Genomic DNA, 86,294 nt, shown 5'->3' with positions numbered 1-86,294 from the left:
GATGAACCAATAGTTAAATGATATAGCGTTGTATGAATACTTTATGAAGACGTTTAGCCACTTCCTATCGAATCCAGTGGATTTATTTTCAAAATCCTCTAGCAATATTTTTTGAAAATGTCCCCTTGACTTTTCATAGTTGGTCTTTCTTCACAAAATGAAGAAAGGGCATAACCTTCCACCCGCAATATTTAATTGCTACTTTATTTTACCATTTTCATATGTATTACAGATAAAACAATACAAATTTAACAATCCACTTATAAAAAAAGCGAACCATCTCCCAATGATTCGCTCTTACCCTATTATTTTTTCTTCACCGGTATCCAAAGCTCTACTTGTGCAAACTCACTCTTATCTTCGTGGCAACGCTCATCGTATAATTCAAACTCTGTAACGCCGCAATGTTCATAGCCTGAATGCGGAAACCATTCTGAGAATACTGCATTCCAAATTTGGTGGATAGACGATACCATTTCTTCATGAGGAACTTTCGGCGTTGTAAATACTGCATATGTTGCTGCCGGGAAAGTACGCTTTGCAATTTCATTTGGTACATTTTCAAAGTCTGTAACTTCCATTCCGATAATATAAGTGAAGTCTCCTGTTTCTAAATTAAAATCAGTACATAATCCAAGCTCTACCCATTGGCTCGTATCTTTACGATTCGGAATCGTCGTTCCAAGATCTTTTTGTAAATATTCTTGCCAAAATGCTGGAATGTCTTGATGGTTTTTCCCTTCTTTACTTGTCGTCTTCAGTTCATAACCCGCCACTAAAAATTCTGGTTTATTTACAATACGATATTCCATTTGTATGCCTCCTAAATACGGATTTAATTTTCTTTGCTTTACATTCACTCTGTAATACATCGGTGTTTCGATTTCTTGTTTTCGATATTCACTCGGTGTCATTTGAAATAATTTTTTAAAGGCTCTCGTGAACGTTTCGTGAGATTGAAAGCCATGTTCAAACGCGATATCAATAACTTTTTCATCCGTATGAGAAAGTTGATAAGCTGCCCGGGCTAACCTCCTCTTTCGAACATACTCCATTACCGTATCACCTACTAATGCCTGAAATACACGATGAAAATGAGACTCAGAAAAACCTGCAACCCGCGCTAAATTACGCAGCGTTTGTTTTTCCATTACATCTTCCTCAATATAATCAATTGACCTTTGAATTTGTGTTTCATAGCTTTCCATCTCTGTTCACCCGCCTTATATGTATTATGATAAAAGAGAACGCAATCCAATTCTTGACGTTTTTTACTATAATTCCATAAAAAATTGTAACTTTTTTATATGTATTTCGTTGTTATGTATGAAGGGAGGGAAATGTAGTGAAACGTAAACAATCATTAGAAGAAATTTACTCAGAGCATATGCAAGATTTATTTCGCTATCTTCTCTCCCTAACCGGAGATTCCCACTATGCGGAAGATCTCATGCAAGAAACATTTTACCGAATGCTCGTCCATATTGACTATTATAAAGGAGAAGAAATTAGGCCGTGGTTATTTACAATTGCCTACAATGCCTTTATCGATTGGTATCGAAAAGAAAAAAAGTATAAAACAACTACAGTGGAAGAATTCCATTTACCAAACGTGCCAAGTACAGAACATGAATATTTCGTAAAACATGAGATTGCTAGTTGGTTAGACAGTTTATACGCTCTTCCGCTCGAAAGACGAAATGTCCTACTACTACGAGATTACTATGGATTCTCCTATAAGGAAATAGCAGAAATGACTGGTCTCTCATTAGCGAAAGTGAAAATTGAATTACACAGGGGACGGAAAGACACGAAAAGCATAAAGGAGTGATACGGATGGGTTGTACAGAATTTAAAAAACTATGGAAGAAGTATGAAAATGGAACGCTCACGCATGATGAACAAGAACTGTTAGAAAGTCATATTGAGTCATGTGAAGAGTGTGAAGCTTACTTAGATGAGCTGTTAACAAAAACAGAACCAATTAAGAAAAAGTTACCCCCAAAAAATCTTAAAATTCCTTTTTGGAGAATTAAGTGGAAACATCGTTTACAAACGTTTGGTTTTATATTATCAATTTGCATCGTTATCTATATAATCGGCGGGGTATTATCAGCCTTTTATTTTCAAGCTAATAATGATAAAAGGCTAGAAGAAATTAGAGAGGTTCCTTCGCTTGCACTTGAAGCAACGATCCCAAATAGCCGTGTTATGGGAGGTGGAACAAGTGTAGAAGCTTTTTTCCGTACGAATAGCCAATTTGATTTAGTACGAACCGTCGGTAAAAAAGAAATGCCCCTCGGTACAATAGAAACAAAAAGCTTCTTATCATCTGTAGATGTTACGAAGCGAACTTGGATGAATCCGTTCTATCAACCAAAACTCTTCTTTGTTCATCCAAAAACAGAGCAGGGTGATTATTTAAAAGATTCATCAAAAAAAGTATGGGATACACTTGCAAAAGTACATGATGGGACCGTTGCAGAAGTAGCAATTTCTTTTGATAAAGCTTACACTTTAAAAGAATTAGAACCGCTTCTATATAGCATATTCGAGGCACAAGAACTCCCTCCAACTCCTTTATGGTACGCTTTAGATACAGGACAAGAAAGAAAAAATGTAGATGACTATATCCTACATGGCGGAGAAGCTATAGGGTTTCCAGAACATGTAAGATTCCTCGATAATGAAACTGACGGGCGGAAAACGCAAGAAGACAAAGTAACCGAAATGATGCGCGTCCTTTCTATCCATAAAAAAACGGTAAGCAAAATAGCAGCGCTTTCTGAGAAAGAACTAAACTTAGATAAACGTTATCAATATGTAAAGGACAACGGTGTAAAAGTATACGGAATTGTTATTACTGGCCCATCGAAAGAGTTATTAAAATTACAAAACTCCCCACACGTACGTTATGCGACTCTTGGAGATATTGAGATTTGGAATTGGTTTGATAATTAATAAAAAAGAAGTAGCGCTCTAAAAACGATGCGCTACTTCTTTTTTAATTCGAAATCACTTTCACATACATCCCTCTCACCGCTTTTTCATAAGCAATATCACTTATCTGTCTTATGTTTTCTGACACAACAGATGACTGAACGATTTTCCCTTCACGAAGTAACGGCGGATCAATAAGACGCACTTTATTTTTCTGATGTAAATCATAATCGTTTCTATCTTCTTTTACCTTTACATTTGGATGAACTTTGCTTAATAAAGCTTCTACTTCGGGGTCATTACATTGCTGCAATTTCGAAATAAGCTCCTCATCTTCAAGAAGAAAATCATCTGCATGAATAACCTTTTTATGAAGAGATAACTTTAACGTTTTCGCTAACATATCGTTTCCGTAAATATTCATTGGTTTCATAAAGAAATCAATTACTTCTTTGTAATACGTTTCTGTAAACCATTCTGCCATTTCAACACTTTGAACAACCATTTTCCCCTCTACTGCGATAATATCCTCTAAAAATCTATGAACCTCTTCTAAAGAAATATATCCGTATGTATACATATCTCGTAACGTATAATCTACTCGATCTGCGCATAATTCGGGCGCTGACCTTTCCAGTAATGTCCACTTCAAATCATCTAATAAAATATCTTCATAGTTATAACCATGCTTCGCAAGGATCGCTGGAATTTCTGAGTTTTTCACAACAGAACTAAATATCTCTTCATGATAACTTTCATCTTCATTATCAAAAACGTAATCAATCACATGGGAAAAAGCAGTATGTGATACGTCATGCAGTAAACTAGCAATCTGTTCTTTTACTGAACCACCTAGTTTTTTAACTAATAACATAACACCAACTGAATGATCAAAGCGCGTTACATTCCATTTCTCGTTCATTAAGTAACTTGCGCCATTTTGATGAATTCCCTTTAGTCTTTGCATAGACTTACTTGAAATTAATTCTTCTACTACTTGATCCACTTCAAATTCTCCGTATAGTACATCTGATATGATCACTTACAATCCCCCTTTATTTTAATCGAGTCTTATAATCGTATCTCTTTTATGAAATTAGCACCAACATAAATATTTATTTTTATTTGTTTTTATTAAAAAAAATAGAGAGCCATCAACTCTCTATTTCATAACCCCTATTCAAACGTAACTTCTACCTGCACAATCTCCGACCTACTACCAAGTCTAAGCGGGGGTCCCCAAAATCCAAATCCAGAAGAAACAATTGCGTGGAACGCACCTTTTTGTGCGTATCCCCAGTCTAGCTCGTACATTCTTCTCGTTACAATATGATTGGGCGCCATTTGTCCGCGGTGCGTATGACCGGATAATAATAAATCTACACCTGCCGCTGCTGCTTGTTTCAACTCAAATGGCTGGTGATCCATTGCGATAACAGGCATCGATTTATCTACCGTACTCATTAATTGTTCAAAGCTTTGACGATCTCGCTCTGTTTTATCTCTTCTTCCAACGAGATAAAAGTCATCTTCAATTGTAATTACTTCATCTAAAAGAATACGAATATCAATCTTATCCATCTCTTGTAAAAACTCTGGAACCGCTCTGCCGTAGTATTCATGGTTTCCTAATACGCCATATACGCCTAATGGTGCTTTCATTTGTTTCATGATTGGTCCCATATTCTTTTGAATGAACACACCTGGATGATCATCGATAATATCACCTGGCAGTAAAATAATATCAGGTTCCATCTCATTTACATGACGAACAAGTCTTTTTAAATGCGAAACGCCAGACAGTTTACCGAAATGCATATCAGAAGCCATCGCAATGCGTAAACTTTTACGCCCCTCTACCTTTTTCGGTATGTGCACCTCGTACTTTCTTACTACCGGACTATACGCATTAAATACTCCATACGCAAAGATAAAGATAAATGCAGCTATCACAGCCGCCCCTGTCCAAATAATTGCCGCTTCTTTCTCTACTGAAAACTGTAAAAGAAAGACCATAATATTAGCTAATGGCAACAACATAAGCGCGTATTGTATGACCGCGAACCAAATTGAACCGATCGTTCGTAGAAATGGCAAAAACTTAAACACTTGCACGAGAATGTACGCATATGAAATAAATGCGACTATAAAAGCATAATATCCCCAAGATTCCCAGCCAAATACCGCATGAAGCCAAACCCATCCGTTCCAGCCGATGTAAAACATAAGTAGTGTGTATATAATTAATATGGTAAATATATTGAGATAACGAAGATTCTTCACAGCCAGCCTCCTTATTGATTTCTTTTATTATAACTTGTTATGCACTTATAACGTAAATATTAAGCGCTTCAATCTTCATAATAAGAACATTGATAAACATATTATCTTAAAATTTTTAAGAACGGCTGTAATGGACATTTTTGAGTCTTAAGTGTTGGATGAAATTCTATTATCTTTATCGTTCAAAACTCACCTATGCAATTATGCATAACCATCCATTCCGTTTTATTTTCATGTTACGATATAAATGTAATACGACATATATCGACAAAGATAAAAGGAAGTGATTGTATGAAACGTTCTAAAACATACTTAAAGTGTTTAGCATTATCCGCTGTTTTTGCTAGTAGCGCTGTAACTCTTTCAACACCTGCTGCTTACGCTCAAACGACGTCACAAGTTGTAACAGATATCGGGCAAAATGCAAAAACACATACGAGCTATAATACATTTAATAATGATCAAGCTGATAATATGACAATGTCTTTAAAGGTAACTTTTATCGATGACCCGAGCGCTGATAAACAGATTGCCGTTATTAATACAACTGGTAGTTTTCTAAAAGCAAATCCTACTATAAGTGATGCACCTATTGATAACTACCCAATCCCTGGCGCTAGTGCAACATTACGTTATCCTTCACAATATGATGTTGCATTTAACCTTCAAGATAACAGCGCTCGTTTCTTTAACGTAGCACCTACAAATGCTGTAGAAGAAACGACTGTAACATCTAGCGTATCTTATCAACTTGGTGGCTCTGTTAAAGCTTCTGTAACGCCTAATGGCCCTAGCGGTGAAGCTGGTGCAACTGGTCAAGTCACTTGGTCTGACTCTGTAAGCTATAAACAAACTAGTTATAAAACAAATTTAATTGACCAAACAAACAAAAACGTAAAATGGAACGTATTCTTTAACGGATATAACAATCAAAACTGGGGTATTTACACACGTGACTCCTATCATTCTTTATATGGAAACCAACTTTTCATGTACTCTCGCACATACCTATATGAATCTGATGCAAAAGGTAATTTAATACCGATGGATCAACTTCCAGCATTAACAAATAGCGGTTTCTCTCCTGGTATGATTGCTGTTGTTATCTCTGAAAAAAATACAGATCAATCTAACTTACAAGTCGCTTATACAAAACACGCCGACGACTACCAACTTCGTCCAGGCTACACATTCGGAACTGCAAACTGGGTTGGAAACAACGTAAAAGACGTTGATCAAAAAACATTTAATAAATTGTTCACACTAGATTGGAAGAATAAAAAATTAGTAGAGAAAAAATAAAGTAAAACTTTAATGAGTGGGGGGCTTCATCCCCTACTCATTATTTTATTAGTTAAATCAATCGGGTATTAACTGGTATTTTAAAATTTCACATGTTATATTGTGATGCACATTTTGGAATTAATGCAGCAAAATATATAAAGATTATAAAAAATGCACTCAATAATTTCGGTGCATTTTTCATTTCATGTTTTATCGCTTTTTATTTTAATTCATAATATTCTTCAATATCATCATCAAACTCATCCCACGCTAAAGACATAATTGGATATGCATCCTTTGACGGTACCTCTATATTTTTATATACAAGGCAAATACGTTCTTTTGGATAACTCTTTTTCTTTAATGGAAACACTTCTATGTACTGAAATCCTTTTTGAAAATATTGATTTAATCCTTCTTTCATTCCCATCGTGAGAATTTCATCTTTATCAGGAATATTTCGTCCAATCCAGTCACATAACATCAATACTGGATATGCATTTCCAGCATACTCATTCACACCCAAGACTTTTAGTATAATGTACTGCCCGCTTAATAACCGATACGTAATTACATCTCCAATTTCCAGCTCAGTTTTTAGAATTACTCTTCTTTTTACCTTTTTCGGTTTTGGGAAAGGTGAAACTAAATTCTTTTTTAATTTCTCCAAAACAAGCTCTCTTTTCTTCTTTAATTCCGGTTCTCTCCACCATCGTTTTAAATCTGATTTACTTTCAATAATACAAATGGCTTTTTCCTTAACTTGAGGATTCAATCTTCCTAGTTCCCATTGAATTGCAGCCAACGCTAGCCAAAAAATATTTTCTTCATGTTTTCGTAAAGATGAAATATATGTATTCACCATCATCTCAGTAGCTTCTTCTGAGCTATAGCCTTCACTAATCAAATCTTGGAAATCAAACTTTATATCTTCAGATAGATTATCTTCAAAAATACCTACTCCTGATACATACATTCGGCACCTCTACTCACTAGATTTATAGTAAATCAAATTCACCTTCACTAGGATAAATCTGTACATAATCTTCCTCATCGTTTTAAAGATTCGAATCAATAAATATACTATATAATCATACGCCCTCAGAATATATCCTTATATTTTTGGAGTTATTCTACACATGCAAAACTCTCTAATCATAGCTACGCTCGTATTAAGCGCATTGTTAAAAATTATATAATCTTTCATTCTGTAATTAACGGAACTTTCCATCAGATGTACGATTGCCATTCGCATCATATGTTAATGATTCATTTCCGAATTTGACAAGCTGATTTCCATCATTGAATGTTGCCGCTATAGATTTTGTTTCTTTTCCATTCTCTACAACTTTCACACTTGTACGGTTTCCAAATCCATCATATGTGTATGATTTAGTTGTTCCGTTTGGTAATGCTTCATTTAATAGTTGGTTGATCGGGTCATATACAAAGTTTGTTTCCGTTACTTTTCCGCCCGCACCTTCATGTTTAATCTTCGTACGGTTACCCGCTTGGTCATATTCATATCGTTCAGAAAGAAGAATACTGTTTGATGTACCTACTACTAAATCTTTAATTTTGTTCGCATGGTCATAGTTAAAGGTAGAACCTGAACCATTTCCGGCTGTATACGTACGAACATTTCCTTGATCATCATAGTCAAATCGATACGTTTGAGAACCGTCTGTTACACTTATACAGAAAATGCACCTCTAACTGTTATTTTTGTCTAACAATTAGAGATGCACTTCCAAATTTAATCTGTCTTCCTCTACTAGTCTTTTCTATCTACTTTTCTTCACTTTTCTATATCAATTCATACATCTTGAATATTTAACTAAATACTTTATAGTAAATTAAATTCACCTTCACTAGGATAAACCTGCACATAATCTTCCTCATCGTTCACATAAGCAATCTTCACACCATCTAACAACTGCTGATTTTCTAGTTCATCTAGAATTGTCTTCAACGCTTTATCAACGTCAATTACAAAGTTAAATATGTTAATTGTCCCGCTACCAATATCTCCACCGTCGCAATGGCCATTTCCAGACCATCCCAATGCTTCATCCATAATCTCTTGAACTTGTTGTCGTTTTTCCAACGCTGCTTCCAACTGATTGTCTTTATAATGATATTGTAAAACAAATTCTATCAATTCTTCCTCATCGAGTTCCTTATAACCATCCGCCAAATGTTCATCTGCTAACTCTTTCATTTCTTTTTCAACACGTTGAAATGGATACAGTTCTATTTCATACATTTCACCTGTATCACCAACACAGCCGCAATGTACAATTAAAGTTTTCTTATCTTCTTCCCATACTTCCCAGTACAACATTTTATCTATGCCTTGCTTAATTAGTTTAATCAAATGTATACCCTCTCTCTATATTTATAATTAACTGCATAATGTTTCGCCTCAAGTTCTGCAATAATTGCTCCTGTTAAATTTTTATTTTCTCTTCCAAAATAATTTTGTTATTAAACATGAATTTCTTCTTTCCAACTACTAGATTTAGATTGAACTACTATTAGATTTTCACTTTCCCATTTTAATGTACCCAAAAATCTTGCATACACCATTTCATTTCCTACCTCTTCCACCAATAGTTGATCTCGAATCTTTAATCCCTTTTCATCATACACTTCACATCGTAGTTGGAAACCTTTAACACGATGAATTCCTTTTAATATCGCTATCTTCTTACGGCTTGGGCTTTTCTTAGGTGTCTTCCCAACTAAAAATATTCCTTCATAGTTTTGCTTCACAATTTCATCTAAAGATTCCTCTATATACCCTTTAACAACAGATGATGAAAGAGTAGAGTTTTCTTCAAGTCCAGGGACAACATATTGGCGTACTAATTTGCAAAACTCTTTGTATTTCTCTTCAACTGAATTTAATGCTAAAAAGTCCATAAAATCATATGGAACATATATACGAATTTCACCCAAAGCTCTATTCACTTCATATGAAATATCAGTGTTTTCGTTAGCTAAACAAAAGACAGTTACTTTTTCAATCTCTCTTAATCCCATCTCAAACTCGCTAACTTTCTTTGAGAAAATTAGCTCAAAAATTCTAATTTCATGTACAAGCAAATAATGTTTTTTAGGACGTTTTTTTTTCCAATCGTAAAACTTTACTTCAAGCAATATAATTCACTCCTTTAAATTTATCACCATGGCATCGGGGACCTATGATACTTTCTATCAAACGTCACTCCCCTTTTACCTATTCTATTTACATGTCCCTGTTCCCATTTATATGCTTTTGCTCTGGTCATATTTTTCTTCACAACACGCGTGTAATGTTTTTGACCGTATTTAGCTGTCCATTTATTTGCTTGGCTTGTGGCCCTAGGAGATGTACCGGCTTTTGTTATACGAGAATTACTAATACCTACTTTTACTACATGCTTTTTCCCTTTATCTTTTATATATATCTCATAACCATGATTATTTCTTTTACTTGACAGGGAATTCCCATGCCCCTTAGGCCTCTTAGCTTTCTTAGCAACCTTAGCAACTTTTGTAACTTTCTTATACGTCTTATAAGCTTTATATCCTCTATAAAGAAGTACACCACCTACAATAACTGGATGATTTCCATCCGCATCTACTTTCATTACTGGATTGTTATGAGCATATGTATAAGCATTTTGAGTAATTGGATCATCTTCATCCCCTGGATCTGGATCAACTGAAATAAATATACCGTGATCTGGATGATAGTATCTCGCCATTAAATAATAGATGCCTATTTCTTTATCATACATGTATCCCGCATATCCAAACGGATTATCTGCTGCAATACCTTTTGTATCACTCTTTAATACATTACCCCATGCATCGTATTCATAGTTTGCTACAACCTCTTTATTTTGGTCCGTCATCGCAATGACATCACCACGTGGATTATAGTGATAATATAATGTTTGTTCATTTGATTTCATCGCTAAGCGTACACCATCTGCTGAATACACATAATGACGAAGAACTTTTCCACTTCCATCTGTTTCATATAATGGATTAATACTATCTCCATCATAGAAGTAACGTGTTACTTTTCCATCTATATTCTTTTCAATACGACGATCATCATCATCATATTTGTATGTTGCGAATGCATTGCTCTCACCTTGTTTTGTGATCGCTACAAGTTGGTCATCTTCATTCCATGTATACTTATACTTCCCATCAGATGTACGATTTCCATTCGCATCATACGTTAACGATTCGTTTCCGAATTTTACAAGCTGATTTCCGTCATTAAAGGTTGCCGCTATAGACTTTGTTTCTTTTCCATTCTCTACAACTTTAACACTTGTACGGTTTCCAAATCCATCATATGTGTAAGATTTACTTGTTCCGTTTGGCAATGCTTCATTTAATAGTTGGTTAATCGGGTCATATACAAAGTTTGTCTCTGTTACTTTTCCGCCCGTACCTTCATGCTTAATTTTCGTACGGTTACCGGCTTGATCGTATTCATATCGTTCTGATAAAAGAATACTATTTGATGTACCTACTACTAAATCTTTAATTTTGTTCGCATGGTCATAGTTAAAGGTAGAACCTGAACCATTCCCAGCCGTATACGTACGAACATTTCCTTGATCGTCATAATCAAATCGATACGTTTGCGAACCGTCTGTCACACGAATGTTTTGATCTAGCGTGTTGTAGTCGTACGATACTTTATTTGTATATCCACCTTGCGTTACTGTTTGTTCTTTTAGTTTTTCTGTCTTACTGTTTGCTTTATCGTGATATGCCCAGTCAATTTTTCCGCCTCGGCTATCTGTTGCGCTTGTAACGCGGTCAGCCTTGTCGTATGTTTTCGTGCGTTCTACGCCGTTGACAAGATCTTTCACTTTCGTAACTTGTCCATTTTGATCACGTTCAAATGTAAATGAATCTTTTCCGTTGCGCTTTTCGCCAACGACGCGATCTGCTGTATCATATACAGACTCTAAAATAGAACCGTTTGGCATTTTCGTTTTAATCTTGTTTGCATTTTCATCGTACGTGTTTTCAATACGACGGTTTAACGCGTCGATATACACTGTATTTTTATTATCTACATCATATTCATATTTGTGTGTTTGCGTTTTCCCACCAAACATGACAGATTTCTCTGTTGTATTTCCATTATGATCATAACGATAATTTACAGAGGTACCATTTTTTAATGTAACCTTCGTTAATAGATTATCTTTGTTGTAATCATATAGTTTTGTATTTCCTTTTTCATCGGTTTCGCTCTTTTTATTTCCGGATGCATCGTATGCGAATGTATTTTTTTGTCCTTCTTCATCATACGTCGCAACAACATTTCCATCGTTGTCGTACTCATTTTTTATAAGAGCATTTCCTTCTAATAGTCGTATATCATCAAACCAAACTTTTCCTTTATTCTCTCTTCTAAAGAGCAGATAAACTTCCATACGTTTAATTGGTTTAGTGGCAGGGATTACAACCGCACTACGATTCCAATCATTTGTCCCACTTGGGAATTTCGCTTGGAAATTTTCCCCACTACCATCTTGATAATGTACATCCGCCCAAATAGAGTAATCTCGAGAGAGTTTGTCTGGTGCAGTATTTTCTACATTTACTGATTTAGACATTCCTGTTAGCGTAATTGGTTCTGCTTTTTTCTGATTTATAGTGATATGCTTGCCATATCCTACATCTGAACCACCATATTGGCTACGCTCTAATACAATAGATGAATGTCCCGTAAAGCTCTCTTGCTGAGAAACATCTTTCGGATCACAGCTTGTTCCATCTCCTCGAATCCAACCTGGCATACAGCCATTTCCCGCCATATTTTCTAAACTACTATTTTCAATTGGGTTAAAGCTAGAAGAAACTTCACCTTTTTCTAGTTGAATCTTATCAAACCAGACAGAACCACTCGTAGCAGAACCGCCATTTTCTACTTGTAAATAGATTTTTACTTTTCTCGTTTGTTCTGTTGTTTTAAAAGTAACTTGACGGTTAACCCATTCCCTCGTTCCTTGAACTTTATTGTGACGAGTATCATGCCATCCACCATCTATACCAGCACCGTTTTCATTTAATAACTGTACATTGAAGAAACCAGCACCATTGGCTAAATCCGTTTTTATCATACCACTTAACGTATACGTTGTATTTGGTTCTAACGTTACTTCTTGAATTGCAGCAATATAGCCCCAATCATTATTCGTTGCTTTTGTTGAAATTTTAAGTGATGATTCTCCGCCCAGACCACCTGGTGCCGGTGTTGCATCTTTTATAATAGATCCAGAATTATTCGCATTTACTGGTACCCATTTTTCCGTACCATTCATTTCAAAGCTTGGATTTTGAATCAGGTTTTCTCCTGTTCCTAGTTCTTTACTTGTTTCAATTGGGTTTCCATGTTTATCATGGAAGGTGACGGACGACGTGTGTGCAGCTTGGTCAGTTTCAGATACTTCTGTATTTGCTGCTTTATAAGCAACTGTTGTTTTACGATCTTCGTTATCTGTCGCTTTTATAAGCCCGTTGTCTTTATTGTACTCAAACTTTTCTGTTCCCGTTTCATCAGTAACAGAAGTTAAATTCCCATTACCATCATAGGTCGCTGTTTCTGTTTGATTTTTAGGAGTTGTTGTTTTTACTAGGTTATTTGCATTATATTCATACGTCGTTGTTAAATTTAGACGTCCAGAATCTTCAACTGTTTTGACTGGATTTCCAGCATCGTTATACGTATAAACAGTCTTACGTCCTTTAGGATTCGTTAACGTAACTTCTTTCGCATCTGTATTATATGCTAATGTTGTAGCTTTCCCTAATGGGTCCGTTACTTTTACTAATCTATTATTCTCGTATGCATACGATGTTTTATATGGTTTTGCATCTGTATGTTGCGGGTCATAAATAGATGTTAGCAAACCATTATCATATCCATATTTATATACTTTTCCTTCTGGAGTTGTAGAAGAAACAAGTAAATCTCCATCATATTTAAATGTAATCGTCTTGCTATCTGGGCCGATTACTCTTGCTGCTTTTTTATTATTTCCATCATATTGTACGACTAACTCTTTACCAGAAGCATTCTTTACTTTTGATAAACGTGATTCCCCATCATACTCATATGTCGTCGTATTTCCATATTTATCTTTTGTATACTCGATACGCCCTTGTGCATCTCCAGATTTATAGAAAGTAACCGTTTGGTCTTTATCTTTTATTTCATATCCGCCTGATACTTGTTTAATTTCTAAATATATACCTGTAGGAGCTTGATACGTATTATCTCCCGTTCTAGTAAAAGTAATATTTGCGCCATCGGCAGAAATTAATAGTAGGTTTCCATTTCCTTCAGCCAAAATTCTTTCTTCTAATCCACTAGACCACCCTGTACCAAATAAACCTACTTTTTTACTTTGACTATTATACGTTCTTTCTACTGATACATCCGGTCCGCGCCCTGATAACGTAATATCTTTCTCACTCATAATAAAGTTACCATTTGTAGCATTTACTGTACCATTTAGTACCGGAACTGATGCCCAGTAATCAAACATCCCTATAAACCCAAAGTCTTGAGCAAATTTAGGTACAAACTCATGCGAAATTTCACTTTCAGCATGTCCGGCTTTACTATACGCTGTTACACGGAACCAATAATTTTTAAAGCCAGCATAAATTCCGCCAGAATTCTTATACACAGGTGATGGATCAACTGCTAATTCTGCACCTTTTTTATCATGATGAAGTAAATATTGGCCTTTTGCAATTTCATCTTTCGTTGGCCAAATTTTCTCATTTTGCGTTGTCCAATTTGTTTTATTTCCTACATCGAACGCTTCGTAATCTTTTCCGTTATAAATCCAAACTTTATAGCCTGCAGCCGCTGGAACTGCATCCCACTTTAATGTGACATATCCTGTTTCCTTATCTGTCGCATTAATGTAGGCCGATCCGTCTGGCTTTTTCACTTGTTCTAATGGAATAAATGGAACTATTTCATCTGAAAGTGGACTATCCCCAAACGGATACTCTGCTACAATACGAATCCAGTAGCTACTTCTTCCGCTATAATCCCCGTACGGACCTCCTGACTCGTAAGCATTTTTATATATTTGTCCTGGGTTAGTAGGCGCTTCTGCACCTTTCCCGTCATCATGTATCCAGTAACGCCCTTGTGCAATTTCTTCTGGCGTCGGGAATATCTTTTTATCTTTCGTCGTCCAGCTTGTCACATTCCCAACAGGAATATATTCATAGTCATATCCATTAAAAATGGCAACTTTATAACCTGTTGCTCCTGGAACTGCGTCCCATTGTACATTGAAGTGACCAGAACCACTCCCACTGCCATTTGAGTAAGCTTGTACTCTTGGCTTATTTGGTTTTGCGTAGGAATATTTCACTTCCAAGAATGGTGCATTCGTTCCATTTTCAGCTGCAATGAATTTCTTCCAATGGTTTTGACCATTACCATTTGCATGTAGCTTAAAGCCATTGTTTGGTCTCGCGCCTTCTACCCATGCTTTCACTGTATTCGTTACATTGAACTGGGCCCATTTTCCGCGGCCCACATCAGCGTGTGCAATGTTGTTAGAACCTGGTTTGTTATTCCAGTTTACACTTCCAACATTCCATCCACTTGTTACTTCATCTAACCAAACACCATTTGGTTGATTCGCATAATAATGCCAAACTGCATAGGCATGGAATGTTGCACTTTCAATCTTTGCACCCTTTAAGTTTGAAACATCTGGTTTAATAAATGAAAAATTAGTTCCAGATGTTCCATCATAATATCCAACTTTTAACGTATAAGCATTTTGACCTGAATCCCAAAGTTTTCCTCCTGAATAATTGACAGTTGGATACGCACTTGAAGCGTAAGCATTTTCAAAATTATCCAATTCAATTGAAGGATCTACATATACCGGATATTTTCGCTCTGGTGCTTGTAACCACTGCGGGTCTGCAGTAACAGTTAATGTATATGTTTTTTCATCTTTCTTCTCAATATTGTAGCGAACCGCATCTGACGTTACAGCCTCACCTGATTGCTGATCCACATTGGAATCATTCATATATGGTTTCGGCAATGTGAATACTTTTTCTTTTTTCTCATCTTGGAAGTCGATTGAACCATCTTCCTGTAAGCTAGGTGTTAAATCTGTTTCTAATGCAAATGTAAAAATGTGGTGTCCTGTATACTCACGTAATACAAAATCTTCTTTTACATTTTCATTGAATGTCGTACTCTTTAAATCAATATTTGGGAAGACCCCTTTATACCATACTGTATTATTTTCATGTGTTGCGGTTACTGGCGATGGCTTTATTTCACCTTTTTCACCATTTGCACTTATTAGTTTATACTGAATAGTATGATCTTTTACTTTAAATTGAACGTACTTTCCATCTTGTGTCGCTTTCTCGAACTCTGGTTCTAATGTTGTATTTTCCGTTACAATTTTTTCATTTGGTGCTTCTACTAATTTTGGTGAAACCTCTTCTAGCTTTCCATCTTTCTCTGCATGAATCGGTTCCGTATATACCCTCTTTGTAAAAGTACCATCATTGTTATCAAAAACCTTTTCGGTTTCCGTTCTTTCTTCTACAATCTCAGTCGGACTCGCCTGTGCTTTAGCCTTATCCTTCTTTAATTGATCCGGATGTGGAGCTGGTAATTCCTGCTCCTCTTTCTTTTCCATTTCTGGACTTTGTTCTGAATTTGGAGATGGTGTAAACGGTGGTGCCGTTTCTGCCAACCCATTCAGTGGTATAGAAGTAACAATTAATGCAACTACGATAAGTTGTATTAAATACTGATACCACTTCCTTTGTTTCTTACCTTCCATAAACTCACCTCACTGAAATATTTTTAACATATATAATGTTACATATCACAATTTATATAAACTAAAGAGTAAAGTAAATACAGTTTTAAAGTTTTGAAGATTTTGTGCACAAAATACGACAATTTAATAACAATTTTTAAAATATCATTACAGATAATTAATTCTGTTATATAATTTAAGATTACAATAATCACATCTATTATTATTTACTAACGATAGAATATGAACATGATTCAACTAAACTTTTACATTCACTTTTGTTCTAGTATTCCAATGAAGCTAATACATTGAGTTTCATTGGAATAGCGTAAATGTGGGTCTTCTAATTGTAATAACTGTGTTTAAGAAAGTAAGAGAAATATCTTCATTACTACTCGTATCAAATAGTTGTTTGAACACGCTTCGCTATTATATATACAAACTTCCTACTACATTTCATATGAGAAAAAGTTATTACGATAAACAAAGAAAAGGTCTCCTAAAATATCTTTTAGGAGACCTTTTCTTATTAATAGATTTTGTAATTTAAGAGTGAACACTCTTAAATTACAAAATCCTCCGGAATAAACACTTTCACTTCTTTCGGCTGTACGTATACGAAATCACCCGCTTGAATGTTCAGCTGCTTGAACTGTTCTTTCGTAATTTCTGCTTCTAAATATTCATCTGTTCCGTCTCGTTTTAATTCTACATATACGATATTTCCGACTGCGTGAGAATAAGATACTTTTGCCGGGATTGCATCTATGCTTTGTTTCGTACGAGAGATTGATAAGTCATGCGGCCTTACGTAGGCTATTCCGTCTACGTTGGAAACGTGCTTATGCTCTGGTGCTTCTAGTTCGACCGATCCTACATTTAGCTTTCCTTTATGAACGCGGCCGTGAAATAAATTTACATTTCCTAAAAAATCGTAAACGAACGGGCTTGCTGGGTTTTCATATACTTCTTCCGTTGTTCCCATTTGTTCAATACAGCCTTCATTCATTACAACGATGCGGTCTGCAACGTCTAACGCTTCTTCTTGATCATGCGTTACGAATACGCTCGTAATTTGAAATTCGTCATGTAATTTTCGGAGCCATCTTCGTAATTCTTTTCTCACCTTTGCATCGAGTGCACCGAACGGTTCATCAAGTAATAAAATTTTCGGTTCGACTGCAAGTGCCCGGGCTAGTGCAATACGTTGACGTTGTCCACCAGATAATTGCGCTGGATAACGTTTAGCAAAGCCATCCATTTTTACGAGCTTTAATAATTCTGTTACCTTTTCTTCTATCGCTTCTGCTGAAGGTCTTAAGCTTTTCTTTCTTACTTTTAAACCGAAAGCGACATTCTCAAATACATTCATATGTTTAAAGAGCGCATAGTGCTGAAAGACGAAACCGACTTGCCTGTTTTTCACGTGAATGTCTGTTAAATCTTCTCCATCAAATGAAATAGAGCCTCCATCCGCTTCTTCTAATCCTGCAATAATGCGTAATAACGTCGTTTTCCCAGAACCTGACGGGCCTAATAAGGCAACAAGTTCGCCTTTTGGAATATCCAAATGAATGTCTGTTAGTGCTTGAAATGTACCATATTGCTTTGATACACCTTGAATTTGAATACTCACCGTCATCCCCCTCTTATTGTCGTTTTTCCATTCGCCATTCAATCCAGTTTTTTATAACGAGTGTAAACACTGCAATTAATGACATTAACGTCGCTACTGCAAATGCTGCTGAAAATTGATATTCATTGTACAAAATTTCAATATGGAGCGGCATCGTGTTCGTAATGCCACGCACGTGACCTGATACGACAGAAACGGCTCCAAACTCACCGATAGCACGGGCATTACATAGAATCATGCCGTACAAAAGACCCCATTTGATATTTGGAAGTGTAACGCGCCAAAACATTTTCCAGCCACTTGCGCCAAGTGATAAAGCTGCCTCTTCTTCACTTTTCCCTTGCGCCTGCATAATCGGAATTAATTCACGTGCAACGAACGGGAAGGTTACAAAGATTGTTGCGATAATAATGCCTGGTACAGAGAAAATGAGTTTCACTCCATGTTCAAGTAACCATTCGCCAAGAGCACCCCTCGGTGTGAAAAGTAAACCGAATACTAATCCTGCGATAACTGGTGACACAGCAAACGGCAGTTCAATAAGAGAGAGTAATACTTGTTTTCCTTTAAACTGAAACTTTGTAATAAGCCATGCCGCTGCGATTCCGAATACCGTATTCAGCGGTACAACGATTAACGCAACGAGAAGCGTTAACCTAATTGCTGAAAATGCTTCTTGATCAGTGATAGCGGCAAAGTATACATCCATCCCTCTTTCAAAGGCTTTTAAAAAAATAGTTATGAGTGGCAGTAATAGAAAGAGAGATAAAAATAAAACTGTAATCGTAATTAATACGCCTGGTACAAGCTTAGATTCTTTTTTAGCTGATACGCTTTTTACTATTTTCTTTTCTAATACTGTTGGTTCCATTTTCTCTCCCCCTATTCACTTTTTAGTTCATGCCTTCTACTCCAGCTTTGAATCATATTAATAAGAAGAAGGAAAAGGAGAGAAATAATAAGCATCACGGTCGCTACAGCTGTTGCCCCCGCATAATCATATTGTTCTAGTTTCGTCATAATCATCAGTGGTGCAATTTCTGTTTTCATCGGCATATTACCTGCGATGAAAACGACAGATCCATATTCTCCTAATGCTCTTGCAAATGCGAGTGAAAAACCGGCAAGAAGAGCGGGAAAGATTTCTGGTAAAATGATTTTCACAAATATTTGCAAGCGGGATGCACCTAAACTCGAAGCTGCCTCTTCTACTTCTTTATCAATATTTTGCAGTACTGGTTGCACCATTCGAACGACAAATGGTAAACCGATAAAAGTAAGCGCAACGATAATTCCGAGTGGTGTAAAAGCTACTTTTATATGAAACAGACTAAATATTTTCCCAATCCATCCATTTTCTGCATAAAGCGTTGTAAGTGTAATACCAGCTACAGCTGTCGGAAGTGCAAACGGTAAATCAATGAGTCCATCTAATAGTCGTTTCCCTGGAAATTTGTAGCGTACGAGCACCCAAGCTATTAATAAACCGAAAATGGCATTTACAATAGCCGCTACCAATGAAGTTGTAAAACTAACTTGATAGGAATGCAACACACGCTCGTTCGTTATAACCCCAGCGAACTTCTTCCAACCTAACTGTGAAGTTTGAATAAATACGATAGAAAGTGGTATAAGTACGAATAAACTCATGTACAACATTGTAAATCCAAGCGATAATCCAAACCCTGGTAAAACACGTTTCTTCCTCATCCTCTTTCACCTCATCCCCCTTTAGCAGTACGCATTATTTTTGATAAATTTTATCGAATACGCCGCCGTCATTAAAGTGTTTCTCCTGTGCTTTTTTCCAACCACCAAATAGTTCATCTACAGTAAATAATTGAACTTTCGGAAATTGGGATGCATATTTTTCTGCTACTTTTTCATTACGCGGACGATAAAAGTTTTTTGCCGCAATTTCCTGTCCTTTTTCTGAGTACAAATATTCGAGATACCCTTCTGCTACTTTTTTCGTTCCTTTTTTATCAACGACTTTATCTACAACCGCTACTGGTGGTTCTGCAAGTACACTAATAGAAGGGGTTACAATTTCAAATTTATCTTTTCCAAGCTCTTTTTGGGATAATAACGCTTCATTTTCCCATGCGATTAATACGTCACCAATTCCTTTTTCAACAAATGTTGTCGTTGCTCCGCGCGCTCCTGAATCTAATACTTCTACGTTTTTATAAATTTGGCTAACAAACTCTTTCGCCTTATCTTCACTATTATTATATTTTTTCAATGCGTATCCCCACGCCGCTAAATAGTTCCAACGTGCTCCGCCTGATGTTTTTGGATTTGGTGTAATGACAGACACACCTTTTTTCGTTAAATCATCCCAGTCTTTAATTCCTTTCGGGTTTCCTTTTCGAACAAGAAATACAATTGTTGACGTGTATGGAGTGGAATTATTCGCAAGTCGCTTCTGCCAATCTTCTGCTAGTTGTTTTTTCTTACTAATGGCATCAATATCATAAGCAAGTGCTAGTGTAACAACGTCTGCTTCTAAGCCATCAATAACAGAACGCGCCTGACTTCCAGATCCCCCGTGTGATTGTTTTACATTTACTGTTTGCCCGTGCTTCTCTTTCCAATACTTCGCAAAATCTTTATTAAAATCTTGATATAACTCCCTAGTTGGATCATAAGAAACATTTAAAAGCTCAACTGTTTTTTTATCCCCACTTCCTTCAGAATTACTAGTGGATGTTGCCGAACCACACCCTGATAAAAGTACAACTGCTGATAATAAAACACCTGTACTTTTCATAAACGCTGCCTTACCCCACTTTTTCATCGTTAAGCCCCCTTAGTTTATACAATAGAAAAAGGCACACAATATATTCACAAATGTGAACATTGTGCGCCTTCAGTTTATCTGATTAGCTTCTAATGTATTGTATTCGATTTCTTTTCATTTTAATTCTGTAATTCATATGTGTCAACTTGGATTTTAAATTTTCTTGCTAAACTAAAATATTGGCATACTTCGAGCCCAATGATTTTTCAAATCAGCAAATTCTTTTGGTAACTTACTATTTTCATTCCATTCTAATTTATATGCATTTACTAACACCGTAGCCATTGATTCACGGTTCATTACTCCATTTTGATTAAAATTACCGTTCTTATCATTTTCAGAGTTCATCCATAATTTCACAAATAAGATATTGCACTCGCCGTAAGCGTTAATCCCTTCTGTTCTATGTATATCTCCTCCTTGTTGGTCATATGAAGCTTTAAATATATGGCACCACAGCTTAATCAATGCACAAAAAAATGAGGCAACCACCTTCAAAGATGGTTGCCTCATTTTTACACTTGCATCGCTTTCTCTCTCAATGCTCTTCTTAACAACTTACCAGTCGTATTCTTCGGTAATTCTATTAAAAACTCAATGCTTTTCGGCACTTTATATTTCGCTAAATGTAACGTGCAGTAATGCATTAGTTCTTCTTCTGTTACGTTTGCTTGCTTCAAAACGACGTACGCCCGCACAGCTTCTCCTAAGTTTTCATCAGGAACACCGATTACAACAACTTCCGCTACTGATTCGTGCGTATATAATACTTCTTCTACTTCACGAGGATATACGTTATAACCGCCAACTAAGACGATATCTTTTTTACGATCCACGATATAGAAGTAACCTTCTTCATCCATTTTCGCCAAGTCACCTGTATATAGCCAGCCGTCTTTCAATGTCGCAGCTGTATCTTCTGGTGCATTATAGTATCCTTTCATAACGTTAGGTCCGCGAACGATTAATTCGCCGACTGCGCCGACAGGTACTTCTTCCCCAAGTTCATTTACAATTTTATTTTCTACATGCCAAATATTTGTGCCAATCGACCCTGGTTTACGAGGACGATCTAGCGGATTGAAACAAGTAACTGGTGATGCTTCTGATAAACCGTATCCTTCTGAAACAATAACGTTAAAACGTTTTTCAAAGTTTTGTAGAAGAGCAACAGGCATCGATGCACCACCGGAAATACAAAGACGAAGCGTCTTCACATCTTCTGCGCTTGCTTCTTCAAATAAATATAAATAATTGTACATCGTCGGTACGCCAGCAAAGATCGTTGGTTCGTACGTACGACAAATACGGAATACTTCTTTCGGACTAAATTTCGGTAACATTAAAATCGTTGCCCCGTTCACAATCGGTGCATTTACCGCAACTGTTAAACAGAATACATGGAACATAGGCAGTGCCGCAACAACACGGTCATCAGCCGTATATTGTAAATACGAAGCCACATCGCTCGCATTACTATATAAATTTTTATGTGTAAGCATAGCGCCTTTCGGTTTTCCAGTTGTGCCCGAAGTGTATAGGATAACCGCTACATCTTCTTCATCTAGTTCAGGACCTTCGTAAGTTGTATCTCCATTCCCCACAAAACTAGTAAACGTTTTCATTTTTTCGGTTTCTGTATGGTTAAAATCTGATGAGGTTTCGCATATGATGATGTTTTCTAATGAAGGAAGTCTTGTTGTAAGAGATTGTATAACAGGTAGAAGGACGTCGAGTACGATGATTGTTTTTACATCTCCATTTTGTAAAATATAATGCATTTCGTCTGCTGTATAAATTGGATTAACTGGAATAACAGTTGCTCCGGCTTTCATTGTTCCGTATAAACCGACCAAAAAATGTGGTGAGTTCCCAACAACTAATACGACATTGTCCCCTTTTCCAATGCCCATTTCTGCTAAATTGCCAGAAAACCTTGTGACCATTTTGTTTAATTGGTCATATGAGACCGACTGATCCATAAATATATAAGCCGGTTTATCCCCCTTCTTTTTTGCCGTTTCAGCCAAAGATTGAACGAGATTCACAAAAACCCCACCTTTATAAAATTTAGAATATTTAAAAATTCTAAATTAATTATATTAAAAGAAAATTAAAGTGGCAAGTGATATTCTATTAACTGCATATAGACAGACCACCTTCTCTTAGTTTACTTTGGAAAAATAAGGGGATTTTATTTGTAAGTAATTTATGAAACTAGACCAGAAATCATTTTAGGATAATATGCATTCATCTTTTCTCTAAGTTTATTAAGTTCCTCTTTATTTAACGTCGTATGCTCGCCGTGCAAGTTAAGAGCGTCCGCTCCATCTTCATGAAAATACACCGTAACATATAACGTCGGTAACCCTTTGTTGTTTTCATCTATTGATAAGACGACATCTGGTGTTTTATTAACAGTGCTGAATGTTTCATTTCTTTTCCACTTCTTATTTTGAAACATGTCTTGTATATCATGTATCTTTCGTTTGTTATCTGTATGCGTAAAATATATAACATTATCCTCAGCCGGTTTTCCGATAGACAAAATTGTACGACTTGAGGGCAATCCACTGTTACACGCTGTCATTCCGATGACGAAGCTGAGTAATAATAAAACGTACATCACCCTTTTCATATCAATCCGCCTCCTTTTGAATATATATATTCCTTTATAAGAGGCAGATGTCCTGTGATTTTATGTTTTGTGGTAAATGAAATTATATGAGCGATTTTTCAGTTATATCAGCGCAGCTCGATTTATATCGGCGATTTTCCAAATATATCAGCGCAACTCGGTTTATATTGGCGATTCTCCAAATATATCAGCGCAACTCAATTTATATCGGCGATTTTTCAGTTATATCGATTTACTGACAAAACCTGACAATCTACGCAAAAAGAAAGAGGCTGCCCGTTATGGAAGCCTCCCTCATTTTTAGAAGAATAAATGTAAGAAATCTTCTGTTGTAATGTTACCGAAGTAGCGTGCAATATCTACGCCTTCTAAAGCTGCAGTGAATGCATCTTTATCGAACTGAACGCCTGTTAGACGCTCTTCGATATCATGAACATCTAGTGAACCGAAGAAGTCGCCGTAAATTTTACATTCTGTTACTGTTCCTTTTTTCACTTCAAGACGAACATCAACTTGTCCAACTGGGAAGCGGTGTGAATGTTGTAAGTTGAACTTCGGTGATTTTCCGTAGTTCCAATCCCAATTTTGGTAACGTTCTTCAGAAAGTTTGTGGATCTCTTTCCAATCATTTTCTGTTAATTCATACGTTGGGATTTCTGTTTCTCCTTCGAAAATTGTTTCTAGAAGAAGTTGTCTAAACTCCTCTGTCGTCATTTTTTCGTTTAAGAACTCTGTAATGTTCGCAACGCGGCTACGGATTGACTTAATTCCTTTTGATTGAATCTTATCCATTTTTACTTTTAACGCTGATACGACGTGATCGATTTCAGAATCAAATAGTAACGTACCGTGACTGAACATACGACCTTTCGTTGAGAACTGCGCGTTACCTGAAATTTTTCTACCTTCAGCTAAAATGTCGTTACGACCACTTAGTTCTGCATTTACACCTAATTTACTAAGCGCTTTCGTTACAGGCTCTGTGAATTTTTTGAAGTTGCTGAAACTGTCTCCATCATCTTTCGTAATAAAACTGAAGTTTAAGTTTCCTAAATCATGATATACTGCGCCTCCGCCTGATAGACGACGAACGACATGAATACCTTTTTCTTTTACGTAATCTGCATTAATTTCTTCTACTGTGTTTTGGTTTTTACCAATGATAATCGAAGGCTCATTAATGTAAAACAGTAAATATGTTTCGTTAATATCTAAATTTTTCACACAATATTCTTCAATCGCTAAGTTTATTCTAGGGTCTGTAATTCCTTTATTATCAATAAATAACATCGTATCACCTCATGAGTTCCATACGTAGCCACTATGCGCTAGCGTAATGTGACCACTGAAAATTTGTTTTGCTTCTGTTACTAAATCAGATGGGTTGCCTGTATGCGGTAAGTGCGTTAATAAAAGTTCTTTTACATTCGCATCTTTTGCAATACTTGCTACTTCTGTACTATTCATATGCCCTGCTTTTGCAGCCTCTTGATGTGCATACATATTACACTCACAAATGAAAAGATCAGCATCTTTTGTGAATGGAATGAATTCAGGAATATAACTTGAATCAGCGCTGTATACTACAGCATCATCTCCAGCTGTAATACGCATCGCAAAGCATGTAACAGGATGAACAGTTTTTAAGAATGAAATCGAGAACGGTCCAATTTGAAGTGTTTCTTCTGGATTGTACGCGATTCCTTTCGTATGCGGTTCATGTGTTAAAGAATGGAAACCATTCTCATCAAACGTATGACCGTATATTGGTAGTTCTGGTAGTTGCCTTGTTGTCGCACTCGTAATTAATCTCGCATATTGCAATACCCCAATGTCTGCAACATGATCGTGATGATAGTGCGACAGTACAACTGCATCTATATCAGACGGTGTTATATATTTTTGAAGCTGTGCTAGTACACCACTACCACAGTCTACAAGTAAACGAAAACCATCGTGTTCAAACAAATACCCCGACGTTGCTTCTCCCGCTTCTGGAAAGCCGCCCCAAAAGCCGACAACAGTCATTTTCATATGTATCCATCCTTTCTAAAACCGAGTAGAAATGCATGTTTTACTTACATCCTACATTGTTAACTATAATCCATTTCCTAAACTTTTTCATTAATTTTCAATTTTGTTATAAAACAGTTGTTGACTTTTATTTTTTGTACTAATACAATGATAGTAAGAAATGGAAATGGAGGGATTGACATGATCGATCAACCAATGGAGTTTTTCAGAAATTTACCGACGAAAACTTGTGCACACTGCGGGAAAGAAATTGATGAGCAGCACGAAGCATACCATAACAAATGTGATGATTGCGTTCACGAAGAATAGTAGTTTGTGAACAGAAAAAAACCTAGCAGACATAGTCTACTAGGCTAATAACATCTTATCCTTCATCGTTGAACCTTTCACCAAGAGCTCCAGTTCAAACTCATACAATTCTTTTTTTCGATAATTTTTCGTATGAATTTTATCCATCATTAGGTCGACAACTTTTCGGGCCATTTCATCAATTGGCTGTTCAATTGTCGTAATACCTGGTTCTGTAATCTGCGATAATATTTGATTATCAAAACCGATAACAGCGAGATCATCTGGAATGCTCCAGTTATGGCGTTTCGCCTCTGAGATAATTCCAGCTGCTACCTCATCGCCTCCTGCCAAAATCGCGGTAGGATTTTTTTTGTCCTTTAATACTTCATGGAATATTCGTTTTCCATCCTCCCAAGAGAAAGCGTTTTCAAGAAAGTCAATCGCTTCTACTTGGCGGCTCTTCTCAGTTATTGCACGTAAAAAGCCCATTTTTCGCTGCTGGCTAACGACTTTGGTTTCGTTACCACGGCAAAAAATAAGATTACGATATCCTTGATCTAACACATGCTTCGCAGCTATGTATGCTCCTTGCGCATGATCAAACTTCACTGTTGGAATATTTGCTTCCTCAATATATTCATTACACAACACGATTGGACCGTGCTGTAAGTATGGCTCTACATCTTCCCACGGATTTTCTAGTGAACATAAAATAATCCCATCTACTTGCTTCGTAGATAATAATTGTAAATACTCCATCTCTTTTTCCGGTAAATATCTTGTTTGACAAATAATCAGTTTATATTTATGTTCAGAAGCAGCAATCTCGATTGCTTCGATAAATCTACTGAAGAAAGGATTTGTAATCCTTGGAACTAGCACCGCAATTGTTTCCGTTTTTTGTTTACGAAGCCTTCTCGCCGCAGAATTAGGAACGAAGCCTAAATGCTTCATTGCTAATTGAACCCTTTTTTTCTTCTCATCTGAAACATATGGATGATTATTAATCACCCTAGAAACCGTTGTCCTTGATAACCCCGCTAATTTCGCCACGTCCTCTATAGTCGACACGAAATTCTCCCCCTTTGCATGAAAACGTTTTCTTAAATTGATTATATAGTATATTATTGGAAACTGCAATATCGGTTGTTATGATTTTACTATATTAATATTATACATAGGGAAAAGTCTGTTAATGCAGGGGAATTTATACTGCTTTTAGAAGTTTACAGTAGGTATATTTATAAAAATTTGAAGGTGATATTCCATGAATCGGACAGATCGTTTATTAGCTATATTAATTGAATTACAAAGAAGACAAACTGTTACAGCACAAAGCTTGGCTAAAAAATTCGAAACTAGTATAAGAACTATTTATCGAGATATGGATGCACTTAACGAATCGGGTGTTCCTATTTATTCAATGCCTGGCTACGGCTATTCATTAATGGATGGTTATTTCTTACCACCCATTCAGCTTACGCCTGAAGAGGCTGTTACTCTTTTATTAGGCGGTGATTATATCGAGAAAACTTTCACTTCTTCTTTTTCTGTACATGCACGATCAGCAAAAGAGAAACTTGAAATTGTTCTCCCTGCTGATCAACAAAAGAAAGCCCGGGAATTACGAGGAACTTTTCGTTTTCTTTCTCCTATATTTTCGCAGCAACAACCTGAACAAAAAAAACTTGAAAACCAACTGATTCTGTTGCAAGAATCTATACAAAAAGAACAAGCTGTCTCTTTTTCTTATCGTAAACCGAGGGAAAATACAAAAATGCAGCGGACCGTCCATCCTTACGGCTTAGTCAATATTTCGGGAATTTGGTACATCGTTGCACATTGCTTACTTCGAAAACAAATACGCAATTTTCGTTTAGATCGTATGGATACGTTACAGCAAGAACAAGAATTCTTTACAAAGCCAAAAGACTTTTCTTTACAAAACTATAAACCTGAAAGCAATCGGACTGTTACGGTTCATTTACTATTTCCATCACATATTGCGCATAAGATTATTGAATCCCGCTACTTTTTTATAGATTCATACGAGCATAGAGATAGCAGTTTTCACGTTTTTTTGAAATCAAGAAACATAGACGAAGTATTTCAGTGGGTATTGAGCTGGGGAAGCCAAGTGAAAGTACTTGAGCCAAAAATTCTTTCTGAGAAAATTCGTGATGAAGCAAAAAAAATGTTAAAACTTTAATTTCACTACTGACATAATGTTGTCAGTAGCCATCCTTTATATTAGGTATTAACAAATACATTTTTATAAAAAGGAGTTAACACTATGAAGAAATTTGAGGAGTTAGCAACGTATTACATAGAGGAATTAGAAAAGTACTCTATAGAGCAATTTAGGATGAAGCCTTCTAGTGAGGAATGGTCTCTTGGTCAAATGTATAATCATTTAATTGCCTCCACATACATGCAGTTAAATGCAATCACAAAATGTAAAATAGAAACACCATCAATAACTAACATAAAAACAGAGATGGGTGAAAAAGTATATAAACTTGGTGCTTTCCCAAATATACAAATTAAAGTACCAAATCATCCTGGATATACACCTGAAAATCCAGCCACCAAAGAAGAAATGCAGAAACAATTTCTAGAATTAATTACAATTGTAAAAAATACAGAGCTAACACTTTCTTCTATTCCAAGTGATTGTAAAGTCGAACATCCTGGGCTTGGTTACTTAAATGCAATAGAATGGTTTCAACTTATTTCTATGCATTTTGCTCATCATCTTCGTCAGAAAGAAAGATTGGAACTTAAGATTCGCTAAATTTTAACATTTTCACTAAAAAGAGACTGCCAATATTGGCAGTCTCTTCACTAAAATATGTACCGCCTATACAATTACTCATAAATTCCCACTTTCTATCAATAGAATACTTCTCTTTTTTATTCAATATAAAACCCCATCAATACGTCATCTCCATATGATCCATCTTCATATTTAATTTGCTTTCGTTGTCTACCTTCTTCTACAAAGCCCATACGTTTGTACACTTTAATTACCCGATCATTAACAGAAACTACACCTAAACAAATTTTTTCTAAACCTTTCTGCCCTTTCGCCCATCTAATAAGAAATTCAATTAATTTCGTGCCTATGCCTTGATTACAATACGCCTCTTTAATCCCCATTCCCATTGTGCCTGCGTGTTGTAACCGTTCTAGTTCATATCGGTTGAAAATTAAAAAGCCAACTACCTTCCCATCTACTTCATACACGATATAAAGATTACCTTTCTCATTACTTTTCCGTATCTTTTCTCTTTCTGCATTCATATCATTCGGTAACTTCTTTGGGGATACTATGAAAAATTTTGTAGTAGTTTCCGATAATATAATTTCTTTTCTAATATTCATAATTGCTTCTGCATCAGTCTCTTTTACTAACCGTATCATTGAATCACCTCGTACTTTTTCTTTTTAAAAATAATATTACAACTATAAAACGGCCAATATGCAATATTACATATTGAGAATCTTTTTACTCTTGATAAAATATTCATATATTAAAATAAAAGGAATGTATACAATGAATCCAATCTTAACATCTGCAAAACAACTATTACATAAAGAAGAAAAAATTTTATCTACTTTAAAATGTTCACTTACTAGCTATACGATTACGCATAAAGTCCCGTATCCTGGCATGTTACTTGCTACTAATCAAAGACTTCTCTTTTTTAGCCAATATAAAAATACATTCATTGCCGAATTTGATTATGAAGAAATTCTATCCATAGAAACGAAGAGAAGAATCTTTGACAAAAAAATAATATTTTACTATGAAGATGAATATATAACGCTTGGATACATTACAAGTTCGAATGTTGAAGCGTTCATAGACTTACTACAAAGAAACAGCAAGACTAGCACAGGCTTATAATCAGCGGGGATCCCCTCGCTGATTCATTATTTTAACTCCTCCCACTTCTTCCAAACTTCTCTCCCGTTTATACAGTACATATTATCCTCTCTATTCATAAACCCCTGTACAATAAATTCACGTCTAATTGTACAAAAATCATCATAATATTGTTTTATGAATGTATTCATTTCTTTTTCCGTATACTGATTTTCTGGATTTAATTTGCTGATTAAATGCTCTAACAATACTAGTTTTTTTCTTCTTTTGACCTGGAATCGATTTTAGACGGTCCTCTTTATCAAAAAAGTTACGAATGGTCGTATCCCTAAATTTCATTTCACTTTCAGTCATTTTGTTGTCCTCCATCGATTTTTATGTACTAAAACTCTTTATTTGTCTTTACCGTTTTTCTTCATTCTTTTACTAATAACATCCATAAAGTAATACCCACTAATTAGCACATAGTAAACTACAAGTATTCCTAGTGCATCTTTCATATTTATATATTTTTCTTTATGAAACAAGATAGGTGAAAGGGCGTAAACAAGAAAGATGATTAGCGGATTTAAGATAAAATAATAAGTAAGATTTCCTTTCATCATACCAGCCCCTCTACTCTATGTTTCTCTGTAAATTGTTGTAATTCCTGTCCTTTTATTTAGCTATACATGAAATATGATGAAATTAAGGAGAAAAAGGGATACAAAACAACCATTACATTATGAAGAAAATATTTTATCCACTTTAAGTACAGTTGTACAACTTTCTTACAACTGTATTTCTTTTTCATTTTTACTCCTCTCATCTACACTTATCTTAATGTATTTATTACTTTTACGTCTGTAACTTTTTATTCAAATTAATAAATTCATTATGGTAAATTATGTTATAATTTAATTATACATACTTTGGAGGGGAAATAGTGAAAAAAGCTATTATCGTATTCAGCATCCTATATCTTATTTTAACCGTACATACAGGAGCTGTTCTTTTAGGAAAAAAGGATTATAAAGGGACTATCAATACATTAAAGAAAACAAAGGAAACCACTTCCTTTCAATCTGCAAAAGACGGTGTGATTTTATTAAAAGGAACATTAACTACCGCGCAACCTATTACAGAGGAAAAACTTCAAAATAAAGAATTCGCACTCCTTGAAATTAATACATATAAACGACGAAAAGCAAATTGGATAAACATTAATACTGAGCAGCATATTGCAAAGCAACTCTTACTAAACAATGAGACTCTTCCTGCATTAAAAGAAATCCGCTTCTCAATGGAACCAATTACACTGTCAGGCAAAGATATTTCTGCCGAAGACTATTCACTAAAAAAGGATGATACCCAATTAACAATTAAAGGTAAAGGATACCGATACACCGGAATAGAAAACAAATCAGACGTTCTTATTTTTGGCATAAAAAAAGGAGATACACTTGAAGGTTATAGTGGCTCTGAAATTCTAATAGGAAAAACAAAAGAGGACATTTCCAGCAACATGAAACTATATACTTTTGCTGAAAAATATGGTCCATTTGTTTGGATTGTAGCTACAATTATCCTTATAAGTATTGCTATATACTTCTTCCGTAAAAATAGAAAAACAAATGAAATTTCTCAGCCTATAAAGTGAAACTTTAATCAGTAGGTGTTTTGTTCAGCCTCACTGATTATTAGCCCACACTAATCAGGCGTTTATTGGCAGTCTATCTCCCACCTAACTTCTTTTCTCTAACCAAATTTTGAGGTGGGAGCCTTACTGCCCACAAATAGCGTGATAAAAAAAGACCAATAAAAAAGGCACCATTTCGGTACCTTTTTTATGTTCCTTATTTACGCTTCAACCGATTGATTTTCAGCAATATTTCTAAATTGTCGTTTATGCATCCAAGTTAATGAAGCGATTGTTCCAAGTGATAATACAACGATGAAGATCATAAGCATTCCAATGTTTTGCCACATGAAGTTAAAGTCTCCGCTTGATACGACTGCCTTCAATCCAGATACAGAGTATGTCATCGGTAACCAAGCATTGAATGGTTGTAAAAACTTCGGAATCAATTCTAGTGGGAATGTTCCGGCACTCGTTGTAAGCTGAATAATTAATGTGATGATGGCGATGAAACGTCCTGCATCACCAAATGCTGTTACTAAACATTGAATTAATGCGATAAACGCTAAGCTTGTAACGATGCTAAAGAGTATGAAATACGGAATACTTTGTACTTCTACACCTAATCCGAACAGTAATATAACATCTGCTACTACAGCTTGAATAATACCGACTGATAGTAATACGCCGAACTTACTAATAAACCAACTAAACCCTGATTTTGGAACGCCGACTGTATCGCGTAATGGGTATACGATCGATAATAATAATGCCCCAACGAATAAACCGAGTGATAAGAAATACGGCGTAAATCCAGTTCCGTAGTTAGGAACTTCCGCCATTTTCTCTGTCTTCACTTTTACAGGACTTGCAAACATATCGTACGTTTTATCAGTTCCTTTTACTTCACCAGTTTTCTCTGCCCCTTCGCCAAGCTTCTCAGCAAGTTCACCTGAACCGTCGTTTACTTTTACGAGGCCATCTGTTACTTTGCCTGATCCGTCTGCTAGTTTATTTACTCCATCGATTAGCTGGGTTGAGCCTGTTGACATTTTATTTAGACCACCATTTAGATCGCCCAGACCTGTTGTTACTTGATTTGAGCCATCTGCTAATTGATTTACGCCACCTGCCATTTGGTTTGCCCCTACAGATAATGTTCCTAAACCACCTGTTACTTGACCAGACCCATCTGCTAATTTGGATACTCCTACAGATAATGTTCCTAAACCGCCTGTTACTTGACCAGATCCATCTGCTAATTTGGATACTCCTACAGATAATGTTCCTAAACCACCTGTTACTTGACCAGACCCATCTGCTAATTGATTTACTCCTGCAGATAATTGACCTAATCCTGCTGTCACTTTTCCAGAGCCGCTTTGTAATTGCGTTACGCCATCAATTAATTGAACTGATCCATCTTTTAATTTATCGGCACCTATTTTTGCATTATCTAACCCCTCACCAAATCCATGAAACTTACTAACAAATTCATTTTGTGCATTCGTTAGTTTCTGAATACCACCTGCTAGAATTTTCATCCCTTCTGGATTTGGTAATTTGTTTTGCAGTCCATTTGTTGTTTGATGTATTTCGCCTTTTACTTGTTTTACTTCTTCATTTAATTTATTTGTTCCACCTGCTACTCCGGTAGCTTTTTGCTGAACTGTCCCTGTACTTTTTACAGCACTTGCTATGAATGGTTGTAACTGCTCTTGATATTCTTTTGGTAAACTTTCAATTTGCTTTTGTAAATTTACTACCTCTTGCGCTGCATTTTTTGCATCTCCTGCTGTTGATTGCGTAAGTTCATTTAACTGATTTACATTCGCCCCAGCCGCATCTATTTTCTCATTTACTGTATTCAATATAGAAGGAATTTTCGACTGTATTTCCTCTAAGCCTGCAGCAGACTTTTGTACGTTACTATTTAAATCTTGTAATCCCTTTTGAATTCCTTGAGACCCTTTTTCTAATTGATTTTGTCCTTCAACAAGTTCTCCTATACCATTTGATAGATCAGTTGTTCCTGTTTTTAATTCACCGGATTTACTTACTAATTGGTTCAAACCACCGGTCACTTTCTCAGATCCATCACGTAATTCACCTGTTTTGCTATTTAACGTATTTAAACCGTCTGTTACTTTGCCCGAGCCGTCTACTAATTTCCCTATACCTGTATTACTATTTAATGCATGTAAACCATCTGTTACTTTGCCTGATCCATCTACTAGTTTCCCAATACCTGCATTGCTATTTAATACATGTAAACCATCTGTTACTTTGCCTGATCCATCTACTAATTTCCCAATACCTATCTGCATTTCACCGGTTTTGTTATTTAGCGTATTTAAACCATCTGTTACTTTGCCTGATCCATCTACTAACTTATTAGATCCATCTGCTAGTTTCCCTACTCCATCCTTCATCTCCCCAGACTTCCCTTGAAGTGTATGAAGGCCATCCGTCACTTTACTTGAACCATCATGCAGCTCACTTGATCCGTCGTGTAGTTTACTTGCTCCTTCCGCCCCATCTGCTAATCCTTTTGAGACGTCTTGAATGGAATCAAACATTTTCTCTGCATATGTTTTCGTTAACGTGCTTGATACTTCAGTTTTAATCTTTTCAATGGCTGTTCCTCCAATTTGTGAAGATAAGAAGTTTAAACTTTCGTTTGGAATGTACTCTAAGTTTAATGGCTTTGGATTGTCTTTTAGTAACGTTGTAGCGTTACTTGAGAAGTCATCTGGAATGCGCACTAACATGTAATACTTTCTACCTTCCATTCCTTTCTTTGCTTCTTTTTCACTTACGAACTCCCATTTAAAACTTTTATTATCTTTTAAATTATCAACGAGCCCTTTTCCGACCTCAATTGGTTTCCCATCAAATACTGCGCCTTTATCTAAATTGACTACTGCAACTGGTAAGTCATCTAACTGTTTATACGGATCCCAAAAGGCCCACAAAAACATCCCTGCATATAAAATCGGTACGAATAAGACCGCAATAATTGGAATTAATATTTTTTTACTTTTTATAATTTCCGTGAACTCTTTCCGAAGTAACTGATTCCCTTTCATAATTTCTCCCCCTTTTATAAAATGACCAAAATGTTCATATAGTCATTTTTACCCAAACAAAAAGGCTATACTTGTTCATACATATGCCTTATTCCCGAATTTATTACTATGCAACTTTTTCTCATTATGATTATATTTTTTCTATATCCCCCCTTAACTTAAATATATGACCACATTGTCCATTCGGTCATTTTTTTATAAAATTAAAAGGATTATCTTAGTTTGACAATCCTTTTAGTAAATACAGTTCAAATAACTCTGCAATTTTTTCTTTTTCTAGCGGTTCATGATTTTTTTCCCAATCAAAAATAAGCGATACATATAGACGAAGCATAATAAATGCTGTAATTTCTGGATCACATTTGCTAATTTCACCTTTTTCAATCGCAATCTTTAAATACGATTGAATAACAGAAACGATTTCCACATCAACTTGCTGCATAACTTCTTGTACTTCTTTCGTTCCCATATCGCGCTCTTCTTGAATTAATTTAATCATGAGCTGATGTTCTTTTCTAAATTCCAAGATGCTATATAATGCTCTATGTACATTTTCAAAAAATGAAACATCTGAACGAATTGCACTTTCTGCAACTTGCTTCATTTCTGTAATTAAATTAGAAATAATTTCGCCAAATAGCTCTTCTTTATTTTTGAAAAAAGTATAAATCGTTCCTTTTCCTACATTCGCTAACTTCGCTACTTGATCCATCGTTGTTGCTTTATAACCGAACGCTGAAAAAGACTTTGTTGCAGCTTCAATAATAGAACGTTTTCGATCTATCGCCACATCTTCACCTCCAAAAATGACCAATTGGATAATATAGTCAATCAGTACATCTTTGATATTACCACACGCTTACATTCTATACAAGTTCTCTTTTTATTATTTCCAGTATAAAAGATTTCAGTCAAGTTATATCATACTTTCCATAGTTTATCAGAAGAAAAGAGAAAAGGAAAAGATGTTCTAGAGATATACATCTTAAGAACACCTTTTTGCTATTTCAACATAGAAAGCATAATTTTCTCTAATTCTTCTTTATTTACATTCTTATCGAATACTGCTTCTCCTTGGTTCTCTAAACTATGATTAATAATAACGATTTGGTATGCACTATTTTTCCCTTTTGCTGGAACAATCATCTTCATACCTTGTAAATTACTATCCGAGTGATGAGTAGCATAGAATATTTGATTCCCTTCTAGTTCGTACTGTTCTATATTTTCAGGCACTACAAACTGGTGGCTAAATGGGTCTTTGCTTTCCCCAAAAACTTGCGATTGAGAAATTGTATAATTTCCTTTTCCGTTCGTATATTCTAATTCAATAGTGAATTCCGGCTTTATCTTAAGATAATAATTCACCCTTTCGTCTTTTTGGGTATATCCTTTAATTGTATAAGTTGGCCTCTTAATTTGGAAATCAACATGTTGCTGCACTTCTTCAACTGTATATGTTAAATACTTCCCTACCTTATCCTCATAAGGAGTTGTTTTATTACGAATTTCTTTTAATTTTTCACGATTTTCTGTACTTAAGCGCTCTTCTTTCACCTCTTTTATATCCCCTTGGAAATTTTTGGGTAAGTTTAATCTAACTAATCCTTTTTTCTCGATCTGTAATACCTCTTTATATAACTGCACATAATTCTCAAACTCTTCCTTTGTTAAAGCTTTTTCAGCATGATATAAAAAGGCTGTTCGGTTTTCATATTGCCAGTTTGACATTCCCCACTCTTTTCTCGCCTTTTCCTCTGTACCAAATAATGTATCTACAGCATTTTGGAAAGCATCCTTTGATTGCTCTACTTTATCCTCTTGCTTTTCTTTTCCTTCCGTTGTACGTGCGTTGAATAAAGAAAGGGATGCTATAGCAGCTATAGCAATAATCCCAAGTAAAGAAAGACGATACGATTTCTTTTGGAATTTTTTAATCATAATGATTCTCCTTTTTAGTGTTCGTTTATTTCTACTTAAATTTGCTAGGCTTGGTACTTGATAGGAATAGTGTTGTAGAAGGGTAATAATTGTATGTCCGTATGCAATTTGCTCCTCTTTATCTATAAAAGTAAGTGCATATGCATCACAGGCTAATTCTTGATCTTCTCGCATACAAAAATAGGCGTACCAAAGAATCGGATTGAACCAATTTAATAGGATTAAACTGTACATAATCCAATTTACAGCTACATCGTTTCTCTTAATATGAGCTAACTCATGGTAAAAGACATATTGTAATTGTTGTTTATTTAATACTTTCATATGTTTTTTTGATAGTAATACTTTCGGACGAAAGAAACTAAACACAGTTGGGCTCGCAATCTTTCCCGCTAGACGTAACGAAACTGCCTTCTTCATTTTCATAGACTGCTTACAGCGATTAAACACTGTAGTGACCTGTTCGTCCGTAATATCCGGTTGTTTCTTTATGTAAGAATATAAACGTCTATTTGTAAGAAACGTGATGGCTGCTAATATGATTACCCCAGCTAGCCACACATACAAAGCAAGTTTGTATAAAGAAAATGTAGTCTGTTTTTCCGAACTGACTTTTACTTCCGGTTCGCTAGTTTTTGTCACCATTTTAGAATTTGATTCCAATTCCACTTTTCGGTCACTTTCTATGTTCACTATATTCTCAGTAGCCGGCATATTTTTTGGAATAACTTCCGATACGCTAGAACTATAAGAAAGTAATGAGTAAATGCTATAAGAGCTATCTGGCGACCACGGTAAAAGGAGTCTTATCATTAATACGATCCACAGCATATATTGCCACCGGGGGGATAATTTATTTCTAAATAGAACTTTTATACATAAAATAAATCCGACTAATATGCTAGCCATAAGTGACGTTTCTATAAGCCAATCAAAAAAATGAGGAAGGTATACATTTATAAGCGTGTTTATCATTTTTATCGATCCTTCCTCTTATTCTCCTCTGTCTTCTCATCTAAAATGCGTTTTAATTCATTAATATCTTCTGAAGATAATTTCTCCTCTTTTAAGAAATTAACAAGTAATGGCTTAAACGCTGCACCGCAAAAACGTTTTAGTAAAGATTTCGTTTCCACTTGCAAATAATTATGTTGTGATACTAACGGGTAATAAGCGTACATACGCCCTTTATCTTGATGGTAAGAAACGGCTTCCTTTTGCACTAATCGATTAATTAATGTGCGGATTGTTTTCGGTTTCCAGTCCATTGCATCTTCCAGTTCTTCTATAATTTCATTCGCTGTTTGCGGAGAACTCGACCAAAGTACTTTCATAATTTCTAATTCCGCTTCAGATATTTTAGGTAATTGATTTGTCATCGTATGTTTCACTCCTAAGTATTACATTTGTAATCTATAATTAAGATTACAAATGTAATACTTAATTGTCAACCATATTTTAGAAAAATTAATTTCAGCTAAACCTTACTTACCAACAACAAATTTCCTCTTTTTCAAATAATCAAATAAAAAAACAAGAAAATCTTTACAATTAATAGTAATATAGAAAATAGACAAGTTTATCAAAACAGTGGAGGCTTTTTCAGTCATGATGCGTGCACTTCGTTTAAATATAAAGCAAGCTTTTTGTAATCGTGTTTCTTTAATTATTATGTTTAGTGGATTTGTTCTTATTTGTATTTATCATTATTATTATGTAATTCGTTATTTAGGAGACGCTGCGAATGGACCTATATCGACGGATATTAAATGGATTGGATTTCGTGGAAATGAAATGGATGTTTATTTATTATTAATGCCAGTTATTGCAAGTCTTCCCTTTAGTACAAGTTATAACTCGGATAAGTCCGATGGTTTTAAACCGTTTGTCAGTAAAGAAATTTCTTTATTTTCTTATTCAGTAACGAAATATATCGTTACATTTTTTTGCGGCGGACTTCTTTATACATTTCCATTCATCTTATCGTTATTATTTTGCAAATTAACCATTCCAGACGGAGTACCAACGGCTGGTTCAGGCATTATAAATGATAACGGGATGTTCGCAAACTTATATGAAACTTCTCCCATCACTTACATTGCTGTATATATCGGAATTAATTTTTTATTTGCAGGTCTGATGGCTCTTTTAGGACTTGCTGCATCTGCATGGTCCCAAAAGGACTATATGGCGCTTCTATTTCCATTTGCAACTACCTCTATTCCTTACGTCCTGCTAAATACGGTACTCCCTACAATAGGTGGAGCGCCTATTCATTTATATGATCCAAGGCAGCCGCTGCATGGCATGTCACCATATATTTTGACAATACAATGTGCCTTCTTCCTCCTCGTTAGCTTAATCATGTATATACAAGGAGTAAAACGTGATAGAAAAAAATATAGAAGAAGGTTGCAAAAAAGAGAGCGGTGTAGAAAGGCGTTTCAAGTATAATAAAACCCTAATTTCCTTACTATATTGGAAATTAGGGTTTTATTTACTATTCACTTACGGTGTACCTGCCAATCCCCATAAAATAACAACCGCTACAAAATAAATCGCTTTAATCGCTACTACTAAACATAATGAAACAATTGCATATTTACTTAATTCTCTTCTTGCACCTATTAAAGTGAAAATAACCGCCAAACTAAATGTTATATAAGAAGCTGCTGTATGTATTAAGTTATACGTAATATCTAGATTGCTTATAAGTCCTGTTATATCAGCTACAAACTGAAGCATGACGATCGTACTAAAAAAAATTGCAAACTGATTCATTACCTTTCCATTTATTTGTAACTGCATTGTTGTCCTCCTTTTTAAAAACTAAATATTCAATCAATTTTATCATTAGATTACAAAAAAAGGAATCATCTCTTTATACTATTCTATAAAGATGCAAAAAAAGAACGCTTAGTCACCTAAGCGTTCCTTTCTTTAAGAAGCTTTCTTCAAATCAATTTGAGCAAGTACTGGGTCATGGTCGCTTACACGTCCGTGCTCTTTCATTATATTTGAGTTTAAGTGCACTGGATCTACAATTGTGTGTGGTGCGATATTATTTGTTACTAAAATATGATCTAACACTTGTGCATTTCCTTCGTGAATGTACGTGTAACGATTCTCTTTTGGCACTGTGTTTAACATATCTTTTAAGATTGTTCCCTCTAGTGTTTTTAGTGGTTTAGAGAATTCGAAATCGTTCATATCACCTAACACGACAACTGGTGCATTCGTATTCTTTTTCTGAATTCCTTGCACGAAATGATTTACTTCTTGTGCTAACTGAATTCGTTTGTCTTCACTTTTTAATACGAGCGGCTGCACTTTTCCAAATGGCGTTGCATCTCCTAGTTTTGAGTTTAAGTGATTTGCAACGACAACAATGTTTTGTCCTTGGAACGTAAATTCTACCGCTAACGGTTTACGTGTACTTTCAAATAATGGATTTTCGTCTCCAATACGAACAACATTTTTATCAAGTAACTTTGGTACCGTCGCTAATTTCACGCGTGATGGATTGTAGAAGAAGCCGACGCGAATATTCGCTCCTGGTGCTCCTCCGTCTTGATTATTGTTTGGAGCGATTTCTACATACTCATACTTCGGTCCACGAATTTCTAGCACTGCATCAATGATACGTTTTGCGCTTAATGACGCATCTGTTGTACCGTCATTAATTGATCCGTTATTATCTTGCATTTCCTCTACACCGATAATATCTGGCATTTTTAAGTTGTATTTAATAGAATACGCTAACGCTTTTACCTTTTCATCTGTTGTTTCTTTTTTATTCGCTGAGAAGTTTTCAATGTTATATGTAGCAACCGTTAACTTATCAAGACGTGGCTGAATATTTGCGCCTACTTGCTTAAATCCACCATCCACTACAGCTGGCAGTTCTGTTATTGGCGAAATACGGAAAGAACCGTAATCATATCCTACTACCCCTGTTATATCTCCAGTGAAAGTTCTCCTACTTTTGCTACATAATCGCGAGGTACTTTTACAGAAAGACGCTCTGGGTTTAATTGGTTTTCATCTAATAGAGGTGTGCCATATTGTGTTACTATTTTATCTCCACCATTTTTTACTGTTACATATAAATTTCCATTTTTCTGAGGTGCAATAATTTTTGGTGTTGGCATCGTAACACGCATGCCTTCTATACTTTCATAAAAGTCGATTGCATCTTCATTTGGATCAAATAAACCGAATGCATCATTATCAATAATCTGGTCCGGGATTTTCACACCGTTTTCCCCAAGTACAATCGGTGCTGGCAAAGATTGATCTTTTGCGATTACAGCAACGCGACTCGCCTTAATTTCTGTCGTCGTTAAGTCTGTTTCAAATCGCTCTGCATATCCTGGTCCAACATATTCTTCTACTACTCCATCAACTTGAATAAGATCTCCTACTGCTACATTCGCATCTTTTTTATATACGTACATACCTTCTGAAGTAGCTGGATCATTATCTGGCTGATTGTCTTCTATATAAAAGCCGTTTTTATCAAGCGCTGTGACAACGCCTTCCACATTGTTTACTTTCTTCCCGTTGTAAGGAGACATATGTGATTTTCCTTGAATGTCATGAATACGAACTGGTTCATTATTTACGATAATAAATGAAAATGTCGAAATTGCTGAAGAAGTAAGTCCTTCTTTTTCTGCGATTGCTTTCACTACACTATTTTCATTCACTATAATTTGTCCATTATAAAGAACACTTTTATTAGTAGGATTAGAGCCATCTAACGTATAGTAAATCGTTGCACCTTCTGTATTCGTCGTTAATGTTACCGCTGTTCCTTTAGCAACTTCTCCACCGTTCGGTGAAGCTACTACATCGCTAACACGGTTTTGTCCTTCACCTTGAAACTTATAAGCTGTTACTGATTTTAAACCTGGGTTACTAAAATATAATTCAAGAGTCCCAGTCAAACTAACTTTCTTCCCGATATTTTCAGGGTGATCTTTTACATTCACTGCCGTTCTCACATCACCTTTTGGCAACTGAACGGGCATGATTTTGTCTGGATTCGTTTCGTTTGGCGAATCTGCAATTGCTACGTTTGTATCATCAAACTTAGCTGGATCCTTCGTATATTTAGAAGAACTTTGCGTATATCCGACAATATATCCTTCCACAATCCCCTTCGTTTTCCCTTGCTGCTTAAATACTTGAATTGCTTTTTCTACTGACATAGAAGCAGTTTCTTCTGCTTGCGCTAAAGTTCCAGTAAATGAAAGCAATAGCAAGAATGATAAAAAGACACTTAACAATTTCTTCACAGCCATTTTCCTCTCCCTATTTCATATTTTCTCAGCATTTCTATCATAACAAATGATTCGTTATATAGAACTATTTTTCGACAAATTTTACAAAAGATTTATTTAATTTACAAGCTTTCAAACTATAATACAAAATAATAATTTTACACCTTCTACAAATGCACTCTATAATGTTAGAGAGAGAAAACAGAAAATATCGACATTTGATTGGCATGTAAAATGGATTCATTTGAATAGGAGTGATTGGATGGAAGTGCAAACAGAAACATACCGCGCAGCTATGAATGGAACATTAGAACGTCATTTTTCAGATATGATTGCTGTTATACCAACTAGAATTACAATTGAGCAGTTAAAACAACGGCTAGAAAATATCGCTACTAAAGTTGATGAGTTAAAAATTGTTTATAGTGATGAGACAAGCCTTATTGTTGAGTTACATATGGATGAAACAATCATACCGTATGAACTGCATATTGATGAGGCGAATGACCCAGAAGAATATAAAATGTACAATAGACAAGATTCTACAATTGTAGATCGTAATTTTGAAGATGCGGCTTTCGGTACTGAAATTTTCACTCGTACGCTATTTGTAGGCGATGTACTCGACTGCTTTTTCCAGCAAATACAATTTTTATGGAACCTCGCCCCAGATTTGTTATTTGTAATCGATTCAAGTGCAGCAATGAAAGTGATATCTAGAAACTATATTGAATATCACGTTGAAAATGAATTATTACCTGACATTCCTGACTTATACGTTATTCATTCCGTTTATGAAGACGATAAAGAAGGCGAGCCTACGCAATATTGGTTTCATACACACGGCCTTTTAAGAGCGGGCGTAACTGAAATAGAGTTAATTATTCCAAATCGCATTTCTTCCTACTACGGCATTGGCGATCTCTTTCAAACATTTGCTAATAATGCCGTTGAGAATGGACAAGTCCCTATGAATGAGCCTATCGTTATCGCGCATAGTCAGCAAGGTTCTATACATACAGTCGCTGTTCCGTGGGAGAAAGGATTATCTTATATAGGGCATAAAACGAGTATGGACCAATTATCTTCAATCGAGGATGAAGAAGTGAAATTACAGCCAATAGATGCACAAAATACATTCTTAGGCGGAATGGATGCCCGAGATGAATACCATCAATCTCCATCCGTTCTCTTATTCAAATTTAATACTTCAGAAGAATATATTGAAAGTTTTTTCAAAGAAAACGAGGAAGCTACAGGGCTCATGTTCTATAAAACAAATAGTGAAACCGATCGTATGGCTTATAATGCGAAAAATACTTTCGGGTATTTCAGCAACATTTTTCAAATTGAAAAATCCAATGAAGAGTTTCGTTTTCTCGCTAAGTTTGGTGTTTCCTATGAAGAGGGTAAAAGCGAACATATGTGGTTTGAAATGCAACATATTACAGAAGACCTGATTCAAGGAATACTCATCAATGAACCATATTTTATAGAAGATATGAGTGAAGGAAATAGTTATCATTTAGATTTTGATAACTTAACAGATTGGGTTATTTATGCAGGAGATGCTGTTATAAAGCCAAATAACTTATATATGTTTATTGGCGAATAAGTATTTTATATAATAAACGAAACGCCTTCAATATGATTGAAGGCGTTTCTTATAATTTATTGTGCGATTAATTCAGCATCTATTACTTTCTCCAAATGAGATAATACACGCTTTGCAGCTTCCTCACCTTGATTCATACAGTCTGGAAGTCCAGCACCAGCATAGGAGCTACCTGCCAAGTATATACCTGGCAACTCTTTCTCCATAAATGTTGTGAGCTTTTTCATTCGCTCGTTATGGCCCACTGTATATTGAGGCATCGCTTCTTTCCAGCGACTTACGATTGTAAACTCTGGATCCTCTGTAATATCCATCGTCTTCCTTAAATCTTCTAGTACGAGCTGAACGAGTTCTTCTTCAGTTTGTTCTACAACCGCTTCATCACCAGCACGTCCAACGTAACAGCGAAGGAGTGTTTTTCCTTCTGGCGTTGTATGTGGCCATTTTTTATGCGTCCACGTACATGCTGTAATGGTGTAATCGCTATTTCGTGATACGACAAATCCTGTACCATTAATATCGCGCTGGATTGCAGACTTTTGGAAAGCAAGTGCCACATTCGCAACGGATGTGGATGGAATATTACGGAAGAAACGAAACTGCTTGTACTGAGCAAACATGGACGGCAATACTTTATGCGAAGTTGCCACTACGATGGCGTCCGCTTCTATTTCTTTTCCGTTACTAAGAGTAATCGTATAACCATCACCCTGTTTCGCAACTTTTTCAATGCGAGTTCCCTTTATTATCGTACCTTCATGCATCTTTGCTTCGAGAGATTTTACGATAGATTCTAAACCTGTTTTCACTGTTTGGAACATTCCCTTTTTCGGTTCAGCTTTCTCTTCTTTCGGAGCGAGCGTACGCATACCGAGTGAAATACTGCGATGTTTCTGCTCAATTTGATACATTTGCGGGAATGTTGACATTAAGCTCATTTCATCAATATCCCCTGCATAAATACCCGATAGTAACGGCTCTATTAAGTTTTCAACCACTTCGTTTCCAAGACGATGTCTGAAAAATTGTCCGAGTGATTGGTCAGATACTGGCTTTGACCTCGGCATTAATAGATCAAAGCCAGCTCTTAGTTTACCAATTGGGGAGAACAGCCCGGAAAATAGAAACGGCGTAATTTGCGTTGGAATTCCCATCATTGATCCATTCGGCATTTTATGTAACCGATTGTTTACAAGGATAAATGATTGACCGGCTTGATTATTTACAAGTTCATCGCCAAGACCTAATTCTTTCACTAATCTAGCTGCACTTTCTTTTCGTGCTAAGAAAGAATCTGGTCCGCGCTCAATTGTAAATCCATCTTTTCGAACGGTTTGAATTTTTCCGCCAAGTTTACCCGATGCTTCTATAAGTAATGTATCAATCGGCAAGTTTTTTTCATGAATATTTTTTTGTAAGTTATACATTGCTGTTAATCCAGTGATGCCTCCGCCGACGATCACAACTTTTTTCCTCAAGCAGGCTCCTCCTTTCTTCTTACAGTACAGATTCTTTTTTCTTTAATACAACATCTGTTAAACAATCAATAAATGCCTCCGATGCATTTGGCATTTCTGGACGATAATATTTTGCACCAATTTCATCCGTTACAACTTTACACTCAAAGTCGTTGTCATATAAAACTTCTAAATGTTCCGCAACAAATCCAACTGGTGCATATACGAATGAAGTATAACCGTGCTTTTCATTTAGTTCTCTCGTTAAATCTTGTACATCTGGACCAATCCAAGGATCTGGTGTGTTTCCTGCACTTTGCCAGCCTACTGCATAGTTTGCTACTTCAGCTCCGCGCGCGATATAATCCGCTGTTTCATTTAATTGATCTGGATATGGATCGCCCATTGCAATAATTTTCTCTGGTAAGCTATGTGCAGATACGATTAATACTGCTTTTTCACGCTCTGCATCTGACATACCGTTATATATACCTTTCACTGCATCAACCCAGTACTGGATGAATTTCGGCTCTTTATACCAGCTATCAATGCCGTGAATTGTTAAGTTTCCAAGTTTCTCAGCTTCTTCTTGTGCTCGTCCAACGTACGATTTCACGCTAAACGTAGAATAGTGAGGTGCAAGAACAAGTGCGATTGCATCTTGTATTCCGTCGTTATGCATATCTTTCACCGCATCTTCAATAAACGGTTCAATATGTTTTAAGCCAAGATACATATGGTACTCTACTTCATCTTGTACTTCATTTAAACGCTTCTCTAACTTCTTAGCTTGCTCTAATGTAATAGTAGCTAAAGGAGAAATACCACCAATTGCACGGTAACGCTCTGTTAAATCTTCCAGCATTTCAGGACTTGGCTTTCTTCCTCTGCGAATATGTGTATAGTAACGTTCAATATCTTCTTCTTTATATGGCGTTCCGTATGCCATTACAAGCAAACCAATTTTCTTTTTCATACAGCAATGCTCCTTTACTTCGCTAACTGCCCTTTAGAGTATTCATGAATAAATGTAGTTAAACGTTTTAATGTATCTGGATTTACTTCTGGGAATACACCGTGACCTAGGTTAAAGATATAACCCGGCTGTTTCATCCCTTGATCTAAAATACCTTTTACATGTTCTTCAATAACAGACCATGGTGCAAGTAAGAATGAAGGGTCCATATTACCTTGTACCGCCTTATGAACGCCCCGTGCACGTGCTTCTTCAATCGGTAAGCGCCAATCTAAGCCGACTACATCAAGCGGTAAGTCGTGCCACTCATTCACTAAGTGTGCAGCTCCTACGCCGTGCATAATCATTGGAACACCCATCTTACGAACTTCTGCAAAAATACGCTCCATTGCTGGTTTAATAAATACGCGATAATCCGCTACATTTACTGTTCCAACCCAAGAATCGAAAATTTGAACTGCTTTTGCTCCTGCGTTAATTTGCGCTTTTAAATATGTAATAACCATATCTGCTAGTTTATCCATTAAAGCAAACCAAGCTTTTGGCTCTGCATACATGAACGCTTTCGTATTATGGTAGTTACGAGATGGACCGCCTTCAATCATATAGCTCGCTAATGTAAATGGAGCTCCTGAAAAACCGATTAACGGTACGTCTAACATTTCTGTCGTTAATAAACGAATTGTATCTAGTATGTACGGTACGTCATCTTCTGGATTGATTTCCCCTAGTTTTTCTACGTCTTGTAAAGAACGGATTGGGTTATCAATAACTGGGCCAATACCTGATTTAATTTCTACATCCACACCAATTGCAGGTAGTGGTGACATAATATCTTTATAAAGAATTGCTGCGTCTACGTTATACTGATCAACCGGCAATTTTGTAACGTAAGCACATAACTCTGGATTGTGTGTAATTTCAAATAAAGAATACTTTTCTTTAATCTTTCTATATTCCGGCTGTGAACGACCTGCTTGACGCATATACCATGCTGGTACATAATCGGTACGTTCCCCCCTACATGCTTTTAAAAATGTCTCATTTATAGTTCTTACCAAGACCCTTGCTCCCTTCCTTACCAATGCTTCGAATACGTTCGATATTTATCTTTTTTTACTATACAGCTTGTAAAAACAAAATGCATAATATTATGTACGTTGTTCATTAAATTGACACAAACATTCTTAAAAACGCTTACTATTTTCACAACATTCTTATTATAACACAGAGAAAAACTATGGTTTAGCTACTTTTGACTTTTCTCCTTCACGATTCGTTTGTGTATTATATGGTACAACGTAAAAGCTCGGTTTTGAAAATATGTTAACGAACTTTTCCTCATATTCCCCAGCACCATTTACAGTGCTAACATGCGTATGAATTCCGTTCTCCACTCTATAGATTCGGTACATAATTCTGTTATCTGGAAGTGGCGTCCAGCTTAATTTTGCTTTAAATAAACCGAAAGGGCTAAATGATAATTTCATTTTTACATCTTCAATTTTGCGCAGCCGAATCGGAGCGCTGATTGTTTCCACACCTTCAGGCTTCATAAACTTCTCTTTATGTTCTACATTAGACTTCGTTAAAATTTTCTTAAACAATTTTGTCGCAGATGCACTTTCTCCTTGCAACTGATGCTCCTTATCCGTACGGTCATAACCAATCCAAACAGCGCCTACTAAGTTCGGTGTATAACCAACGAACCACATATCTCTTGCTCCCTTATCGTCATTTGGCAATGAAGTTGTACCCGTTTTTCCAGCTAACGCACCGTTATATACACCAACTCTCGCTGTTCCTTCCTTCACAACTCCTTCTAACATTTTCGTCATATACCATGCTGTCTGCTTCGAGAAGATTTTTGTCTCTACTTTTGGAGATTCCCCAATGACTGCACCGTGTCTATTTAATACTTTATCAATAACGTGCGGCTCGATAATATTTCCATTTGCTAAAAATGAACGATACATTTTTACAAGATCAAATGTTGAAACGCCATTTTTCAATCCGCCAAGCGCTGTACTTAAACCAGCATCTGCAATATGAACATTTCCTTTTTCTAAATATTGCTTTCCTTCTTCTACCCCTAACTCATTTAATAAAGAAACTGCCGGTACATTTGCCGACTCTAAAATCGCATCATACATCGTCATTTCTTTTGAATACTCATGATTATAATTTCGAGGTTCATACCCTTCAAAAGAATTTCTTTCGTTCGTTAATAAAGAATACGGATTATACTTTTTCGTTTCTAGTGCTGGTGCATAAACGATAAGTGGTTTTAAAACAGATCCAGGCTGCCTTTTGGCAAAAACACGATTAAATCCTCTCGGGACGTACTTTCTTCCCCCAATCGCCGCTTTAATCCCTCCCGTACGATTATCCATTAATAAGAAAGCACCTTGCGCCCCCTCTTCTTTCCCAGGGAAATTCCTTGCATCTTGAAACTGGTTATATGCTACCTTTTGAATCTTTTCATCCATAGGTACGACAAACGTATATCCTCCGCGAAGTACTTCTTGATGAGACAACCCGTATAAACGAGCTGCTTCATCTATGACCATATCAATATACGGCATATATGCGAGCTCATTCTCATCTAAGTTTTTATAAAGAGCAATTGTTTTCCCTTGATAACGTACACTTTCTTCTGCAGTCAGATAGCCTTGTTTATGCATAAGTGACAATACGAGATCGCGGCGCTCCTTACTTTTCTCTGGAGAGAAATACGGTGAATATCCGTTTGGCGACTTCGGAAGACCTGCAAGCATTGCCCCTTCTTCTACTGTTAAATCCTCTACATTTTTATTAAAATATAACTTTGCTGCCGCTTGAATGCCGTAAGCCCCATGACCAAAATAAATATGATTCATATACATTTCAAGAATTTGTTGCTTCGTATATTTTTGCTCTAATTGAAGAGAAATTGCGACTTCCTTCAATTTGCGCGTAAATGTTTTTTCACGAGTTAAAAAGACGTTTTTAGCGAGTTGCTGCGTAATGGTACTACCGCCCTCTACCTTCTCTCTAGCTAACGTATCTTTATAAAGAGCACGGAATATAGACGGATAATCAATCCCTTGATGCTCATAAAAACGAGAATCTTCCACCGCAACAAACGCCTGCTGCACATACTTCGGAATTTGCTCGATTGGTACGAGCTCTCTATTTTCTACGTATAATTTCGTAATTTCTTTCCCTTTCTGGTCAACGATACGTGATGAAGAGTGGAAAACGAGCTGCTTTTCATCCATCATATAGCCACCAGCTAACACGATAAGTTTATAGATTACAATCGCTACTACGAACGTTGCGACGCCGCCTAATAAAGTCCACTTTACTTTCTTCATACATCGTCCTTCTTTCCAAATGATGGTACATTTATTATTTGAAAAAGAAGTATCTTTATGTATATAATCTTCGAAGTTTTTTAAGAGAGTTGATATAATAGAAACAAACTATTAAGGGGGCATTAAAATGAAGGCTATTATTTCATACGAAACACCTCTAGAACAAGCACATTTCACTGCAAAAAATGATGAAAAAAATATGTTTTATAAAGAAAATACAGAAGAATCTGTAGAAGGCTCACTTCAGTATGACGTACTAGATGCTGTCGGTGAATTTAAAGGACAACCTGGCTATATCGTTTGTAACAACATTTCTGTCACAGACGAAGGTCGCCCAGTATTCGAAAACCGCTTTAAAAACCGCGCAGGCCTTATTGAAAACGAACCAGGATTCCAAGCGATCCGTGTTCTACGCCCATTAAGTAACGATACATACGTCATCTTAACGATGTGGGAAACAGAGCAAAACTTTAAAGACTGGACAGAATCACGTTCATTCGAAAACGCTCATAAAAAACGTCCCACGCAAGCAGAAGGACAAGCTCCAGCGCATCCACATGCGGAACAGCAAAAGAGTATTTTCTCTCGTCCATCTTTTGTGACTACTTTTGATGTGTTAGTTTAATTAAAACATAATACAACACTAACAGTACGTGAAATTATATTAACGATTTTCCGAATATATCTATCATATCTTTGAATATATCAACGATTTTCCGAATATATCTATCACATCTTGAAATATATCAACGATTTTCCGAATATATCTATCATATCTTGAAATATATCAACGATTCGACTAAAGATATCAATTTAATGACAAAAAGGAAACACCATTACACACCGGTGTTTCCTTTTTCTTTGTACCAATTATATATACGAAGTGAATCTTTTTTTCTCATATGCTTTACTTCATAACCCCGCCCGGCTACCGCTACAAGAGTTGTACATAATTCATCTTTTCTTTGAAAATACGATTGATTATAACCTACTGCTTGAACATGTCTTCTTCGCATTATTCCTGTATATTTCGAAAAATTACGATATACAACCGTTAGTTGATTTTCTCTTAATTCATAACCGCCACTTTTATATCTAGCATACGCAAGTAACGAAAACACGATAAATAACGGTAAAATAACAAACAACGCAATATATTGTTTAAAATATATACTCACGCTGGCAATTAGAACTGTGAGTATGATACTTATTAACCAGCCCACAATGAAATAACGACGCAACGCTGTTTTTGGTAAGTGAACGATCTCCGCTTCGATTTCATATGGTAACTCTAAATATGTGATCAGGTGCTGTACATCTTTTTTCTTCATAAATGGATGCAACATTACTCCGTTACTTGCTGCTCCAATACTTTGAATTGCTTCCACTTCAACAGCACAATAGCCAAACGGCTGGCGAAGCATACCTTCTTTTACAGTAATCGCTTGAATGCGGTGCAATTTTAAGACAAACTCTTTCTTTTCAAATAATCCTTGAACGATACGAATCTCTTCCCCTTTTCGCTCAATTTTAAAGTTTGCATATTTCAACACATATCCAGCCGTGGAAATAATCCACGAAATTGCCATTAAAATTAATGCAATTACAATTAGTTTATAAACACCGTTTCCCATCACATACGCTTCTACTTTACTTGTGAATCCTTCAGGAAGAACAAAATCAAACTTTGTGTAAAGAAGTACTAGTCCAGAGAACACTAGTCCGAACCGACCAGATGTAATCGCTGCGGCTAAAACCTCTTTCGCTGTTAACTGATAAACCGTCTTGCTTTCTTCCTCTTCTATTTCTTCTTTTACAGTAGTTTCTTTCTTATGTAATAAAGAAATTAAATGTTTTGCCTCGTCTTCTTTAATACCAGCCAACATCACTTCTGGTTCATTACCACCACCGGCTACTTCTATATTTAACTTCATAAGTCCGAGCATTTGATAAATGATGTTAGAAGACGTACTAATATTTTGTACACGCTCTTTATTTAAATAGCTTTCCTTCTTTACAAAAACACCGTGCTTTATATGTAAAATATTATTCTCAATCCAGTACACTTTAAAATACCATTTAATTGCTGAAAAAATAGCCATGATGAATAAAACAACCAGAAGAAAAAGATAAAATAAATACCAAGGTTCCACTTGTTCATCAGGTTTAAATAAAACAAGAATAATAAGTGGCAACAAACTCGCAATCCTAATACCTAACAATATCGTAATCGGATGTTGCCTCTTATACATCCTTATCACTCACTTTCGCAAGTTCTCCAATTTGTCTTTTCAGCTGTTCTGCTTCTTCTGTCGTTAAACCTGGAATACTATGAGAAGTTGCGGCTGTTGAAATATGTAATTCTGCTAAATTATACTTTCTCATGATCGGCCCTTGCTCAATCGTTACGTGCTGCACACGGATCATCGGAATAAGTACGCGTTTTACAACGAACATTCCCTTTTGAATCTCAATCTCTTCTTCATTTAATCTGTAACTATAATAGCGCTGACGTAAATTTGGAAACACAAAATAATCAAGTGGAATAAATGTAATAGCTCCTGTTACTAATAGTCCAAACAACCAGCCCCACCAGTTAAAGTTAATCATAAAAAAGAAATACGCAATTACGACTGTTAGTATAACTGCCGTCCCAATTAAAGCGTGAATTCGCCACACTTTCAGCATATTAGAATGAATCTCCCTTTCTAACGGCTGCATCTCATCACTCCAATTCTATGAATTTATTACTTATATATTATCAAAAAATAAGATTTCATATACATTTTTGTAAATTTATAGTCAAATAAAAATAGTTGAATCAAAAGTATATTAAAGAAACACACACCTCAGTTTTGAAAATTATGTATTATAAATATGAATTATATTGAACTAAAATAAACCTTACATGATTCATGTAAGGTTTATCGTTTTATACACAATATATTTCATTATTGTTGAGATATACTAGCATCGCTTTCAATTCGCTTTTCTTTTTGGCTCAGTTTTTTATCTTTAGATTTTTTTAATGTTAAAGTCATGCCAATAAAAATAAAAAGAATTCCTGTTATTTGCATTAAAGTTGGACGGAATCCAGTAAGTACAGTATCTAATAATATTGCCACTGCCGGATCTAAAAAAACTAATATTGAGATGGTTTTTGTAGACAAATAGCGTAAACTATCAAAAAACAGATAATATACTATCCCTGTGTGAATAAAACCAGTAGCTATAATATATGTCCAATTACTTTGAGTGAGGCCACTAAAAGCATCTAAATCTATAAATGGTATTAAAAGAAATATCCCCAAGAATGTTTGTAAAAATGTCATTGCATACGCACTCATTTTGTTAATCCCTTTACCAAATAAAGTTGTAAATGCATAAAAGAGAGCTGCAAGAAATCCCCATATCATACCTGAAGACATTAATGAACCGAAAGAGAAGCTTCCATCGATACCAGCAATTAATAAAGCTCCTGCAAAACACACAATTATTGAAATGATAGATATGAATGTTAATTTTTCTTTAAAGACGATACTTCCAATTAACAGTACAATTACTGGTGCAAGATGATAAACTGAGATAGCAATGGTGACTGACATATTTTCAAAGGCTTTAAATAAGAAAACCCAATTAAATACTAAGAAAAAACCACATATTAAAACTTGAACAACTTCTTTTCGTTCCCATTTATCTTGTTTATATTGCCCTGTAAGCAACCAGCATACACTTAAAAATATTGTCGCAAAAATACACCTTACAAACACTAATTCAAACGAAGGTAAGTTTGTTTGAACCGAAAAAAAGCCAACTGATCCAAAGATAACCATTGATGCTATCATCTTTAAGGCCGGTACCGTTTTCTCTTGCTTAAAACTCTTTTGAAGCAAATTAATCCCCCTCCAATAAAAACTCGGTTTATAGTGAGAAAAACACCAGCCTAAAAAAAGGACAGGTGCTTTTCCTCAAAAACACTCAATTATAAATTTTTTCCAGCAGTCCAACCACCATCAATTACAAAATTAGAACCAGTAATAAAGCGGGCCTGATCAGAAATCAAGTACTCAATACATGAAACAATATCCTGCGGCAACCCCCAAGTATCTAAAGATTGATTACTTTTTATCATAGACATCAAGGCTTTATTACTAAAGTATTCTTCTGTAAGTTCAGTTCTAATAACACCGGGAGAAATACTATTTACCCTTATATTTTGCTTCCCAAATTCCATAGCCATCTGTTTAGTCAATCCGATTAAAGCATGCTTTGATGCAACATAAGCAGCTCGCTCTGGTTCAGCCATTAATCCAGAAACCGATGCTATATTCACAATACAACCTTTTATTTTCGATTCACACCATCGCTTAGCTACTTCCCTAGAAAGGATAAATGGGGCTACTAAATTTACATCAATTACTTTTTTAAACATATCATCGGATAAATGTAAAACAGGTGTTATCTCTCGAATACCAGCTGCATTTATTAATATATCAGGAGAAAGCTTTTCTAAATCTAATTGAGTAAAAAGATTATGAATCGCTTCGCTATTACTTAAATCAATTTGCACTACTTTCAAAGGCATATCTGTTTTCATATAATCTATTAAATTATTATTATGAATATCAAGCGCTATTACATGAAATGATTTTTCTAAAAAGTATTTTATACAAGCATGACCTATACCGCTATTGGCTCCAGAAATCATAATTATTTTATTCTCTCTCATTTTGTCTCCTTATAAGAAAATGTTACTAATAAAATATCACGAAAAGCCTCCGTACTACATTCTGTTCCAAGTGGCGTTACGGCATGGAAGACCTTCTGTCCAAATACTAAAGTTTCTAAAGGCTCCTTCAAACTTATAAACTGATTAATTTCCCGAGGAGAATTAGCTATTAAATTATCTCCACCAATAGCTGTATTACTTAAATTCATAAGGTGTAAAAATACTACTGGTTCATCATCTTTATGCAACCAAATAGGTGAACTAAAAGATGGTCTTTCTTTAGTAGCTTTATATCTTACTTGATGTAAACCTATAATTAAGTCTTTACTTGTATCTATTATATTTGTTTTAAATGCAAATTCAGTATCGAAACGCACGATATTTTGAATTAAAGGATTACATAAAAAGCTATCATTTATGCTATTGAACTGTCTAACTTTCCCGCCATCGTCATAGTTATATTCTTTAGATTGGAAGTAATCATTACTATTATCTAAAATATAATCTGGTGAATCAACATACTTTATATACCTTGAATAAGATCTAGCACGGCATTCACCGTACGCATCATCTTCCAAATTATAATAATCTAACTGTGCTTGTGTTAATAAACGATGATTCTCTTCCTCTTGTAAAAAGATTTCATTTGAGATTTCAAGGAATCCTTTAGATTCAAATTCATGTACCTTTTCTTCTATGCTAAACCCATTCATTTTACTAAGAACAAACGTCATTATAAAAACCTCCACACTATTGTATTTTTCTATCTCACCCTATGTTAGAAATGCAATAAGTAACCGAGATTCTTGCTTAATAAAATTTTAAATTATGATATTCAATTAATACACCAAATGAAATATATGTAATTCATTAAAATTATTTATTAAGCAATATTATATATCCTTTTGGTTATTTTTTCTAATTATCTGGAGATTTATCAACATTAGTCTTAATATTCGAAATTAAAGAAATGGATTTTTCAGAAAGATAAAACTGCGCGTATTGCAATTATTTATGTATATAACTTTTTTAAAAATTATATTTTAAATATAGCTAGTTTTTTATAAATTTTTTGATATAATTACATACGGGAAAAGGGAAGAATTTTGTCTTCCCTTGTGTTTTTATTTGCATCTAGTACTTTTGCTAGATGCTTTTTTTTATGCTAAAAAAGGTATCCTCAAATACTTTGAGGATACCTTTTCACCTTTATTATCTCTGCTGTTTTCTACCTAATACGAGTAACCCAAAACTCATCATTACAAGAAGTGCTCCCATATATGGTTCCACAGGCATTTTCTGCCCTGTCTTCGGTAATTCTTTTTCAGGTTTCTCTGGATTCGGTGTCCCTGGCTTTTCTGGATCTGGTGTTCCAGGTTTTTCTGGATCTGGTGTCCCAGGCTTTTCTGGATTCGGTGTTCCAGGTTTCTCCGGATCTGGTGTTCCAGGTTTTTCTGGATCTGGTGTTCCAGGCTTTTCTGGATTCGGTGTTCCAGGTTTCTCCGGATCTGGTGTTCCAGGCTTTTCTGGATCTGGTGTTTCTGGACTTGGTGGTGCTAAATGATTCAATTTGTTTAATACTTCTAATTGAACTGCATTTATCATTCCATTTGTAATTTCAAATGGAATTGGATTAGTTAATTTTTCATATCCTTTTGGTGCTTCTACTTCTACTAGTGTGTAGTTACCTACAGATAGATCTGTGATTTTTGCCTTTCCATCTTTATCTGTTGTTACTTTCACTACTACTTTTCCCTTTTCATCATGAACTTCAAACACAGCTCCTGATAAGACTTCCTTGCTTTCAGCGGCCATTTTTGTAATCTCCACTGAACCTTTGTCTAACTGTTCGTTCTCTACTTTCAATGATAAGACTTTTGTCATACCTTTTGTAATTTCGAATGATACTGGTTCCGTTAACTTTTTGTAACCTGGTAAGCTCTTCGTCTCTACTAATTTGTATTTTCCTACTGATAGATCTGAAACGTTTGCTTTTCCTTCTTTATCCGTCGTTACTTTCGCAACTACTTTGCCTTTTGAGTCACGTACTTCAAATACAACATTTTCTAATGGTGCTTTACTGTCTTTATCTATTTTTGTGATTTCTACATTCCCCGTATCTACCATTTCATTTTCTACAGTGAACGCTAAAGATTTTGACATACCTTTTGTAATTTCAAATGGTACAGGCTTTTCTAATTTTTTGTAGCCTGGTAAACTCTCTACTTCTACTAGCTTGTACTTTCCTACTGATAAATCTGAAACTGTTGCTTTTCCAGCTTTATCTGTCGTTACTTTCGTTACTACCTTGCCTTTGTCGTCTTGTACTTCAAAGACTACACCTGCTAACGGTGCCTTATTATCTTTATCTATTTTTGTAATTTCTACATTTCCCGTATCTACCATTTCATTTTCTATTTTTAATGATAGAACTTCTGTCATACCTTTTGTAATTTCAAACGATACTGGTTCTGTTAATTGTTTGTAACCTGGTAAACTTTCTTTCTCTACTAATTTGTACTTTCCTACAGATAAGTCTGAGATTTTTGCTTTACCATTTTTATCTGTTTTTACTTCTGTTACTACTTTGCCTTTGTCGTCTTGTACTTCGAAGACTACGCCTTCTAATACTTTTTGACTATCTTTATCTACTTTTGTAATTTCTACTGAACCTTTATCTACTAGTTCATTCTCTACTTTTAATGATAAGACTTCTGTCATACCTTTTTTGATTTCGAATGATACTGGCTCTGTTAGCTTTTTGTAGCCTGGTAAGCTTTCTACTTCTACTAGTTTGTAATTTCCTACAGATAGATCTGAAATTTTCGCTTTTCCTTCTTTATCTGTTGTTACTTTTGTTACTACTTTGCCTTGCTCATCTTGCACTTCGAATGTTACGCCTTTTAATAACGCGCCACTTTCTTTGTCCACTTTTGTAATTTCTACTGAGCCTTTATCTACTAATTCGTTCTCTACTTTTAGTGATAAAACTTCTGTCATACCTTTTTTGATTTCGAATGATACTGGTTTCGCTAGTTTTTTATATCCTGGTAAGCTTTCTACCTCTACTAGCTTATATTTTCCTACTGGTAAATCTGAAATTGTTGCTTGTCCTTCTTTATCTGTCGTTACTTTTGTTACTACTTTGCCTTTTTCATCTTGCACTTCGAATGTTACGCCCGCTAATACTGCGCCACTTTCTTTGTCCACTTTTGTAATCTCTACTGAACCTTTATCTAACTGTTCGTTCTCTACTTTCAATGATAAGACTTTTGTCATACCTTTTGTAATTTCGAATGATACTGGTTCCGTTAACTTTTTGTAACCTGGTAAGCTCTTCGTCTCTACTAATTTGTATTTTCCTACTGATAGATCTGAAACGTTTGCTTTTCCTTCTTTATCTGTCGTTACTTCTGCTACTACTTTGCCTTTGTCGTCTTGTACTTCGAAGACTACGCCTTCTAATACTTTTTGACTATCTTTATCTACTTTTGTGATTTCTACTGAACCTTTGTCTACTAGTTCATTCTCTACTTTTAATGATAAGACTTCTGTCATACCTTTTTTGATTTCGAATGATACTGGTTCTGTTAATTGTTTGTAGCCTGGTAAGCTTTCTTTCTCTACTAATTTGTACTTTCCTACAGATAAGTCTGAGATTTTTGCTTTACCATTTTTATCTGTTTTTACTTCTGTTACTACTTTTCCCGCTTCATCTTGGATTTCAAAGACTACGCCTTCTAATGCTTTTTGACCATCTTTATCTACTTTTGTAATTTCTACTGAACCTTTATCTACTAGCTCATTCTCTACTTTTAGTGATAAAACTTCTGTCATACCTTTTTTGATTTCGAATGATACTGGTTTCGCTAGTTTTTTATATCCTGGTAAGCTTTCTACCTCTACTAGCTTATATTTTCCTACTGGTAAATCTGAAATTGTTGCTTTTCCTTCTTTATCTGTCGTTACTTTTGTTACTACTTTGCCTTTTTCATCTTGCACTTCGAATGTTACGCCCGCTAATACTGCGCCACTTTCTTTGTCTACTTTTGTAATTTCTACTGAACCTTTATCTAACAGTTCGTTCTCTACTTTCAATGATAAAACTTTCGTCATACCTTTTTTGATTTCGAATGATACTGGTTCCGTTAATTTTTTGTAACCTGGTAAACTCTTCGTCTCTACTAATTTGTATTTTCCTACTGATAGATCTGAAACGTTTGCTTTTCCTTCTTTATCTGTCGTTACTTCTGTTACTACTTTGCCTTGCTCATCTTGAACTTCGAAGACTACGCCTTCTAATACTTTTTGACTATCTTTATCTACTTTTGTTACTTCCACATTTCCCTTGTCTAACATTTCGTTTTCTACTGTTAAAGCAAGAGATTTTGTCATACCTTTTTCAATTTGGAAAGTAATCGGATCTACTAATTGTTTATATCCTTTTGGTGCTTTTACTTCTACTAACTTGTATGTGCCGACTGATAAATTAGTAACTTGTGCTTGTCCTTTTTTATCTGTCGTTATTTTAGCGACTACTTGTCCTGCTTCATCTTGAATTTCAAAGACTGCATCAGCTAAAGCATCTTTATTTTCTTTATCTACTTTTGTAATTTCTACATTTCCTGTATCCACTAATTCATTTTCTACAGTCAATTGTAATGCTGTTACTCTACCCTTTTCAATTTCGAATGAAATTGGCTTTTCTAGTGGTTTGTATCCTGCCGGTGTTTCTACTTCTACCAACTCATACTTTCCAATAGATAAATCTGAAACGTTTGCTTTTCCTTCTTTATCCGTTTTTACTTTCGCAACTACTTTTCCTTTTGAATCACGTACTTCAAATACAACATTTTCTAATGGAGCTTTACTATCTTTATCTATTTTTGTTATCTCTATATTCCCTGTATCCACCATTTCATTTTCTACTTTCAATGATAGGACCTCGGTCATGCCTTTTTTAATTTCAAATGATACTGGTTTTTCTAACTTTTTATAACCAGGTAAACTTTCTACCTCTACTAATTCATACTTTCCTACAGGTAAATCTGAAACATTTGCTTTTCCTTCTTTATCTGTCGTTACTTTCGTAACTTCCTTACCCTTTTCATCTTGTACGATGAATGTTACTCCCGCTAACGGTGCTTTATTATCTTTATCTATCTTTGTTATCTCTATATTTCCCGTATCTACCATTTCATTTTCTATTTTTAATGATAAGATCTCGGTCATACCTTTTGTAATTTCAAACGATACTGGCTCTGTTAATTTCTTATAGCCTGGTAAACTTTCTTTCTCTACTAATTTGTACTTTCCTACTGATAGATCTGAGATTTTTGCTTTACCATCTTTATCTGTTTTTACTTCCTTTACTACTGTTCCAGCTTCATCTTGCACTTCAAAGACTACGCCTTTTAATGCTTTTTTGCTGTCTTTATCTATTTTTGTAATTTCTACTGAACCTTTATCTAACTGTTCATTTTCTACTTTCAACGATAGGACTGTTGTCATACCTTTTGTAATTTCGAATGCTACTGAATCTGTTAGCTTTTTGTAGCCTGGTAAACTTTTCGTCTCTACTAACTTGTACTTCCCTACTGATAAATCAGAGATTTTTGCTTTACCATCTTTATCTGTTTTTACTTCTGTTACTACTTTGCCTTGCTCATCTTGCACTTCGAAGACTACGCCTTCTAGTACTTTTTGGCTATCTTTATCTATTTTTGTAATTTCTACTGAGCCTTTGTCTAACTGCTCATTTTCTACTTTTATTGCTAAAGCTTTTGTCATACCTTTTTTTATTTCAAATGGTACTGGTTCTGTTAGCTTTTTATAACCTGGTAAGCTTTTTGTCTCTACTAATTTGTACTTTCCTACTGATAGATCTGAAACGTTTGCTTTTCCATCTTTATCTGTTACTACTTTTCTTACTACTCCATCTTTCTCATCTTGGACTTCAAATTCGACACCCGCTAATACTGCCCCGTTTTCTTTGTCCACTTTTGTGATTTCTATATTACCTTTGTCTACCATTGCATTTTCCACTTGTATTGGGAATATGCCGTCCCCTGTTACATTTACTTCGAACTCTGCTTCTTTTAATTGGTAGCCTTCAGGCGCTTTCGTTTCTTTTAAAATATATTTCCCTGGTGCTAACGGTTTAGAGATTGCCTTACCATCTTTATCTGTAACAATATGTTCGACTACTACACCGTCTTTTACTATATCAAACTCTGCATTTGCTAATGGTTTTTCACCATTTTCCGAATCAATTTTCTTTACTTCAATTTGACCCTTTTGCATAGTATTTTTAATTTCAATTGTTTTTGTTTCTCCAGCTTGAAGTGTAACCTCTACTGGACTTGTTAATTTTTGATATCCTTCTGGTGCTACTGTTTCATATACTTTATACGTCCCAGGAGCTAAAGGTTGAGGTACTGAAAAACCTTTTTCGTCCGTTTTCAGTTTTGCAACAACTTCATTTGCACTATTTCGGACTTCAAATTCGGCACCTTTTAACCCTTTGTTCCGATTCTCAGAATCTATTTTATGAAGCGATACTGTACCATCTTTTGGAGCTTCAGGCGGCGTAATAGTTACTTCTTTTGATGTTAATGTTTTATCATCAAAATGTAATTCCGCTTTATTAGGAATCTTCTTATCTACGTAAGAAGATAAGTCTGCATCATTTTTAATTTTCGCCTTGATACTAAGATTAATTATCTGGTCTTCATACGACTTATAGTCAAAACTCTCACCAAACGTAAATGTTACTTCACTTCTTTGTTTATCTATATTTAACGTTCCTTTAGAAGTAATATCTTGGCCATTTTGATCATACACTTTTGCCTCTAATACTTCTAAAACATCTTCTAAATCATCACGAATTACCATTGATGTGTATTTAGGAGGATCGTTCGGTATATGTGTACCAACTTGGTATTGAATCACTTGATCCATTTTTGTTAACTGCTCATTCTCTACAAGCTTGCCATTCTCATCAACTATATTTTTTTCAATGCTAGGTGGATTATTGTCACCTGAACCGGATCCTCCCCCACCACTTACAAATACTTGTCCTACTTTTTCTTCAGTTTTAATATTTTTACCTTCTAATTTCACAGTATTTTTATGAGGCTTCGCAGCAGGATTTGTAACCTTTGTTTTATATCTTAAAATATAGCCTTTTGAACTGTCTGGAAACTCAATTGTAAATCCAGCCTTTGTTGCATTAATTTTAATGTTAGATAAATCTGCTGGCTTAATATTTGTTGGTGCATAACCATCTTCAAATACAGCCTCTTCTAATACTACGCTGTCTGTAATTAACTCATGCCCAGGTCCTAATGTATCTGTTAATTTAAGATCTTGCATTTCTGTTCCAGTTGCATTTACATATACAAGCCAATCAGCAATCGAAGGATCTTCTTGATTATAAGAACCCCATTTCAATAGATTATCTGTATTGGGCTGTGGCTTCGGTCTCTCTGTCGTATTACTTACATTTACTTCTTTATTGACGATTTGACCATCAACGTTAAATTCTAATGGAATTTCTTTAACACCATCATATGCTTCTAGACCAAAGTAGAATTCTACGAATAAAGAACCTTTAATGTTATTCTTTCCTTCTACGTAATCCCCCATAGTACACGTTAATAGACCCTTTTTCATCTCACATGTACCAACTATTTTTCCTTCAGCATCTTTTAAAGGAAAACTCATATTCATAAGGTCTTTTCGAAACTCTTTTGGCATATCAATTGTGAATTGATCTCCACTTTTTATTTTTTCTTTAGCTGACCACTTCACTTCTACTTTCATACCATCTGAGGCTTGATACGGTTCAGATGTCGTGCCATCAGTACGGGAAATATTAATTTCGTCCACTGGACTTTTCATCACAGCAGCTTGAATAACTGGAGCCCACACATTCAGCACTGAAAATAATACTAGAAAAACTAATGAAACCATTGAAATATGTCTTTTAGTACTTTTCATTTGCATAGTTCCCTCCTATTTTTTATATTTATATAACAAAAAAAGACCATCCGGTTGCATCAAAAATGTGCAACCAGACGATCTTAGTAACCAATATGTATTACCGTAGACTCTAAGCTTTGCGGCCTATCCTTTCGAATAGTGTGCTAAAAATATCTTTTATTCTTTTTTTGTTTCATTTTCCTCTTAAACCAAATATTACTATACCGTCTGGACGGTTATAATTCAATACTCTATAAAATTGTTCTATTTTTCTAATAAAAAAAATAATTCACCACTACATTAAAGAAGCAACGGTGAATTATTTTTACATTATATAGTTCGTATATTCTATTTATATGAATTCCTAATAAGAGCTTGAATCACTTTTTCTCTTAACTCAGGGCTTAGTCTTCCAACCCCTAAATATTCCGAATACCATAATCCATCTGCTGCTAATCTAATAATTGTTGCACAAACTGCATCTATCTCATCGTTTTCTATATTCTTTTGCAGTTGCTAAAATGATTGTTGTAATGGCTCAAGTAATTCAGGTTTTAACATGAATGCTGCCATCATACTACTAGATAACTCTTCTGTTCTTCTCTCATTATTTAATCTTTCCTCTACAAAAGAGCGAACCCATCTCCCTTTCTTCTCTGCGTCTTCCGCTACTTTATTGTAAATGGCTCCCTCATAATCCTCTACCCCTCTGACTATCATACCTTCTATTAAAGCTTCTTTATTTGAAAAGTGATACAATAATCCACCTTTACTTACACCCGCCTCTTTTGCCACTGCTTCTAAGGTTAATTTAGCAACCCCTTTACATTGCACAATTTGAGAAGCGGCCGCCAAAATCTTTTGCCGCGTTATGCTTATACTCATTCCTTTTTAAAACCCCATTTCTACTAAATTTATATAAATACGAATCTTATTTTTAATATTGTTGATTACTACTAAGTATTTTCTTTATACAACAAAAGCTTCATTACCTTTGAATTTTTAGTTACTTATTCTATTAAAAATTTCCATATCATTCAATATGATAACATCAAATACACAACATTGACTATACATCTATACTTTCATATTCATTCCTAATATATCCATTAATAAAATTTACCGATTTAGTCCTTCCTATTACTTTAAGATGGCAGTAATTCTTTCAGCACTAAATAAAAAATGTTATTACTCCCATTGAATTGAGTAATAACATTTTACTTAACAAATTCGCTGCCAACTAGCATCCTTCACATCTTCACTAGTCGGTTTTCTAACTAATCCAATAAAACATTCCTCGCAAGCACCAAATACAATAAAATTTTTCTGTGCTTGTCTTAACGAGACTTCATTTGCACCGCCTTCAAAATCAGGATCGTTAAACTGTACCTCATCATCTTCCCAGTAACATATATTACAAATTTCATATGTACCTGGTGGTTCTTCTTCTATTGTTCTATACCCGCAGCACGGACATGTATATTTCATTCTGTTACTCCATTATTCATTTCTTTTTTCTCCCATATATTCCGGCCCATAAAGAATGTCACAGCGCAAATCATAGTTATTACCATGAAAGTAGTATTAGAATCCTCATATGTAGTTGGAATTCCAACCGTTACAGAAACAATACTAAAAGCTAAAAGTAGATATAATAATAAAGATATAATATAGCTGAGTTTAAATCGTAAAATGATACCTCTAAACAATAGCTCACCAAGTAGACAGCCACCTAAAATAATAGGTACTCCGAAATACAATGTAAGGACTCCCATTTGCGCAGTAGATTGAATTATCTTTCCAATTATGTTCGGCGAAACCAGCTCACTATCGTTTCCCATCCTATCATATAAATCAAGTGCTGTTGCTGAAATAAAGAAACTTAATATAGAAAATGAATACGGTATTAAAAATTTGCTCACTCTCATTCACCTCGCTTTTTTCTTTACATATATTATTCATTATTTCCTATCATTTTTACATAAAAAAATAACCCTCTATGATAAAACATAGAGGGTAGCATTTCTATATAAAAATCTATACCTTATCCTGAAGTGAATCCCGAAAATAGGACAAATATCAAAACACCTAAACCATCTGCTATCTGCTCCCTACATTCTTTAGGGTAGATAGTTTATATGTTTTATTAGAAAGTAGTGCCTTCTTTTTTATAATATTCTTTTGAAATCTCTTCATAAAATGCGGCTGATGTCGCGTAGAAATAAGGTGCTAACCATAAGAAACCGATTCCTACAGTAAGAATACTTAAAATGAACCAACCTAAGAAACTTAAGCATAGTAAAAAGTAATCCATTTTATGTCCATTCATCATATGACGACTCTCAGTAATCGCTTGATTCGCTGTATATTCTGGATGATCATTCAAAATAAAATATGTCATAGAATAAGAAAATGATTTAATAATACCTGGAATAATAAGAAGTAATGTCCATAGAGTCAAGTATACATACATTAGTAAATATGTTAAAAACGACTTCATCAACTTACTTCCATCGCTAAACCATCTAAATATATGACCAATGCGAGCATCAGTCCCACGAATTGCATTTAAAACAAGATAATAGGCACCTATTGTTAATGGACCAATAACAAGCATTACTATAATACTTACTGTAAGTGAATCACTTGCTTCTTCCCAACCCCAAAATATCGAGAAAATACCTGTTGTTAGCATTTCAACAGCTCCAATAAGGATTCCAATTAATAAGGTTGCCCCTACCGCTAGTCCCCATCTTCCTTTTAATGCATCAAGTGCTTCTCTTTTCAACTGACTTATCATATATAACCTCCTAATACTATTCCCATTTTATTATACCATTTATATCAAAAATCCCACATATTTTCCTAAAACAGAAGCATATTACCTTTTTTCATACGTATTGATACATGTGTGCTGTAGTTGTACTAATATATGGATTAAACGACTCTTTTCCCTATAACAAAAAAGCCTGCCTTTCATAATAGGCAAGCTTTCTCAAGTTACATCTCATTTATTTTCTTCTTATACCAATCCTGCATTCTCTCCGCATCTTCTACTCTCGTATGCTCTATTTTATAACTAGATGATGCACTCGAAAACTTATACGTACATAAATCCGCACAGCGCTGGAAATATGATTGTGTCTTCTCCATTGATTGGACGTGTCTTCTTCTAATAAGTCCTGTATATTTTCCGACGCTACGATAGACAAGTGTAATTTGTTCTCCGTTAACACTGTAGCCATTTGTTTTAAATGTTGCGTAGCCAAGTGTAAAGATAAGGATTGCGAGCGGTAGTAATGCCCACATGATGTAATACTTTTCAAAGTATATGCTTATTCCAGTAAGCGGGATTGCGAGCATAGCGAAAAAGATAAAACTATCAATGAGATAGCGGCGCAATGCTGCTTTTGGTAACGAAGTAATACTTGCATTCAATTCGTATGGTAATTGTAAATGCGCGAGTAATTGTTGCACTCGATCTTTTCGAATGATAGGATGCAGTGTAACTTTTTCTTCTTTCCCTTCACTTTGAATGACTTCTACTTGCACAGCACAATAACCGAACGGTTGGCGTAAAATGCCTTCTTTTATCGTAATCCCTTGAATGCGGTGCAATTTTAGTACGAGTTCTTTTCTCTCCAGTAACCCTTGCGAAATACGGACTTCGTCATTTCTTCGATTCACTGTGAAATCTCCATGTTTTAGCGCATAACCAATTGTCGATATAATCCACGAAAGGACGAGCAAAATAGCTATCATCAAAATCCAGCCATATATATCATGTTCCATTACATACGACTTTACGCTATTCTCTATCCATTTCGGAATGTACTCATCTACTTGGTGATACACAAAAAAGATTAATGAGAATAATAATCCAAATTGACCAGATGTAACAGAGGCTATTAAAATCTCTTTCCACGTTAATTTGTATTCTCTCGCTTGTTTTTCCTCTGTAATAATTTCTTTTACTTCTACTTCTTCTAATGTTTTTTCTACTTTCAATTCTGAAGCCGACTCATTTAACATTGCGATAAGCTCTGTCGCTTCTTCTACCGTAATTCCAGCTAAGCTAACTTCTGCTTCATCGCCTCCGCCAGCTGTTTCAATCTGAATTTTTTTCAAACCGAGCATTTGATATAGTACGTTAGAACTTGTATTAATCGTTTGAACACGTTCTTTATTTAAGTAGCTCTCCTTTTTCACAAAGAGACCTTGTTTCACATGTAATACGTTATTTTCAACCCAGTATGTTGTGTAATACCATTTTTCAAACGCTGAAAAGACGGTGAGTAAACCGAATGCAGTGGGAATTAAATACCAAAACGGGAACTTTCCGTTTAAGCTGAACATGAAAATAATGAGTGGTATAAAGTCTGTTATTTTTAACTCTAATAACATCGTGATTGGATGCTGCCTTTTATACATCCTCATCACTCACTTTCGCTAATTCTGCGATTTTCGTTTTCAACATTTCAGCTTCATACATCGTTAAACCTGGGATGCTATGAGAAGTTGCTGCTGTTGAAATGTGTAATTCTGCTAATCCGTATTTTCTCATAATTGGCCCTTGTTCAATCGTTACGTGCTGTACACGAATCATCGGCACTAATACGCGCTTAACAACGAAAAGGCCATGCTGAATTTCAAGTTCTTCTTCATTTAGTTGGTAGCTGTAATAACGTTGACGTAGTTTCGGAAACGTAAAGTAATCAAACGGTGTATATACGATTGTTAATCCGATGAGCACATAGAAAATCCAAGCCCACCAATTAAACTTAATCATAAAGAAAAGATATGCAAAAATGACTATAATACTGATTCCTAGCTCAATTAAAGAACGCGCTTTCCACACCTTGACCATGTCAGGGTGAATTTCATTTTTCAATGGATCCATGTAACCACTCCAAATCTAGTAATCTAATATATGAATACTCTCAATCTATATTTTACGTAACTTTACAGAAAATTGGAATTTAATCTTCTTTCTTCTCAGGAATAAAATATCCGAACCAAAGTAGCCAAATGAAACCGATTAACTTCATCCAATTTCCATCCGCTTGAAAAGCTTCAATCATACCTGGTATTTTATAAACCCCAATAAATCCAAGAAAACCGAGCCACCAGTTTTTTTGCATTTTCATTTTTACTCCTCCTTCATTACGTTTTTCACATTTCGAATCCAAATTTCTTTATACTTTAACTGGAATCCCATGAGCATATAGTTGCTCATATTATCGATCACGAGCGCTAGCGTATGAGCATTTTCTTCCGTTTCATGTTGTGACACAACGCCCAGTCTCGCGCCTTTCTTCAATAAATCATGGAAACCATGCAAAAAATCCTCTTGTATTTCAAATAAACGTTTCTGATACTTTTCATTTCGCGATGCAGTTACGATAAATTCATTGATAACGCGTAGTATTCCTTCTTGCCCTTCATACTCAGAGAGCATATGTAAACCATCTGCGATTAGCTTTTCTGCAAAGTTTTCTTTCGTATACCGCTCTTCATTAAAGTATTTTGTAAAATGATAATCAGAAAAAATCTCTTCAAATAAAAAATCAACTAACGCTTCTTTAGAAGAAAAATGATAGTAAATAGCCGGTTTTGAAATACCTACCTCTTTCGCAATCATGGAAAGACTCATCTTCTCAATGCCGTGTTCTGCCATAAGTTTAAATGATGCCTCTACAATGTTCTGCGATGTTTGTAAATTCTTCGTCATACTGTACCTCACTTATTTTTACTTACCGTTCGGTAAGTAAATTATAAAACAAAACGAAATGATTTTCAATTTAGTTAGCACTACAGAAGGTATTTATTGGAAAATACAGAAAGTTATAAAGTAAAAGCAACATATAAGAATAAGGAGGATATCATATGGGACTTGGTGGTAATGGCGGTAGTGGTGGTAATGGCGGCGGTGAAGCGGGACAAGCTGGTAAGAGCGGATTTTCATTAATCATTGTACTTTTTATCGTATTGATTATAGCTGGAATTAGCTATATCGGACTTAGCTTCTAAGAAAAGGCGTCCTACATTACATATGTAGGACGCCTTGTTTTTAATCTCTATTCAGCAATCGCATACGATAACAATTCATCGTCACTTCTCCAAGCCTTTGCAGTAATTGATAGTTCGCATATGCGCCGACTGGGGCACCGATTACTGGTACGAGCTGAAGCATTTTCGCTAAATCAATATAGTCTCGGTACTCTGTTTGGAACTTTTCCCAGTCCATATGATTTTCTTTTTCTGTATCCCACGTTTCGATTGCTTTCCATATTTCTTTTCGGTGATCGTCACTTGAAAAGGCAAGTTGGAAAACGTGAAGGATAAAAAGACGCTCTTCTTGTTTACTCGTATCAAATCCGTACAATGTCGCTGCATCGAATAAAAATTTAATTTTAATTGTAAGTAAAAGCGGAAAGTCAGCAAGACCGAGGAGAATACCACCAGCTCCAGTCCCTGCTCCTTCTGCCGCTGCTATTTTTTTGTACTCATCCATTTTTTTACGAACTTCATCGTCACGTCTTTGCAGTGACCATGTCGTCTCTTTTAGCTTCGGCTTTATAAAGTTTGACCCGGCGCTAATCGTTTGCACCATCATACGAATCGTCTCTGTTAGTACCTTTTGTACTTTCGCCGGAATGAGCTGTTGCACCTTCGTCTGCACTTTTTTGGAGAACCGTGTCATCATAGAAGAATCTTTCATGAATGTAGCTTTCCACTGCTCCAATTCTTTTATAACCTTCTCTTCGTATGTAATCATAGGTTCATTCCTTTCAATTTAAACGCTCAATGCGCTTCGCCCCGTATTGGTAAACGAAACCGATACTAAATAATATGCTTACGATAAGTAAAATTCCTGTCATCATGAAATCTTTCGTTGCTAGTGCACATATAACTGTAAAGATTACGCTTCCGATGATTAGAATCGCGTTTAATAAAGCAAGAAAATCTTTCTTCTTCTCTTCTCCCCCTACTGGATACAAATCAAGCCAAATTTTCATGCGATGATGTTTCCATAAAGTTAATAGCTGATAACCGATTAAGTATAGGAAGATAAGGCTTACGATAAATCGTCCATATAAAAATGGAATGAAGTAAAGAATTACTCCGCCAAGAGCGAGCAGACGCACATATAATCCAAAATAATTACCAGATCTTAAAAATGTTCTCGTATATAAGTATAAATATGTACGCTTTTCGCCTATCATCGACAGAATGAAATCTAGCCATTTTCTGCGGGCTACTCTTTCTTTTAATGCTGGTACATCAACGAACATGTTCGCAATGCGGTACAGTAGCATCATCTTCTTACCTTCTTCGGAAATTAAATACTCCCAGTTTAGTGGCTTTCCTTTGACCATTTGATGCATGATAGCAAGGTATAACACCATGAGAAGGACGATTCCACCAATGAAAAGAACTGAAGTACGTTCTACAAGGAAATATACAAATAAACCGTTTAGGATAAAACGAATAAACCAATCAGCCCTTTGTATATTTTGATCTGTTAAAAATGACTTTTCCCACGCTACAAATAAATTCCACGCTTTTACAATGACAAATGCGAGTACGATCCATATGTAGCCAGCTCCTGTTTGCTTCATTTGTTGGAAGTATAACGGAGCAAGCGCGGCTGCTACGATTGCGATTATGTATAACTGAATCATAAATGTAAAAAGAAATGCCTTTGTGAAGTAAGGTTTTAACTTTTCTTCAACTGGCAGTAAGTAAACGAGATCCGCTTCTTTTAATAATGTTTGAATGGATCCAGCCGTTAACACGAGTCCAATTAATACTGCCATTACGAGCGCAGTTGGAAACGAAGTTGTTAACGTTTGTAACCATTGCTGGTAATAATACGCTCCCGCACCGATGATGAACACGAAAATAAATTTCAAATGATCATTAAATACGTATTTACTATATGTACGAACTTCTTTTAGAAAGTGACGAAATCGTTCTTTCCATAACGCTGTGCTATTCATAATCTTCTTCCTTTGTTAGCGCGATGTAAATATCATCTAACGTTGCACCTGGCATATTAAACTGTGATTGCAGTTCAGATAGCGTTCCCTTCGCTCTTACTTCACCTTGATGCAAAATAATGAACGAATCACAATAACGCTCTGCCGTCGCTAAAATATGTGTGCTCATTAAAATACCGGCACCACTCTTTTTCATTTGGTCCATCATTTGAAGAAGGGATTGAATCGCTAACGGATCTAATCCAACGAAAGGTTCATCTACTATGTAAAGAGATGGCTCCACTAAAAATGCGCTCATAATCATTACTTTTTGTTTCATCCCTTTTGAGAAATGAGATGGAAACCATTTTAAACGATTTTTCATACGAAACTCTTGTAGTAGTTGTCCTACACGTTCTTCATATTGTTTTTCATCCACGCCGTACGCCATAGCTGTTAATTTCAAATGCTCTTCTAACGTTAATTCATCATATAATACCGGCGTTTCCGGAATAAATGAAAAGCTAGAACGGTACGCTGTCATATCATCACGAATTGTTTTCCCATTAATTGTGACAGTTCCTTTTTTCGGTTCCATTAAACCGATAATATGTTTAATCGTCGTACTTTTACCAGCTCCATTTAAACCGATTAAGCCGACAAGTTCGCCTTTATTAACAGAGAACGAAACGTCTTTTAATACAGGTCGTTTCGTATATCCTCCTGTAACATTTTCCACACGCAATAACTCGCTCATACGACACCACTTTCTTCATTAGTATTCATTCTATATTCATCTTACCAAAAATTATGCTGTACTACATAGTATCCATGTACTCAAAAAAAATTTTTAAATTTATTAGCATATAATTTCCCGAAAGCGGACATCATAATTATTGAAGAAGGAACACATTGAAAAAGCAACCACCAATTGATGAGTACAACAACATAGTGAAGTCATCATGAAATGGGGTGTCCAAGTTGGACAATGAAATTTACACATAACCAGATCATTTGTTTCATTTTCGAAACGGGGTGTCTCTGAAAGAGCATATACTGTTTTAAAAAATAAACAATTTCATTTTAAAAAAGATTGCAATTCATTTCACTTGAAAATGGGGTGTCTGCGGCAGAAACTTTAGCCGATTTACCGTGCATTTCTTAAATAAATGAGGTGTCTGCGAAACGTAAATTACGATAATGCTTTTTCAATCCCTCTTCAGAAAACAGGAAGCTGAGTCAGCTTCCTGTTTTTCGTGTTTGTTCTCTTATGTAATTATGGTAAAATACGGCTAAGGATATTTGAAAGGATGAGATCAATGAATCATACAGCAGACAATTGTATTTTTTGTAAAATCATTGACGGGCAAATCCCTTGCTCAAAAGTATACGAAGATGAACATGTGCTTGCATTTTTAGATATTAGTCAAGTAACAAAAGGACATACTCTTGTTATTCCGAAAGTTCACAAACAAGACATTTTTGCGTTAACGCCAGAAATCGCATCACACATTTTTTCTGTCGTTCCAAAAATCGCAAATGCGATTAAAGCAGAGTTTAATCCAGTTGGCTTTAACCTACTTAACAATAACGGTGAAAAAGCTGGACAAACTGTGTTCCACTTCCACCTTCATTTAATTCCACGCTACGGTGAAAAAGATGGTTTCGGTGCTGTTTGGAAATCACACCAAAATGAATACACTATGGAAAATTTACAAAACATCGCAAGTACAATTGCAAATAGTGTGAAATAATGACACTATAAGAAGGCGTAATACATAACAAGCCACTTCCCTGAAGTCATCAAATTCCGCATGGCTTGTTTCTTTACTTAAAATGCTCAGGGATGATTGTTTGTGCATAGCACATATAAGAAAGATATGCATATTTTCCCATCATGAATACGAACAAAAAATAAGGAGGTCTCCTTTTATGTCAAAAGCTAAATCCTTTATTACAGGTGTTATTTGCGGCGGAGCAGTTGCTGGACTAGCTGTTCTTTTCTCAACTCCTTCTTCTGGTAAAGACATGCGCGGCAAGTTAAAAGAAAAAGGAAATGATATTAAAAAGACTTTAGCTGATATTACAGCTGATACGAAATTATTAAAACGTCAAATCGTTGAAACTGCTTCAGAAGGTAAAGAAGTGTTCCAAGAATTAAAAGACGATATGCACGATACACTTTCTAACTGGAAGCAAGATATTTCTCAAAACAAGCGCCATATTGAGAAAGAAATTTTGGACATCCAAAAGTCAATTGAGAAACTACAAGAAGCTGTTCCAGAAAAAGCGTAAACAAATTCCTGCTTAGTTTTTTGCATATAACAAATATTTTTTATATAAATTGACCTTGACACGGCATGTCATATAGATATGCCGTGTTTTTATGCATTTACAATATATGTTATCACTTAACATGTAAGGACAACGTATGTATTCACGACTCATAAAACGCTTCCATAGTTATGCATGATTTGTATAGAATGTCATTTTTCCGAAAAATTTTCACAATTCTCACAAAAAGACTTTATTAATTTTTATTTTACTGGCATAATAGATAGTAATGAAAAAAGAATGTTAAAGTGGGTGAGTAAATGAAAAGTGGAGAAAAAGATTACTCGGTAAAAGAAGCGATGATTTTCAGCCAACGCATTGCTCAATTATCGAAAGCGTTATGGAAATGTGTAGAGAAAGATTGGCAGCAGTGGATTAAACCTTACGATTTAAATATTAATGAACATCATATTTTAACAATCGCTTATCATTTAAAAGGGGCTTCTATTTCTGAGATTGCTAAGTTTGGAGTTATGCACGTATCAACGGCGTTTAACTTCTCTAAAAAGCTAGAAGAACGTGGCTATCTTGTATTCTCAAAAAAGGAAGATGATAAACGAAATACGTACATTGAAATTACAGACAAAGGGGAAGAATTACTACTTCGCTTAATGGAGGAGTATGATCCTGAAAATAATTCAGTGTTTAATGGGGCTCTTGCACTTCGTAATTTTTATGGGAAGTTCCCAGAAAATATCGAACTGATTGCAATCCTGCGTAATATTTACGGACAAGACTTTATCGATATTTTTGAGAAATCATTAGAAGATATTGAAGAGAACTTTACAGAATCCGATCAAAAGTTAGTCAAGAAATAATCTATTTATTTTTTCGCAATCATGCTTAAGAATTCATTCATAAGCGGCTTAAATAAACCTTGTTTTGCTAGCGCTTCCGCAGTTTCGTGTACTTCGAGCTGATGTGGAAGCGCTTTTTCAAATTGATCTAACAGCGCATCGAACAAAAGAAGCCCTTCTGCTTTCTCCACTACATATTGCTCGTTCAGTTTTTCACAAAGATTTAGTATACGTTCAATATCTTTTTTACGAGCTTTTTTCTTTATGATCAAAGAATAAAATGGACACTTCTCTTCATCAATCATTTTAAATAGTAGGTCTACATAGTATTCAGCTTGTTCTAATCTTCTAACAACGTCCATTTTCTCCCTCACTTTCTAACACAAAGTCTTCTATTTCTGAATTTTGTAACACGAACAAAATATCGTGTGATACAATATATGTATATGTATTTTAGCCAAAAGGAGGTCTCGCCTCATGACACTTATAACAGTTGTTTTTGTCGCATTTGCACTTCTTGTTATATTTTACACGAATTTCATGACACATACACTGTGTGAACGAAAACAAATAGCTGCGAGCCGCCAGCCCGGTGTCTTTCGGGTTATTAATGTATGTATAACAATTTTATTAATTTCTAGTTATATAGAAATTATATTTCATGGAAAGTGAGGAAGGAAAGCCCCTTCCTCACTTTTTTCCTCTATAAGCAAATTATACCTACAATAACCAATAAAATAAACAGTACAAGTAATAAAATAAGTTGAGAATTCATCCCCATCCCCTCCTCTATTCTGTATATGCGGCATACGCCCAATATGGCACACTTTCAAAATCTGACACGTGCTGGTTAATTTTTCTTTATCAATATGAAAACGGTTCGAAATATGATATATTAAATTTTGTACATATTGCCTATACTATAGAACAAAACATTCATCAAAACTTTATCCTCAGCCTCGGTAAGCCCTGTTAAGCGCGCTTTACCAATATAAAAAAGCAAAAGTATCAGTGAGACTTAATCGGGCTCTTATGAATCAAAATTCATTGGTGTAGGATAAATTAAAAATACATAATAGTAGGAGTGTTTATCGAATGAAGAAAGCTATGCTTGCCTTAGCCGCAACAAGTGTAATCGCATTATCAGCATGTGGAACATCATCATCAGACAAAATTGTTACATCTAAAGCTGGTGACATTACAAAAGAAGAATTTTACAATCAAATGAAGACACAAGCTGGTAAACAAGTACTAAACAACATGGTTATGGAAAAAGTACTTATTAAAAACTACAAAGTTGAAGACAAAGATGTAGACAAAAAGTTCGATGAAATGAAAAAACAATACGGTGATCAATTCGATACACTATTAAAACAACAAGGTATTAAAGAAGAAACTATAAAAACTGGTGTGCGTGCTCAATTAGCTCAAGAAAAAGCTATCGAGAAAACAATCACTGATAAAGAACTAAAAGAAAACTACAAGCCTGAAATTAAAGCAAGCCACATTCTTGTAAAAGATGAAGCTACTGCGAAAAAGGTAAAAGAAGAACTTGGACAAGGTAAATCTTTCGAAGAGTTAGCGAAACAATACTCTGAAGATACTGGTTCAAAAGAAAAAGGCGGAGACCTTGGCTACTTTACTGCTGGTAAAATGGTTAAAGAATTCGAAGATGCTGCTTACAAGCTGAAAAAAGATGAAGTAAGCGAACCTGTGAAATCACAATTCGGTTACCACATCATTAAAGTAACAGACATTAAAGAACAAAAACCATTTGATGAAGTAAAAGGCGACATCAAAAAAGATCTAGTTCAGAAGAAAGCACAAGATGCTGCATTCATGAACGATCTTATGATGAAAGAAATCAAAAAAGCTGACGTAAAAGTTGACGATAAAGATTTAAAAGATCTTTTCGAAGAGAAAAAAGCTGACGATAAAAAAGAAGAAAAGAAATAATGAAGTAAAAAAAGCTTGGGCTTCGGCCCGAGCTTTTTTATGTATCCTCTTCGTTAATGAAAGTTTATTTTTTCATTCGTTTAACTAAAACCATCTTTTATGCATTTCACTTAAAAACATTTCTGTAATTTTAAATCCAGAATTTTCTCCTATAATAGAGTCAATCCCGCAATGCGGACAAACTGCTGTGTTATCATCATCCCACCACTCTGTAATTTTTTCTGGATGGAAAATTTCTAAACAATAGAAACAACCACATATAACATCCTTTTCTAAGTACTTTCTATTACGAGAACAAAAACGATGTGCTTCCTCAAAATATTTTTGCATCAGTATCCCCCTATTCCTGATTTTCTTCTTTGCTTTACTTACATTCTCCTCAATAAAATTGCGATTCTTCCTTAAAGAAAAACACAAAAAAAACCTTGATCCACGCCACGCAGAACCAAGGTTTATCTTATTATCATTGATTAAATTCAAAAACTATGTTAAATTAGTACAGAAACACGTTTTCTAAAATGAAAGGAACGTATTTATCCGTATTTTAATTGTACACCAAAACACATCTTCAGTCAACCTCTATTTTTCACTTTTAAAGGAGTGCTTACCGTATGAACAAAAAACTTGATTTAGAGCAAAAAAGATTGGATACCGTAATCGAGACAATTACGGAGCAAATTGTTAAACTGGAAAACGAAACTGGCAGACGCCGGGCAGAAGTAATCAATATTCGTAAACACTTTTGGGATGATGTGAAAGTGAACACGGATACTTTTGATGATTATCTTGAAACAGTTATCAACTTAAGACAACAAGCTCAGTCACTAGCTGTCACACAAATTACCCATAAGCATACCTTTAATCGACTTGCCGCATTAAGACGCATGCATAAAGCACCTTATTTTGGACGAATTGATTTCAAAGAAGAAGGAGAATCTGCTGCGGATCAAATTTATATCGGTGTTGCTACACTTACGGATGCTAGCGGAGAAAACTTTCTTATATATGACTGGCGCGCACCTATTTCGAGTGTATACTACGATTATCCACCAGGACCAGCTGAGTACAGTACACCAGGAGGCGTAATCCACGGTAATGTGGAGAAAAAATTACAATACATTATTCAAAATGGCGAGATTGATTCTATGTTCGATACGAGCCTTACAATTGGCGATGAAATCTTGCAACAAGCGCTCGGAAAAGGTACGAACAAACATATGCAAAGTATCGTCGCTACAATTCAGCGTGAACAAAATGAAATTATTCGTCACGATGAAGGCCGACTCCTTATCGTGCAAGGAGCTGCTGGTAGTGGTAAAACGTCAGCTGCCCTGCAGCGAATCGCCTACTTACTATATAAATATCGCGAATGGCTAAAAGCGGATCAAATTATTCTCTTCTCCCCTAACTCTATGTTCAATAGCTACGTTTCTAACGTACTACCTGAACTCGGTGAAGAAAATATGCAGCAAGTGACATTCCAAGAATATTTAAATCATAGACTGAGTAAGTCATTTGACGTTGAAGACCCTTATGAGCAATTAGAATATATGCTAACTGAAACAAATAGCCCTACCTATAAAACGAGAAATGCTAGCATCCGATTTAAAGCATCTACTCAATTTTTCGAGATGATTAGAGCTTACAGACAATCTCTTGAATCTTCAGGCATGCTATTTAGAGGAATGAAATTTAGAGGGAAACTAATTGCCTCAGCTAAAGAAATCACAGAGCAATTTTATAATACTGACTCCTCTCTCCGCTTCCATAGCCGAATTGAGAAGTTAACGGATTGGCTAAATAAGCAAATAGATGCACTTGAAAAAGCAGAACTGAAAAAGCCTTGGGTAGAAGAAGAAATCGAACTACTTAGTAAAGATGAATATCAAAAGGCTTATAAATATTTACAGAAAAAAGGCGAGTTTGACGATAACTCCTTTAACGATTTTGAGAAAGAGGCGAAAGTACTTGGACGTATGATTGTCCGTAAAAAATTGAAGCCTCTTCGTAAAGGCGTTCAAACATTGCGCTTTATCAATTTTACAGGTATATATGAACAGCTTTTCACAGATGCATCATGGGTTACTGGAGAAAAACCGAAAGAGTGGGATGATATTTGCTCATTAACAGTAAATATGCTTGATGAAGGAAAGCTATATTACGAGGATGCGACTCCATTTTTACTTTTAAAAGAATTAATTGAAGGCTTCCAAACGAACAGATCGATTAAACACGTACTCGTAGACGAAGCACAGGATTACTCGCCGTTTCAGTTCGAGTTTTTAAAACGTCTCTTCCCTGCTGCAAGAATGACGGTACTCGGGGACTTTAACCAAGCGATATTTGCCCATGCGAGTGAAACAGTGAATTTCAATACACTTACTAGCTTATACGGACCAGATGAAACGAACGGTATTAACTTAACTCGTAGCTACCGCTCAACAAAACCGATCATTGAATTTACACGTGCTCTCGTACCAGAAGGCAACAACATTCATGCATTTGAACGTGACGGCGCGAAACCTACAGTGACGAAAGTAGCTAATCACAACGAACTGCACGAACATATTACTGCAAAAGTTGCTGAACTACAAACAGAGCAGCACAATACGATCGCAATCATCTGTAAATCCGCAGCTGAAAGCGCCGCTGCCTACGAAGCACTTAATCATATCGAGAATATTAAACTTGTGAAAAGTAACTCAGCCGAGTATGAGCAAGGCATTGTCGTGATCCCCGCTTACTTAGCGAAAGGTATCGAATTTGATGCTGTTATTATTTACGATGCTTCTAAAGATGTGTACAGCGATGAGAGCGTTCGTAGATTGTTCTACACTGCCTGTACGCGCGCAATGCATGAATTGCACCTTTATAGCGTTGGCGAGGTTAGTCCTTTTGTGCTTGGGGCTGATTCGGAGAGTTTTGAGCTTATAACGAAAACACCTTGATAATCATCAAGGTGTTTTTCTCATTCTAAAAGGAATATCTTTACGTCGATAGACACTTAACACAATTCCCATTATAAATGCATGAAACAGAGTTGGTATCAATCCGTAGCTAATAAAAGGTAATGATATAGAAACACGTGGTAATATCCCGAGGGTCATGCCAACGTTACAAATAAAATGGATTACAAAAAGAGTCACTCCGCCAACGAGAAGCAATTTACCATAACCATCATTTATTTTATAAGCTATGTTCATTATTCTTACTGCAAAAAGAGAAAGAATCACGACAAGAACTAGCGCAAGTACATATCCATAATAGTAAGTCAAACTTGCAAATACAAAATCAGTATGGGCAGCACGGATAGACTTTATATTTTCATATGTACCAAACCAACCTGCTGAAGACATCGCCTCTTTTAAACGTAAATACCATAGATCATGCTCTGGGTTTAACATTCCTAAAACTCTGGCCATACGGTATTCTTTTACAGCAGACCAGGAAAGTAGATCCCTAATAATCAATGGTACAATAGGTAAAATCGTAATGAGCCATGCCGTTTTCTTTCCTAACTTACTCCACCAAAGCATAACAAATACCATCGTAATGTAGATGAAAATGGGTAAAAGAATTGATATAGTTGAAAATAAATATAAAGAAAATACGTACAACATGAGAAGATGTATAAACTTTAACCTACTATTATTGAAAAACGAAGCCCAAGCTAAAAAGAAGAATGGTATCGTCATTAAACAGTCAATTTTGATGGGGCCAATTTTTATTATCGCTTCCCCAATCACGTAACCAGTCGGAAAACATTTTATAGTTAACAAGATAAGTATTCCAATTGTATAAAACAGCCACCCGAGTCTTTCTAGCTTCCGGTAATCAAGCAGCATCATCCCAACAGCTGTTGCAATGCCGAGAATTACAAAAATTACTTTGTTCATTAGTAAATCGTTCGTATGCCCAAGAGCGATTATTGGTAAAAACCCTAACCCCATAGCAGCTACTAATAAAATAAGTAAGAACCAATCCACCTTTGGCTTATGAAGTTTGTTAAGTTCCCGGCCAAGTTTAATCGGACTCCCCATTTGTTCAACAGCCTTATCTTCAGCAACTTCCTCACTTAATCCTTTATCCATCCACATATTCTTCGCCTGTTTCAAGTGAAAATTTAGTTCAGCTGCTACTAAGTCCTTCGCTTCTTTTGATTTAATATGGTTCGTAACTTCTTTTAAAAAACGCTCCCCTTTTTTGTTCAATTTTTTCTCACTCCTGTACTAAGCCTTTTAATATAAATCGTGCCTTCGTAGCATTCTTCTCTGCCTTTCGCAGCATCTTGTTTCCTTTATCATTTAATTGATAATATTTAGCTCCTGCGTGATCCCAGCTAGATTGGATAAAGCGATTCCGTTCTAAACGATGTAATAAAGTGTATAGAGACCCTTCATCACCTTCGAATTTTTGAATCCCTCTCCCTCTTAGCAACTGCATCAATTCATAACCTGTTTTTTCATTCATAAGAAGTTGTAACACTGCTAAAAGGATATCTTCTTCCTTTTCGGACGATTGCTTAATTTGTTCGCGCACCTGCTTCTGGTGTTGATCAGAAAAACTCAAATGTTTAAACGTTGTGTTCTCCATTGATTTTCGCAAGCCTTTTAATCGATCTTCCATTTGATTATTCCTCCAATCCTTCCTTCAAAAGTTCCTTCGCTTTTTTCAGTCTCGTTTTTATCGTATTTTCCTTTACGTCTATTACCATAGCAATCTCTTTAATTGATAATTCTTCATAATAAAATAGATAAATGACTTCTCGATATTTTATCGGTAAACTCATTACCGCAGAAGCAAGCCTACTATCCTCTGCATTTTGAATAACAGTTTGTTCGACACTTTCTTTTTGACTCTCCATATACGTAAAGTCACCCTCTGTAACGATAACTTTTTTGTTATACCAACTTTTTATATAGTCCTTACATTGATTGATCGCAATTCTCCATAACCACGTTTTCACATTCGATTTCCCTTTATATGTATGAAGAGATTTATAGCATTTCACAAATATATCTTGCGTTACATCCTCCGCAACCTCTTTATTATTCACATACGAATACACAAGCTGCAGGACTTCTTGTCCATACTTGTTCATTATTTCGTCGATAAGGTCCTCCTTATCTTCTATTTCAAACGCTTCTATCGTTAATTCATCCACATCATTTCCTCCTTCCCATATATTAGACGACGCACTGTATGGAAAAGTTTTATAAATACATAAAAAAATACGGATGGTAATGTCCATACCGTTTTTTTATGAATATTTATTTACTTCTTGTCCCCTGACACTAATGTTCTGCTTAAAAACAGGAATTTTCATCCATATATCTTGTTCCCTATTTTAAAACATAATACAATGAATACGTAACTTAATAAGCTATAACTAGTAGGTGTGGCAATCATCTCTTCCATTTTGAAAAAAGGGGGAGGTGATAATATAATCGCGATGTTTGTAATTAAATTAGTGTATGGTATCCTAACCGGAGCTGGCGTTGTCATCGGTAGAAGATACGTCGGTCCGTGGCTAATTTCTGTATACAAAAAAGCGAGAACCACCCTGCTTCGTGGAAAAGGTAAGGGCGGTTCTCGGCTAAAACGTTAATGTAATTGTCTTATAACCGCACCTACTACCACCACAATAGCAAGCTAGGTTACACAAGGCAGAAGTTTCTCAGGCTTCTGTCTTTTTTATTTTATGCAAAATTCACACTAAATACTCTATCATCATTGTAACACATTTTATTTATTTTTAGTCAAGAGAAAAAACCACCTAAAGGCTCCCCCTTCAGGTGGTTCTCTATCTTACGCTAACGCAGCTGCCTGTTCTTGTTGTTCTAGACTTTTTCTAGTTCAGCTGTGCCGCTCTCATCATTTATAGCACCAATAAAGACGGATTATGTACCCGCTTCATAACAGGATGAATAAACAAGGAACAACACCTATTACGAATATAAAAAATCCCCTCACTACATAGCACCTATGTTTTCAGCAATACTCTATTACCATCAAACTAAATTTGTATAATTTAAACTACAGAATAGCAAGTTAATTTTCAAATATGTTCTTGCGCATTATCCTAAATTTATTATCTATTTGTATCATGCTTATAAATAAAAGATATCCTACCGACGCACCGAGCATATTTATAGCAATCCGCCACACATCAAAAACATCAGACAAAGTTAGTAAATGTAATATCTCCCAAACAAGAAAGGTCATAACATACCACTTACGAGCTTTCTTATAATTAGTCACTTTATTAATGAGCACTGGAACGAAAAATCCGAATGGAACTACTAATATTATATGTTGTAAAACGCTTAACCAATAAGTTGAGTTTCCCCAAGGACCTGGATGTGCAATAAAATCTTTAACTTGCCAAAGTGTTATTCCAAAAAGTTGTAATAACGTTTCTAAATCAGATATATGTAAAAATTGCTGCCAAAATTCAATGGGATGATAGACAGTCCCACCTGTCAAACTGCGAACAGAGTCAAATGTAGAAGTTGAAATAAACGTTCCTAAAAAGACAATAAAACAAATGATTATATAAGGAATACATAAAATTTTTGATAATACCTTTAATGGCCTAGGAACTTCGTATACCGATTTATTAATCTCTACGCCAATAACTTTTGATTCTCCAAAACTTTGAATCGCTTTATAAATCGCTTCTTTTTCATTCATACCTTGTTCCATATATTCTTCTTTCAAACTGTTCAAGTGATCATACATTTCTAGAAATAACTCATCCTGTTCAATATCACTAAGTTCTGAATAGGCTAAAATAGACTTAATATACTCGTCAAATTCACTCATAAATAACTCCTTTCTGACAAGCTTGAATTAATGCTGTTACACTCTCCCAAGAATTCACTTTCTTCTGCAATTCTTTTTTCCCTTTATCTGTAATAGTATAGAATTTCCTTTTCATCCCATTCTCAGATTCATTCCAATAAGATTCAAGAAACTCCTTTTTCTCTAATCTCTTTAAAGCAGGATACAAAGTTCCCTGCCCCATACTATACAAATCTTCACTTGCATCCTTTAAACTTTGAGCTATTTCATATCCATATGTATCACGTTTTGCAATGATAGAAAGTAATAAAATATCTATACTTCCCTTCAAGATTTCTTTGTCCAACAATACCACCACCTTATATACATCGTATAACAACATATGTCGTTATGTAATATAGTTAGAAGAATATTCCATAAAAAAACCACCTAAAGGCTCCCCTTCAGGTGGTTTTCTATTTTACGCTAAAGCAGCCGCCTGTTCTTGTTGATCGACAGGAATTACAGCGTCTGTTAGTGCTTTTTCTAGTTCAGCTGTGTATTTCATTTGTTCTTCTTTGCTCCAGCCTAGTTTCGCAGCCATGTAGTTGATTACTGCTTCTTTCCACTCGTATACCCAGTGGATGTTGAAGAATACAGCGCCTCTGCGGCGTACGAAGAAGTCGACTGGTTTTGCTGTCATTTCGTAATCCATTGCGTATACAAGCGGGATTAGAACGTCTAGCGGCATGTTATATTCTTTCGCTTCGTCTTTATGTTTTTTCGCTAAGTCGAATAGTACATCAACGTTAGAGCCGTAGAATTTTGCGAATTCTTCTGCTTGTGCTGTCGTTAAACCATATTTCGTACCTTCGCCAGCTTTTTTCGCAACGAATGCTGGGAATCCGTGTGAACCATCTACATGTCCACCAGAGATTGGCATATGTTTCGTTGTACTCTTCGGATATGCACTATGGCCTTCTTTTTGTAGTAAGTTCGTTACGTAGTCTACTACCATTTCAGCCATTTTGCGGTATCCAGTTAATTTACCACCTGCGATTGTAATTAAACCAGATTCAGAAGTCCAAATTTCATCTTTACGAGAAATTTCAGATGCACTCTTACCTTCTTCATAAATTAACGGACGAACACCAGCCCAGCTTGATTCGATGTCTTTTTCCGTAATTTTTACGCTTGGGAACATATAGTTAATCGCATTAATGATGTATGTGCGATCTTCTGTTGTCATTTGTGGTACAGCTGCATCTTTATCATAGAACGTATCTGTTGTACCTACGTATGTTTTTCCGCCGCGAGGAATCGCGAACACCATACGTTTATCTGGTGTATCGAAGTAAATCGCTTGACCTAATGGGAAACGTTTTTGATCAATTACTAAGTGAACACCTTTTGATAACTGAAGTACTTTTCCTTTTTTCGAGTTATCTTTTTCACGAAGTGTATCTACCCAAGGACCAGCTGCGTTTACAATTTTCTTACCGTAAACTTCGTATACTTCACCGTCTAGTAAATCGATTACACGTACACCGCATACTTTTCCATCTTTATATAAGAAACTGTCTACTTTTGCGTAGTTAACAGCTTTTGCGCCGTGCTCAATTGCTTCTTTCATTACTTCAATTGTAAGACGCGCATCGTCTGTACGATATTCTACGTAGTAACCGCCGCCTTTTAATCCTTCTTTTTTTACAAGAGGCTCTTTGTTTAGCGTTTCTTCACGGTTAAACATCTTTCTGCGCTCGCTTCGTTTTACACCTGCTAAGAAGTCGTATACACGAAGACCAATTGATGTACTAAATGATCCGAACGTACCGCCTGTATGGAACGGAAGTAACATCCACTCTGGTGTTGTTACATGGGGACCGTTCTCATATACGATCGCACGCTCTTTACCCACCTCTGCTACCATTTTCACTTCAAGTTGTTTTAAATAACGTAGACCACCGTGTACAAGCTTCGTTGAACGACTTGATGTACCTGCTGCAAAGTCCTGCATTTCAAACACAATTGTTGATAACCCGCGTGTTGCTCCATCTAATGCAATACCAGAACCAGTAATACCTCCACCAATTACGATCACATCTAACTCTTGTTTATTTACTCCGTTTAATACGTCTTTACGTTGTTTACTTGAAAATTTCATGGTAATTCCTCCCTTTGATAACGAAAAAAGAGACCACAAACTCCGCTATAGATTTCGCCTCTATAGCGCGTTGTGGTCTCTCCAAATCTCCTACCGAATTATTAACTTGTCACCATTATAACACTGTTTATGATTATTTGAAAGCTTTTGTTGCTTCAATTGCTTTTTTCCATCCAGCATATAGCTCTTCGCTTGTTTTCGCTTCCATCGTTGGCTCAAAGCGTTTGTCCATATGCCACTGTTCTTTAATTTCATCTTGGTTTTTCCAATATCCAACCGCAAGACCAGCTAAGTATGCTGCACCTAAAGCTGTTGTTTCATTGATCACCGGACGCTCTACAGGAACATCTAAAATATCACTTTGGAACTTCATTAAGAAGTTATTTTTAACTGCTCCGCCATCAACGCGTAATGTTTTCAGTTCAATACCTGAATCTGCTTCCATTGCGCATAATACATCTTTCGTTTGGTAAGCTAAAGATTCTAGCGTTGCACGAATGAAGTGCTCTTTCGTCGTACCGCGTGTTACACCAAACATAGCGCCGCGTACTTCACTATCCCAATAAGGTGTTCCTAGTCCAACGAATGCTGGTACAACGTATACACCGTCAGTTGATTCAACGCGATTTGCGTACACTTCACTCTCACTTGCATCTTTAAACATGCGCATTCCGTCACGTAACCATTGAATTGCAGAACCTGCTACGAAAATACTTCCTTCTAATGCGTAGTTTACTTTACCATCTATTCCCCATGCAATTGTTGTTAATAGGCCGTGCTCAGAAGCTACTGCTTTTTCACCAGTGTTCATTAACATGAAACAACCAGTTCCGTAAGTATTTTTCGCCATACCTTCACCGAAACAAGCTTGTCCAAATAATGCTGCTTGTTGGTCACCAGCTACACCTGCAATCGGTACATTTTGGCCGAAGAAGTGATAATCAATTGTTTCTCCGTAAATTTCAGATGATGGACGCACTTCTGGAAGCATGCTCTTTGGTACTGTTAACATTTCTAGAAGCTCATCATCCCACTGTAAGTCGTGAATGTTAAACATTAACGTACGTGATGCGTTTGAGTAATCTGTTACGTGTGCTTTACCACCAGATAGTTTCCATACAAGCCACGAATCAATTGTTCCGAATAATAGATCGCCGTTTTCTGCTTTCTCTCTTGCACCTTCAACGTTATCTAAAATCCATTTTACTTTCGTACCAGAGAAGTATGCATCAATTAAAAGACCTGTTTTTTCGCGAACCATTTCGCTATAACCTTTTTCTTTTAACTCATCACAAATTTCAGCTGTTTGGCGAGATTGCCATACGATTGCGTTGTAAATTGGTTTACTAGTTGTTTTATCCCATACAACCGTTGTTTCACGTTGGTTCGTAATACCGATACCAGCGATTTGTTCTGGTTTTACATCCGCTTCGCTTAAGCAAGTTGCGATAACTGCTAAAATAGATCCCCAAATTTCTTGTGCATTATGCTCTACCCAGCCCGGCTTTGGAAAATGTTGTGTAAACTCTTTTTGAGCTGAATGAACAATTTCACCTTTTTTATTGAAAAGAATTGCGCGTGAGCTTGTTGTTCCTTGGTCTAATGAAAGAATATATTTTTTCATATCGGTTTCCCCCTTATGCTACTTTTCTACTATTTGTATTGCTTCCGCTTTTTTTACTTGTCATATAAGAGATTGCTAGTACAATCACAGTTGCGATAATCACATAAATAAGTGCTGAATTTTGTTTTCCCTCAAATACAACTTGATGGAATAAACCTGCAAGTGATCCACCTAAAATTGGACCAACTACTGGAATCCATGCATACTTCCAGTTTGAACCGCCTTTTCCTGCAATCGGAAGGAAGAAGTGTGCGATACGCGGACCTAAATCACGAGCCGGGTTAATTGCGTATCCTGTTGTTCCACCTAATGATAAACCAATACTTACGATTAAGAAACCTACGATAAATGGATTTAATCCATCTGCAAATTTATTTGCACCAATTGCTAATATACCAAATACTAAAACGAATGTTCCAATCATTTCACTTAAAAGGTTTGCAAATGTGTTCGGAATTGCTGGACCTGTTGCAAATACACCTAACTTTGTTCCTGGATCTTCTGTTTCTTTCCAGTGTGGTAAGTAATGTAGATATACGATAACTGCCCCGATAATTGCCCCAATCATTTGTGCTACGATATAACCTGGTACGTCACTCCATGGGAACGCTCCCTTAAATGCTAATCCTATCGTTAAAGCTGGATTCAAATGTGCCCCACTAATTGATCCAACCGCATACGCTGCAACCGCTACTGCTAAGCCCCAGCCCATTGTAATAACAATCCAACCTGAATCTTTCGCAAACGATTTCTTTAAACTTACACCTGCACAAACGCCGCCACCAAGTACGATTAACAACGCAGTCCCTATTAACTCTCCTAAAAATGCTGACATAGTATCCCTCCCATGCCCATCAACTTAAGAGTGAGCACAACCTGAGCTTTCGACTCATCGGATCAAAACATTCCTAAAATAAAAGCATACTCTTAAAAATAAGCATCTCAAATAAACCCTA

General features: G+C 35.6%; 74 protein-coding genes, 5 pseudogenes and 1 riboswitch. Of the genes and pseudogenes, 21 read left to right on the top strand and 58 right to left on the bottom strand.

The annotated features are described in order from the left end of the window. Positions 1–305: 305 nt before the first annotated feature. Positions 306–1,208, bottom strand: a complete 903-nt coding sequence (locus MR168_RS06770) for an AraC family transcriptional regulator (protein ID WP_086412784.1) — start codon at positions 1,206–1,208, stop codon at positions 306–308. A gap of 137 nt (positions 1,209–1,345) precedes the next feature. Here MR168_RS06770 and MR168_RS06765 point away from each other — a divergent pair, with 137 nt between their 5' ends. Next, positions 1,346–1,831, top strand: coding sequence for an RNA polymerase sigma factor (locus tag MR168_RS06765; RefSeq protein WP_000824008.1), 486 nt, complete (start codon positions 1,346–1,348; stop codon positions 1,829–1,831). A gap of 5 nt (positions 1,832–1,836) precedes the next feature. Further along, on the top strand, positions 1,837–2,961 hold the full coding sequence (locus MR168_RS06760; protein ID WP_086412783.1) for an anti-sigma factor: 1,125 nt from the start codon (positions 1,837–1,839) through the stop codon (positions 2,959–2,961). A gap of 43 nt (positions 2,962–3,004) precedes the next feature. On the opposite strand, the gene MR168_RS06755 is transcribed toward MR168_RS06760, so the two are convergent. Together MR168_RS06755 and MR168_RS06750 are read right to left on the bottom strand one after the other, a co-directional pair. Beyond that, positions 3,005–3,982 carry an HD domain-containing protein gene (locus MR168_RS06755; protein WP_000587068.1) on the bottom strand — a complete coding sequence of 326 codons (978 nt, stop codon included), beginning with the start codon at positions 3,980–3,982 and terminating at the stop codon, positions 3,005–3,007. Positions 3,983–4,116: 134 nt separating this feature from the next. After that, positions 4,117–5,223, bottom strand: coding sequence for a metallophosphoesterase (locus MR168_RS06750; RefSeq protein ID WP_000793735.1), 1,107 nt, complete (start codon positions 5,221–5,223; stop codon positions 4,117–4,119). Positions 5,224–5,257: 34 nt separating this feature from the next. On the opposite strand from MR168_RS06750, the pseudogene MR168_RS33610 reads away from it, so the two are divergent. Together MR168_RS33610 and cytK2 are read left to right on the top strand one after the other, a co-directional pair. Further along, positions 5,258–5,371: pseudogene (locus MR168_RS33610) on the top strand (TetR family transcriptional regulator); the annotation flags it as partial. A gap of 143 nt (positions 5,372–5,514) precedes the next feature. Next, positions 5,515–6,525, top strand: coding sequence for a beta-channel forming cytolysin CytK2 (gene cytK2 / locus MR168_RS06745; protein WP_000830629.1), 1,011 nt, complete (start codon positions 5,515–5,517; stop codon positions 6,523–6,525). A gap of 202 nt (positions 6,526–6,727) precedes the next feature. On the opposite strand, the gene MR168_RS06740 is transcribed toward cytK2, so the two are convergent. The 12 genes and pseudogenes from MR168_RS06740 to MR168_RS06680 form a co-directional block, all read right to left on the bottom strand. After that, positions 6,728–7,483, bottom strand: coding sequence for a hypothetical protein (locus tag MR168_RS06740; protein ID WP_086412782.1), 756 nt, complete (start codon positions 7,481–7,483; stop codon positions 6,728–6,730). A 241-nt stretch (positions 7,484–7,724) separates the two neighbouring features. Further along, a pseudogene (locus MR168_RS33880) lies at positions 7,725–8,204 on the bottom strand (hypothetical protein); the annotation flags it as partial. Between the two features lie 149 nt (positions 8,205–8,353). Further along, entirely contained in the window at positions 8,354–8,884 is a 531-nt protein-coding gene (locus tag MR168_RS06725; RefSeq protein WP_086412780.1) for a hypothetical protein, read from the bottom strand. A 110-nt stretch (positions 8,885–8,994) separates the two neighbouring features. Continuing rightward, positions 8,995–9,669: a hypothetical protein gene (locus MR168_RS06720; protein WP_059304033.1), complete on the bottom strand. Its 675-nt coding sequence runs from the start codon at positions 9,667–9,669 to the stop codon at positions 8,995–8,997. 23 nt (positions 9,670–9,692) lie between these two features. Then, entirely contained in the window at positions 9,693–16,379 is a 6,687-nt protein-coding gene (locus tag MR168_RS06715) for a DNRLRE domain-containing protein (protein ID WP_242291209.1), read from the bottom strand. 541 nt (positions 16,380–16,920) lie between these two features. Next, the gene (locus tag MR168_RS06710) at positions 16,921–17,994 is read right to left on the bottom strand and encodes a sulfate/molybdate ABC transporter ATP-binding protein (protein WP_086412778.1); all 1,074 of its coding nucleotides are present in this window, start codon (positions 17,992–17,994) and stop codon (positions 16,921–16,923) included. A gap of 13 nt (positions 17,995–18,007) precedes the next feature. Continuing rightward, positions 18,008–18,865 carry a sulfate ABC transporter permease subunit CysW gene (gene cysW / locus MR168_RS06705; protein ID WP_086412777.1) on the bottom strand — a complete coding sequence of 286 codons (858 nt, stop codon included), beginning with the start codon at positions 18,863–18,865 and terminating at the stop codon, positions 18,008–18,010. Between the two features lie 11 nt (positions 18,866–18,876). Further along, positions 18,877–19,704 (bottom strand): sulfate ABC transporter permease subunit CysT, encoded by an 828-nt coding sequence (gene cysT / locus MR168_RS06700; protein WP_001227880.1) that lies wholly within the window; start codon positions 19,702–19,704, stop codon positions 18,877–18,879. A 34-nt stretch (positions 19,705–19,738) separates the two neighbouring features. After that, positions 19,739–20,794: a sulfate ABC transporter substrate-binding protein gene (locus MR168_RS06695; protein ID WP_000758695.1), complete on the bottom strand. Its 1,056-nt coding sequence runs from the start codon at positions 20,792–20,794 to the stop codon at positions 19,739–19,741. A 174-nt stretch (positions 20,795–20,968) separates the two neighbouring features. After that, positions 20,969–21,145 carry a hypothetical protein gene (locus MR168_RS33595; RefSeq protein WP_001986183.1) on the bottom strand — a complete coding sequence of 59 codons (177 nt, stop codon included), beginning with the start codon at positions 21,143–21,145 and terminating at the stop codon, positions 20,969–20,971. 167 nt (positions 21,146–21,312) lie between these two features. Next, entirely contained in the window at positions 21,313–22,845 is a 1,533-nt protein-coding gene (locus MR168_RS06685) for a fatty acid--CoA ligase family protein (protein WP_086412776.1), read from the bottom strand. A 161-nt stretch (positions 22,846–23,006) separates the two neighbouring features. Beyond that, entirely contained in the window at positions 23,007–23,435 is a 429-nt protein-coding gene (locus MR168_RS06680) for a hypothetical protein (protein WP_086412775.1), read from the bottom strand. Positions 23,436–23,511: 76 nt separating this feature from the next. Here MR168_RS06680 and MR168_RS06675 point away from each other — a divergent pair, with 76 nt between their 5' ends. Beyond that, the gene (locus MR168_RS06675; RefSeq protein ID WP_242291208.1) at positions 23,512–23,739 is read left to right on the top strand and encodes a hypothetical protein; all 228 of its coding nucleotides are present in this window, start codon (positions 23,512–23,514) and stop codon (positions 23,737–23,739) included. Here the strand turns inward: MR168_RS06675 and lplA are convergent. Together lplA and MR168_RS06665 are read right to left on the bottom strand one after the other, a co-directional pair. After that, the gene (lplA, locus tag MR168_RS06670) at positions 23,736–24,725 is read right to left on the bottom strand and encodes a lipoate--protein ligase (protein ID WP_000897287.1); all 990 of its coding nucleotides are present in this window, start codon (positions 24,723–24,725) and stop codon (positions 23,736–23,738) included. The two genes, MR168_RS06675 and lplA, sit on opposite strands and share 4 nt — an antisense overlap. Positions 24,726–24,734: 9 nt before the next feature. Then, on the bottom strand, positions 24,735–25,469 hold the full coding sequence (locus MR168_RS06665) for an MBL fold metallo-hydrolase (protein ID WP_006916057.1): 735 nt from the start codon (positions 25,467–25,469) through the stop codon (positions 24,735–24,737). Positions 25,470–25,649: 180 nt separating this feature from the next. Here MR168_RS06665 and yhfH point away from each other — a divergent pair, with 180 nt between their 5' ends. Continuing rightward, positions 25,650–25,778 (top strand): protein YhfH, encoded by a 129-nt coding sequence (gene yhfH, locus MR168_RS06660; protein WP_000567010.1) that lies wholly within the window; start codon positions 25,650–25,652, stop codon positions 25,776–25,778. A gap of 39 nt (positions 25,779–25,817) precedes the next feature. Here the strand turns inward: yhfH and MR168_RS06655 are convergent, their stop codons facing one another. Then, on the bottom strand, positions 25,818–26,831 hold the full coding sequence (locus MR168_RS06655; RefSeq protein ID WP_000103715.1) for a LacI family DNA-binding transcriptional regulator: 1,014 nt from the start codon (positions 26,829–26,831) through the stop codon (positions 25,818–25,820). Positions 26,832–27,027: 196 nt separating this feature from the next. On the opposite strand from MR168_RS06655, the gene MR168_RS06650 reads away from it, so the two are divergent. Next, positions 27,028–27,969: a helix-turn-helix transcriptional regulator gene (locus MR168_RS06650; RefSeq protein WP_049107262.1), complete on the top strand. Its 942-nt coding sequence runs from the start codon at positions 27,028–27,030 to the stop codon at positions 27,967–27,969. Between the two features lie 84 nt (positions 27,970–28,053). Then, on the top strand, positions 28,054–28,554 hold the full coding sequence (locus MR168_RS06645) for a DinB family protein (protein ID WP_049107261.1): 501 nt from the start codon (positions 28,054–28,056) through the stop codon (positions 28,552–28,554). A gap of 119 nt (positions 28,555–28,673) precedes the next feature. Here the strand turns inward: MR168_RS06645 and MR168_RS06640 are convergent, their stop codons facing one another. Continuing rightward, complete coding sequence (locus MR168_RS06640) at positions 28,674–29,183, bottom strand: GNAT family N-acetyltransferase (RefSeq protein WP_086412774.1); 510 nt, start codon at positions 29,181–29,183, stop codon at positions 28,674–28,676. Positions 29,184–29,316: 133 nt separating this feature from the next. Between MR168_RS06640 and MR168_RS06635 the strand changes: the two genes are divergently transcribed. Continuing rightward, positions 29,317–29,670, top strand: coding sequence for a PH domain-containing protein (locus MR168_RS06635; protein WP_086412773.1), 354 nt, complete (start codon positions 29,317–29,319; stop codon positions 29,668–29,670). Positions 29,671–29,696: 26 nt separating this feature from the next. Here the strand turns inward: MR168_RS06635 and MR168_RS06630 are convergent. Both MR168_RS06630 and MR168_RS06625 read right to left on the bottom strand, forming a co-directional pair. Further along, positions 29,697–30,003: pseudogene (locus MR168_RS06630) on the bottom strand (DUF2087 domain-containing protein). A 38-nt stretch (positions 30,004–30,041) separates the two neighbouring features. Next, positions 30,042–30,254, bottom strand: a complete 213-nt coding sequence (locus tag MR168_RS06625; RefSeq protein ID WP_071723796.1) for a hypothetical protein — start codon at positions 30,252–30,254, stop codon at positions 30,042–30,044. Between the two features lie 320 nt (positions 30,255–30,574). On the opposite strand from MR168_RS06625, the gene MR168_RS06620 reads away from it, so the two are divergent. Beyond that, positions 30,575–31,288, top strand: a complete 714-nt coding sequence (locus MR168_RS06620) for a hypothetical protein (RefSeq protein ID WP_086412772.1) — start codon at positions 30,575–30,577, stop codon at positions 31,286–31,288. A 200-nt stretch (positions 31,289–31,488) separates the two neighbouring features. Here MR168_RS06620 and MR168_RS06615 read toward each other — a convergent pair whose 3' ends face one another. From MR168_RS06615 to MR168_RS06600, 4 genes are all read right to left on the bottom strand, one after another. Beyond that, the gene (locus MR168_RS06615) at positions 31,489–34,356 is read right to left on the bottom strand and encodes a YhgE/Pip domain-containing protein (RefSeq protein WP_086412771.1); all 2,868 of its coding nucleotides are present in this window, start codon (positions 34,354–34,356) and stop codon (positions 31,489–31,491) included. Positions 34,357–34,573: 217 nt separating this feature from the next. After that, entirely contained in the window at positions 34,574–35,146 is a 573-nt protein-coding gene (locus MR168_RS06610; RefSeq protein ID WP_000963381.1) for a TetR/AcrR family transcriptional regulator, read from the bottom strand. A 212-nt stretch (positions 35,147–35,358) separates the two neighbouring features. After that, positions 35,359–37,272: a M56 family metallopeptidase gene (locus MR168_RS06605; protein WP_086412770.1), complete on the bottom strand. Its 1,914-nt coding sequence runs from the start codon at positions 37,270–37,272 to the stop codon at positions 35,359–35,361. A 2-nt stretch (positions 37,273–37,274) separates the two neighbouring features. Further along, positions 37,275–37,676, bottom strand: coding sequence for a BlaI/MecI/CopY family transcriptional regulator (locus tag MR168_RS06600; RefSeq protein ID WP_000184510.1), 402 nt, complete (start codon positions 37,674–37,676; stop codon positions 37,275–37,277). A 229-nt stretch (positions 37,677–37,905) separates the two neighbouring features. Here MR168_RS06600 and MR168_RS06595 point away from each other — a divergent pair, with 229 nt between their 5' ends. Further along, the gene (locus MR168_RS06595; protein WP_000984146.1) at positions 37,906–38,751 is read left to right on the top strand and encodes a membrane protein; all 846 of its coding nucleotides are present in this window, start codon (positions 37,906–37,908) and stop codon (positions 38,749–38,751) included. 54 nt (positions 38,752–38,805) lie between these two features. Here the strand turns inward: MR168_RS06595 and MR168_RS06590 are convergent, their stop codons facing one another. After that, entirely contained in the window at positions 38,806–39,105 is a 300-nt protein-coding gene (locus MR168_RS06590) for a hypothetical protein (protein ID WP_001176847.1), read from the bottom strand. Positions 39,106–39,237: 132 nt separating this feature from the next. Beyond that, positions 39,238–41,603 (bottom strand): annotated as a pseudogene (locus tag MR168_RS06585) (DUF6359 domain-containing protein). A gap of 241 nt (positions 41,604–41,844) precedes the next feature. Here MR168_RS06585 and MR168_RS06580 point away from each other — a divergent pair. After that, the gene (locus tag MR168_RS06580; RefSeq protein WP_000453705.1) at positions 41,845–43,197 is read left to right on the top strand and encodes a DUF4026 domain-containing protein; all 1,353 of its coding nucleotides are present in this window, start codon (positions 41,845–41,847) and stop codon (positions 43,195–43,197) included. A gap of 56 nt (positions 43,198–43,253) precedes the next feature. On the opposite strand, the gene hemY is transcribed toward MR168_RS06580, so the two are convergent. The 4 genes from hemY to MR168_RS06560 form a co-directional block, all read right to left on the bottom strand. Continuing rightward, positions 43,254–44,675 carry a protoporphyrinogen oxidase gene (gene hemY, locus MR168_RS06575; RefSeq protein ID WP_001228101.1) on the bottom strand — a complete coding sequence of 474 codons (1,422 nt, stop codon included), beginning with the start codon at positions 44,673–44,675 and terminating at the stop codon, positions 43,254–43,256. Positions 44,676–44,694: 19 nt separating this feature from the next. Continuing rightward, positions 44,695–45,630 (bottom strand): ferrochelatase, encoded by a 936-nt coding sequence (gene hemH / locus MR168_RS06570; protein ID WP_000726779.1) that lies wholly within the window; start codon positions 45,628–45,630, stop codon positions 44,695–44,697. Positions 45,631–45,644: 14 nt separating this feature from the next. Further along, positions 45,645–46,691 carry a uroporphyrinogen decarboxylase gene (hemE, locus tag MR168_RS06565; RefSeq protein ID WP_000252605.1) on the bottom strand — a complete coding sequence of 349 codons (1,047 nt, stop codon included), beginning with the start codon at positions 46,689–46,691 and terminating at the stop codon, positions 45,645–45,647. Between the two features lie 177 nt (positions 46,692–46,868). Then, positions 46,869–48,986, bottom strand: coding sequence for a transglycosylase domain-containing protein (locus MR168_RS06560; protein WP_086412768.1), 2,118 nt, complete (start codon positions 48,984–48,986; stop codon positions 46,869–46,871). A 127-nt stretch (positions 48,987–49,113) separates the two neighbouring features. Between MR168_RS06560 and hmoB the strand changes: the two genes are divergently transcribed. Further along, the gene (gene hmoB, locus MR168_RS06555; RefSeq protein ID WP_000644062.1) at positions 49,114–49,611 is read left to right on the top strand and encodes a heme-degrading monooxygenase HmoB; all 498 of its coding nucleotides are present in this window, start codon (positions 49,114–49,116) and stop codon (positions 49,609–49,611) included. 211 nt (positions 49,612–49,822) lie between these two features. Here the strand turns inward: hmoB and MR168_RS06550 are convergent, their stop codons facing one another. The 14 genes and pseudogenes from MR168_RS06550 to MR168_RS06485 all read right to left on the bottom strand — a co-directional run bounded on the left by MR168_RS06550 (position 49,823) and on the right by MR168_RS06485 (position 67,429). Continuing rightward, positions 49,823–51,238 (bottom strand): PH domain-containing protein, encoded by a 1,416-nt coding sequence (locus MR168_RS06550; RefSeq protein WP_086412767.1) that lies wholly within the window; start codon positions 51,236–51,238, stop codon positions 49,823–49,825. Next, positions 51,231–51,707, bottom strand: a complete 477-nt coding sequence (locus MR168_RS06545) for a PH domain-containing protein (RefSeq protein WP_086412766.1) — start codon at positions 51,705–51,707, stop codon at positions 51,231–51,233. Before MR168_RS06545 ends, MR168_RS06550 begins: the two co-directional genes overlap by 8 nt. Positions 51,708–51,937: 230 nt before the next feature. Next, the gene (locus MR168_RS06540; RefSeq protein WP_086412765.1) at positions 51,938–52,879 is read right to left on the bottom strand and encodes a DMT family transporter; all 942 of its coding nucleotides are present in this window, start codon (positions 52,877–52,879) and stop codon (positions 51,938–51,940) included. A gap of 89 nt (positions 52,880–52,968) precedes the next feature. Further along, positions 52,969–53,715 carry an SDR family NAD(P)-dependent oxidoreductase gene (locus MR168_RS06535; RefSeq protein ID WP_001208938.1) on the bottom strand — a complete coding sequence of 249 codons (747 nt, stop codon included), beginning with the start codon at positions 53,713–53,715 and terminating at the stop codon, positions 52,969–52,971. After that, positions 53,712–54,449, bottom strand: coding sequence for a 2OG-Fe dioxygenase family protein (locus tag MR168_RS06530; protein ID WP_000144813.1), 738 nt, complete (start codon positions 54,447–54,449; stop codon positions 53,712–53,714). Before MR168_RS06530 ends, MR168_RS06535 begins: the two co-directional genes overlap by 4 nt. 478 nt (positions 54,450–54,927) lie before the next feature. Continuing rightward, complete coding sequence (locus MR168_RS06525) at positions 54,928–61,722, bottom strand: SpaA isopeptide-forming pilin-related protein (protein ID WP_242291207.1); 6,795 nt, start codon at positions 61,720–61,722, stop codon at positions 54,928–54,930. Between the two features lie 59 nt (positions 61,723–61,781). Continuing rightward, positions 61,782–61,874: riboswitch (cyclic di-GMP riboswitch) on the bottom strand. A gap of 172 nt (positions 61,875–62,046) precedes the next feature. Beyond that, positions 62,047–62,583, bottom strand: a pseudogene (locus MR168_RS06520) (TetR/AcrR family transcriptional regulator). Positions 62,584–62,919: 336 nt separating this feature from the next. Then, a complete protein-coding gene (locus MR168_RS06515; protein ID WP_000877839.1) occupies positions 62,920–63,186 on the bottom strand; it encodes a CPCC family cysteine-rich protein in 267 nt (88 codons plus the stop codon). Beyond that, positions 63,183–63,626, bottom strand: a complete 444-nt coding sequence (locus tag MR168_RS06510) for a hypothetical protein (RefSeq protein ID WP_086412763.1) — start codon at positions 63,624–63,626, stop codon at positions 63,183–63,185. The genes MR168_RS06515 and MR168_RS06510 overlap by 4 nt, the downstream gene beginning before the upstream one ends. A gap of 218 nt (positions 63,627–63,844) precedes the next feature. Then, complete coding sequence (locus MR168_RS06505) at positions 63,845–64,498, bottom strand: DUF975 family protein (protein WP_000625400.1); 654 nt, start codon at positions 64,496–64,498, stop codon at positions 63,845–63,847. A 200-nt stretch (positions 64,499–64,698) separates the two neighbouring features. Next, complete coding sequence (locus MR168_RS06500; protein WP_086412762.1) at positions 64,699–66,129, bottom strand: PH domain-containing protein; 1,431 nt, start codon at positions 66,127–66,129, stop codon at positions 64,699–64,701. Beyond that, the gene (locus tag MR168_RS06495; protein ID WP_000371345.1) at positions 66,122–66,598 is read right to left on the bottom strand and encodes a PH domain-containing protein; all 477 of its coding nucleotides are present in this window, start codon (positions 66,596–66,598) and stop codon (positions 66,122–66,124) included. Before MR168_RS06495 ends, MR168_RS06500 begins: the two co-directional genes overlap by 8 nt. Positions 66,599–66,677: 79 nt before the next feature. Then, positions 66,678–66,845, bottom strand: coding sequence for a hypothetical protein (locus MR168_RS06490; protein WP_000783813.1), 168 nt, complete (start codon positions 66,843–66,845; stop codon positions 66,678–66,680). A gap of 2 nt (positions 66,846–66,847) precedes the next feature. Further along, a complete protein-coding gene (locus MR168_RS06485; protein WP_000164838.1) occupies positions 66,848–67,429 on the bottom strand; it encodes a TetR/AcrR family transcriptional regulator in 582 nt (193 codons plus the stop codon). 155 nt (positions 67,430–67,584) lie between these two features. Here MR168_RS06485 and MR168_RS06480 point away from each other — a divergent pair, with 155 nt between their 5' ends. Further along, positions 67,585–67,728, top strand: coding sequence for a YjcZ family sporulation protein (locus tag MR168_RS06480; RefSeq protein ID WP_000522758.1), 144 nt, complete (start codon positions 67,585–67,587; stop codon positions 67,726–67,728). 40 nt (positions 67,729–67,768) lie between these two features. Here MR168_RS06480 and ecsC read toward each other — a convergent pair whose 3' ends face one another. The 3 genes from ecsC to ecsA are packed head-to-tail and all read right to left on the bottom strand — an operon-like array spanning position 67,769 to position 70,437. Further along, positions 67,769–68,476 carry an ecs operon protein EcsC gene (gene ecsC / locus MR168_RS06475; RefSeq protein WP_000634142.1) on the bottom strand — a complete coding sequence of 236 codons (708 nt, stop codon included), beginning with the start codon at positions 68,474–68,476 and terminating at the stop codon, positions 67,769–67,771. 13 nt (positions 68,477–68,489) lie between these two features. Next, positions 68,490–69,701 (bottom strand): ABC transporter permease EcsB, encoded by a 1,212-nt coding sequence (ecsB, locus tag MR168_RS06470; protein WP_086412761.1) that lies wholly within the window; start codon positions 69,699–69,701, stop codon positions 68,490–68,492. Then, positions 69,694–70,437 (bottom strand): ABC transporter ATP-binding protein EcsA, encoded by a 744-nt coding sequence (gene ecsA, locus MR168_RS06465; protein ID WP_001292603.1) that lies wholly within the window; start codon positions 70,435–70,437, stop codon positions 69,694–69,696. Before ecsA ends, ecsB begins: the two co-directional genes overlap by 8 nt. A 562-nt stretch (positions 70,438–70,999) precedes the next feature. Between ecsA and MR168_RS06460 the strand changes: the two genes are divergently transcribed. The 3 genes from MR168_RS06460 (at position 71,000) to MR168_RS06450 (ending at position 72,832) form a co-directional block, all read left to right on the top strand. Beyond that, a complete protein-coding gene (locus tag MR168_RS06460; protein ID WP_001016835.1) occupies positions 71,000–71,434 on the top strand; it encodes an HIT family protein in 435 nt (144 codons plus the stop codon). A 178-nt stretch (positions 71,435–71,612) separates the two neighbouring features. Then, positions 71,613–71,975: a YtxH domain-containing protein gene (locus MR168_RS06455; RefSeq protein ID WP_000030300.1), complete on the top strand. Its 363-nt coding sequence runs from the start codon at positions 71,613–71,615 to the stop codon at positions 71,973–71,975. A gap of 299 nt (positions 71,976–72,274) precedes the next feature. Beyond that, on the top strand, positions 72,275–72,832 hold the full coding sequence (locus tag MR168_RS06450) for an HTH-type transcriptional regulator Hpr (protein WP_000834924.1): 558 nt from the start codon (positions 72,275–72,277) through the stop codon (positions 72,830–72,832). 5 nt (positions 72,833–72,837) lie between these two features. Here the strand turns inward: MR168_RS06450 and MR168_RS06445 are convergent, their stop codons facing one another. Next, positions 72,838–73,173, bottom strand: a complete 336-nt coding sequence (locus tag MR168_RS06445) for a DUF1878 family protein (RefSeq protein WP_000383655.1) — start codon at positions 73,171–73,173, stop codon at positions 72,838–72,840. A gap of 115 nt (positions 73,174–73,288) precedes the next feature. On the opposite strand from MR168_RS06445, the gene MR168_RS06440 reads away from it, so the two are divergent. Both MR168_RS06440 and prsA read left to right on the top strand, forming a co-directional pair. After that, entirely contained in the window at positions 73,289–73,483 is a 195-nt protein-coding gene (locus tag MR168_RS06440; RefSeq protein WP_000172690.1) for a hypothetical protein, read from the top strand. A gap of 423 nt (positions 73,484–73,906) precedes the next feature. Beyond that, a complete protein-coding gene (gene prsA / locus MR168_RS06435) occupies positions 73,907–74,767 on the top strand; it encodes a peptidylprolyl isomerase PrsA (RefSeq protein WP_000710076.1) in 861 nt (286 codons plus the stop codon). 84 nt (positions 74,768–74,851) lie between these two features. Here the strand turns inward: prsA and MR168_RS06430 are convergent, their stop codons facing one another. Beyond that, positions 74,852–75,097, bottom strand: a complete 246-nt coding sequence (locus MR168_RS06430) for a hypothetical protein (protein WP_001174909.1) — start codon at positions 75,095–75,097, stop codon at positions 74,852–74,854. Between the two features lie 281 nt (positions 75,098–75,378). Between MR168_RS06430 and helD the strand changes: the two genes are divergently transcribed. Further along, complete coding sequence (helD, locus tag MR168_RS06425) at positions 75,379–77,715, top strand: RNA polymerase recycling motor HelD (RefSeq protein WP_086412760.1); 2,337 nt, start codon at positions 75,379–75,381, stop codon at positions 77,713–77,715. Between the two features lie 6 nt (positions 77,716–77,721). Here the strand turns inward: helD and MR168_RS06420 are convergent, their stop codons facing one another. The 3 genes from MR168_RS06420 to MR168_RS06410 are packed head-to-tail and all read right to left on the bottom strand — an operon-like array spanning position 77,722 to position 79,931. After that, entirely contained in the window at positions 77,722–78,978 is a 1,257-nt protein-coding gene (locus MR168_RS06420; protein WP_086412759.1) for an FtsW/RodA/SpoVE family cell cycle protein, read from the bottom strand. 7 nt (positions 78,979–78,985) lie between these two features. Next, positions 78,986–79,393, bottom strand: coding sequence for a PadR family transcriptional regulator (locus MR168_RS06415; protein WP_086412758.1), 408 nt, complete (start codon positions 79,391–79,393; stop codon positions 78,986–78,988). A gap of 4 nt (positions 79,394–79,397) precedes the next feature. Then, positions 79,398–79,931 (bottom strand): sigma-70 family RNA polymerase sigma factor, encoded by a 534-nt coding sequence (locus tag MR168_RS06410; RefSeq protein WP_000344004.1) that lies wholly within the window; start codon positions 79,929–79,931, stop codon positions 79,398–79,400. Between the two features lie 255 nt (positions 79,932–80,186). Here MR168_RS06410 and MR168_RS06405 point away from each other — a divergent pair, with 255 nt between their 5' ends. Beyond that, positions 80,187–80,375 (top strand): hypothetical protein, encoded by a 189-nt coding sequence (locus MR168_RS06405; RefSeq protein ID WP_063246215.1) that lies wholly within the window; start codon positions 80,187–80,189, stop codon positions 80,373–80,375. Between the two features lie 443 nt (positions 80,376–80,818). Here MR168_RS06405 and MR168_RS06400 read toward each other — a convergent pair whose 3' ends face one another. From MR168_RS06400 to glpF, 5 genes are all read right to left on the bottom strand, one after another. After that, a complete protein-coding gene (locus tag MR168_RS06400; protein WP_025687727.1) occupies positions 80,819–81,592 on the bottom strand; it encodes a VanZ family protein in 774 nt (257 codons plus the stop codon). Continuing rightward, positions 81,585–81,917, bottom strand: a complete 333-nt coding sequence (locus tag MR168_RS06395; protein WP_000356630.1) for a PadR family transcriptional regulator — start codon at positions 81,915–81,917, stop codon at positions 81,585–81,587. The genes MR168_RS06400 and MR168_RS06395 overlap by 8 nt, the downstream gene beginning before the upstream one ends. A 114-nt stretch (positions 81,918–82,031) precedes the next feature. After that, positions 82,032–83,714 (bottom strand): aerobic glycerol-3-phosphate dehydrogenase, encoded by a 1,683-nt coding sequence (gene glpD, locus MR168_RS06390; protein WP_016122054.1) that lies wholly within the window; start codon positions 83,712–83,714, stop codon positions 82,032–82,034. A 133-nt stretch (positions 83,715–83,847) separates the two neighbouring features. Further along, the gene (gene glpK / locus MR168_RS06385) at positions 83,848–85,338 is read right to left on the bottom strand and encodes a glycerol kinase GlpK (RefSeq protein ID WP_000760009.1); all 1,491 of its coding nucleotides are present in this window, start codon (positions 85,336–85,338) and stop codon (positions 83,848–83,850) included. Between the two features lie 13 nt (positions 85,339–85,351). Then, positions 85,352–86,173: a glycerol uptake facilitator protein GlpF gene (glpF, locus tag MR168_RS06380; protein ID WP_001272200.1), complete on the bottom strand. Its 822-nt coding sequence runs from the start codon at positions 86,171–86,173 to the stop codon at positions 85,352–85,354. Positions 86,174–86,294 lie beyond the last annotated feature (121 nt).

This window comes from Bacillus cereus group sp. BfR-BA-01356, from assembly GCF_022663635.1.
Taxonomy (GTDB): domain Bacteria; phylum Bacillota; class Bacilli; order Bacillales; family Bacillaceae_G; genus Bacillus_A; species Bacillus_A cereus.
This window is presented reverse-complemented; position numbering and strand designations above follow the sequence as displayed.

Bases quoted from the DNA above. Each gene is read 5' to 3' on its own strand.
- hmoB (WP_000644062.1), top strand. From the start codon at position 49,114: ATGAAGGCTATTATTTCATACGAAACACCTCTAGAACAAGCACATTTC.
- cysW (WP_086412777.1), bottom strand. From the start codon at position 18,865: ATGGAACCAACAGTATTAGAAAAGAAAATAGTAAAAAGCGTATCAGCT.
- MR168_RS06675 (WP_242291208.1), top strand. From the start codon at position 23,512: ATGAAATTATATGAGCGATTTTTCAGTTATATCAGCGCAGCTCGATTT.
- MR168_RS06595 (WP_000984146.1), top strand. From the start codon at position 37,906: ATGATGCGTGCACTTCGTTTAAATATAAAGCAAGCTTTTTGTAATCGT.
- MR168_RS06650 (WP_049107262.1), top strand. From the start codon at position 27,028: ATGAATCGGACAGATCGTTTATTAGCTATATTAATTGAATTACAAAGA.
- MR168_RS06400 (WP_025687727.1), bottom strand. From the start codon at position 81,592: ATGAGTGAATTTGACGAGTATATTAAGTCTATTTTAGCCTATTCAGAA.
- MR168_RS06440 (WP_000172690.1), top strand. From the start codon at position 73,289: ATGACACTTATAACAGTTGTTTTTGTCGCATTTGCACTTCTTGTTATA.
- MR168_RS06485 (WP_000164838.1), bottom strand. From the start codon at position 67,429: ATGACGAAGAATTTACAAACATCGCAGAACATTGTAGAGGCATCATTT.
- cytK2 (WP_000830629.1), top strand. From the start codon at position 5,515: ATGAAACGTTCTAAAACATACTTAAAGTGTTTAGCATTATCCGCTGTT.
- MR168_RS06545 (WP_086412766.1), bottom strand. From the start codon at position 51,707: ATGCAGCCGTTAGAAAGGGAGATTCATTCTAATATGCTGAAAGTGTGG.
- MR168_RS06505 (WP_000625400.1), bottom strand. From the start codon at position 64,498: ATGATAAGTCAGTTGAAAAGAGAAGCACTTGATGCATTAAAAGGAAGA.
- MR168_RS06715 (WP_242291209.1), bottom strand. From the start codon at position 16,379: ATGGAAGGTAAGAAACAAAGGAAGTGGTATCAGTATTTAATACAACTT.
- glpD (WP_016122054.1), bottom strand. From the start codon at position 83,714: ATGAAATTTTCAAGTAAACAACGTAAAGACGTATTAAACGGAGTAAAT.
- MR168_RS06490 (WP_000783813.1), bottom strand. From the start codon at position 66,845: ATGAAAATGCAAAAAAACTGGTGGCTCGGTTTTCTTGGATTTATTGGG.
- MR168_RS06445 (WP_000383655.1), bottom strand. From the start codon at position 73,173: ATGGACGTTGTTAGAAGATTAGAACAAGCTGAATACTATGTAGACCTA.
- ecsB (WP_086412761.1), bottom strand. From the start codon at position 69,701: ATGAATAGCACAGCGTTATGGAAAGAACGATTTCGTCACTTTCTAAAA.
- MR168_RS06625 (WP_071723796.1), bottom strand. From the start codon at position 30,254: ATGATGAAAGGAAATCTTACTTATTATTTTATCTTAAATCCGCTAATC.
- MR168_RS33595 (WP_001986183.1), bottom strand. From the start codon at position 21,145: ATGAACTCTGAAAATGATAAGAACGGTAATTTTAATCAAAATGGAGTA.
- MR168_RS06640 (WP_086412774.1), bottom strand. From the start codon at position 29,183: ATGATACGGTTAGTAAAAGAGACTGATGCAGAAGCAATTATGAATATT.
- cysT (WP_001227880.1), bottom strand. From the start codon at position 19,704: ATGAGGAAGAAACGTGTTTTACCAGGGTTTGGATTATCGCTTGGATTT.
- MR168_RS06665 (WP_006916057.1), bottom strand. From the start codon at position 25,469: ATGAAAATGACTGTTGTCGGCTTTTGGGGCGGCTTTCCAGAAGCGGGA.
- prsA (WP_000710076.1), top strand. From the start codon at position 73,907: ATGAAGAAAGCTATGCTTGCCTTAGCCGCAACAAGTGTAATCGCATTA.
- MR168_RS06600 (WP_000184510.1), bottom strand. From the start codon at position 37,676: ATGACAAATCAATTACCTAAAATATCTGAAGCGGAATTAGAAATTATG.
- MR168_RS06535 (WP_001208938.1), bottom strand. From the start codon at position 53,715: ATGAGAGAGAATAAAATAATTATGATTTCTGGAGCCAATAGCGGTATA.
- MR168_RS06770 (WP_086412784.1), bottom strand. From the start codon at position 1,208: ATGGAAAGCTATGAAACACAAATTCAAAGGTCAATTGATTATATTGAG.
- MR168_RS06605 (WP_086412770.1), bottom strand. From the start codon at position 37,272: ATGATAAACACGCTTATAAATGTATACCTTCCTCATTTTTTTGATTGG.
- MR168_RS06460 (WP_001016835.1), top strand. From the start codon at position 71,000: ATGAATCATACAGCAGACAATTGTATTTTTTGTAAAATCATTGACGGG.
- MR168_RS06615 (WP_086412771.1), bottom strand. From the start codon at position 34,356: ATGAAAGGGAATCAGTTACTTCGGAAAGAGTTCACGGAAATTATAAAA.
- ecsC (WP_000634142.1), bottom strand. From the start codon at position 68,476: ATGATTACATACGAAGAGAAGGTTATAAAAGAATTGGAGCAGTGGAAA.
- MR168_RS06740 (WP_086412782.1), bottom strand. From the start codon at position 7,483: ATGTATGTATCAGGAGTAGGTATTTTTGAAGATAATCTATCTGAAGAT.
- MR168_RS06695 (WP_000758695.1), bottom strand. From the start codon at position 20,794: ATGAAAAAGTGGGGTAAGGCAGCGTTTATGAAAAGTACAGGTGTTTTA.
- MR168_RS06645 (WP_049107261.1), top strand. From the start codon at position 28,054: ATGAAGAAATTTGAGGAGTTAGCAACGTATTACATAGAGGAATTAGAA.
- glpK (WP_000760009.1), bottom strand. From the start codon at position 85,338: ATGAAAAAATATATTCTTTCATTAGACCAAGGAACAACAAGCTCACGC.
- MR168_RS06760 (WP_086412783.1), top strand. From the start codon at position 1,837: ATGGGTTGTACAGAATTTAAAAAACTATGGAAGAAGTATGAAAATGGA.
- hemH (WP_000726779.1), bottom strand. From the start codon at position 45,630: ATGAAAAAGAAAATTGGTTTGCTTGTAATGGCATACGGAACGCCATAT.
- MR168_RS06560 (WP_086412768.1), bottom strand. From the start codon at position 48,986: ATGAAGAAAGTAAAGTGGACTTTATTAGGCGGCGTCGCAACGTTCGTA.
- MR168_RS06525 (WP_242291207.1), bottom strand. From the start codon at position 61,722: ATGCAAATGAAAAGTACTAAAAGACATATTTCAATGGTTTCATTAGTT.
- glpF (WP_001272200.1), bottom strand. From the start codon at position 86,173: ATGTCAGCATTTTTAGGAGAGTTAATAGGGACTGCGTTGTTAATCGTA.
- MR168_RS06455 (WP_000030300.1), top strand. From the start codon at position 71,613: ATGTCAAAAGCTAAATCCTTTATTACAGGTGTTATTTGCGGCGGAGCA.
- MR168_RS06430 (WP_001174909.1), bottom strand. From the start codon at position 75,097: ATGCAAAAATATTTTGAGGAAGCACATCGTTTTTGTTCTCGTAATAGA.
- yhfH (WP_000567010.1), top strand. From the start codon at position 25,650: ATGATCGATCAACCAATGGAGTTTTTCAGAAATTTACCGACGAAAACT.
- MR168_RS06500 (WP_086412762.1), bottom strand. From the start codon at position 66,129: ATGTATAAAAGGCAGCATCCAATCACGATGTTATTAGAGTTAAAAATA.
- helD (WP_086412760.1), top strand. From the start codon at position 75,379: ATGAACAAAAAACTTGATTTAGAGCAAAAAAGATTGGATACCGTAATC.
- ecsA (WP_001292603.1), bottom strand. From the start codon at position 70,437: ATGAGCGAGTTATTGCGTGTGGAAAATGTTACAGGAGGATATACGAAA.
- MR168_RS06515 (WP_000877839.1), bottom strand. From the start codon at position 63,186: ATGAAATATACATGTCCGTGCTGCGGGTATAGAACAATAGAAGAAGAA.
- MR168_RS06530 (WP_000144813.1), bottom strand. From the start codon at position 54,449: ATGACGTTTGTTCTTAGTAAAATGAATGGGTTTAGCATAGAAGAAAAG.
- MR168_RS06450 (WP_000834924.1), top strand. From the start codon at position 72,275: ATGAAAAGTGGAGAAAAAGATTACTCGGTAAAAGAAGCGATGATTTTC.
- MR168_RS06580 (WP_000453705.1), top strand. From the start codon at position 41,845: ATGGAAGTGCAAACAGAAACATACCGCGCAGCTATGAATGGAACATTA.
- lplA (WP_000897287.1), bottom strand. From the start codon at position 24,725: ATGTTATTTATTGATAATAAAGGAATTACAGACCCTAGAATAAACTTA.
- MR168_RS06415 (WP_086412758.1), bottom strand. From the start codon at position 79,393: ATGGAAGATCGATTAAAAGGCTTGCGAAAATCAATGGAGAACACAACG.
- MR168_RS06550 (WP_086412767.1), bottom strand. From the start codon at position 51,238: ATGTATAAGAGGCAACATCCGATTACGATATTGTTAGGTATTAGGATT.
- MR168_RS06635 (WP_086412773.1), top strand. From the start codon at position 29,317: ATGAATCCAATCTTAACATCTGCAAAACAACTATTACATAAAGAAGAA.
- MR168_RS06495 (WP_000371345.1), bottom strand. From the start codon at position 66,598: ATGGATCCATTGAAAAATGAAATTCACCCTGACATGGTCAAGGTGTGG.
- MR168_RS06480 (WP_000522758.1), top strand. From the start codon at position 67,585: ATGGGACTTGGTGGTAATGGCGGTAGTGGTGGTAATGGCGGCGGTGAA.
- MR168_RS06680 (WP_086412775.1), bottom strand. From the start codon at position 23,435: ATGAAAAGGGTGATGTACGTTTTATTATTACTCAGCTTCGTCATCGGA.
- MR168_RS06590 (WP_001176847.1), bottom strand. From the start codon at position 39,105: ATGCAGTTACAAATAAATGGAAAGGTAATGAATCAGTTTGCAATTTTT.
- MR168_RS06510 (WP_086412763.1), bottom strand. From the start codon at position 63,626: ATGAGAGTGAGCAAATTTTTAATACCGTATTCATTTTCTATATTAAGT.